Here is an 84,471-nt window from a genome sequence, read left to right as displayed (position 1 = left end):
CAAACCACTAAGGATAATGTTGAAATTGCTAATGAGAGTGCTGTTATTTCTAATACAGTTAGTGATATAGCAAGTAATATACTTGAAGATGTGAAGAAGAAGAAGTTTTAAGATTCAAGCTCCTTTGGGAGCTTGATTTTTGTTCTAGGATTTTAAATATATGAATTTATGGGATAAAAAAGCCAAAACTTACGCCAGATATAACGAAAAATTAAACACCCTACAAAAACAAAGTTTTGAATATCTGCAAAAATTAAAAATTACTTTTCAAGATAAAAGCCTTATAGATATAGGATGTGGCACGGGGGTTTGGACTCTGCATTTGGCTAAAGAAGCTAAAGAAATTTTAGCCTTAGATAGTGCAAAAACTATGCTTGAAATTTTGCAAGAAGACGCTAAAACACTCAATTTCACTCATATAAAATGTGAAAATTTAAGCTTTAAAGAATGGATACAAAAAAATCCCCATTCTAGCTTTGATATTGCTTTTTTAAGTATGTCTCCTGCCTTAGAAGATACAAAAGCTTATGAAGATTTTTTAAATTTAGCTAAAATAAAAATTTATCTTGCTTGGGCTGATTATAGGAAAAGTGATTTTTTAGACCCTATTTTTAAACATTTTAATACAGAATTCAAAGGTTTTTATAAACAAGATTTAGAAGCTTATTTGCTAGAAAAAAATATAGTTTTTCATAAAATTGTCTTTGATGAAGTGCGCCAAATTCAAAGAAGCAAGGAAGAGGCTTTAGAAAATGCCTTGTGGCATTTAAGTATGAACAAAATCACGACTTCTAGAGAAATTGTAAGCTCTTTTGTTGAAAATGATATTATTGAAACTATAGAATCTAAGATAAAACTTTTAATTGTAAATAACTTATAAAAATATTAAGCTTATATTTATTACAATTTCATCGATTATTTCAAAGGAGTTTTAATGATTAAAAATTTAATTATAAAATTTGGACGCTTAGTTTTGGATATCATTGCGGCTGTTTCTTTTATCATCGCCTTGCTTTATTCTCTTTTTATGATGTTTAGTGTAGGGTTTTTGATAGGTTTATTGACCTTGGTAACTAGCTTTATAACCTTATTTCTTAGTTTTTTTGTCATCTATCTTGTCATAGACATTAGAGACGCTCTCGTGAATAAAGCTTAAATTTTCCACCTTAAAGGTGGAAACTCAACGCTTTACTTGAAATTTTAAAACTTCTCCCGCCTTAAAGGGAACGATTTGATGATAGTCGTTTTGATAGAGCTTAGGCACTTGCCATTCTTTTTTTTCCAAAGTAATGAGCTTATCATTTTTAAAGTTTAAATCATAAATTTTACAAGCATTATCACTTAAAAATTTTTGTAAATTTTCCCCAGAACTATTTTTTTCAAAAAGTTCGGCTAAAACAGCTAAAATCACAGGCGCACTAAAAACCCCCGCCGCACAGCCACAGCACTCTTTTTCGCTTCTAGGATGAGGCGCACTATCACTTCCAAACATCACCTTCTCATAAGCACTAAAAGCAAGCTCACAAAGGGCTTCTTTGTCTTCATAACGCTTTGCTATGGGCTTACAAAAAAGATGAGGCTGCATTTTGCCCCCGATTACATCATCAAGGGTCAGCATTAAATGGTGCAAGGTAAGGGTGGCGTATAAATTCTCATAGTCTTTTAAAAGCTTACAAAGCGTCTTTGTAGTGATATGCTCCATAACTATTTTCAAACTAGGAAAGGCTCGGGCTAATTTTTCGTAAATTTTAGCAAAATTACTTTCCCTATCCATCACAAAATCATTAGTTTCGCCGTGTATTAGCAAAGGGATATTTAAAGCACTCATAGCTTCTAAAGTGGGTCTTAAATTCTCAAGCTCAAAGCTTGCCACTCCGCTACTAGAATTGGTCGTAATCCCTGCTGGATAAAGCTTAATGCCAAAAAGCTCTTCCCTGACACTCTCTAAAAACTGGGCTGTGTAGTTTTGATAAAAAAGCGTCATTAAGGGTGTGAAATTTTCATCCCCACTAGCTTTTAATACACGCTCTTTATAGGCTTTTAAGGCTTTTAAATCACAAAGCGGGGGGATTAAATTTGGCATAATTACCGCCGCACTAAAATCTCTTGCACTCAAAGGTGCGGTAAGTTCTAACATCGTTTCATCTCTTAAATGCAAGTGCATATCCAAAGGATTTTTTAGGGTCATTTTCTCTCCTTTTTTATTAAATTTTAGCAAAATGGATTAAAATTTAGGCTTTATTCAAGCTGGAGTTGATAAAAGCCATTTTTAAGCTTTTTTAAAAGCTTTTTTTGCTCTAAAAAATTTAAAGTGGCGATGATGGTGGGTTTGCTTTGGTTTAAAAGCCCTTCTAATTCTTTGATTTTAACACTCACAAAGCCGTATTCATCGGCATTCTCACAAAAATATTTTATAAGCTCAAAGCGTTTTACTCCTAAGAGTTTGGGTAGAATTTTTTCCCAATTTTTACAGAGCATAAAAAAGCCTTATTAAAACAAAGCCCCAAACAAAAAGAGCTAAAAGCACAGCTAAAAACACCGCCGCACTCGCACAATCCTTAGCCATCTTAGCCTTTGGGTGCCATTCATTTGTGATTAAATCCACGCAAGCTTCAAGGGCTGAATTTAAAGCTTCAACTATGAGTATGAGAAACAAAACACCCACTAAAAATAAATGCTCTAAAAAACTAATTTTTAAGAAAAAACTAAAAATTATAGCAGGGATAATGATGTAAAGTTCAATCCTAAAAGAGCTTTCATTTTTAAATAAAGCCACAATGCCTTCTAGGGCATATTTTGCGTTATTAAAAAGATGGTATTTAGGTTTCACGGATTTGCCTTAAGCTTGGAATTTAACAAATCATATTCTACTTCATAAACACTTGTTTTTATATCAAAATAGCCCAAAAGTGTGCTAAAAAGATTATCATGCGATAGTTTTAGCTTTTTATGTGTTCTAGCTAAATCCATCAAGCTTTCATCATTGCTCCAAAAAATAGCAGGAATGTGGGTTTGAAATTTAGGGGCTATGGCATAGGGCATACCATGAAGATAAATTCCATTTTCGCCTAAGCTTTCTCCGTGGTCTGAAAGATAAAACAAAGAGCTTTGGTAAGAGCTTTTATCTTTTAAGAGCTTAATCATTTTGCTTAAAAGATAATCCGTGTAAAGCAAGGTATTATCATAGGTATTAATCAAAGCTTCATTATCGCATTTAGAAAGTTCATTGGTATCGCAAGTAGGGGTAAAACGCTTAAATTCGGCAGGGTATCTTTGATAATAAGTAGGTCCGTGAGAGCCTTGTAAATGAAGCACTATGATGTTTTGTGTGCTTAAATGATTTAATTTTTCTTTAAAAGGCTCAAGCAAATTCGCATCTAAGTCGCTATTTAACTGCTCTTTTTGCTTTAGTCTATCGCAAACGCCTTTGCATCCGCCTGAGTTATTGTCTATCCATAGGGTATCAACCCCGCTTTTTTGGAGTATATCCATAGCATTTTCTTGAAATTCCAAACCTGAATAATCTTTACGCTTAGAAACAGAAAACATACAGGGCAAACTCACCGCTGTGGCTGTTCCACACGATGAAAAATTGTCAAAAAAAATTACCTTATCTTTTTGGGTATAAAAATTTGTATCATTTTTGGTATATCCTCCAAGAGAATAATTCGCCGCCCTAGCGGTTTCGCCTACAACTAAGATGAGAAGTTTTTTGGTGTTATTATTTTCTTTATAAGCGTCCGGGGCTATGATTTTAAACTCAGGTTTTGGCTTTACAAAACGCTCATAATAACGATACAGGGCGTAAATTTGATAAAAAGGGGTGTTATACATTCTTATTTCATTGTAGTTTCTAAAAAAAGGCACAAAGCTTCTGCTAAAGGGCATAAAAGCAATCAAAAATATAAAAAGTCCTAGCAAGACACTTAAAATTCTAGTTCGCACTGCTTTTAAAAGCCCCCCCCCCCATTAGGCTTTTCGATGCGAATTTTTAAGAGCAAAATACAAAATAGGGTGATTATAAGTGCTAGAACGGTAACACGCCAATTGAGTAAATTCAAAACTTCTTTTGTATCAGTTTGCATTACATTTAATATCATATCAGAATCAATCAAAATGCCATAAAAGCTCATAAAATAAACACTAATACAAGTTGCTATAATAAAAAAAATGGAAAAAAATTTCGTCAAATATTTCACAAAAAGTAAAGATAAAATCATATGCACCAAACCAAAATAAGCCACGATGAAAGCCAAAGTCAGCCCTAAATTTTCACCTAGCTTTTCATAGACAAAAAAATGAAGCTTAAAATTTAAAAGCGTAAGTAAGATGGAGTTTAAAAGTGTGAATTTAAACCAAGAAATTTTAAGCATATTTTACCTTTGCTTTGTATTTAAAGCATTAATTTTAGGTCATTGTTCTTAATAATGTGTAAAGATAAATAAAAATTTTTTATGCTATGATTTTGGCTTTATTATAATTTTGAAGGAAAAAAATGAAATTACTTTCTTGGAATGTGAATGGTTTAAGGGCGATTTGTGATAAGGATGCTTTAGAATGGCTAAGAATTGAAGGGGCTGATTTTGTAGGTTTTCAAGAAATCAAAGCCCACGAGGATAAATTTCCTAAAAAAATTTATGAATATCCTTTTAAGCATATGTATTTTAATTCGGCTAAAAGGGCGGGATATTCGGGTGTGATGAGCCTTTGTAATTTTGAGTGCGAAGTGAAAAAATGTGAATTTTTTGATGATGAAGAAGGCAGGGTTTTAGAGCATCGTTTTAAAAACATAGCCCTTTTTAATATCTATTTTCCCAATGGGCAAAAAGACCAAGAGCGTTTAAATTTTAAAATGCGATTTTATGTGGATTTTTTGCTGTATTTGGAAAAACTTTTAAAAGAAGGGCTTGAGATTATAATTTGCGGCGATGTCAATACCGCTCATAAAGAAATTGATTTAACTCATCCTAAAGCCAATGCCAATACTTCGGGCTTTTTGCCTATTGAAAGGGCGTGGATAGATGATTTGTTAAAGCTTGGTTTTATAGATACTTTTAGAGAAATCAATGCAGATGTAAAAGAAAAATACTCGTGGTGGTCTTATAGAATGAAGGCAAGGGAAAGGAATGTGGGCTGGAGGATTGATTATTTTTTCATTTCAAAGGGTTTAAGAGCCAAGCTTAAAAATGCTTTCATAAGAGCTGATATTTTAGGTTCTGACCACGCCCCTGTGGGTATAGAAATAGATATTTAATATCCAATGGGGAAAACTCACTAGAGTTGAAGCAAACTGCTTGAATTTAGCTTAGCACGAATTTGACTAAGTCAAATTCTTGTGATGATGGTTATGGAGTGAGATTGCTTCACTGCGTTGGCAATGAGGGCTGAGATTTGTGGCTTGTATCCTAACTTGCCTTTTAGCATTGCTCCTTTTACCCCCCCCCCCTTTTTTTTTTAAAGACCACGCCCGACAATGGTGCAAGGGAGTTTTTGCTTGTTATTTTTTAATCAAATTTTTTGCTTTTTCCCAAAGTCTAATGCCTAATTTTTTTGCTTTTTTAGAATTTAAATCTTTGTATTTTTCCCCAGCTATTTTTTCAAGTTCGAAAAGTTCTTGCTTGAAGCGATTTAATTTTCTTTGGGTTAGCTCATTAAAATCATTGATTTTAGGATTTTTTTTAATCTCATTTAAAACCAGTATCAACTGCTCTCTACTTTCACTTGCAAGGCGTTTAAATTTGGCAAAAAGATTATCAAGCTCGTATTCTAATAAATTTTCAACTATGCTCTTGCAAGGGTCTTTTTGTGTTTGAATTTCTTTTTTCAAAAGAGCGATAAAATCATCTTCTATGCCTATGAGTTCCTTGCTTTTTGCACTCACATCTTCTTCAAAATTAGCATACGCCAGTGAGGTTTTAAATTTTTCCATAGCCAAAACAATCCCATCTCTAGTTCCCTTAATCACGCCCAAACAAAGGTCTTTTGCGTAAGCCATAGCTTCGTTGGCTATTTCAAAAGCAGTGTTTAAAACAATACTTGAAATTTTTAAAATTCTTTCTTTTTCAAAATGGGCTTCACAAATTGCGTTATACACAAGATTTTTAGCGATTTCACTACTAGTAAGCTCTATATCTTCAGCCTTTTCTAAGGTAGTTAAAAAGGCACTTTCAGCCGTTTCTTTTAAAATTCCAAGCATTTCTATATCAAATAAAATAGCATCATTTAAACTCCCGCTAAATCCATCGCAAAAGGAGCATTCTTGTAAAATATTTTCAAATTCAAAAAAATTATCGCTGATTTGATTTTTAATCAAATTCTTTTGATTTTCAATCTGTTTATTTAATAACTCAGCTTCGCTCATATAATCATAAAGCGAATTTTGCGCATCTACAACACTCGCCTTAACCAAAGCTTTGATGATTTTTGTAACATTTTCATCATTAAAAAAATCAAGTTTTTTCAAAATAGTTAAAAATTCAACCAAAAGAGCATTTAAAACTTTTTTTGTTTCACGAGGATTATGTGAAATTTGCTTATAAGCAAGATTAAAACTTAAATCCTCAAGCAAATCACTTGCCTCGTCTTTACCGAGCTTTGATAAAGAATTTTCAAAAATAATTAAAGTATTTTTCATCTTTCCTTCTTTCTTAAAGCACAAATTTGGCTTTAGCTTTTAATTTATCAAACAATTCTAAGCGTTCTTCTTTGCTAGTTACGCAAACGCTTAGCAAATAACTTTGATATTTTCCACTCGTGCTTGAATTTGAATGCTTAAATTTATACTCCCTTTGACCTAAAAGTTCTTCAAAAATTTCACTTGCACTAATATGCACTTCCAAAATCACCTTATAATCCCAAAAAGTAGGATAATTGATTTTAGGTTCTTTTTTAAGTTCGCACAAATTTACCACCCCTACCCCCTTCTTTGCTTTGAAGCATTATATCGGTAATAATCATTGTTTTATCTATGGCTTTAACCATATCATATAGGGTTAAAAGTCCTATGCTCACCCCGCTTAAAGCTTCCATTTCAACCCCTGTTTTGCCCTCACATTTAACCTCTACTATGAGTTTAAACGCATAATCTTTAGAGAGTTCAATAAGCTCTGTTTCAACCTTAGAAAGCATCAAAGGATGACACATAGGAATGATTTGGCTTGTTTTTTTAGCTCCCATTATAGCCGCAATAATAGCTGTTTGAAGAACAGGACCTTTTTTTGCAGTATTGTTTTTAACCGCAGCAAAGGCTTCCTTGCTCATATAGATTATGCCACTTGCCCTAGCTATTCTTGAAGTGATATTTTTATCACTCACATCTACCATTTTGGGATGATTTTTTTCATCTAAATGAGTTAATTCCATCCATTCGCCTTTTTAAAAAATTCTAAAATTATAGCAAAAGCAAACAAATTTAAGATAAAATAAGCTTTTTAATTTTATTTAAGGAGAAAATAATGGCTTATGAAGATGAAGAAGAGTTAAACTACGATGATTATGAGAATGAAGACGAAGAATACACACAAAACCATCATAAAAGCTATAATTACGATGATGATGACTATGAGTATGACGATGATGGCAATGATGATGAATTTTATGAGATGGATTAAAAATGAACAAAACCCTTAACCAAAAGGATATAAAAGTTTTGGGGCTTTCGTCCTTAGGTGGAACTTTAGAATTTTATGATTTTATCATTTTTGTATTTTTTGCCAACTATATTTCTACCAATTTTTTCCCAAAAGATTTAAGTAATTTTTGGCAAATGTTTAACACTTATGGAATTTTTGCCGCAGGGTATTTAGTGCGTCCTTTAGGTGGAATAATACTGGCTCATTTTGGCGATAAATTTGGACGCAAAAGAATGTTTATGATTAGTATTTTATTGATGGTGATTCCTACTTTTATCCTTGCTTTTATTCCAAATTATGAAAGCATAGGTTTTCTTTGTATTGTGCTTTTGATTCTTATACGCATTTGTCAGGGTATAGCTATAGGTGGAGAGCTTCCCGGTGCTTGGGTTTTTGTGTATGAACACGCACCACAAGGGAAAAAAAGAACTTATTTAGGGGTTTTAACTGCTTCTGTTGTAGGTGGAATTTTATTGGGTAGTTTGGTGTTTTTGATTATGAATAAAATTTATACCCAAGAAGAACTTCACGAATGGGCTTGGAGAATTCCTTTCTTTTTGGGTGGAGTTTTTGGGATTATTTCTGCGTATTTGAGACAATTTTTAAGAGAAACTCCTGTTTTTGAACAAATGAAAAAAGACAAGGCTTTAGAAAAATTTCCTTTAAAAGAAGTGTTTAAAAAAGCTCAAATGGGGATTGTTCTTTCTATGATGATTACTTGGGTTTTAACAGGTTGTATTGTTGTGATGATTTTACTTATGCCTAGCTATATGGCAGAAATATTACAAATGAATGCTTCGTTGCAAACCTATCTTCAAATAGGTGGAATTTTGCTTATTTGCCTAGGATGTATTCTTAGCGGGGTTTTGGCAGATAAAATAGGTATGGTTAAATCTTGTGTGTTTTTTGGTGTATTTTTTGGCATTGCGAGTTTGCTTTATTTTAATACTTTGTATCAAAAAAATGCCGATTTGAATTTCGTGTCTTATTTATATTTGTTTGCGTGTTTTTTTGGTGGAGTGATGAATTTTTGTCCTTTGATGATGAGCGAAGTGTTTGATGCGAAAATCAAATTTTCAGGGCTTTCTTTTTCTTATAATATCGCTTATGCTATAGCTGGAGGTTTAACTCCGCAATTTGCTTTTTTCTTACACAGCTTTGCTTTGAATAATTTAAACAATATTTGGCGTTTTTCATTGGGAAGCTATGTTTTTATTTTGGCTATCGTGGCTTTGTTGTGTGCTTTTATTTTTTCCTATCTTAGTAGTATCCAACGCACATACTCTCAGTGATTTTAATACGCTTTTCAAAAGGAGTGGGGCTGAAAAAATGGCATTTTTCTATGTAAATATGCTGATGATAATTTAGCCCCAAAAAGTCATAAAATTTCTTTAAATTCACAAATTTAATCCCACAAAGTTCCTTAAGCTCTAAAATTTTATAAATCGAAGAATTGTTTTTTTCTACCAAATGAGAAGGAGCAAGTCCTGTAAAAGAGCAAAAAGCACTGGCTAGGACAAAACCACTTAGATTAGTGCATTGTTTTAAAGCAAGTTGGTGCTTTTCTAAAATGCAAGTTTTATGTAAAAATACAATCCTTGTTCCTTGATATCTGCCTATTTCTACATTTTTCCAAAATTTATAGGCGTTTTTTGAAATTCCAGCAAGAGAGTGAAATTCGCGGTTTAAAATATAATGGTCTAAAAATTCATTAGGGGGTAAAACTAAACTTTTCATCACAAGTCTTAGAGCCTTAAAAAGGCTCTTTAGTCTTCTTTATTTAAATTTTCTTTAGCCTTTTTAGGAAGTTTAGCTAAGAGATTATCTAGGTCAAAATCAATTCCTTGAGTTTTTGCTTCTTTAACTAAAGCAACTGCAGCTTTTGCATTAAAAGGAGAAGAACCATCGTGTGGGGCAAAAAGATGGTCAGTTATCGCTAAGGCGTAAGCGGATTTTTTAACTTCTTGTCTAGCAGAATGAGGAGTGCGAACAAAACAAATACTTTCAAGCAATACATCATCAAAATTCCAACGGTGCAGCAAAAATCCCAAGAAAGAAATATGATCAACACCCAAAAATTCATTCTCCGCTAAGGCGATATTTTTGTTTGCAGTTTTATTTAAAAAATCTAAAAAATCTTTATCTTTGTGATTGTTTATGAGAAAATTAGAGAAAATCACAATCCCAAGCCTTAAAAGCATAGCACAAGGCACTAAAAGATGGGAAAGTTTTTTATCTTCGTCCTTAAGCCAATTTGTAATGAAACTTGCTTCTTCATTGCAGGTTTTTAAGAAATTTTGCGTATCTAAACCATAGGGTGAAACATCGATTTTAAAATTATCTCTAATAGAATCGGCGGTAACTATGTTGATAATATTACCAATGCCTAGTAAAGTAATCACTTGGTTTATGGTGGAAATTTCTCTTGTAAAGCCATAATAAGGAGAATTAGCCAGTTGCAAAAGTTTAGCCGTCATTAGCGGGTCTGTTGAAATAATCTCAGCAATCTTTGAAGTTTCTATGTTTGAACTCGCTTCATCCACATATTTTCTTAACTTGCTTACGGTATCGGGCAAAGGTGGTAATACTTCAACGCTTTTTAACAAAAGCTCATTCATATCTCCAATCATAGTTGATTATCCTTATTAGCGTTTTTATGAGTTTGTAATTATATCTCAAATTTAATTTACTTATTGTATTTTTACTAGCTAAGATATAATAAAAATTAAATAAAACACAAAATGAAGAAATTTTTTGCCAAAATGCAAAGGATTTTTATGGGTTTAAAATTTAAGAATTTCAAGTATTTGGCTTGAAATTCTTAGTAAAGCTTAAAGTGCTTTTTTAGCAGCTTCTGCGATTTTTGCAAAAGCGGCGGAGTCATTCATAGCTAAATCCGCTAGAATTTTTCTATCCAATTCAATACCTGCTTTTTTAAGACCATTGATAAATTTAGAATAACTCAAATCATTAAGCCTACAAGCAGCATTGATACGCACTATCCAAAGACGGCGGAAATCTCTTTTTTTGCGGCGTCTATCGCGGTAAGCATAGACCAAACTTCTTTCTAATTGTTCTTTTGCTTTTCTAAAATGTTTGCGGCGTCCGCTATAAAAACCGCGTGCTAATTTTAAAATTTTCTTGTGTCTGCGGCGTCTTACTACGCCCGTTTTTACTCTTGCCATTTTTATTTCCTTTCATAAAGTGGCGTCCGTATTGGAGCTTGCCCTTGAAATTTCATTCACAAGGGGAGTTTGAATGACTTTGGGTCAAAAACTTAAATTCCTAGCATTTTTTCAACAGCTTTGACATTGGTGCTATGCACATACTTAGCTGTGCGAAGGTTACGCATTCTTTTTGCAGGTTTTTTAGTCAAAATATGGCTTCTAAAAGCTGAGCCTCTTTTGATTTTATTTTTACCTACTTTGAAGCGTTTGACTGCGCTTTTAACGCTTTTCATCTTTGGCATACGCTTTCCTTTCAACTTAAGATTATTGACTTAAGATTAAAAATTTAAAGTAAAGCTTGAATACTATCAAATTTTTTCTAATTTTTGACTGAATTTTAAATTTTAAAAACTTGGCACAGCTTTTGCTTACCAAGAACTTAGCAATATTTTGGAAAGATTTAAAATGACTATAAATTCGGCAAATCCCTATCAAAATCTAAGTTTATCTAATCCCTTGCAAAATAGCTCTGCTTTAAATTTAATTAAAAATAGCAAGGTTTTAAATCAAGAAGAAAATGAAAAAAATTTAGAAAAACTAAGCTATGTTTTTGCTAAGGTTTCTTATGCAAGTGAATTTGGATTTAGAATCGATGAGAAAGGTTTTTTTGACAAAGATTTAAACAAAATTGCTAATATACCAGAGTCTTATGATATTAACATTAAAAGCGTTAGAAGTATAGCAAAAGAACTCACAAAAGAAGATGAAAGCTTAAACTATAATAAAATAGACTTGCCTTATCTTTTAAACACTTATCATAGTTCATTAAAAGCTCTTAATTTAGAATTTTCTAATGATGATAACGCGTATTTAAGCCGTGATGCTATCTCAAAACTCTCATCAGGTTTTTCAACAGCTAATGGAGAATTTCTAGGTTCAATTTCAAGAATTTACAACAACCAAGAAGAGCTAAACTCAGCCTTAAGCCATATTGCCCATTTAAATGCTTTAATGCTAGATAATAAAATTACAAATTTTCATTTTGATAAAGCCGTAAAAAACACTTCTTCTAATGAAATTTTAAAACCCTATCTAAGCAAAAACGCAGAAGTGTCAAAATCAGGACTTTTGATGAATTTTATCTATCACGATATCAAAACTAGGAATGAAAGTGAAGCAAACTTTTTTATGAAACCTGCTAGTTTGGAGCTTAAATCCCATCAAAATTTACAAAAAATTCTTAAAGGCGAGATGGATATAGAAGATTATATTAAAAAAGATAATGAAAAAAAGATGAGTTTTGACCTTTATCTTTATGTCAATGGTGTGGATAAAAAAACAAGCACTCAGGATAAATTATCTGTATTTTTTCAACAATATATTAATTATCAAAAAGATATGGACTTGAGAGAATTTGCAAATTCAAGCTCTATATTTCAAATTTATGTGCAAGAAAACCGCAATGATTTCGATGCCCTTAAAAAAGAATATCAAAGCCAAAGCCAAGATACGCAAAGATTAGAAGAAGCAAATCATGAGCGTTTTAATTCTGTGGAAAATTTTTTAAATCGCCGTCAAAAACAAGCGAATTTAAACAAAATTCTAAATTCTTATATGTCTGTGATGGTTTAAGACGAATTTTTAAGTATTATTTGTTCTTAAAAATATTCAAAGACAAAACGAGTGTCAAACTATGAATGATAATGAAAAAATTATTTCGATGAATAATCATCTTTTAGATTACCAGCATAAAGAACTTGTTGAAATTTCAAAAAAGCTTTCTTCGATAAATCAGCATTATATTGACCCAAAAGAATTAAAAATTGTTTTAAAAGAGTTGCTGATAATGATTAATAGGCATTTTTTAGACGAAGAAGCCTTTATGAGAGAAATAGAATATCCTTACATCAATCATCACACAAGAATCCATAGGGAAATCATTCTAAAAATTGAAGAAATTATCATCAGCGAAGCTCAATTTATCAACACTATGACTGAAAAATTAAATCTTGTAGTCAAAGATTTTATTTTTGAGCATACGAGTAACGAAGATTCTAAAATAGCGAAATATTATGAAGAAAAATTCAAAAAATAATATTTTTCATTTTTACCATATAAAATTTATAAAACATTTCACTTTAGCGTTTTATTTTTGTTATAATTTTTAACCTAATTTTTATAAATTTTTGTTATTATCCGTTTTAAATTAAAGATAAAAAATATCCTAATTAAAATTAAGGGTAGATTAAGGATTTTGAAGTGAAAGTATATTTAGATAACAATGCAACAACAATGCTTGACCCTAATGCTTATGAGTTGATGTTGCCTTTTTTAAAAGATATGTATGGAAATCCCAATAGCTTACATCAATACGGAAGTGCCACACATCCTGCTCTAAGAGAAGCACTGGATAAGCTTTATGTAGGGCTTGGGGCAAGTGATTTAGACGATATAGTTATAACTTCCTGTGCGACAGAGAGCATTAACTGGGTGCTTAAGGGGGTGTATTTTGACCATATTTTGGATAAGGAACGCAATGAGGTGATTATTTCTAGCGTAGAACACCCTGCTGTTACTGCTGCTGCTTATTTTTTGAAAAGTCTTGGAGTGAAGATTATAGAACTTCCAGTCAATGAAGAAGGGGTTTCTACGATAGAGGATTTACGCAAGGTTATAAGCGATAAAACCGCACTTGTAAGCGTTATGTGGGCAAATAATGAAACGGGGATGATTTTTGACATTAAGGCTATGGCGGAACTTGCTCACGAATTTGGCGCTTTATTTCACACCGATGCCACTCAGGCTGTGGGTAAAATCAAGGTCAATTTAGGCCAAGTGGATGTGGATTTTGCTTCCTTTTCAGCTCATAAATTCCACGGGCCTAAAGGTGTGGGTGGGCTTTTTATTAAAAAAGGTGTTGGACTTACTCCGCTTTTACACGGAGGTGAGCATATGGGGGGCAGGAGAAGTGGAACTTTAAATGTGCCTTATATAGTGGCTATGGGCGAGGCTTTAAGAATTGCAAACACTATGCTTGATTTTGAAGACTCTCATATCCGTCGTTTAAGAGATAAGCTTGAAGATGAAATTCTAGCCATACCCGATACTAGCGTAGTAGGTAGCAGACAAAACCGCGTTCCTAATACGATTTTAGCAAGTATTAAGGGCGTTGAAGGTGAGGCTATGCTTTGGGATTTGAATAAAAACGGCATAGCGGCAAGCACGGGTTCAGCCTGTGCAAGCGAAGCTTTAGAAAGCAATCCTATTATGGAAGCCATAGGAGCGGAAAATGATTTAGCACACACAGCTTTAAGACTTTCTTTATCGCGTTTTAATACTGAAGAAGAAATTGATTATGCTATAAAACAAATTAGAACAGCAACAGAGCGTTTAAGGGCTATTTCTTGCACTTATGCTTATAATCCAAATAATTATAAATAAGGATAAAAAATGGGAAAAAATAGTTTAATTGGTGGTTCAATTTGGGATGAGTATTCTCAAAAAGTTCAAGATAGAATGAATAATCCTTTGCATATGGGAGAATTTAGCGAAGAAGATGCTAAGGCACGCAATGCTAAGCTCATAGTAGCGGACTTTGGTGCGGAAAGTTGTGGGGATGCGGTAAGACTTTTTTGGCTTGTAGATGAGAAAACCGATAAAATTATCGATGCTAAATTTAAAAGTTTTGGCTGTGGCACAGCCATAGCAAGTAGCGATACTATGGTAGATCTTTGTATAGGAAAGACTGTCGATGAAGCTGTAAAAATTACAAATTTAGATGTGGAATTTGCAATGAGAGATAATCCAGAAACCCCAGCTGTGCCGCCTCAAAAAATGCACTGCTCGGTTATGGCTTATGATGTGATTAAACAGGCTGCTGCACATTATAAGGGTATAAGCCCTGAAGATTTTGAAGACCAAATTATAGTTTGCGAATGTGCCAGAGTAAGTCTTGGAACTATTAAAGAAGTTATTAAGCTTAATGACTTGCATTCCGTAGAAGAAATCACACAATACACTAAAGCAGGTGCTTTTTGTAAATCCTGTATCAAACCGGGCGGACACGAAAAAAGAGAGCATTATCTAGTCGATATTTTAGCAGAAACTAGGGCTGAGATGGATAGAGAAAAGCTTAAAAATTCTATGAAAAGTGATGTAGCTTTTGACGAGATGACTATGGTAGGACAGCTTAAAGCGGTTGAAGCGGTTTTAGACACTGAAATTCGCCCTATGCTTCAAAATGATGGGGGAGATTTAGAAGTGATAGATATACAAAAGGCTGAAGGAAAGGCTATTGATATTTATATTCGCTATTTAGGAGCTTGTAGTGGTTGTTCTAGTGGAAGTGGGGCTACTCTTTATGCCATTGAAACCATTTTACAAGAAGAATTAAGCCCTAATATACGCGTTATGCCCGTGTGAGATTTAAGCCTTAGGGCTTAAATCAAGGGGCGGTAAATTTTCTATATAAATGCTACGGCTTGGGAAGGCAAAGCTCAGGCCGTTTTTCTCAATGATACGCATAAACTCAAACATCAAACTTTGTTTAGCTTCTCTGTAAGTTTTGGCATCTATAGCCTTAGTGTAGAAGTAAAGTTCTATATTGATACTGCTATCGCCAAATTCGCTCAAAGCCACATAACAAGCGTTTTTATAACCTTCTAAATCATTAACAGAGACTAAATTCTGGCGGTATTTTGTGGTAAAATCACCATATTTTAAGGCACTATCATCTTCGTGGGCTACTAAGGGACTGGTGTGTAAAAATTCTCTCAAATCTTTTACACATTGCTCCAATTTTTCGGGAGTGGCGTCATAGCCAACACCTAAATACATTTTAACGTGGCGACCTATGCGTCTTTTGCTCCAGTTTTTGATATTGGCTCCCATAATGGTAGAATTGGGTAAAAACACAAGAGAATTATCAAAGGTTCTAATGGTCGTTTTTCTAAGTCCCGTTTCAACAACGGTTCCTTCGACACCTGAAACTTCTATCCAATCTCCTTGATTAAAGCTATTATCAAAAAGCAAAAGTATGGAAGCAAAGAAATTAGCAATAATGTCCTTTGCTGCTAAAGCCACAGCCAAACCCCCTATACCCAAAGACGCTATAATAGCAGAAATATTAAAGCCAAGTCGAGCCAAAATATAAAGCAAGGTTATAAGCACCACAGCAAAGTCTAAAATTTTGATGATTAAATTTACTACTTCTTTTTTTCCGCTTTTTTGAGCAAGTTTTGCGATAAAAACTACTCCATAGCCATCTAAAATTCTAAAGACAAGCCATGCAATCAAAATCGTATAGATTATATGGAAAAGATTGCTTAAATTTATACTCAAAGGTGCAGGATAAGTTGCTATGGTAAGACAAAGGGATATAGCATAAACAAGCAATAAAAAGCCTACGGGTTTTTTAATATTTTCAATAAAAACAACTTTAACATCGCTTATATTGTTTTTATTTCTATAAAAAAGCTGAACGAGAAAAAAATACACTATATTAGCAAAGAAGCGTCTTAAGGATAAGAAAAATATCAAAACTAAGGCAGAAATTACTATTTTTCCAATATTAACAAAATTTATTCCCACTGCATTGTTGATAGTATCTATCCAAACTTGAAGTCCAAGTAATGAAAAAAGATAATTGCTTTCAAGCAAACTAGCATTAGAGCGTAAATATTTAAGGATTTCAGAATAAGAATCCACAACATTGTTGATATATCTTTCTTTTATAGTGATTTTTCCTAATTCTTCTTCATCGGTAATTTTGCTTTTAAGGCTGTTAAAATTTACGTTAGAAGATTTTTGTAAATTTTCCATTGCCTTATCAACAGCGGCAACTAAATCTTCGCTACTTGCTGCATTTTTAAAGAGTTTTTCCACGTCAAACAAGGAAGAGTAAAAGCTTTCGACAATATTAAAATAAATAAGATTAAGAGTAGTATCTGCGTAAATATAAGGCTTATTAATATTCTTTTTTTGGATGTCTAGTAATTCTTGTTTGGCCTTTAAAAACTTACTCACAGCTTCTTCATTGATTTTTTGTCCTGCTATGACATCGGGTATTTTTGCTAAAATGACCTTTTTGTCTTCTTCAAATTCGTTTAAAATACCATTAAAAGCACTTGAATTTTCATCATTATTTTTTTTAAATTCTCTAATTTGATTGTTGATATCAACATATTTTTCAACCAGAGTGTAAATTCCCTTATCTTCTTTGCTGAAATTTGTATCGATAAATCGAAATTCTTGTGCCACAAGGGACAAAATCAAAAAACATAAACCGAAGATAATCTTTTTCATTGAACTTTCCTATCTTGAATTAAAGTAAAAATTCTTGCTTTAAAATCATATTCGTAAATTTCACCCGTTTCGATGATATAATACCAAGCGTGAACCTCAAGTTTTCCTTCATCTAAGCCTTCTTTGACTCCGGGGTAAGTGAGTATATTTTGCAAGGAATTGACTAAATTTAGCTTTTCTGTAAGCCACGCCCTCATAGCTAAATCATCTCTTGCAAAAATCAGCACATCTTTTTTTATGGGTTCGATTAAACTCAGCCATTTTTTGACATTGGGGATTTTATCAAGCTCTTCATCAGGGTGGTAAAGATAGTTGCAACCCCCGCAATTGCTATGTCCGCAAACGACTATATTTTTCACACCTAAGGTATTAATGGCGTATTCTATGGCTGAGGTCGTGGCTAAATAATCACTTCCTACACGGTAAGGTGGAATGATATTGGCTATATTGCGTACGACAAAAAGCTCACCCGGACCCGTATTTGTAATTAAATTTGGAATTACTCTAGAATCAGAACAACCTATAAAAAGAGTATGGGGATTTTGCTTATTTTTAAGGCTTTCAAAAAGCTCCTCGTGCTCTTTAAAATCCTCTTGCATAAATTTAATCGCACCGCTAATAAGATTTTCCATAAAACCAACCTGAAACTAAAATCTTGAAATTATAACAAAATTTCAGCAAAGATTTCATTTAAGCATTTAAGATATTATAAATTAACTTTTTATTTAGTCTAATATGTTAGACTTCGTTCAAGATTTTAAAAAATCTAACAATTTTGCAAGGAGAATTTATGAGTCTTTACGATAGAGACTATTCAAAATCAAAAGAATTTGAAAATACACGTTCAAGTGAGTTAAGTATTTTTATCAAGCAAACTTATCAACTTTTTGCCGCTTCACTCTTAGCTGCAACGGTGGGTGCTTATGTGGGAATTTTTGCTTTAGCATCATTTTTTATACAATCACAAGTAACTTTTTGGATACTTTTTGCAGTTGAAATTGGGCTTTTATTTGCATTGCAATGGAAAAAAAGAGAAGCTCCATTAAATCTTGTTTTGCTTTTTGCCTTTACCTTTGTTTCAGGGCTAACGCTCACACCTTTGCTTATTTCGGTTTTAGCTTTACCAGCGGGGGGAATCATCATCGCTCAAGCCTTTGCTTTAACAACCGTTGCTTTTGCAGGACTTAGTGTGTTTGCTATGAACACTAAGAAAGATTTTACTATGATGGGTAAGGCTTTATTTATTGTTTTAATTGTAGTTGTGGCAGCGTCTTTGCTTAATCTCTTTTTCCAAAGCGGACTTTTAAATTTAGCTATCTCAGCTGTGGCAGCGATTTTATTTTCTTTTTATATTCTTTATGATACGCAAAACATTATCCGTGGCAATTATGAAACTCCAATTGAAGGTGCAGTAGCTCTTTATCTTGATTTTGTTAATCTTTTTGTATCTTTACTTAACATCTTAAGAAGCTTCAATAGCCGATAAATTTTTGTGGGAATTTCCCACAAAAATATTAAATTTCAAAACTTTTCAAGCTTTATTTAGCTAAAATACCCAACTCAAACAATATTATTTTTAGGAAGTTTTAATGATAAGCCTTTTAATCCTTTTACAATTTATTATCGTTGTAATTATTTGTATAGCGGTTTTGCTTCAAAAAAGTTCAAGCATAGGACTGGGAGCTTATAGCGGGAGCAATGAAAGTTTATTTGGCGCCAAAGGACCAGCTGGATTTTTGGCAAAATTTACCTTTGTTATGGGAATTTTACTCATTGCAAATACTATTTCTCTTGGCTATTTATACAACAAAACTAGCAAGGACTCTCTAGCAGAGAAAATTAAAGTAGAAAGCAACACTACTATTCCAAGTGTTCCTACCCTGCCTACTACCCCAAATGCAAATTCTATTATTCCAAACGCACCACAACTTCCAAGTGATGTTAATTCAAGTAAATAGTTAAAGGAAATGATAATGCTAAATGAAATTTTTAACAAACAAAAAACTCAAAGTGAAAAATCTTTAGAAGCCTTAAAAAAAGATTTTACCACCTTAAGAACAGGCAAGGTTAATACGCATATTTTAGACCCTATTCAAGTTGATTATTATGGTAGTGCTACCCCGCTTAATCAAGTAGCGACTATCTTGGCAAGCGATGCTTCAACTATTAGTATCACTCCTTGGGAAAAACCCTTATTAAAAAGCATAGAAAGTGCCATAGCTGCGGCAAATATCGGTGTAAATCCTAATAATGATGGCGAAAGTGTAAAATTGTTTTTCCCTCCAATGACTAGAGAGCAAAGAGAAGAAAATGTAAAACAAGCTAAAGCTATGGGCGAAAAGGCTAAGGTTTCCATAAGAAATATACGCAAAGATGCTAATGATGCGATTAAAAAACTAGAAAAAGATAAAGCCATCAGCGAAGATGATGCTAAAAAAGCTTATGATGAAGTGCAAAAACTTACTGATACTTATACGACAAAAATTGATGAAAATGTCAAAAATAAAGAAAGCGAACTTTTGAAAGTTTAAATTTGAGGATTTAAAGATGAATTTAGAGCAAATTTATAAAGATTGTGGTGCTTATTTAGAGGGACATTTTTTACTGAGTTCGGGTAAGCATTCGCAGTTTTATCTTCAAAGTGCAAAGGTGTTGGAAAATCCAAAATCAGCAGCAAAACTTTGCGATGCACTTGCAAAGATTATTGCAAGTTACAAAATAGAATTTGATAGCATTTGCTCTCCTGCTTTAGGAGGGATTTTAGCGGGTTTTGAGCTTGCGAGAGCTTGTGATAAGCGTTTTATTTTTAGCGAAAGAGTAAATGGCATAATGAGCCTAAGACGCGGTTTTGAAGTGAAAAAGGGCGAAAAATTCATCATTTGCGAAGATATTATCACCACAGGGGGCAGTGCCTTAGAAAGTGCAAAAATCATTGAAAGTTTAGGTGGCATTGTTGTATCTTTTGCAGCTCTGGCAAATCGTGGCTTTTGTGCGGTAGAAAATTTAAAATTTACCCCACAAGAAAAGGTAAAAGATAAGGCAAAATTACCCCAAAATTTGCCCCTTTTTGCCTTAGGGAATTTTGAATTTGAAATTTACGATGAAACAAATTGTCCGCTTTGCAAACAAGGAAGCAAAGCTATAAAACCGGGGAGTCGTGGGAATTAATGAAAACTAAAGCAAAAATTAGCTCTAGATGGCTAAGATTTAGAGCTTTGCTTATAGATATTTTTCTTATTTATGTTCCTATTTTATATTTATTTTATTTTCTATTGGGCTCTAAAGAAGCTTTTTTAAACAACCCTTTTATCACAGCTTTATGCACCTTTTTATTTGGTTTTATTCAGGCTTTGTTTTTAGCAAAAAAAGCACAAAGTCCCGGACTTAAGGCTTATGATTTGTATTTGATTGACACAAAAACAGGGAGAAAATTAAGTTTTCTTAGAATTTTACTAAGATATCTCATATTTATTATAAGTTTTGGCTTACTCTTTGGCTTGATGGTTAGTTTTTTAAGGAAAGATAGTTTAAATTTACACGATATTCTAACTCAAAGTTGTATAGTTATCAAAGCATAAAGAAAGGTTAAAAATGCACAGAAAAAGAATTTACAATCCAAGCTCAAATGAAAATTTAAATGATAGAAAAGTTTTTAATGGAAATCCACATGGAATTTTAAATTTTACTAAGGCAAAATATACTTGGGCTTTGAAGCTTTGGGATTTGATGGAAGCAAATACTTGGTTTCCAAAGGAAGTCGATACAACTAAAGATGCTCTTGATTATCGCTGTAATCTTACTGCAGGCGAGAAAAGAATGTATGATTTGGTTTGGTCTCAGCTTATTTCTATGGATAGTTTTCAAACCAATAATTTAGCAGATAATATTAATCCTTACATCACAGCCCCTGAAATCAATGCTGTTTTAGCCCGTCAAGCTTATGAAGAGGCAAATCATTCAAAATCCTATGCGGTAATGGTTGAAGCCATATGCGATAATACCGACTTAATCTATGAAATGGAAAAACACGATGAAACCTTGCGTGAAAAAAATGACTTCATTTCAAGCATTTATGAAGAATTAGCCGGCGATGTGGATGATAATAAACTTCTTTTAGCTATGGTGGCCAATCAAATTTTAGAAGGGGTGTATTTTTACAGCGGATTTACAGCTATTTACGCCCTTGCAAGAGCGGGCAAAATGCTAGGCTCTGCCCAAATGATTCGCTTCATTCAAAGAGATGAAATCACACATCTTTTACTCTTTCAAAATATGATTAATTCAGTACGTAAAGAAAGACCTGATTTATTTAGCGATGAAAATATAGCTAAAATTTATGATATGTTTAAAAGAGCAGGTGAGCTTGAGATTAAGTGGGGTAAATACATCACTCAAAATCAAATCATGGGCTTTACAGATGATATCATAGAAGAATACATCCACTATCTTGTAGATCAAAGACTAAGTGCAATCAATTTAGATAAATTATATAACGCAAAACACCCTATTAAATGGGTAGATGATTTTTCAAAATTTAATGACCAAAAAAGTAATTTCTTTGAAAGTAAGGTAACAAACTATTCTAAGGGCAGCATCAGTTTTGATGATTTTTAAAGCGAGCTTTGAGCGATGAAAAAAGAAAATTTAGCCTTGCTTTGTGATTTTTATGAATTTACAATGTCTCAGGGCTATTTTAAGCAAGGCTTAAGAGATAGAATTTGCTATTTTGATGTGTTTTTTCGTAAGGTGCCTGATGGGGGAGCTTTTGCGATTTTTGCAGGGCTTGAAGATATTTTAGACTTTGTAAGTCATTTAAGCTTTAGCGAAGATGATATAGAATTTTTAAGAAAACAAGAACTTTTTGATGAGGATTTTTTAGCTTTTTTAAGCGAGTTTAAATTTGAAGGCGAAATTTATGCTATGTGTGAAGGCGAGCTGGTTTTTGCCAATGAGCCTTTGATGATTATCAAGGCAAGGGCTATTGAAGCACAGCTTTTAGAAACTTTTTTGCTTTGCACTATTAACCATCAAAGTTTAATCGCTACTAAGGCAAACCGCATAGTGCGAGCAGCGGGAAATAAGCCTGTGCTGGAATTTGGAGCCAGAAGAGCGCACGGAAGTCAAGCTGCACTTAAAGGCTCAAAGGCAGCGATTTTGGGCGGCTGCCTTAGCACTTCTAATACCCTAGCCTGTAAGCTTTACGGGCTAAGACCTAGCGGAACTATGGCACATTCTTGGGTGCAAATGTTTGAGAGCGAATACGAAGCTTTTAAGGCTTATGTAAGACTTTATCCTAAAAATCCCATTTTGCTTATTGACACTTATGAGTGCTTTATGGGACTTGAAAATGCTATTAAAGTTTTTAAAGAAGAAGGTGTCAAAGAAGGAGGAGTGAGACTTGATAGTGGGGATTTGGCTACTTTGAGTGTGGCTTTGCGTCAAAGGCTTGATAAGGCGGGTTTAAGCCATTTTAAAATAGTCGTTTCTAATGGGCTTGATGAATATGGCATAGAGGCTTTAAAAGACGCACCTATTGATGCCTTTGGGGTGGGCGAAAGGCTTATTACCGCAACGCCAAATGCGATTTTTGGCGGGGTTTATAAGCTAGTAGCTAGCGAAGAAAAGGGCATTATCGTGCCAAAAATTAAAATCAGCGAAGATAGACAAAAATCCACCACGCCTCATTTAAAAAGAGTTTTTAGAATTTATGATGAAAAGGGGAAGGCACTTTATGATGAGCTTTTTATTTATGATGAAATTTTGCCACCCCCTCCTTTAAATTGTCAAAGAGTGGAGCTTTTGCGTTGTGTTTTTAAAGAAGGTAAGCCCTGTGTTAGAGTGCCTAGCTTAGAGCAAAGTGCTGATTTTTGCAGACAACAGAGCTTGAAATTTGATGAAGACTTGCTCAAATTAAAACCTAAGAAAAACTATAAACTTGTTCTATCTAAGCGTCTTAAGGATTTAAAGAAGAAGCTAAAAACTCGTTTTTAAATTCCACATAATTTAAAGCTGATTGTTTTAAAAAGTCTATTTCATCTTGACTTAATTCACGCACGAATTTAGCAGGATTTCCTAGTATTAAAGAGCGTGGTGGAAATTTTTTACCCTTAGTTACCACACTTCCTGCACCCACTATACTATCTTCTTCTATCAAAGCATCATCCATAATCACAGCATTCATACCGACTAAAACACGATTTTTTATCACGCAAGCGTGAATGACGCAGTTATGCCCTATGGTTACATCATCGCCTATTATGGTGGGATAGCCTACACTTTTTAGCGAACCATCAGAGCTAAATTCTCTATGCCAAACATGCACCGTGCTTAAATCTTGGATATTGGTTCTTTTTCCAATTTTTATAAAATTAACATCGCCTCTTAAAACGCAATTAAACCAAACGCTGCTATCCTCGCCTATTTCTACTTCTCCTATGATTTTAGCGCCCTTAGCAACAAAAACATTTTGGCTTAGCTTTGGAGTGTGATTTTTAAACCGTATAAGCATTTTTATTCCTTTTTATTCAAGTATAGCCAAGTTTAACTCTATTTTAACTTTTTTAGCTACAATTTTTCTTTAAATTTAGGAGAAGAAATGAACGCATTCGAGCAAAAACGCTGTCAAAGTATGGCTGAAGAAATAGCCCAAAAAATTTTTATCAATGAAGAGCTTTTTTCTGCCTTTTGTCAAATTCCGCGTGAAATTTTCTCTCCTTTAAAAGCCCACGCTTACCGCCTTGATGCCCTGCCTTTAGCTAATTCTCAGTGGATTAGTTCTCCTTTGACTGTGGCTAAAATGACTATGGCTTTAAATTATAAAGATGCTGATAGTGTATTAGAAATTGGCTGTGGGAGTGGCTATCAAGCAGCGATTTTAAGTAAGGTCATAAGACGGGTTTTTACCATAGAACGCATAGAAAATTTAGCCAAAAAAGCAGCCGCTAGCTTTAGGGAATTAGGGCTTTTTAATATCAATGTCAAATTTGATGATGGGCAAAATGGCTGGAAAAATTATGCACCCTACGATAGAATACTCTTTTCTGCTTATGCAACGCATATCCCTGAAATTTTGCTTGACCAACTCAGCGATGGTGGGATTTTAGTCGCTCCTATTTTGCACAATGGCAAGCAATTCATCACACGCATTAGCAAAAATGGCACAAATTTACAAAAAGAACTTTTAGAAGAATGCTTATTTGTCCCTGTTTTAGATGGCAAAGAATGACTTAAAAGCCCTTTAAAACCTTTCTTAATTTTTCATTCATTTCATCAATATGTTCTTTTTGTATAATCAAAGGCGGTAAAAATCTCAAATCATTCTCCCCACAACTCAAAAGCAAAAGTCCATTTTCTTGGCATTTTCTAAGCACATTGGCTACTTTTACGCTCTTATGAAGGCTTAGTCCTTGCATAAAGCCTAGCCCCTTGCATTCTTTACAAAAGCCAAATTCTCTTATCAAAGCCTCTAAGCTCTGCTGCAAATAAGGACTAAGTTCATTTACCCTTTCTAAAATTTTTTCTTCTTTAAAAATTTCAAAAACCGCATTCACTCCCGCACAAACCAAAGGATTACCCCCATAAGTGCTACCATGTTCTCCTACTTCTAGGGAATTTTGTGTTAGTTTTTTATTCAGCACAAAGGCTCCCACACTCAGCCCACAGCCTAAAGCCTTAGCTGAAGTTACAATATCAGGCAAAACTCCACTATGTTCATAGGCAAAATACTTGCCCGTGCGAGCCATACCGCATTGAATTTCATCTGCGATTAACAATATATCTTTTTCATCACAAAGCCTTCTTAAAGCCCTGTAAAATTCAGGCTTTGCGGGATTTATCCCACCTTCTCCTTGCACGCTTTCTAGCACTATGGCACAAGTTTTTTCATTCACTCGTTTTTCAACGCTTGAAATATCGTTGTATGAAGCAAATTTAACCCCTGAAATTAAGGGTTTAAAACCCTTTTGATATTTAGCTGTTAAGGATAAAGCTCCTAAAGTGCGTCCGTGAAAGGAGTTTTTAAAGGCTATAAAATGACCGCCCTTAATGCCTTTTTTAAAGGCGTATTTCCTAGCTGCCTTCATCGCTCCTTCTATGCTTTCTGTGCCTGAATTGGTAAAAAATACGCTTTGCAAGCCAGTGGCTTTGGCTAAATTTTTAGCCGCACTAGCTATGTTTTGATTATAATATAAATTGCTAGTGTGTAAAAGTTTATCCACTTGAGCCTTGATTTTAGCATTAAATTTGCTATGATTATAGCCCAAGGCACAAACACCTATACCGCTTGAAAAATCAAGATATTTTTTGTTTTTATCGTCAAAAAGATAAACCCCTTGCCCTTTTTCTAAAACTATATCAAAACGCTTATAAGTAGGGATAATATGATTTTGTTCTTTATAATCCATTTTTCATCCTTTAACCCACCAAAGTGCCTATACCTTCATCGGTAAAAAATTCAAGCAACAAAGAATGCTTTACGCGACCATCTAGGATATGCACTTTCTTAACTCCATTTTCACAAGCTTCAATGCAAGATTTTAATTTTACATGCATACCGCCTTGGATTTGGGGTGCTAAAATTTTAGCTTGTTCAAGGCTGATTTTTGAAATCAAAGAATTTTTATCATTAAAATCTTCATAAAGCCCCGCAGTATCGGTTAAAAAAGCAAGTTTTTCGGCTCTTAAAGCCTTAGCAATGGCACAAGCGGCATCATCAGCGTTGATATTATAGGTATTAAAACTCTCATCCATTCCAATGGGAGCAATGATAGGTAAAAAATCCTTTTCTAAAAGCTCTTCTAAAACGCTAGAATTTACCCTTTTTATCTCCCCCACAAAGCCTAAATTTTCATCTTTTTTCACGCATTCTAAGAGCGCGCCGTCTTTGCCACAAAGTCCTAAGGCTTTGACCCCTAAATTTTGCAAACTATGGACTAAATTTTTATTAATATGATTTAAGACCATACTGGCTACTTCAGTCGTGGCTTTATCACTCACTCTAAGTCCATTTTTAAACCCACTCTTTACGCCCAATCTTTCACACATAGCAGAAATATCTTTTCCCCCACCATGCACGATTACAGGCTTTAAACCCACTAGTTTTAAAAGAGCTATATCTTGCATCACACAATGCTTTAGCTCTTCATTTTCCATAGCAGAGCCGCCGTATTTAATGACTATGATTTTAGAGCTAAATTTGCGTATATAAGGCAGGGCTTCGATTAAAATTCCAGCTTTTTCTAAATAGCTTTGCATACTCTATCCTTAAGCATTAAAGCTAGTTTGATTATGCGAATTTAAAGAAAGGTCGTAATAATTCGCATCTTCTCTTAAAGTAAAACCATAATGTTTCCAAAATTCATTGCCTAAATCATTGTTTTTAAAGGCGATTAGGGCGATTTTATTGATTTTTTCCTGTTTTAAAGCCTCAAGGCAAAATTTTGTCATTTCGTGTGCTATGCCCCTTTTTCTAAAGTCTTTATGCACACACACATGATAAAAGCCCCCCGTGCGTCCATCGTGTCCGCAAAGTATGCTTCCTACAATTTTTTCATCCACCACAGCTACAACACTTGAGTTTGGGTTTCTATCCAAAAATCTTTCTATATTTTCCTTACTATCATCGATAGAACGCATTCCAAAGCCTTTTATCTCGCTCCAAAGCTTATAAACGGCTTCATAATCGCTTTTTTGCATTGCTCTTATTAGCATTTTTATCCTTTACAAATTTGCAAAGAATTTAAGTCCTTCATCCTCATCAAAATCAAACATTAAATTCATATTTTGAACAGCCTGTCCTGCTGCACCTTTGATTAAATTATCCACAGCACCTAGCACGGTAACACGCTTCGTGCGTGGGTCTATGCTAAAATTTATATCCGCGAAATTGCTTGATTTAACCCACCGAGTCTGCGGAAGCGACTGCGGTGGTAAAAGCCTTATGAATTTAGTGTTTTGATAGTATTTTGTATAAATATCGCGTAATTCTTGTTCTTGCAAATCCTCTTTTAAATTCGCATAAGCACTGATTAAAATCCCCCTTTGCATAGGCACAAGATGGGGAGTAAATTGTAAAATGATTTTCTCTTTGGCTGCGTAGCTTAAATGCTCTTCAATTTCAGGGATATGGCGGTGTGAATTTAAGCCGTAAGCTTTGATATTTTCATTGACTTCGCAAAAAAGATTTTCTGTCTTTGCACTTCTTCCAGCCCCACTAACTCCGCTTTTTGCATCGATAATGACGGATTTAAAATCGATGATTTTTTCTTTAAAAAGTGGATAAAGACTAAGTATGGAACAAGTAGTATAACAGCCCGGATTTGCCACTAAACTTGCCTTTTTTATCTCTTCTTTATAAAGCTCACAAAGCCCATAAACAGCTTCTTTTAAAAGCTCGGTATTGCTATGGGTAAAATGATAATAAAGCTCGTAATCCTTAGGGTTTTTAAGGCGAAAATCCGCACTTAAATCAATGATTTTCATCTTTTTTAACAAGTCTTTAGTCAAAAGCTTAGCACTGAATTCGTGCGGGGTGGCTAAAAAAAGAAGGTCAAGCTCAAGTTCGTTTAAGTCTTTGTTTTCAAAGCATAAATTTAAAGGAGTATTAGGATAAAGTTCTTGGTAATTTTGCCCCACATTAGAGCTTGAGCCTATGTAAGCAATTTTAAGCTTAGGATGATTAAGTAAAATACGCACCAATTCATTGCCTACATAACCACTTGCCCCTAAAATCCCTACTTTTATGCTCACCTTGCCTATCCTTATGAATTTAAAAGCTCTTATTATAAACAAAAAAAGCTTAATTTTTAACTAAAATATAAAGCTGCTCTCGCACATGGATATTGCGATTTTTAAGATTTCTTGAAGCTCTAAAGGTATTGTATTTTTGCTCTAAAATTTGAGTTTTGCCTAAGCTTTGCAGACGCTTTAAAAATTTTTCTTTCTTCACAAAACCTTCGCAATTATAAGAGAGTAAAATCACCCTTGCTTTTAAGTTGAAAATCAATTCAAATAAAGCATCTTCAGCTAATTTTTCCTTGTTAAAAGCACTGCGGTTCCAATCCTTTGGTATGCCACTTACCTTAGAAATATCAAGGGGTTTTTGATAATTTGCGATTAAATTTAGCATAAAATAATTCGAACTATAAGGGTGCTGATTATAAGGAGGGTCAAGATAAGCCACATCGATATTTTCAAGCTCTTTTGCAAGGATATTAGCGTCTTTTTGCACCACTTCAAATTCGCAAGAAAAATTAGAAAAAATAGGCATTTTAAGGCTGATTTGCCCTTTGATGCGTTTAAGAGCATTGCCTGCTTCACCGCCAAATTTACCTATGCCATTTTTACCCTTATAAAAGCCCTTAAAAACGCCACTTGTATTGGCATGAACACTAGCTTCGTAGATTAAAGGAGCGATGAAAAAATGCCTAAATTCCTTAGGAAGTTTTTCAATTTCTAATCTTAGAGTATCAAGATATAAAGCGTTTTTAAAAGTGTAAAAAACCCGTTCATTTTCCTTGATATTATCATTATCTTTTGGGGCGTAAAGCTCAGTGATGAAGCCTTGTTTGAACTTTATATTTTGGGTTAAATTTTTATGGTGCTTTTTTAGAATTTGAAGAAGCTTTGCGTCTTTATTGCTAAGATAGCACGCATTAATGAGCCTTGAATAATCTTCTAAATCATTTGCCATAATAAAGCTTGAATGTGCCTTAGCAAAGCGGCTTACTATGCCTGAACCACTAAAGACATCTAAAAAGCTTATTTTGTCCTTTTTAAGCTCTTTTTTAGCATAATCAAACCCCCTTTGTAAAAAGCCCAGCAAGGCTCTTTTATTGCCTAAATAAGTGATGATTTGCTCTTTTAAAAAAGCGGGATTTTCTTGCATTAATGTATCCTAATGATATTTTGACATTTTTGTGAATTTTATTTGAAATATTACAATATCTCCTATTAAAATATGCTATCTAAAAAATATTTTCTCTTTTCCATAGCAGGAGTTTAGAATCTAAAAGTTCTTGGTTGATTTTCTCGGCTAGGATTTTTCGCACTTCAAAGAAATGATAAAAAAGCTCTAAATCCTTGCTTGGAATGACAAATTTTATATTTTTTTGCCCAAAGCCTAGTGTGCCTTTAGTAGTGTTTGTTCGTATAGTTTGATTATTTCTCTTTGATGTAGGTGCATTCTTATCTTTTCCCATTATGGCATTAGTAATATCATAAAAGCTATCGTTATAATCTTTGTTTTGATAATAATCACTTGCGTGGTAGTATTTGAAAATTTCTAGTGCGGCGTTAAAAAGGCTTAAAGCTTCTTTGCTAAAGTGAAATTGTTGTAAAAATTCCCTAAAGTCAAAGGGCGGGAGTTCTGGTGTTTTAGAATCTTCAAAAAGGCTTTGTTTATAGCCTATGATTTCGGCATTATCAGGATAGAGAACATTAAGCATATTATGCGTGCAGGGGCTTCCTAAGTCCTCGGCACTAAAGGGCATAAGGTAGTTTTTAAGCTCTACAAATGTATTACCCCCCCCCGTATAATAGCCGATTCTCTTACGGGTTTATTTGAGAAACAATTTTGTTTAAAAAATAAAGAAAAAGTAATGCAATCTCCCAATAATTTTTGAGAGATTTCGCTGATTTTACCCTTTAAAACATAGGGGCTTCTTTCAAAATATTTTGCATGGTCATTAAAATTTAAACCCTTAGAAAGCAAGGCATATTTTAAATTTTCTGTGGTAATTTTGTTATTTTTTTCAAATCCGCCATTGCTCACTACTAACACATTGCTTAGATAACTATACTGCCCTAGCACCATTCCCCTTTGATTCTCTTTTATCGCTTTATCCATCTCTTTGATTAAACTAGGTCGCTTTAAATCATAGGTATAGCTTTTAATGGGATTAAAGCCGATTTTATCCTTTTCATAACGGGTAGCAGTGAAAGCCTTGCTACTTATTTTCTTGCCTAAATTTTTACTAAAAATGATTTGAGAAATGCTCCAATCGCTTAAGTTAAAATTTTTTGCCGTAGTAAAAATATGGCTATAAATTTTAAGTCCGCTTTTTTGATAAGGCTCTAAGGCTTCGCTAAAAAATTGCTCAGTTTTATAGTAAAACACTAGCACTTCGGGCTCTAGCTTTAGGACTTTATTAAAAAAGCTTATTGCCTTGTTTTCTTTGCCTTTTTGTCGCTGGTAAGGTGGATTCATAATGATCATGAGCTTTTTCTTTTCTCTTTTTACAATTTCGCTTATGCTTAATTTTGCTCCGCCGTGTGTGAATTTAGGCTCTTTATCATTGGCTAGATAATCAAATTGCACCACATTTTCAAAGTCTTTAATCTTGCAAATATCCACATCTTTAGAATCTAGAGTGCTTAAGTAGCATTGGGCTTTTAGCTCTTTTGGAAATTGATTTTGCAGATTTCCTACGCCACAGCAAGGGTCATAAATGATATAGTCTTTTAAGGAAGTTTTAGAATCCTCGCAATATTTTTCTAAAATTTTGTTTTGTTCGCTTACAAAGAAAAAGGGTGTGTATTCCCCGCCTGTGTCTTTGCGGTATTTATCATCGTAGAGCAGGTGGGATTCTTCTAGTATCTTTAGAAACTCTTCTTTTTCTGGTGGGCGTTTGTATTTTTTCCAAAAGACTTTATGGGCTTGTGGGTTTAAAAGGGTGTAAATTTCATCATTGTTCTCATTTACAAATCTTACTTTATCGTCTTTTTTCTCTACTTCAAAAGCATTTAAGTTTGTGCCTTCTCTAATGAGTGGTTTGAGTGAGCCTACTTCTATGCCTGCAATTTTTAAACTATCTTGGTATTTTGTGTTGTCTAGCATATCTATTAAAAAAAGATTGATTAGGGTTTGCTCATTTTTTACTTCATTTTTAAAGCGTATGGTGTCTTTCCACGCGTAAAAAATGGTAATCATATTTTTCAGCGTGATAGCAATCTTTAAATCTCCACGCTCAAGTAGCTTGGCATAGAATTCTTTAATCTCTTGGTTTTGGTATTTGATAATCTTAGCACTTTGTTTTAGCCTATCATTTATCCTATCAATGGCATCACGAGTGGGTTTGCTTGGAGTTTCGCTATCCCAATGAAAATCGTTGTTAAACATCACTGAATCATCTTGCAATTCTATAAATTCTAAAATGTCGTTGTCATTTTCTCTATAAATAAGAGCAAGGTGGTTTAAGATATGCTTTTGCTTTTTGTTGGTTAGCACGACTTGGGCTAGGGCTTTTGCCCTCTCTTGTGCGTTTAGCGTAAGCTTTGCTTCAATGTATAAAAGGGGGATGCCCTTTTTATCGTAGAGGGTAATATCTCGTCTTGCGTTGCCGTATTTACAAAGCTTGGGGTTGAAATAATCTTGTGTGAATTTGACTTTAAAATTTTCTTCTTCTTGAGTTTGTTTGGTGCTTGTCATTTTATACCTTTTTTAAAATTTTTGTAAAACTAAATTTTGTTTTTATTTTAACTAAATTTTTACGGATTAAATCCACAGCTTTGTTTAGAATTTAAAAGCTTATATCTTAATAAGATTTTATTGTTAAGCCAAGTGATGATTTGCTCTTTTAAAAAAGCGGGATTTTCTTTGATTAGCATTTAGCTTTGTGTGCAACCTATTGGCTTTTTTCCTTCTTTTTTGATAAAAGCCTTTAAGATGATATTTTCAGCTCTTTTGCTAGGTGGGTAGCTATCTTTAAAATGTTTGCCAAAAATTTCATAACTTGGTTTGGGTGGAAAAAAGGCATAAACTATAATTTCTTTATTAATTTTTAAAAGACTTTGTAAAACAAAATAATTTGTAGTGGAATTAGTGCCATTGATTCTATATTCTATCTTGCCACAATTATAGCTTTGAATTCGCTTTTTTAAATTAGTTATGCTTTGTCCTATTTTAAATATTTTATTTTCAATTACAAAAACATACACAAAGCCTTCATCTTTACATTTGGTTTCATTTAAATACCTTATTTCAAGTCTTTCCAAAGCTAAATTCGGTTCTAAAATTGCAATAGCCTCAAAGTATTCTTTAAATTCAAAATCTTCCCATTGGCATTCGTTTTCAAGTTCGTCTATGTGTTTGAGCGGAACAATATTTTTGTTTTTATTTTTTGCCATAATACGCCTTATTAAATTCCTTTACAAAATCTTCTTCTTTTTTATCTAAGTGAAAACTATTCCAAAGTGGAAAATGCTGTAAAACTCGCACATTGTTAAAATTTCCATAACGACAAATATTATTTAAAAATTTATAAACAGGCTGTTCTAATTCTTGTTTTATCTTCCTAGCTTCATCTAAATTTTTGCATTTTATAAAAGCCACGCTTTGAGTCATTCCGCATTCATCGATGAAAATTTTATACTGATTACTAAGACTCAAAAAAACTTTATAACCCTTTTGGTATAGATGAGGGATTTTGCTATAAACTACTTGACTTGGAGTATGGATAAGTTTGTATTTGTATTCTTTGTCTTTTGTGCTGCTAATTAGTTTTCTTTTTGTGTAACGATGTAAATTTGAGCTTGTTTGAATGGGGTATTTTGGTAAAGTGAGATTATTTAGGGTTTTATTAATAATATCCTGAACGATTTGAGAGCAATATAAGGGGATAAAATTGGAATTTGGCATAAATTTAACAAATTGTGTATCTTTGAGTATGTAAGAATTTCTTACTTCAAAACTTTGCGAATTGGGTATTTTTTGAAGCAAAAACCAAGTAAAAGATGAACCAACCTTTGGAAAATATTTTTTTGCCCCACCAATATCAAGGATTTTAAATTGAAAATTTGTAAGTTCTTTTGGTAAAGTATTTCTATCTGCAAAACTCATCCAATTGTTCGGCACAATAAATAAAATATAACCCCCCTTTTTAGTAAGTGTTAAAGCTTTTTTTATGAAAGCTCTTGAAAGATTATGGTTTTTTGATACTCTTTTTTCTCCATTAAATTTAGCATAAGGAGGGTTTGAGACTATCAAATCATATTTTTCATCTTCTTCCAAAAACTCATCAAAGCTTAAAAAATCTTTTATGCTTAAATTTAAATTCTCGCCAAAATACGCCTTTAAATTTTCTATTCTTTTGGGGTTGATTTCATTGAAATATAAGTTCTTTAAAGGAGTTTTTAAGACTGCATAAGCGTGAAAATTTCCATTACCACAACAAGAATCTAAAATTTTCAAATTCTCTTTTTTCCAAAAATTTTCAGGCAAACTATCAAGCATTTCTTTAACACACTCCATAGGAGTGCAAATATCATTGGAATTAATAAAATGACTTTTGTCGATGTTTAGCTTATCAAAATTTTCTTTAATTTGAGAAAAGTTATCAAACATTTAACCTCTCTTTGGAGTTACAAGCATATTAACATAACGCCCTTCAAAATGTGGTTCTTTGTCGCGATTTGCCTTATCTTCAATGCTTTGCCAAATTTTTTCAAGCAAGGCTACACCCGCTTCAGGACTTGCCATTTCACGCCCTTTTAAAAACACTCTAAATCTCACATGTTTGCCTTGTTCTAAGAATTCCAAAGCGTGTTTTACCTTATAATTAATATCATTTTGAGCGATTTTTATAGAAAGTTTAATTTCTTTTATATCGATGACTTTTTGCTTTTTTTTCGCTTCTTTTTGCTTTTTTTCTTGTTGATAACGGAATTTTCCATAGTCCATAATCTTACAAACTGGAGGCTTAGCATCCGCAGCTATCATTACCAAATCAAGTCCTAAACGATTAGCAAGTTCTAAGGCTTCATCGCTACTGATAATGCCATACGCTTTACCATCATCACCTATGCATCTGATTGCATCCGCTCTTATTTCTTCATTGAGCAATACTTCTTTTTCTTTACTCAAAAATGCACCTCATTCATTTTCTCCTTAACTAAATTAATAAATTCATTCAAGCTAAGATTTTTTTGTTCCTTAGCTCTTCTATCCCTTAAAGCAACGCTGCGTTTGGCTAACTCATCATCGCCTAAAACCAAAATCATAGGTAATTTCTGTTTTTCGGCGGTGCGAATTTTTTTGCTTAAACTCTCATTTTTCTCATACACTTCGCTATCGATATTAAGCTCTAGTAATGCTTTTTGAATTTCCTTTGCATAGCCAATATGAGTATCACTAATAGGCACTATACCCACCGCAATAGGTGCGATGAAAAAAGGAAATTCTCCCGCACAATGCTCGGTTAAAATACCTATAAATCTCTCAAAAGAACCCAAAATAGCCCTATGAAGCATCACAGGTTGCTTTTTTTCATTATCGCTAGCTGTGTATTCGAGCTTGAAACGGCTTGGTAGATTAAAATCCACCTGTATAGTCCCGCACTGCCATTTTCTCTTTAGGGCATCTGTAATTTTAATATCAATCTTTGGACCATAAAAAGCCCCGCCCCCCTCATCGATGCCGTATTTCAAACCTTGCTCATCTAAAGCTTCTTTTAAAGCACAAGTTGCTACTTCCCAAATGCTATCATCGCCTATGGCTTTTTGGGGTTTGGTTGAAATTTCCATCTCATAGCTAAAATCAAATAATTTCATCAGCTTATCCACAAAGGCTAGAATTTCTAAAACCTGCTCTTTAATCTGGCTTGGCATACAAAAAATATGCGCATCATCTTGGGTAAATTCTCTCACCCTAAAAAGTCCGTGCAAAACTCCGCTTTTTTCGTGTCTATGCACCACGCCGTATTCAAAAAATTTCAAAGGCAAATCACGATAACTTCTTACATCGCTTTGATAAATTTTAATATGCCCTACGCAGTTCATAGGCTTAATGCCGTATTCTTGCTCATCAATTTGCGTAAAATACATATTTTCTTTATAGTTTGCATAATGCCCACTTAGCTTCCACGCATCGGCTTTTAAAAGCTCAGGTCCCCTAACAGGCTCATAGCCACGCAAACGGTGAATCTTAAAAAGCATTTGCTCTAATTTAGCCCTAAGTCTTGCACCATTACTTAGCCAAATAGGCAACCCACCGCCTATTTCATCATCAAAGGTAAAAAGCTTAAGTTCGCTTCCTAGTTTTCTGTGGTCTCTTTTTTTTGCTTCTTCCATAATGTGCAAATGCTCTTTTAAACTCTCTTTATCGGCAAAAGCAGTGCCATAAATGCGAGTTAGCATTTCTCTTTTTTCATCGCCACCCAAATAAGCTCCTGCAACGCGAGTAAGCTTAAAAAAGCGTAAAAATTTGGTATTTGGCACATGAGGACCACGACATAAATCTTCAAAATCGCCTTGAGTATAGATACCCACATTGCCATCAGGGATACGCAGTAAAACTTCTTGTTTTAAATCATCGTTTTTAAATTTTTCCAAAGCTTCATCTTTTGTGATTTCGTATTTTGAAATTTCAAGTTTTGCTTCGGCAAATTCTTTCATCTTTTTTTCAATTTTTGCCAAATCTTCTTCACCAATCTTACTTTCTACACGAAAATCATAATAAAATCCATCTTCTATAACAGGACCTACGAAAAATTTTGCTTCAGGATAAAGAGCCTTAATCGCCTGTGCCATCAAATGCGCACAAGAATGGCGGATAAGGCTTAAACTTTCTTTAGAATTATCAAAATAAATGCTTTTTAATTTTGTATCTTTGACACTTTGAGTGTCAATTAAACTCTCATTATCCAAATATCCTATGATTTCTTGTTTCATTTTTTTACCTTTTTGGCTCACTGACTCTGTGAGTGTTTATAAAGTTTTGTTTCTAGCTTTTTAAGGCTTAATGATACTTAATTATTTTTGAAATTCAGCTTATTTTCAAAAAATTTTAGAATAAATTTAAGTTTATAGCTTAAACTCACTTCCTGCATTTAAAATCCCGCTGTAATACAAATAGAAAAACAAAATTCCCAAAACAATGCGGTAAATACCAAAAGGAATAAAATCAAATTTAGAAATAAATTTTAAAAAAAATTTAATCACAAAAACTGCCACCACAAAAGCAGTAATAAAACCTATGCTTAAAGGGATTAAGGAATTAGCATTGCTAAGAAGCTCAGGCTCTTTATAAATACTATAAGCTGTGGCAATAATCATCGTTGGAATGGCAAGTAAAAAGCTAAACTGGGCTGCTGTTTTTCTATTTAATCCCAGCAAAAGTCCGCCTATTATACTAGCTCCACTCCTTGAAGTTCCCGGAATCATCGCTAAAGACTGAAAAAGTCCTATGCAAAAAGCTTGTTTAAAAGTGATTTCTTCTAGGGAGTTGATGGAGTATTGTTTGTTTTTGTGTGCAAGTTCTATAAGAATAAACACCACACCGCCAAAAATAAGCATAAAAACAACCACCCAGCCATTAAATAAAGCATTTAAATGTTTTGCTACAAAAAGCCCTATAATTCCAGTAGGAAAAAACCCCACCGCAAGTTTTATCCAAATATCAATGCCTTTAAAAAGCCTTTGCCAAAACACAAAAAGCACCGCCAAAATAGAGCCTAGCTGAATAATAATTAAAAAGCTTTTCCAAAATTCATCTATATTAATGCCTAAGATAGTTGTGCCTAAAATCATGTGTCCTGTGGAAGAAACAGGCAAAAACTCAGTTAAACCTTCGATAAGTCCAAGTATAAAAGCATATAAATTTTCCATTTTTACCCTTGCTAAATCATTACAAAGAAAAATTATAACCCAATGGATTAAATGGGGGGGGGGGTTACTCCAAGATTAAGAATCTTTTTTTACAAGACGCTTGATAAAATATAAAATAACCCCTACAAAAAAGACAAGTGCAAAAAGCTCACTATCGTGAAAATTTGCCAAATTTAAAGCCAAAGGGCTTTCATCGCCACCCATACTAACCGAAAACACGGTAATACCAGCAATAATCACCCCAAAAATACTCTCACCCACTATAAGTCCCGAAGCAAAAAGTGTGCCTCTTTGTTCGCAAATCGCAAGTTTTTCTTCTTTATGAGAATTTTTTGCGTATTTTTTAGCCAAATATCGCATTACAAGATATTTTAAAACCCCGCCTATAACCAAAGGTATATTAACAGCAGGCGGGAGATAAATGCCTATTCCTACAGCTAAAGGGGGCAAAGACATTTTCTGTGTTCTTCTTAGAATTTTATCTATAACAATAATTACAATTCCCACAGCAACACCAAAGGCTATATAGTTCCACTCGATATTATGATGAAAAATTCCTTGAGCGATAGTGCTCATTAAATTGGCTTGTGGTGCTGCTAAAGCTGATGAAGTATCCATACCTTCCCTTGGCATAGCTCCAACAAAACCATAGGCTTGATAGAGTAAATTTAAAACAGGAACTATGGCTAAAGCCCCAAAAACACAGCCTATAAGCAGGGCAACTTGTTGTTTCCAAGGGGTAGCACCTACTAAATGTCCGGTTTTTAAATCCTGTAAATTGTCGTTTGAAATAGCAGCTGTGGCTAAAATAACGCTGGTGGTGAAGATTGCTAAAGCAATGGCAAATTTAGACAAGGTAGGGTCTTTGAAAAGTTCCGCTCCTAAAATCAAAAACACTAAAGATGAAACAATCACACCAATAAGTCCTATCCCTGAAATCGGACTTGAAGAAGAGCCAACAAGACCTGCCATATATCCGCAAGCTGCTGCTACAAAAAACCCTATCAACACAGAGACTAAAGTTCCAACTAGAGCAAAAAGGAGTTGATAAGAAGCTCCTAAATTCGCATCCCCTACAAAGCTATAAAATGTGATAAATAAGCCAACAACCATTAAGATAAAAAGAATAAAAATGCTTTTTAGTGAAATGTCGGTATTGACTCTGTCTGTATTGTTTGAATTTGAAATTTTTACATTTTTGACGATTTCTCTTATCCCATCGATAACAGGTTTTAAAAGTTCTATCAAAGTCCAAAGTGCCGCTATGGCAATCGCTCCAGTTCCTATAAGTCTTACTTTAGCACTCCAAATGTTTGCAGCAAGTTCGGTGGCACTTTTTGTCCCATCAAATTCAAAGCCTGAAAGATAAGGAGTGAAAACACCCCACGCTAAAAACATTCCTGCAAAAAGAGCTAAAGCCCCTGCTAAACCTACAAGATAACCCGCACCCAAAAGTGCTAAAGAATATCCCATAGAAAAACCAAAAGCCATTTTATTCCAAATAAAAGCAAAATTACTCTCACTTGCGGCAAGTTTGAAACCATTACTCAACAAACTAAAAACGGCAGCTATAAAGGAGCCTAATGCGATTTCCTTGATACCTTGTTTTCCTTTTTTATTGCTTTGGTCTTTATTGGCTACTTTTAAAATTTCAGCAGCAGCTCTGCCTTCGGGATAGGCAAGATTGCTTTCAACCACCATAGCTCTTCTTAAAGGTATAGTAAAAAGCACTCCAAGTCCCCCACCGCAAAGGCAAATCATAAAGGTTTGCCAAAGTGGAAATTCACTCCAATACCCACACATAAAAAGACCCGGAATAACAAAAATGACCGCTGATAAAGTCCCTGCTGCTGAAGCTTGAGTTTGGACCATATTATTTTCTAAAATATTTGAAGTCTTAAAAAGACTCAAAACCGCCATGGAAATAACCACAGCTGGAATTGATGATGAAAAAGTAAGCCCCACTTTTAACCCCAAATATACATTCGAAGCTGTAAAAATAATAGTTAAAATACTTCCTAAAATCAAACCCCTTAAGGTAAGTTCTGGTAAATTTTGTTTTTGATACATCATTTCTCCGTTTTAAAATTTACTTTCAACTTAAAAAATATTCTTATAAGTTTAAATTTATAATTTTTCTCAAAGTAAAATAAAATAATACAAAAAAACGCTTATATTTTTATAAAATTTTTAACTTCACATTCGCTTCACTTAAAAATTTTATAATGTCATCACTTTACATTTAAGGAGAAATAATTATGAAAAAAAGTATTTTACTTGCATCAGTACTTTTAACCGGCTCAATGCTTTTTGCAGATAGTCTAAAACTTGAAGGCACTATTGCACAAATTTATGATAACAATAAAACCTTGCTTATTGACTCAATTTATGGCGGACAAATGGCTATTAAGGTTTTGCCAAATACTGAAATAGAAATGGATGATTGTGGTATTTTTGGAACAGATAAAGATGGGACTTTTAAAGATTTGCAAGTTGGAAATTTTTTAGAAAGTAAAATTTCTTATGGAACGTCTGCTACACCAAATACTCAAGCTATTCCAGTAGCTAGAAAAATTGAAATTCAATGTTATAAAAAAGCTTATTGATATAAATCCCTTAAATAAGGGATTTATACAAGCTTATTCTTTGCTAAACTACTTCACTATTCTTAAATAGAAATTTAAACTCTTTTTTAACAAGCAGTTTATAAAATAACATTTATATTTTCATCCAAGGCGAATAATGAAAAAATGGATTTTTATTGTTTTTTGTTTTATATTAGGTTTTATTATTCATATATTTTATATAGGATACACTAACGAACTTTTATTTAATAAATTTAGCAAAAATAACAATACTGATTATATAATTACAGATATTTACTTCCAGAAAGGTTTTTTAACTTCTAAAGGAAGTTTTACTTTAAACAATTCTCATACACAACTTTCAACCAAAATCAACCTTAAGTTTAATAATTATTTTTTCTTAAATAAAATTATAAAAGGAGATTTTACAAATCCTTTTAATTTTTTAGATGAAGTGTTAAAAAATAATAAATTAGGGACTTTTACTCTCAAATTAGACAAGGACAAGGCTAAAATATTTCTAAATATTAAAGATATAAATTCGAGTAATGAAGGTGGAGATACTATCATAAACGGCGGATATATCGAAGCTTTAATGAATAAAAATTTAGAAATTAAAAACATTAAAATACATTTTGATACGATTGATTTTTCTCAGTTTTACACTAAATTTGTATTACAAAATTTAAATTACGAACAATTTTTTAACAATCCATCGCAATTTTATGATTTAAATTTATTTAGCGATAGCGAACAAGAAATCAACTTTGATTATCTTATGCTAGATAACAATAAAATCAATTCTTTTTACAGCAAAAACCAAGTAAATATTAATGAAGAAAATTCAACGCTAAGCTTAAACATACAAGGAAGAACCAATGAAATTGATATTGAGCTTAAATCTTTATTGGGACAGAATTTGAATTTTGACAAAACAAAATTTAATATAACTATAAATAAATTTTTTGATTCAAAATTCAACATCGCTCATCTTATTCAAAAAAATCTTGTTCTAAAAATACAAAATTTAATTCTTGAAAAAAATAAACAAAATATCAGTTTTCAAGGCAGTTTAAATATTAACAATGCTTATCAAGCAAAATTACAGATTATCAGTTCAGATGAGCCTGATAAAATTTTTATTTGGGCTAAAAATTATGGAGGTTTAAATCAATATTTTTTAAAAGAAAATAACAACTTTTTTCTAAATTTATCTTATGATAGCCTAGCTAATCCTCAACTCAAAATTAATGGTAGCGAATTTTCAAATATGGATTTAAATTAATGAGCTTAGCTTTAACTTTTCGCCCCCAAAAACTAGATGATATTTTAGGACAAGATGAGCTTATAGAAGTTTTTAAAAAATTTATTGCCCTACAAAAGCTTCCCCATAGTATATTTTTTGGGGTTGCAGGTTCTGGAAAAACTAGCTTTGCTCGGGTGGTGGCAAAGGAATTTGGCTTAGATTTTTATGAATTTGATGGGGGAAATTTTAAGCTTGAAGAGCTTAGAAAAATTTTAGATAATTATAAAAATAGTCTTTATAAACCCTTAATTTTCATTGATGAAATTCACCGCCTTAGCAAAATTCAGCAAGAAATGCTTTTGATTCCTATGGAAAATTATCGTTTGATTTTAATAGGAGCTAGCACGGAAAATCCTTATTTTGTTTTAAGTTCTGGTATAAGAAGTCGTTCTATGCTTTTTGAATTTAAATTTTTAGGAGCAAAGGAGCTTGAAGTTTTACTTTGGCGCGTCCAAGAAAAAATGAAATTTAGCATTGATGAAGAAGCTAGAGCCTTTTTGCTTAAGAGTGCGGATGCTAGAGCTATGTTAAACCTACTTGAATTTGCTTTAGTTTTGGACGAAAAGCGTGTTAGCCTTGCAAATCTTAAAAAACTTCGCAATGGCGTAAATAGCGAAGGTGTCAGCTCAAAAGATACACATTATATCTTAGCCAGTGCGATGATAAAAAGTTTGCGTGGAAGCGATGTGGATGCGGGGCTTTATTATCTTGCAAGATTGATTGATGGGGGTGAAAGTGCTGATTTTATCGCTAGGCGTTTAGTGATTTTTGCAAGTGAAGATATAGGCAATGCAGACTGCAATGCTTTAAATTTAGCCGTTTCTACCCTAGAAGCTGTTAAAAATATAGGCTATCCTGAAGCAAGAATTATCCTAGCGCAGTGCGTGGTTTATTTAGCCAGTGCCATTAAGTCCAATGCAAGCTATAAAGCCATTAACGAAGCCTTAGCCTATGTAAAAAACAATGAAGCCTTAGAAATACCCGCTTATCTTAATAACAATCACCCAGAAAAACAAAACTATCTTTATCCACACGATTTTGGTGGCTGGGTGGAGCAAAAATATCTTAGCAAGGATTTGAAATTTTATCATAGCAAGGGCTTGGGCGAAGAAGCGGTTTTATTGGCTAATTTACAAAAATTAAAAAAGCCTAAAGCTTAATTTTCTTATGTAAAATTTACAAAATAAATGCTAAAATCAGCTTTTATTTGCAAGGAAAAAGATGATTAAAATAGGAATTTATGGCGCTAAAGGACGCATGGGAAAACAGATACAAGAGTGTTTAAAGGGCGAAACACAAGCACAAAGTTCAATGCTTTATGATAAGGGTGGAAAGCTAGAAGAGCTTTTTGAAAAAAGCGATGTGATAATCGATTTTTCTTCCCCAAGTGGGACCCGTGAGCTTTTAAATTATGCAAGAACTATGCCTAAGCCTTTGGTAATAGGCACAACAAGCTTAGATGAAAAAACCATACATTTAATGCAAAATGCAAGTGAAGTTATGCCGATTTTTTACGCAAGTAATATGTCTTTGGGTGTGGCGGTTTTAAATTATCTTGCTTCAAAAGCTAGTGCGATGTTAAGAAATTTTGATATAGAAATTTTAGAAATGCACCATCGCCATAAAAAAGACTCTCCTAGTGGCACGGCTATGACTTTAGCCCAAAGCGTGGCAAAGGCTAGAAATTTAGAGCTTGAAAAGGTAAGAATAAGTGCAAGAGATGGCATTATAGGCGAAAGAAGCAAAGATGAGATTGCTGTGATGAGTTTAAGGGGTGGCGATATAGTAGGACGCCATACCATAGGCTTTTATGAAGATGGAGAATTTTTAGAGCTTAACCATACCGCTACTTCAAGGGCGACCTTTGCTAAGGGTGCGATTAAAATCGCCCTTTGGCTTCATAAAAAAGAGCCAAAAATGTATGCTATTAATGATTTTTTAGGAATTTAAATGTGTGCGGTTGTAGGAGTGATTAATTCAAAAAATGCTAGCACTTATGCGTTTTATGCTTTATTTGCTATGCAGCACCGCGGGCAAGAAGCAAGCGGTATTAGTGTGAGTAATGGTAAAAACATTAAAACCATCAAGGCTAAGGGCGAAGTAAATCAAATTTTCAACCCCAAGAATTTAAAAAGCCTAGAAGGCGCCCTAGCCATAGGGCATAACCGCTATTCTACCGCAGGAAATTCAAGCTTAAAGGACGCTCAACCCATAGCGGCTACTTCAGTTTTTGGCGATATTGCCTTAGCTCACAATGGTAATTTGGTCAATAAAGAAGAAGTAAGAGCTAAACTCATTGAAGATGGGGCTATTTTTCAAACCAATATGGATACAGAAAATTTAGTCCATCTCATCGCAAGAAGCAAAAAGCAAAGCTTAAAAGACAGATTTATCCAAAGTTTGCAAGATTGTGTGGGGGCTTATTGTTTTGTTTTGGCAAGTAAAGATAAGCTTTATGTAGCAAGGGATGCTTATGGGGTGCGTCCTTTGTCCTTAGGACGCTTAAAAGATGGGGGCTATATAGTAGCGAGTGAAACTTGTGCTTTTGATTTGATAGAAGCTGAATTTATCCGCGATGTCAAACCCGGAGAAATGCTAATTTTCACTCAAGGAAATGATAAATTTGAGAGCCTAGAACTCTTTACTCAAACGCCTAGAATTTGTGCTTTTGAATATATTTATTTTGCCAGACCTGATAGCATAGTAGAAGGCAAAAGCGTTTATGAAGTGCGTAAAAAAATGGGCGAGGCTTTGGCGAAGAAATTTACCTATAAAGCCGATTTTGTTGTGCCTGTGCCAGATAGTGGTGTCAGTGCTGCCATAGGTTTTGCGCAATACTTGCAAATCCCCCTTGAAATGGCGATAGTAAGAAACCATTATGTAGGAAGAACCTTTATAGAACCCACCCAAGAGCTTAGAAATTTAAAAGTAAAACTAAAGCTTAATCCTATGCACAAGGTTTTAGAAGGCAAAGAAATCGTTGTGATTGATGATAGCTTAGTGCGTGGAACCACTTCTAAAAAAATTATATCCTTGCTTCGTGCTGCAGGAGCGTGTAAAATTCATCTTGCCATAGCTTGTCCTGAGATTAAATTCCCAGATACTTATGGTATTGACACGCCAACCTTTGAAGAGCTTATCAGTGCGAATAAAAACGCCGAGGAAGTGCGTGAATATGTAGAAGCTGATACGCTAAGCTTTTTAAGCGTAGAAGAGCTAACGCAGAGCATAGGCGATGAAAGGCAGTATTCTCTCATAAGCTTTGATGGGAATTATTTCATAAAATAAATTTAAATTTTTATTAAGATTTTATTTTTAAAAGCGTTAAGGGCTAAATGATAAAAATTTATCAAGGAAAAATATGAATTTTTTAGAGTGCAAACAAAAATTTGATAAAGAAAACAAAGGCAATACAAGTTATAGGTCTTTTTTAAGAGAACATTTAAGCTTAGGCAAAAGCGTTAATTTACAAAATAAAGCCAATACAAACGAAATAGAGCAGTTTTATAAGTGGCAGTTTCTTTATAGTTTGATACATTCAGGGCTTTATACAAAAGAATTCATAGGAACAGAAATCCATTTACCCAAAGGCAATAAATCAGGCACAAATTTAAAAATAGACGCTTGTATTTTTGATGATAAATCGTGGTTTGAAAAATATCAAAATTACCATAAAAATAATGACATAAACGACTTAGAGTGGATTAAGCAGCATATTATAGCTGTGATTGAATTTAAGAAAAATGATGGAAAAAATGTGCAAGAAATTTATGAAAAGCAAGTTAAGGCTTATTTAAAAGAGAGTGAAAGAAATTTTTGTCTTGGGATTTATTATGATAGTGAAAAATTATTTTTATTTAAAAAAGAAAATGGCAAATTTTTGCGTTATGCGGAAGAATTTAATTCACTTGGGAGTAATTCAAAAACAAAAGATTTGAATTTACACCTTACCGACCCTTATAGCTATATCCCTAATTTTGATGATTTGTTAAATCAAACCCAGCCTAAGCAAGTTCAAAGAAACAAAAGAAACTTAAAAGATTTAGATACCATATCAGGCATCCACTCCACCCAGATAAATAATGCTATGTATAAGATTTTAGAAACTATGGATAAAGTAGGCTTAACCAATCAAAAAGGCTATTCCATTCTAATACAAATTCTAGCGATTAAAATCTTTGATGAAAAAAGAGTTCAAAAAAACCCTAACGCTTATTTACAATGCTACATTACCCAAGAAGAAGAAAATTATAAAAGAATTTCAGATAAAAGTTTTATGGATTTTGTCGGGCGTATTGAAAAAATTATTAATGATGCAAGTGGGAATTACCGCCGTATTTTGAAAGCAAAAGAGCTAGATTTCAAAGATGAAAACCATATAAAAGTCTTAATCAGCGTCATAAAAGAACTGCAAGATTGTTCCTTTGTGGAATCTTATAAAAGCGATTTATATCAGCTTATTTTTAGTAATTTTGCCTCGCATTTTGCAAAAGGACAAAATGGACAATTTTTAACCCCTATCCCTATCATTGATTTTTTAGTGCAAATACTTAATCCAAGAAGTGATGAAAGCATTATAGACCCCACTTCGGGTATTGCTGATTTTTTATCCGTTTCTTATGTAAATTCTCAAAGTAAATTAGATGATAATAATATCTTTGGAATGGATATTGACCCCCAAATGGTAAGCCTTGCTACTCTTAATATGCTTTTAAATGGAGATGGAAATGCAAAGATAGAGCAAAGAGGGGATTTAGGTTCTATTCTTTATAAATTTGACAAAGAAAATGATATTATAGAGCTTGACCCCAATACAAACTACAATGGAGAATGGGACAATAGGGCTGACAATAAAGAGCTTAAAAAATTTGATGTGGTTTTAACCAATCCTCCTTTTGGAAAGGGCAGGGCTTTTTATCCACGCAATGAGAGAGAAAGAGAGCTTATAGAGTGTTATGAAACTTGGAATTTATATACCAAAGCAAACACGCTAGGGGGGGGGATTAAAAAATCCAAAACAAGCAATGAATTAATTTAGGCGTTTTATTTTTAGAAAATGCTTATAGAATTTTAAAGGAAAATGGAAGAGTAGGCATAGTCTTATCTAGTTCCATAGCGGGTATTGATACGCATATCAAAGCAAGAGAGTGGCTGATGCAAAAAATGCGAATTGTTGCTTTATTTGATTTGCCTTCCAATACCTTTGCAGAAACAGGTGTGAATGTAACCATACTAGTCGCTTATAAGCCCAAAAAAGAAGAGCTTATAAGGCTTAGGCAAAATAATTATCAAATTTTTGTAAAAAGTATAGAAAATTTAGGCTATAAAGTAGTTACAAAAGACAGAAATAAATCCTTTCAACCCGTTTATAAGATAAATCCCCAAACCTTTGAGGCACAAATAGATGAAAATGGCAAGGCTAGGATTGATGAGGATTTTACTCAAACTATTGCTGACTTTAAAGAGTGGTGTAAATTTCAAGAGCAAGATTTACAAGATATTTTTATCAGACAAAAGTAAGCAAAATGAAACACTACATAGACATACCACAAACTATAACTTATGGGGATATATTGGATAAAGATTATAGCTTTTCTAGCAATGCTTACAAGCAGTTGATTATAAAAAACAAAAACACAAAAACTCTTAGAGAATGTTTAGATAGAGATTTAACAAGGCTTGATTTGGGCTATGAAGTAGGTTCATTAGCCTATGTAAAATTTTCTAAATATCTTTTTATAAAAAGTAAAGCCTTGCAAGAACATTCATTTTTGCCCAATTTTGAAAAAAGTGCGGTTGAGTGTATTACATCGCAATCTTTTGTGAATATGAATTTGGTAGAAAATGACATCATTATTTCAAAAGATAGCAATATAGGTGAAGTCATTGTGCTTGATAAAAATTACCCAAATGCAATGCTCTCAAGTGCATTGTATAAACTACCTATCACAAAACATAAATATTATATTCTAGCAATGATAAAGCACGATATTTTTAGACAACAATTAGATTTTATGGTTCCAAAGGGAGCTACAATAAGGCACACTAAAACATTATTTTTAAATTGCAAAATTCCCTTTCCAAATCACAATGTAGAATTGAGTATAAAATTTATACAAACCCTTACAAAATCCATCATTAAAAAAGAAGCTTTAATCAAAACAAGACACGAAGAAATTTTAAACCTTATAGAAAGTGAGCTTTTAACTCATCAATTACCCCATAGCTTTAGCTACACTTACCCCACTTTTAAAGAGTTACAAAGTTCAGGACGATTTGATGCGGGTATTTATTCTAAGGAATTTAAAAAAATGGAACTTTATTGTAAAAAATTATAGATATGGAAGTAAAAATTTAATTGATAGGGGCTTTACTTATGCTCGTGGAACTTCATTAGAAAAAAACTTTATAGGCACTCGAGTGGATAGTGATACTTTTAGACAAGGGTATTATGAACTTTTAATTCCTGCAAATATTACAGAATTTGGCACTATCTCAAAAATCACTTTCATTGGCACTAAAACGAAGTTAAAAACAATCCAAAAAGGAGATATAATTTTTGGCGGTGAAGCGACTTTTAAAAGCTGTGTGGTTATAGATGATACACATAATATAGCAACTAATTATCACGGGATTAGAGTTGTAAATACAAATAATGATTTTATTGAAAGTATTTTTGTGCGTTGTTTTTTGGAATTTTGGAGAGTTAAAAAAATGTTAAAATTTATTAGCGTTGGTGGGCAAGGTGGGCATTGTGCACCGAGCTATTCCCACAAAATATCCAAGAAAAAATCGCAACACTTTATCATAATCCTAATTCACATATAAATTATGAGAGTTTAAATTTAGACAATTTTACTCAAAGCGATGATGATTTTTGTAAAAATGCGGGTATTTATGATTTGGATAAAAGCATCAAGCACTTAAAAAAGATACTCAATTCGAGTATAGATAAAATCATTAATGATGAAAAAGTCAATATCACATTTAAAGCGTAAAAGCTTTTATTTTCAAGTTTTTAAAATAGCTTAAAAGTCTCTTTTTAATCTTTTTTAAAGTAAAATTTGTTGCGAATATAAAATTAAGGGTAAGCGATAATAATGCAAGATGAAAATTTAAAATTTGATGAATGGAATAAGCTTAAAAAAGAAACAGAAAAAACTAAAAAGAAAAAATATATAGAAACTAAAAAAATCTATTGGATAAAAATTGGCAAAAATATAGGAAGTGAAGTTTTTGGCAAAGGCAAAGACTTTGCAAGACCTGTTTTAGTGATTAATGTATTTTACAATGGTTCGTTCTTAGGGGTTCCTTTAAGTTCAAAAAGCAAAAATAAAAGCGGAAAAATGTATCATAAGTTTAAAGATGATAAAGGAAATTTACAAGTTGCACTTTTAGGACAAATTAGAGTATTTGATAGCAAAAGAAAATTAGAATTAATTAGCAGTATAAAAGAAATTGATTTTACAACAATTAAGGATAAAATAAAAAGCATTATAGAATAAATACCCCCGCTCTAAGTCGGGGAGGTTATTCACTAAAGAATAATCCATTCTTCGGCTAAACTTTCGTTTAGGAAGTCAAACGGAACTATTATATAACAAATACCCATAAAAGTCAATTTTTATGTAAAATTCATTGCAAATTAGGATTAGGCAAGGTTGCGTTCATACTTGTTGTGTTTTGAGGCAAGTTGTTTGCTGTGTCGATTTGGCGTAAAAGTTCTAGGGTTTGATTAAATTCAAAGCTTTCTTCGGGATTTTGCCCTAGGAAGTTTTGCATAAATTCTTTTTTGGCTATGGCTTCATCAAGTTCTTTATCGCTTCCTTTTTGATAAGCACCTATGCGAAGTAAAACTTCATTTTCTTTTAAAAGTGAGTTTAAGCGTTTAAATTTCCTAGCCCAAAGTTTATGCTCATTACTTATAATATCACTCATTACCCTTGAAGCTGAATTTTGTATATTGATAGGGGGATAAATTCCAAAGTCTGTAAGCTCCCTGCTTAAAACTATGTGTCCATCGAGTATAGAGCGACTTTGGTCGGCTATGGGGTCGCTCATATCATCTCCATCGACTAGCACGGTGAAAAAGGCTGTGATAGTGCCTTTGCCTTCTTCTTTGCCCGTTCTTTCCATAAGTTGAGGCAAAAGGCTTAAAACGCTAGGTGGATAACCCTTAGTTGTAGGAGGTTCGCCAAGAGCCAAGCCTATTTCTCTTTGTGCCATAGCAAAACGCGTTACACTATCCATAATAAAAAGCACATCTTTGCCTTGTTCTTTGAAGTATTCTGCTACGCTCATCGCACAAAAAGCCCCGTATTTACGCATCAGAGCACTATCATCGCTGGTTGCTACGATAAGCACGGTATCATCAAGCTTTCCACCTAAATTTTTTTGTATGAATTCAGGGATTTCACGCCCTCTTTCTCCTATGAGTGCAACGACTTTGATGGGAGCTTTGGAATTTTTAACTATCATACCCATAAGTGTGGATTTTCCTACCCCACTACCTGCGAAAATGCCTAGTTTTTGACCCACGCCGCAAGTTAAAAGCGCATCGATGGTTTTGACCCCTACGGGAAAAACTTCTTCTATAAGTCCCCTTTTCATTGCATCAATAGGCGGACGCATAATAGGCATATACCTAGTCGCTTCTATAAGCCCTTTGCCATCTTTAGGTCTCATAAAGGGATCCACCACCCGTCCTAAAAGCGCATCGCTAACGCCTATTTGCATACCTGCATCGCTTATAAATGCTTTATCGCCTATTTTAAAACCTTCTATGAAAGAAAAAGGACTTAAATAGCTAAAGCATTCCTTAATTTCTACAACCATAGCTAAAGTGCTTAAATTTTCATTTTCATTAGAAACGAGTTTAACTATATCGCCCACCCCTGTTTTAAGTCCGCGAATTTCTATGCTTGTAGCTGAAATTTTTGTAATCTCTCCAAAAATAGCACTCAAATTTTCTTTGCCAAGTTTGGAGCGAAGTTTTTCAAGATTCATTAAAAACGCACCTGTTTAGGCGAGTTAATAAGAGAAAAAAATTCTTCCCTAGTTTTTTGATTTTTAAGAAAAATTCCCCGCAAAGCTGAGGTGGAGGTTGTGGAATTAGCCTTTTGCACCCCACGCATTTCAACACACATATGCCTTGCTTCTATCACTACTCCTACGCCCTTTGCTCCCACATTTTCCATTAAAGCCTCTGCAATTTGCTCGGTAAGTTGCTCTTGGATTTGTAATCTTCTAGCAAACACTTCTACAAGGCGTGGAATTTTGCTTAAGCCTACTACTTTTTTATCAGGGATATAAGCGACATGCACGCGTCCAAAAAAGGGCAAAAGATGATGCTCGCAAAGACTATAAAATTCTATATCTCTTACTAAAACCATTTCGTTATTTGAGCTTTCAAAAAGGGCATTATTTAAAATCTCTTTGACATCTTGGTAGTAGCCACTACTTAGAAATTCATAGGCTTTAAAAACACGCTTTGGAGTTTTTAAAAGCCCTTCCCGTTGTGGATTTTCTCCTATAATTTTAAGCATAGTTGTGATGCAATTTTCAAATTCTTCTTGCAAGTTTTTCTTCAAATTTATTCCTAATTTTTAAGTTAATATTGCAATTTTAACATAAATTGCTTTAAAATTTTATGCAAGTAATAAGGAAAAATTTGATATGATTAAAACTAATTTTATTTTACAAGGAAAATATATGGAAGTAAAAGCAAAGCAATTAGACTCTGTTAATGCGACTGCTAGTGTAAAAATTCCTTCAGGAATGATTAAAAATGAAGTAGAAAATTTAGCAAAAAAAGCTTCTAAAAGTGTAAAAATGGATGGTTTTAGACCCGGAAAAGTCCCTGTTGCTGCCGTGCTTAAAAGATATGAAAAAGAATTAAGCCAAGATGCAGAACAAAATCTTTTTAAATCTGCTGTAAATAGTGCTTTACAAGAGCTTAAAAAAGAAAAAAATGAGCTTGTGGGTGAGCCTTATTTTGAAAAATTTGAGCGTAAGGATGGAGAGCTTATCGCTGAGTTGGCACTTTCTTTTAAACCTGAGATTAAGCTTGAGGGCTATGAAAAGCTTATCCCTGAGTATCAAACTCCAAAAATAAGTAAAAAAGAAATCGATGAGAAAAAACAAGAGCTTTTAAAGCGTTTTGCTACTCCTGAAGCCATTAAAACAAAAAGAGCTTTAAAAGAAGGCGATTTTGCGAAATTTGATTTTGAAGGTTTTGTGGATGATAAAGCTTTTGAAGGGGGTAAGGCTGAGAATTACAGCTTAGAAATTGGCTCTAAACAATTTATTCCGGGCTTTGAAGAAGGTATGGTAGGAATGAAAATAGGCGAAGAAAAAGACATTAAAGTAAGCTTTCCTAAAGAATACGCAGCCACGCATTTAGCGGGTAAAGATGCGGTATTTAAGGTAAAATTGCACGAAATTAGCGAGCTTAAAATTCCAGAACTTGATGATGAAATGCTTAAAAAACTTTTACCGGGCGAAGAAAAAGCGAGTGTGGAGCTTTTAGATGAAAAATTAAAAGAGCAAATCAAAAATGAAAAACTTTTCAAACTTATAAATGATGAGTTAAAAGCTAAATTTGCGGATGCTTTGATTGAGAAATATAATTTTGACTTGCCTAAAGGCATAGTAGAGCAAGAAACGGATATGCAAATGCGTGCTGCTTTTAATACTTTTAGCGAAAAAGAAATTCAAGAGCTTAAAGCAAGTAAAGAAAAATACCAAGAAAAACGCGAGAGTTTTAAAGAAGAGGCAAGAAAGAGTGTGAAGCTTACTTTTATCATCGATGAACTTGCTAAAATGCGTAAAATCGAAGTAAATGACCAAGAACTTATCCAAGCTGTGTATTTTGAAGCGTATCGTTATGGTATGAATCCAAAGGAACATTTGCAAAATTATAAAAACCAAGGAGCCTTACCTGCTGTAAAAATGGCTTTGATTGAAGAAAAGCTTTTTAGTGATATTTTTATGCCAAAAACAGAAAAAACGAGCAAAAAAGAGAAAGAAGATAAATAATGTTTATTCCTTATGTTATTGAAAAGTCTAGTCGGGGTGAGCGAAGTTATGATATTTATTCGCGTCTTTTAAAAGATAGGATTGTTATGTTAAGTGGCGAAATTCACGATGAACTTGCCGCTTCTATTGTAGCGCAGCTTTTATTTTTGGAGGCTGAAGAGCCTACAAAGGATATTTATCTTTATATCAACTCACCCGGCGGTGTGATTACTAGTGGTTTTAGCATTTATGATACGATGAATTATATCAAGCCTGATGTTTGCACGATTTGTATAGGACAAGCTGCTTCTATGGGGGCGTTTTTACTCAGTTGTGGGACGCCAACAAAGCGTTTTGCCCTGCCTAATTCACGCATTATGATTCATCAGCCTTTAGGGGGTGCTAGGGGACAGGCAACAGATATTGAAATTCAAGCTAAAGAAATTTTAAGACTTAAAACCATACTTAATGATATTTTGGCAAAAAATACTAAGCAAAAAGTTGCAAAAATAGCCAAAGATACAGAAAGGGATTTTTTTATGTCAGCCCAAGAAGCTAAAGAATATGGGCTGATTGATAAGGTTTTGGATAAAAGTTTTAAATGATTTGAGCTTGTTTGAAGGTTTTTAATGCTTAGAAAAATTATCACTTATCCCAATCCTAGACTTTTTTTAACTTCCCAGCCTGTGAAAGAATTTGATGAAGAGCTTTTTAAGCTCCTTGATGATATGTATGAGACTATGATAGCAAGTAATGGGGTGGGTTTAGCTGCTATTCAAATCGATATTGCTTTGCGTGTTTTTCTTGTGAATATTTTAGATGAAAATAATGAGCAAAAAAAAGAAGATTTGCTAGAAGTGATTAATCCCCAAATCATTCCTTTAGATGAAGAAATGATAACTTGCACCGAGGGGTGTTTGAGTGTGCCGGATTTTTTTGAAGAAGTAAAACGGCATAACCGTATTTTGCTTAAGTATCAAGACCGCTTTGGGGAATTTAAAGAACTAGAAGCACAGGGCTTTTTAGCTGTGGCTATTCAGCACGAAAATGACCATCTTAATGGGCGTTTATTTATAGAAAAACTTTCTTTTACCAAGCGTCAAAAATTCGACAAAGAATTTAAGAAAAAAAAGAAAAATCACAAAAAAGAGCCATGAAAAAGCTAAAGTGCATAAGCTTTTATGAGAGTTTGGACCTTATAGAGGTGGAATCGACTTTCACAAGGGGTTTGCCAAATTTAAGCATAGTAGGGCTTGCAAGTGTGGCGATTAAAGAGAGTGTTGAGCGAATTAAGGCTACGCTTTTAAGTTGCGATTTTGCCTTTCCTGCTAAAAGAATTACTATCAATCTAAGCCCTTCAGGTATCCCAAAAAAAGGCTCACATTTTGATTTAGCCATAGCCTTACTCATACTTTTGCAAAATGAAGAATTAGATGATTTTTTTGTAGTGGGTGAGTTAGGGCTTGATGGGAGCATTAAAAGCACAAACGAGCTTTTTTCTTTGCTTTTATTCCTTTCTGCTAAGATTAAGAAAGCTAAAATCGTTGTTCCAAAAAGCATAGCACAAAAAGCTTCTATGATACCCAATCTTGAAGTTTATGGGCTTGAGAATTTAAACGAAGCTTTGGAATTTTTTAAGGAAAAAAATTATATTAAATTCCAATTTTCACACAATCATCCCTTATTTGCCAATCCTTTAAAAATAGAAGATGAAATTTTTTTGCAAAATACAGAATTTAAGCTTGATTTTAAAGATGTCAAAGGACAGGAAAAAGCCAAAAGAGCCTGTATGATAGCCGCACTAGGAATGCACAATATCTTGCTTGAAGGCAGTCCCGGAAGTGGCAAAAGTATGTGTGCTAAACGCCTTGTTTATGTAATGCCGCCTCAAAGTTTGAATGAAGTTTTAATGCAAAATGCTTATATGTCTTTAAATTCAAAAGATTGTGAATTTACTAAAATTCGTGCTTTTCGCCATCCCCATCATACTTCTACAAGGGCAAGTATTTTTGGTGGGGGTGCGAAAAATGCTAGGATTGGAGAAGTTGCACTTGCTAATGGAGGGGTGCTGTTTTTTGATGAGTTTCCGCATTTTAATAAACAAATTATAGAGAGTTTAAGAGAGCCTTTGGAAGATTATCAAATTCATATTTCAAGGGTGAATTCTAAAATCACTTATGAAACAAAATTTATTTTTATAGCCGCACAAAACCCTTGCCCTTGCGGGAAGTTATTTTCCAAAAATCTTTCTTGTGTTTGTGGTGAAAATGAAATTAAAAAATACAAAAGCCGTATTTCAGCTCCTATTTTAGAACGCATAGATTTATATGTGCCTATGGATGAGCTGAGTAAGGATGATAAGCCAAGCATTAGTTCTCAAAACATGAGTGAGAGAATTTTACAAGCCTTTATTTTTGCTAGAAAAAGGGGACAAAAAGAATTTAATGGAAAATTAAAAGATGAGGATTTAAGCCGTTTTTGTGTTTTAGAAAAAGAAGCTAAAGATACGCTGGATTTAGCCATTTCTCGTTATAATCTTTCCTTGCGTTCTCTTAATAAAATTTTAAAAGTTTCAAGAAGTATAGCGGATTTAGAACAAAGTTTAAACATTAATAAAACACATATTTTAGAAGCTTTAAGCTTTAGAGCAAGGATTTAAGTATGGAAAATAAAAGCATAGCTATTTTTATAGATGCAGAAAATATCCCAGCAAAATACGCTAAAAGTATTTTTGATATTGCTTTGGATTATGGAGAAATCATTATTAAACGCATTTATGGGGATTGGACTCAAAAGAATATTCAAGGCTGGAAAGAGCAAATTGCTGAGTATTCTTTAATCGCTATGCAGCAATTTAATTTTGCGGCGAATAAAAACTCTAGCGATATGTATCTAATCACAGAGATTATGAGTGTATTTTATGAAAAAAATATTGATATTTTTGTCATTGTCTCAAGCGATAGTGATTATACTTCACTCATACAAAAATTAAGAGAAAATAAAAAGCAAGTGATAGGAATGGGACTTGAAAAGTCGATAAAATCTTATGTTAATGCCTTTAGTGAATTTTTTTATTTGGACCAAGATGAGAATAAAAAAGAAGATATTCTAAGCAAGGATTATTTAAGGGCATTAATTAATATCACAGAGCAGCTCATCGATGAAAAAGGGCGTGCTGAATATGCTCAAATTCGCATGAATATGACACGCAAATATGCAGATTTTCATCCGCAAAATTATGGTTTTAAAAATTTTCGTGCCTTGATTCAAAAATTTTTACCTAAAATGAAAAAATTTGAAGAAGAAAGAGAAAAAAATATTTATTTTTTGGTGAAAAAAGACTATGAAAGCTATTACTAGTGATATAAAAATTTTAGAACAAAATGCTATTGATAAGGGTCTTGATGAGCTTATTTTGATGGAAAATGCTGGACTTCATTTGGCTAAACTCATCCAAAAAGAAGCAAAAAAAATCCGCAAGAAATTTAAAATAAAAAAAGTAAAAATACTTTTCTTACTCGGCGGTGGCAACAACGGCGCAGATGCTCTTGTGGCTTTAAGGAATTTAAAAGGTGCAAAGGCTTATAAAATAGGCTTTAAGGAAAATGAGCTTTTTAAAAAGCAAGAGCAAATTTTGCAAAATTATGCTTTTAAATTTTGCAAAAAAGAGCCCAAATTTGAAGCTTTTCACATTATCGTAGATGCTATTTTAGGAACAGGGATAAACCGCGTTTTAGATGAAAAAACAAGTTTAATGATACAAAAAATTAATCAAAGCAAGGCTTTAAAAATTGCCTGTGATATGCCTACGAATTTGGGCTTTGAGCCTTGTTTTAAGGCGGATATTACGCTTTGTATGGGAGCTTTAAAGGAAATTTTGCTTGAGGATTTTGCTAAAGATTTTGTGGGAAAGATTAAGATAGCTCCTTTGGGTATTTGCTTTAAAAAATTCCATTTTAATCCCCAAGCTTTTTTGCTTGAAGAAAAAGATTTAAGGCTTATAAAGAGAAAAATAAGTGCTAATAAGGGTGATTTTGGGCATGTTTATATAGTATCTAATGCAAGTGCGGGAACTTTAGCAGGACTTGGAGCTTTAAATTTTGGAGCAGGGCTTGTGTCTTTGGTGGCAAAAAAAAGTTTCTCGCCCCTTTTAATGCTAAAAGAAAAAATTGAAAATAATGCAAGTGCCATTGCTTTGGGTATGGGACTTGAAAATTTAGCTTTTTTAAAAGATGAAATTTTACAAAATATTCCTTTGGTTTTGGATGCAAATTGCTTTTTAAGTCCAGCCTTGCTTTGGTTTTTAAATAGAAAAGATGTGGTAATAACGCCTCATCCTAAGGAATTTGCCAGACTTTATAAAATGTGTTTTGATGAGGATTTAAGTGTGGAGCAAGTGCAGAAAAATCGTTTTTTTTATGCTAAAAAATTCTCACAAAATTATGATTGTGTTCTTGTTTTAAAAGGGGCTAATCCCATTATCATACAAAAAGAAAAATTATTTGCCCTAAATTTGGGAAATCAAGCCTTAGCCAAAGGGGGAAGCGGGGATGTTTTAAGCGGTATGATAGTAGCACTTTTAGGCTCAGGTTTTAGCGCCTTAGAAGCAGCAAAAAACGCTACTTTAGCTCACGCTCTCGTTGCAAAAAAATATAAATTAAATAAAAATAGCTTTGATGCTTTAAAACTTATAAAAGGATTAAAATGCTTGTAAAACTCGCCGTGCTTTTTAGTGGAAATGGAAGTAATTTGGAAAATATCTTAGAAAAACTTCATCAAAAAAGTATAGGGGCAAATAGCTATGAAGTGGTGCTTTGCCTTTGCAATAAAAAAGATGCTTTGGGTATAAAAAGAGCTAAAAAATACGGACTTAAGAGCGTGATTGTGGAGCATAAAAACTTTGCTACTAGGGAGGACTTTGATAGGGTTTTGGTAGAAGAAATTCAAAAAAGTGGGGCGGATTTGACTATTTTGGCAGGTTTTATGAGAATTTTAAGTCCTGTTTTTACAAAAAATATTAAGGCTATCAATCTTCATCCTTCTTTGCTTCCTTTATTTAAAGGAGCTAAGGCTATAAAAGAAAGCTATGAAAGCGATATGCAAGTAGCTGGGGTGAGTGTGCATTGGGTGAGTGAAGAATTAGATGGGGGTAAAATCATTGCCCAAAAAGCTTTTGAGAAAAAAAAGTTAAGTTTTGAAGAATTTGAAGAAAAAATTCATAGCTTAGAGCATGAAATTTTGCCCCTAAGTGTGATTGAAATTTTTTCTTAAAGCTTTAAGGTATTTGCTTTAAAACTATAAAATATCGCTTTGAAAAAGTTAAAATTTTCAAGGAGAGTTATGTTTGAATGGATATTTAGCCCTGATGCGTGGATAACCCTGCTGACCCTAAGTGCGCTTGAAATTGTGCTTGGAATTGATAATATCATTTTAATAGCCATTTTAGTTAGCAAACTCCCGCCCCAACACAGAGATAAGGGCAGAATTCTAGGGCTAGGCTTTGCAATGCTTACAAGAATTTTGCTTCTTTTATCTCTTTTTTGGGTAATGAAACTTACAGAACCTTTATTTAGTGTTTTTGGCAATGAAATTTCAGGCAGGGATTTGGTGCTTTTATTGGGTGGGCTTTTCTTGATTGTAAAGTCTATTAAGGAAATTAAAGAGCAAATTTCACAGGAGCAAGAAAGCGAGAGTCATTTTAAAGCGAGTAATAAACTTTGGATAGTTGTGGCTGAAATCGCTGTGATTGATATTGTTTTCTCGCTAGATAGCGTTATTACAGCAGTAGGCATTGCCCAAGATGTGAGTATAATGATAATTGCTGTAATGATTGCTGTGGGTGTAATGCTTTTTGCTTCCAAGCCCATAGCGGATTTTGTAGAAAAATATCCTAGCATTAAAATCTTAGCCTTAGCCTTTTTGGTTTTAATAGGCGTGGTTTTGGTGGCTGAAAGTTTTGATATTCATATCGATAAAGCCTATATTTATACGGCTATGGCTTTTGCTTTAGGGGTGCAAATTTTAAATATTTTAAATGAAAGAAAGGAAAAAAATGACTAAAGACGCCAATGGAGTAGAACTTAAAGCAGGCGATAGCGTAAGTGTGGTTAAGGATTTAAAAGTCAAGGGTTCAAACACGACTTTAAAACGAGGAACCCCTATAAAAAACATTAAACTCACTTCCAAAGAAGGCGAAATTGAAGCTAAGGTAGATAAGCTGGGTGTTATTGTTTTAAAGAGTGAATTTTTAAAGAAAATTTAGGCAAAGAATGTGCGAATCTTACTGATTTTAAGAGGGAATTATCACGCAGGGCAAGAAGAATTTATAAAAGAACATAAACTTCAAAACTACACTCTTGATTTAAATGCTTTGCGTCTTTTATCAGGAAGTGTTAGAGGTATAGTTAGTGAATATAAAATTTTAAATCTTAAAAATGATGAAGATTTGAGTAAAATCTTACTTAAGCTTTTGCAAATGCGTATGCAAAAGGGCGAATTTTGTGTTATCAATGCTTATAATGAAACGCTTAAAATTTATAAAGACTTAGCCAAACAATACCGCTATAAAATGTATGTTATCCCTTTTAATAGCTCTTTAAAAGAGTGTCAAGAAAAAAATCTTTTAGAAGCTAAGAAAAAGGGTTATATCATCCCCTATGTCCTTTTGGAAAAAACACAGAATTTGCTTCAAAAAAATCCAAAAAAATACTCTATTTTGGAACCAAAAGACTGGAAACAATGTCTTTATCAAATTCCAAATTTAAGTCAATATAAAAAAATCCATCATATAGGGGACTTACAAGGTTGTTATAGTGTGCTAAGAGCCTATATTAAAACTATTAAAGAAGATGAATTTTATATATTTTTAGGCGATTATATCGATAGGGGTATAGAAAATGGCAAAGTGATTAAATTTCTTTTAAAAATTTGCGAAAAAGAAAATGTATGCCTACTGGAAGGAAACCACGAAAGACATTTTATAAAATGGGCAAATGGAGAGTTGGCTAGTTCTAAAGAATTCAATGAAAATACCTTAAAGGATTTTAGAAAAGAAAAGCTTACTCCAAGAGATGCTAGAAAGCTTTATCCCTATTTTAAAGAATGTTTATACTATAAATTTCAAAATAAATTCGTATTTTGTTCTCATGGCGGGGTGAATTTCATACCCTCTAAGAGCGAGAAAATTAGCTTCATTCCAAGTTATGATTTTATCTATGGGGTAGGCGGTTATGAAGATAGTCAAAAAGTTGCGAATCAATTTTGTGATTCTACTCCAAATAATCTTTATCAAATTTTTGGACATAGAAATAAAGAAAAACTTCCTATGCAAATAGCAAAAAGAGTGTTTTTGTGTGAGGGTAAGGTCGATGCGGGTGGGCATTTACGCATCGTTACACTAGATAAAAAGGGCTTTGAATGTATAGAGCTTAAAAATCAAATTTATAAAAAGAAATAAGTTTATTATTCTTCATCCTTGTTGGTTTTTTTAACGACCTTCACTCTTTCTATGGAATTTCCATCCATTTTTTTAACTTCATAATAACAAAGCTCATCTTCAATCCTATCTCCTACCACAGGCAAACGCCCTAAAAGATTAAATACATAGCCCCCTATGGTAACTTGCTCTAAATTCTCATCATAGCTTATTAACAAAAGCTCCTCAACCTTCTCAATATCACAACGCCCTTGAAATTCATAGATATTATCAGCTAGTTTTTTGTAACTATCTTCTTCATGCTCGCCCTTAATCTCGCCTATAATTTCTTCCATAATATCTTCCATGGTTAAAATTCCAGCCGTTCCTCCGTATTCATCCACGACTAAGGCTGTGTGCGAACGCTCTTTATTCATCCTAACAAGCACTTTTGAAATGCTGATATTTTCAGGAACTAAGATTAAAGGCTTGACAAAGGCATCTAAATTTTGACTTTTGCCATTTAATTCATTTTGCACTATATCGCGTATGTGAATCATCCCCAAAATCGTATCTTTAGAACCATCGATATAAGGAAAACGCGTATGTTTATGCTCACAAATCATTTGCATATTTTCTTTATAGCTTTTTTGTTTGTTAAGACAAATCATATCCTTTCTAGGTGTCATCACTTCTTTAGCGACCGTATCGCTAAAATCAACAGCATTGCGAATAATTTCGGTTTCAAATTCATCTAAAACCCCACCCTTTTGGCTCTCACTAGCGATGATTTTAATCTCTTCTTCACTATGGGTTAGCTCACTTTCTTTAGCAGGTTTTATACCAAAAAGCTTTAAGGTAAGGGCAGCCAGAAAATCAAAAATTTTAATACAAGGTAAAAAGAGTATCCAAAACCAGTGCAAGGGTCTAGCCACCCAAAGCACTGCCTTGTCTGCAAGTGCAATAGCTATGCTTTTTGGCACAAGCTCTCCTAAAACCACATGCAAAAGAGTGATAAGACTAAAAGCAATGACAAAGGCTAGGGTATGGATAAGCACGGGATTAAAGCCTAAATTTAAAAGAGGAGTAGTAAGCATTTTCGCAATGGCTGGCTCACCTATCCAACCTAAAGCCAAAGAACTTAGAGTAATGCCAAGCTGACAAGCACTAAGATAAGTATCCAGCCTTGAAGTAACTTCCAAAGCCTTCTTAGCACCCGCTTTTTTTTCTTTTACCAGCTCTTCAAGCTTAGAGCGGCGAACCTTAACAATGCTAAATTCAGATAAAACAAAAAAGCCATTTAAAAACACTAAAGCTAGTGCAACAAAAACCATAAGTAGAGAATAACCTGCATCAAAAGATACTGCGGAAGTTTGGTTTAAATCCAAAACCTGACTGGGGTCCAATGAAACTCCTTAAAAATAAAATATTAGCCTTATTATACACAATTAAAAGTAAAATTCTAGCTTAAAAATTTCTAGGCTAAGACTTATAAGCTATATTTTTTTCAAATTCTTTTAAACGCTTATATATGCTTCTAAGTTGAGTGATGGTTGTCCAATTTGTGATAAAAACGCTAAAAGAACTTCTTACTTGGTCAAAAGCGTTATTAATTTGCATAACAATACCTAATCCTATGGCTCCTGCAAAAAGTCCCGGAGCCATAATCAAAAAAGGAACGATGACTATCATTTGTTCAAATAAAATGAGCCAAATATTAAAATAGCCATAGTGCAAAAATAGGCGTTTGTAATTAAATTTAAGCCCCGTAAAAAGTTCTAACATAGTTTCGTTTTTAGCATAATTTTTGCGGTTATCTTCAGCATAGACTAGTTCTTTTCTAAAAGCAGCTTCGGCTTTTTGGTTATTGTATTCAAGTCCGGGGAGTTTAATGCCTACAAACCACGATATTATCAAGCCCCCTAAAGAAATTAAAAGCGCTACATAAACAAGCAAACCATCGATATTTTTTAAAAAATAAAAAGAAGAATTTTCAGTTAAATTCGCAAATAAAGCCTTGCTTACAAGCTCACTTAAGGTCCATAAAATCGGTATGAATGCCACTAGAGTCATCAAAGCTTTTATAAAACTAAGTCCTAAACTTTCTACAATTTTGGAAAAATTATAAGCATCTTCTTGAATTCTTTGCGAACTTCCTTCTATATTATCATCTTTATTTTTCCAAAATTTCAAGTAAGCAAAGGTCATAGCTTCACGCCATTTAAAGGCGTAAATACTGGCAAAATAGATATTTATAGTGGCAATGATAACATAGGGGATGGCAAGGGCTAAAAAAACTAAAATGAGAGAGTAAAAATCACTTGAGTTATAGCTCGGCTTTTCAATCATAGCTCTAGAATGAAAAAAATACTCTAATAAATTTTGATAATAATATAAAGCGCCCTTATTGAGAAAATTAGCCTTATCAAAATTCTGCTTGGCTTTTTGATTGGCTTCTTGGATTAAACTTGTATTGTTTTTTAAGCTTATTTCTGGTTTTTGTGTGGAATTTTCAAGTTGTGGTTTTTGTAAAACATTGTAAAAATCACTATACCATGAATTTATAGCCACATTAAGACTGGTTTGCACATATAAAAAAAATAAAAGCAAAAAAAGCCCCAAATACGCCCATAAAGCCCATTTTTTACTTGCAAAAAATGAAGAAAACATAAATAACCTACCTTTTCTAAAAGGCAAATTCTATTAAAATTTATTTAATCAAGGGTTTATTAAAAGCATAGACTAATTTAATATCAATAAGATTGCCTATTTTATCATCTTAAGAGTGTATAAAAATAAATCATTACATCGTATTTACTTTTTAATATTAATATCTCTTATCAAAAATATTTGAAAAAGGATTTTTATGAAAAAAATAGTTTTATTCTTGCTATGTGTTGGATTTGCTTTTGCTTGCCCTGAACACTCTCATACAAATTTTAAAGATTTTAATAAAACAGAACATAGTTCTCATTAAAAAGATAAAATAAATTTTCTTATTTTGCCAAATGCTAGGTCAAGAGTCTATTTAAAAGACGCTATGATGTTGATTTTGCATTAATTAAGTAAGGAAGAACTTTGAAGCTTTTTGTGGAACTCAATTTAAAATATAAAAATGTGAAATTTTTGCCCTTAAATTAAATTGTAGTTTATAAAGAAAAAATAAATTTTGATATTATCAATTTTTAGCTAAAATTGCGAAAAAATTTTTTAAGGACAAATTTCATGAAAAATCTTTTAATCATAGGTGCAGGCGGGGTTTCTCAGGTGGCTACTATCAAGGCTGCGATGAATAGTGATACTTTTAGCAAAATCACTTTAGCCAGTAGAACCAAAAGCAAATGCGATAAAATCGCTACTCTCATTAAAGAACGCTTGGGCGTGGAAATTCACACAGCACAAATTGATGCTGATGATAGCGAGGCTGTTGTGAAACTCATCAAAGAAAGCGGGGCTGAAATTTTGCTTAATCTTGCCTTGCCTTATCAGGATTTAAGCTTGATGGATGCTTGTATTAAGGCTAAAATTCACTATATCGATACGGCAAATTATGAGCATCCTGATTTGGCTAAATTTGAGTATAAGGAGCAGTGGGCAAGAGATGAGAATTTTAAAAAGGCAGGGATTTTAGGGCTTTTAGGTAGCGGCTTTGACCCGGGGGTTACTAATGTTTTTTGTGCTTATGCACAGCAAAATTTATTTGATGAAATCCACTATATTGATATATTAGATTGCAATGCAGGAGACCACGGATACGCTTTTGCGACCAATTTTAACCCTGAGATAAATTTACGCGAGGTTTCAGCTAAGGGGCGTTACTTCGAAAAGGGCAAATGGATACAGACGCAGCCTATGGAGATAAAAATGGAGTGGGATTATCCTGAAGTGGGGGTGAAGGATAGCTATTTGCTTTATCACGAAGAACTTGAAAGTTTGGTAAAAAATATCCCTAGCTTGAAGCGAATTCGCTTTTTTATGACCTTTTCTCAAAGCTATCTTACCCATATGAAATGCCTTGAAAATGTAGGAATGCTAGGTATTAAACCCGTGCTGCATAAGGGTGTATCCATAGTGCCTATGGAATTTCTTAAGACCTTGTTGCCAGACCCTGCGAGTTTAGGCGAACGCACTAAGGGTTATACTAATATAGGTTGTGTGATTCGTGGGCTTAAAGATGGCAAAGATAAACAAGTTTATATTTATAATGTTTGCAATCACGAAGAATGCTATAAAGAAACCCTTTCACAAGCTGTAAGCTATACTACAGGAGTGCCTGCTATGATAGGGGCTAAATTAATTGCTAAAGGAATTTGGCAAGGAAAGGGTGTGTTTAATATGGAAGAATTTGACGCTAAACCTTTTATGGAAGAGTTAAATTCTCAAGGACTTCCTTGGAAGATTATGGAAATGACACCAAATTTAGGGGAGTAAGTGCCTAAGCACTTACTTTTGTCCTATGTAGATAAAATGCTCCACGCTGCCTTCAAAATTATACAGATTCATCAGCTCATAATCTCCCCAAAATAAAGGCTTAAAAGGTTTGAAATCTTCTTTTAATTCTTCTATATTCTTAGTAAAGCGTATGTATGAAGAACCACTTAGCCTACCGCTTGGACATCCTCTTACCTCACGCAGTCCATTTTCCATAAGCTTACCCCTTTCATACGCACTATAACCCTTATCGCTCATCATAGTCGCAAAGATAATAGCACCCTCATTGCAAAGCTCGTAAAATTCTTGTATGGCTTCTTTAAAGGCTTGTTTTGTAAGATAATACAAGCTTTGATTTGCAAGGATAAAATCCATTTTTGTATTAAAAAGTTCTTTAAAGCTAGAATTAGGAGTGATGATGTGAAAATTTTTAGAATTAAGCAGTGTGTCTTTTTGCCAAATTTGCCTTAGGCTAGGAACTATATCAATACCAAAAGGCTCAATGCCCCCCCCCCCCGTAAGTGCCATTTTCAGTAGAACCGCTACTCGTTATAGCTTTAAAATACCTAGAATGCACCCCATTGCCACAACCAAAATCAAGTAAATTTCCACTTGTTTTCTTAAGCTTAAATTTTAAGATTCGCTCATAAAATCTTATGATATGTCCGTCAGGATAGTGCAGTCCGTAGCCTTCTTTTTCGTATTTTTGAGTGTAAGCAGATAAAGAATTATCCATTTTTGCTCCTTTGTGTAAATTTAGGCTCTTGCCTACGCCATTCTAACACAAAAGAGCTTATAAAGTTATTTTACAGGATGAAGCTCATTGGCATAGAAGCTAACTGAGTTTATACCTTCTTTTAAAGCCCACTCATAAGCTTTTGCGACAAAGTCCCAGTTAATGTGAGCATAAAATTTCTCTAAATAAGCAGGGCGGGCATTACGGTGATCTACATAATAAGCGTGCTCCCACACATCCACAACTAGCAAGGGAATCTTATCTTCGGTAATTGGCGTAGCCGCACCTGTGGTGCCTACGAATTCTAGTTTTTGATTTTGAGTATTATACACAAGCCAAAACCAGCCCGAGCCAAAAACCCCTGTGGCACCTTTGATAAATTCAGCCTTAAAATTATCCAAACTTCCAAAAGCACTCTCTAAAGCACTTTTAAGCTCACCTCCTAACTCACAGCCTTTAGGACTAAGGCAATCAAAATAAAAATCGTGATTATAAACTTGAGCGGCGTTATTAAACATTCCCCCGCTTGAAGCTTTGATAATGCTTACAAGGTCTTTGTTGGCAAATTCAGTATCTTTGATAAGATTGTTTAAATTTGTAACATAGGTGTTGTGGTGTTTTCCGTGATGATATTCAAAGGTCTCAGCACTTAAAAAATCGCCAAAAGCTTGGGTATCGTAAGGTAATTTTCTTAACTCAAACATTGTTTTCTCCTTTTGAAATTTAATATCTCAAATCTTAGCATAAATAAGATTAAAAAGAGTAAAAATATCTCAAAAGCTTCTATTCAAAACCATCTTCTTGCTTGATTGAACTCGTAAAGTTGCTTTAAAATATATTTAAGATTAATTTAAGTTTTTCATAAAAAAATCATATTTTTCGAAATATTTTTACAAAAAATATCTATTTGTTGATTTTTAATAATTACAATTGATTTGCAACCGAAATTATTCATAAGGAGGAAAATATGAAAAAAGTTGTATTAATCTCAGCATTACTAGGTGCTTTCGTGGCTAATGTTTTCGCTGCTAATATGTCAAGCGATGCAAACCAAACACATCCAAAAGCTCACCACTCAAAAACTAAAGCTGATAAAAAACATGAGAGCAAAACTCATAAAAAAGCAAAAGAGCAAACATCAGCTCAATAATGCCTAGCCTTGATATAAGTCTTTTGATAGACTTATATCAAAAGCCATCTGTATTCTACAAAATAAATTATTAATATTTATTAAATTTTTTATATAAAAATTATCACTTGTAATGTAATTGCAAAATTAAAACACGGTGAAAAATAGATATTTCATATGAGTTTTATAGAATCCTTTAATACTAAAAAGACTTTCAAAAAGCAGATATTAAACTCTATTTTTTCCTTCTTCATTCCATTCCAAAATGGAACAGATTTTGCTTATTAATTTATTGTCAGGGATAATGTTTGTTTTCGTCATTGCGAGACTTGACCTTCCGTCATTGTGAGTGAAACGAAGCAATCTAAGATTAAAGGAAAAAATATGAGTATCTTTAGTATCAATGATAATTCAAACTATACTTCCATACTTTCACAAAGTAAAGCTAATAAAGAAAGTAAAGAAAATTCTAAAATAAGTTTTGCTAATGCTTTTTTAAAACAAAATGCTAGTAAATTAAATGAAATTCAAAATGCAAATTCACAAACTCTAGCAAGAAGTGAAGTATTAAATTCTACTAATATATCAAATACTAGTAATACTAATCTTAGTATTAATAATACTACTAAAACAACTTCCCCTAATTATAATATATCCAGTGAATTTAAAAACTCTATTTATACTTTAAAATACAAACAAGCTGATATAAGTAATACTTCTACTAATACAGCCTATGGTTATAGTGTAGATAAAGATGGCTATATGGGAAGTGATTTTAACAAAGCTGCAGGATTGCCTGAAGATTTTAAGATACATAAATCTACTTTAGATGAGATAGAGAGAAAGGCTGAAAATAACTCTTATACTTCAGATATAAAAAAATATTTAGGTGTAGATAAATATTATACAAACATAGATATGGCTGAAACCATAAAACAATACTATAATCAATTCAATCAAATCATCAATCATACTTTTAATGATACTAATAAAACAAGTTTCACTGAAGCGGATATAAATTCTATGCCTAAGGGAATAAGTGAGTTATCATCCGATAAAACTATAGGTATTATGCCAAAAAATTATGATAAGTTAGCAATAACAAACTATTATAATACACAAGAGCAGTATAATGAAGCAGAACAATTAGGAATGTTTGGGCATATTAATATAGGCTTACAACCATTAAATTTCACTCCGCAAAGTATGCAAACTCAAAATTTAGATAAAGACACTGCAATAGATACTTTTAATCCTGATATGTCAGTTTATCCACAAAATGAAGATGGAAGCTACTCTAAAGAAGCTTTGTTTATGAGTTTTTTAAAATCAACGGGTGTATCGCCAAGAGAAGGTAGTGCAACATTAAATCCTACAGCTAAGTCTTATGCTGAAGCTATGACCAAAGAAAGTTTTGATGGCTCTTTAGCTTCTTTAGATGACATTATGACAGGCAAAGTTGATTTTGCAAGTTTGTTAAAAGGCTATGCACAAGAGGGTTGGCTTGATGCAGATATATATGCAATGGAAAAAGGAGTTAAATGGCAAAATACAAGTATAGGTTATGGTGGAGCTTGGTTTGATAGAGAATTTAACAATGCTAAAGCTAATGGCTGGAAAGCAAGTAGTGAAAGTATAAATTCTTATGCTGATTCTATAATGGATAGACTTAATAATCTTATAGGACAAACTAGGGTTTAAGTTAGAAATTGTTTTAGCTTGGTTAATAATAGTTCTAATTTTACTTGCTAAGCTGGGAGCAATTTATGCCAATTTGTTTTAGAAGAGTGGTGACCCATACGAGACTCGAACTCGTGTTACCGCCGTGAAAGGGCGATGTCCTAACCGCTAGACGAATGGGCCACTTCTAAGGAGTAAAAAATAAAAATGAAATTGAATTATATATCTTTCTTTCTTAAAACTTAATTAAATATATCAAAATTATGTGATTTTTATATTTACTTGGCTATAATTTCATCTTCGATTTTTTTGTAAAATTTAGGAGTTTATTTATGGATTTTTATAGTCTTATTTTTTTATCCTGTGCTTTGGGAATGGACGCTTTTGCTGTGTCTTTATGTAAAGGTTTTAGCGTTAAAAAACTACATTTAAAACATTATTTTATTGTTGGAATTTATTTTGGTGGATTTCAAGCTTTGATGCCAACTATTGGTTATTTTATAGGTATAGCTTTTGCATCTTTTATAGCAAGTATCGATCATTGGATAGCCTTTGCTTTGCTTTCTTTAATAGGATTAAAAATGATTAAAGAATCCTTTGGAGATGAAAATTGCGACACTAACGCCAATCAATTTGGCTTTAAAACTATGTCAGCCCTAGCCCTAGCCACTAGCATAGACGCCCTAGCTGTGGGGATAAGCTTTGCTTTTTTAAAGGTCAATTTATTCTTAGCGGTATTTTTAATAGGTCTTATCACTTTTATCTTATGTATGCTTGCCCTAAAAATAGGCAATCAATTTGGAATTCATCTTAAAAATAAAGCCGAGCTTTTAGGGGGAGTGGTTTTAATCATCTTAGGGGTAAAAATTCTCATAGAGCATTTGTTTTTTGGCTAAATTTCGTTTTTAAAATTTCTACTGCTTTATCAAATTCCAATGCTTTGCTTTGAAATTTTTTATTGAAAGTTCTTTGTCTTTTGGCAAGTTGCGTAGTATGTATTGTGATTAAATTTTCAAGCTCATCAAAAGAAATTTTACCTTCTAAATATTCTTTACATTCTTTTAAACCTATGGAATTTAAGGCTTTCAGTTTATTATCAAAGCGTGAAAAAAGCTCTTTAGCTTCTTCTAAAAGTCCCTTATCAAGCATTTCTTTTGTTCTAGCTTGAATGCGTTTTTTTAAAAGTTCTTTATCCCATACAAGCTCATAAATTTCCACATTCTTAAGCACCCCGCTTTTTTGGGTTCTTTTTAAAAATTCGCTAGGAATTTCTCCTGTTTGCTCATAAATACTCAACCATTTTTTTAGCCTATAAGTATCATTTTTTTCGATTTTTTGATGAGGGTCAAGCTCCTTTAAAAGCTTATAAATTGCATCATTACTCAAAGAACTTTTTGTTTGCAAGACCTTAGAGCTTAAACCCTCTATCATAGTTTTTAAGTAAAACCCACTTCCACCCACTATAATTAAAGGCAAATTTTTATTTTTTGCAAATTCTTTTGCTTTTTGATATTCTTTTATAAACAACCCGACATTAAAATGCTCTTTTACGCTTAATAAATTCACACCAAAATAATCTAAACTCCCAAGCTCTTCTTTGGAAGGCTTGGCACTGGCTATATTAATTTCTTTATAAACACAAAGACTATCAAGGCTTAAAATAACAGCTTCAAATTCTCTTGCTAAAATACCTGCTATGTGTGTTTTTCCACTCGCTGTTGTTCCTATAAGTGCTATTTCAAAAAACATTTTGGCTATTTATCCTAAAATTTATGAAAATTTTAGTAAAATCATAGCAAAAAATATTTTAAAGTAGAAAAATGAACACAGTTTGGGTAAAATTTAAAGAACTTTTAGAACTTGTAGTATTTAAGCATTCTATTTTTGCTTTACCTTTTTTATTTTCCTCTATGATAGTTGCTTCAAAGCTTGTTAATGATAGTGCTTGGTTTGGTTTTAAGGCTTTAATTTTAGGACTTATTTGTGCTGTGAGTGCTAGAAATTTCGCTATGGCTACAAATCGCTTGATGGATGAAGATATAGATAAGGATAATCCTCGCTGTGCAAATCGCCCCAATGTCAGTGGGAAAATAGGACGCAAAAGCGTTTGGATTTTTATTATCATCAATGCTCTTATTTTTGTAGTAAGTTCTTATTTTATCAATGCCTTAGCCTTTTATTTGTCTTTTCCTGTGCTTTTTGTTTTGGCTATTTACTCTGCTTTTAAACGCTTTAGCTCTTTAGCGCATTTGGTTTTAGGATTTTGTTTAGGACTTGCACCTATTGCAGGGAGTGTTATTATTATGGGTGAAATTCATCTTTATAGTGTGCTTTTATGCTTAGGCGTAACTTTTTGGACAGCGGGATTTGATTTGCTTTATTCTTTACAAGATATGGATTATGATAAAAAAGTAGGGCTTCATTCCATTCCTGCTAAATTTGGCTCTAAGGCTACTTTATTTATCTCGGCTTTTTGTCATATTTTAGCGGTATTATTTTGGCTCATTTTTGTATGGGAAGTTTGGGGCGTGGCACTGGGAAAAATAGCACTCATAGGTGTCATTATAAGCGGTATTATTTTAGCCTTTGAGCATAAAATCGTTCGCAAAGATTTTACTCATATTGATAGGGCATTTTTTACTTTAAATGGTTATTTAAGTGTTTTATTTTTTATCTTTATTTGGATTGATTTGCTATGGAATTAACACTTTTTAAAGCAGGATTTGAAGCACATTTAGAGTGCTGTGAAATAGAAAATAATCCTTTTCTTGGGGAGTATCTAAGACTTGGAGCTATTTCTCAAATTTTAAAATGGAAAAAACTTGCCTTACACATAGACTTTGATGAAGGTGAAAAGATTATTTTCGATTTGCTTTTAAGCTTGAAAGAAGATATTTTAAGACTTGAGAATTCTTTGGATAAAAACAAAGAACTTTTACCCCTTAAACAAAAAACAGTGGTAGAGTCTTTAAATTTTGAACACTTAAAATTCTTGGATAAAATTTTAGAAAAAGATAAGGAATATTATTTGAGATTTGATTTAAACAATCAAAAAATAGCTATTTTCATTAAAGCCAAAAGTGAAACTTTAGCTGAGATTGTTAAAATTAAGCCCGAAGATAAAATGGCTTTTGATGCTTTTGTTGTCGAAATTCAAAGAGCTATGATAAGAAATAAGAAAGGTTAAAGATGAGTGATGATGTGCTTTATTTGGTTTTTATAATCGTTCTTTTGCTTGCAATGTTAGCTTATATGAATATCAAAGAAAGAGAAAACAACGCAAAACTAGCAAAACTTCAAGGAGTGATAGAGGATATTACTAAAGAGCTTCATTATTTTCGCAAAGAATTAGGCGTTAAAGATGAAAATGTTGAAGATGAAGACTATAAAATCACTCTTTTAAAAGAAGAGCTTAAAATAGAGCTTGATAAACAAATCAGCTTAAAAATTACTCCTGTGCTAAGGACGCTTAAAACTATGGAGCATATCATAGAAGATTTTCAAAATGAACAGCAAAATCGTCTTTTGAATTTAGAGCAAAAAGCCCAAAGTATGACCAAGCTTATGCCAAATTACGATACAGAAGAGCAAAAAATAGAAAATCTTTTCAAAGAAGGCAAAAGCATAGAACAAATAGCCAAAGATTTACGCATAGGCACAGGGAATGTGGAGCTGGTTTTGAAATTTAAAAAGCTAATCAAATAGGACGAAAAATGCTTATAGACCAATTTGGTAGAAAGATAAATTATCTTAGAATTTCGGTTACGCAAAGGTGTAATTTCCGCTGCCTTTATTGTATGCCAAAAATTCCTTTTGATTATCAGCCTAAGGAAAATTTATTAAGCTTTGAAGAGCTTTTTTTATTTGTCAAAGCAGCCATAGACGAAGGAATTGAAAAAATCCGCATTACGGGCGGAGAGCCCTTATTGCGAAGAGATTTAAGTGTCTTTATAAAAATGATAAGTAGCTATAAAAGCGATATAGACCTTGCCATAACTACCAATGGCTTTTTGCTTAAGGACTTTGCTAAGGAGCTTAAAAACGCAGGACTTAAAAGACTTAATGTTTCACTGGATACTTTAGATAGTAAAAAAGCAAAAATTCTAGCACAAAAAGATGTATTAGCTAGTGTTTTAGCAGGAATTGATGAAGCTTTGAAAGTGGGTTTAAGGGTTAAGCTTAATTGCGTTGCACTCAAAAATTTAAACGAAAATGAGCTTATAACTCTTTTAGAATTTGCAAAATCAAAAAATACTCAAATTCGCTTTATAGAATTTATGGAAAATACTCACGCTTATGGTAAATTGCAGGGCTTGAAAAGAGATGAGCTTATACAGATTTTAAGTCAAAAATACAAAATTGAGCTTATTAAAAAAGATGAAAAAGCCCCTGTGAGCATTTATAGGGCAGATGATTATGAATTTGGCATTATAGACCCACATAGCCATGAATTTTGCGATTCTTGCAACCGTATACGATTAAGTGCTGAAGGTTTGCTTATACCTTGTCTTTATTTTGATGAAGCTTTAAGCATAAAAGAAGCAGTGAAAAAAGGCGATATTAAAGCTGCTGTGGAAATTTTACAAGAAGTTTTAAGAAATAAGCCTGAAAAAAACAAATGGAGCGTTGTGGATAATGAAACTTCAGTGCGTGCTTTTTACCAAACTGGAGGCTGAATTTGGAGCTTGTTGAGAGTTTTTTAAGCCTACAAGGAGAAGGAAAATACAGCGGAAAATTAGCCGTTTTTATGCGTTTTGCCGGTTGTAATTTTAATTGCTGGGGCTTTGGGGTGCGAAGCCTAAAGGGGGATAAAATTCTTACAGGTTGCGATACCCTAAGGGCAGTTTTTACAAAGGATTTTAAGGAAAGTTATGAGAGCTTAGACGCTGAGGGTCTTTTTCAAAGAGTGGTAAAATTAAAACAAAATTTTAATCCCATAGTAGTTATCACAGGTGGAGAACCCTTAATCCATCAAAATAACCCTGAATTTATAGGCTTTATTCAAAGTTTGCTTAAGAATAATTTTGAAATACATTTTGAAAGCAATGGGAGTATAGAAGTGGATTTTGAAAAATATCCTTTTTACAAAGAATGTATTTTTGCTTTAAGTGTCAAGCTTGAAAATAGTGGTGTAAGCAGGGAAAAACGCCTTAATTTCAAGGCTTTAAAAGCATTTAAAAAATATGCAAAAGATAGTTTTTATAAATTTGTTTTAGATTTTAAAACGCTAGATAGTTCATTTTTGGAGATTAAAGAAATCTTAAAAGAAGCTCCCAATGAAATTTTTTGTATGCCTATGGGTGAAAATGAGCAAAATCTTAAAAAAAATGCACGAAAAATTGCTGAATTTTGTATTAAGAATGGTTATAATTATGCAGATAGAATTCACATTCGTCTTTGGAATGATAAAGAGGGTGTATGATTATAAGAAAATTATTTGAATTTGAAAACGCACATATTGTTAGATTTTGTTCGTCTAAGCGTTGTAAAAGTAGTATTCACGGGCATTCTTATAAGGTTGAGGTTTTGCTAGAAAGTGCGTATTTGGATAATGCGGGTATGGTTTATGATTTTGGTCTTTTAAAAACTCATGTGCGTCAAATCATTGATAGTTTTGACCATGCTATCACTCTTTTTGATAAAGATGATAAGGCTTATTTAAGCCAGATGAAACAATATTCCCAGCGTTGGGTTTGCCTACCTGTTAATGTGAGTGCGGAAAATTTTTGTCGTGTATTTTTTGTTCTTATTGATACTTTATTAAAACAAACGAAAATGGTAAATGGCGAACAAGGGGTTCATTTACAAAGTATTATTGTTCATGAAACAAGAACGGGTTATGCACAAGGATTTAAAGAAGATGCTTATAGTCCTAATATGCCAAAAATTGCCCTTGAAGATATAGAATTTTCAGACGCAATTAGGGCTGAATGGAATGATGTGAATTTTTATGAGAAACTTAAATGTGGAGAAATGTTTATGAATCCTAAGGAGCTTTAATGCTAAAAATTAAAATTTTATTTATTTTAAGTGTTTTTTTATCTGTTTTTGTAGCTTGTTCTAATGATGAAAAAAATGTTTCTAAAGCTCAAAATACAGAACAAGAAATGGTTCAAATAGAACAAAATGATGAAAAAACAGAATTGAGCGATTCTAATTTACCCTTGCCCGTTGATGATGAAGCACAAAATTTAAACGAGGAACACGATACCAACCCCAGTGTTATTAGCTCTTTATATAAACAAAAATGCGCCACTTGCCACGGAGAAAAAGGGGAATTAAAACCTAAAAACACCCTAGCCATAAAAAGCCTTGATAAACCAATTTTTATCCAAAAAATCAAAGCACTAAAAGATAAAAATCATAGCTTTTTAAGCGAAGAGCAAATTCAAAATTTAGCTGATTTTATCAATAAAGGAAAATAATGGAGCAAAGTTTTGAATTCTTTTTAGCCTTACATCTTTATAGCCTTTATGCGAGCGGTTTTTTAATGCTTTTTTATCTTATACTTACGCAAGGAAATTTTAAAACTGAATTTATTTTTATCCGTAGAATTCGGCTTTTTTTGCCTATTTATTATTTATTTTTAACTTTGATTATCTTCACGGGTAGTTTATTATTAGCCCTAAAACAATTTCAAATGAATTTAAGCATTTGGATAATGATTTTTTCTTGGATTTTAATTTTTGCTTTAGCTATTTTTCATTTTATTTGTTTTAAAAAAGCAAGAAGATTTAGAAGATATGCAACTTTTAGGTGGCTTAGTTTTGTGATTTTGCCTTTTGAAATTTTTTTATTATTTTTACCTTTTTTAATGGAAAAATTTTTATAAAATGCAATTTTTATACCATCAACAAGCCGCAGATGAGCTTATAGAGCTTGATGGCGAGAGTTTTAATCACCTAAAAGCCAGAAGGGTGAAAGAAAATACAAAAATCAATCTTAGAAATTTAAAAGATGATTTTCTTTATAGTTATCTCATTACAAAATTAGAAAGAAAATCTTGTGTTTTAAAATTACAAGATAAAAAACCACACAAACTAAGGCAAAGCGAACTCAATCTAGCCTTAGCTATCATAGATATTAAAATCCTAGAAAAAACCCTGCCTTTCTTAAACGAGCTTGGGGTCAAAAAACTGCACTTGGTTTTTGCGGATTTTTCGCAAGGAAATTTAAAAATCGATGTTCAAAGATTGGAAAAAATCCTTATTTCTTCCTGTGAGCAATGTGGCAGAAATACCAAAATGGAATTAATCCTTCATCAAAGCACTAAGGAATTTCATCAAAAATTTCCCAATGCAATTTTGGTTGATTTTCAAGGGGAGCAAAAAGATGATTTTAGTGAAGAAAATTTGTATTTTATAGGTGCTGAAGGGGGATTTAGTGAAAATGAAAGATTATTATTTAAGCAAAAAATCTCTTTAAAAAATTCTAACATTCTAAAAAGTCAAACAGCTATCATAGCCATAGCGTCAAAAATTTTGCTTTAATTTTTCTTAAATTAATCTCTTTTTTATGTTAAATAATTTATAATCACGGCTTATTGTTTTAAATTTTTAAGGAAAACTAATGAAAAAAGAAATTCATCCAGAATATGTAGAATGCAAAGTAAGCTGTGCTTGTGGAAATACTTTTACAACAAAGTCAAACAAAGCAGAATTAAGAGTTGATATTTGCTCAAATTGCCATCCTTTTTTTACAGGTAGTGAAAAAATCGTAGATGCCGCAGGTCGTGTAGAGAAATTTAAGAAAAAATACGCAATGCAATAATTATGCTTTATTTTATTCCTACTCCCATAGGAAATTTAAGCGATATTTCTTTTAGAGCCTTAGAACTTTTAAAGACTTGTGAGCTTGTATTTTGCGAAGATACAAGGGTAAGCAAGTCTTTAATCTCCTTATTGAATGCAAAATTTCACGCTGATATACACATTGTTAAATTCATAGCCTTACATTCTCGTAATGAAAAAGAAGTTTTAGCAAGCATTGATTTAGCTATATTCGAAAAAAATGTGGCTTATTTAAGCGATGCGGGAATGCCCGGTATTAGCGACCCCGGAAGGGCTTTAGTAGAATTTGCCCAAAAGCATAAGCTCGCTTATGAAATTCTGCCCGGAGCCAACGCAGCCTTAGTTGCTCTTGTAAGCTCTGCTTTTTGCAAAAAGGAATTTATTTTTATGGGTTTTTTAGCCAATAAAGGCAAGGATAGGCAAAAAGACCTAGAAAAACTTCTTAATCATCCTTACCCCAGTATAGTTTATGAATCCCCAAAGCGTATTTTGTCTTTGATAGAACAAATCGCTATATATGAGCCAGAGCGTCAAATTTTTGCTATGAAAGAAATCAGTAAAAAATTTGAAAATAAATTTAAAGCCAAAGCACAAGAGCTTTTACAAATTCTAAAAACAAGTAATTTAAATGGAGAATGGGTTGTAATTATCGAGGCTAAAGAAAAAGATTTTAGCCACAACACACTTTGTGAGCAAGATATTTTAGAGCTTGATTTAGCCTTGAAAAGCAAGGCAAAATTATTAGCTAAAATGAGTGGAAAAAATCCAAAAGAACTTTATCAAAAACTGCTTTTAAGTCAAAATTAGGTAAAATTTTAAGATGATAGTTTATGGAAAGCAAATATTTTTTTACATTTTAGAACATCATAAAGCTTGTATTAATGAACTTTATTTAGCTAAAGAATGCGATAAGGCTACTTTTTCAAGGATTGCAAAATCGGGTTTTAAGATTAAAAAGCTTGATTTTAAAACCGCCCAAGCTTATGCAAAAGGTGGAAATCATCAGGGTTTTTTACTGGATATTAAAGAATATGAATTTAAGCCCTTACATACTCTTAAGGAAGGCAATTTTGTCGTTGTGCTTTGTGGGCTAAGTGATGTGGGAAATATAGGTGCTATTGCAAGGACAGCTTATGCCTTAGGCGTGAGTGGGCTTATTTTTATAGGAGAAAAACTTGCCATGCAAGGCATTATACGCAGTAGCAGCGGGGCTGTGCTTGATTTAGACTTAGCTCTTTGTTCTGATGCCTTTAGTGTTTTAAACGAACTAAGGCAGGTGGGTTTTAGGCTTTTTGCGAGTGCAAGCGAGGGTAAGGAAATTCATAAACTTAAAATACAGCAGGGCAAGAAGGCTTTGGTTTTGGGTAGTGAGGGTTTTGGTTTGACACCCAAACTCATTAAAAAATGCGATGAGTGCGTTGGCATTGCGATGAAAAATAATTTTGATAGTCTTAATGTCAGTGCCGCTTTTGCAATACTTTGTGATAGGATGATAAATGCTTAATTGGAAAAAAATAGAAGAATTAAATTTAAAAGAAGTTGCGGCAAAAACGCAAATTGAACTTAGTTTTCTTGAAGCTTTAGTAGAAAAAAATTTTGCTGTTTTGAGCCGCTTTAATGTTAAAGGTTTTGTTAAAATTTTAAGCAGAGAATATGAGCTTGATTTTAGCGATTTTAATGAAGAATATGAAGCTTATCTTAATGAAAATAATCCCACTCCACAAGCCAAATCAAAAATGATAACCCCAAAACTAGATGCCTATACTCAAAAATCATCTAATGCTTGGCTTTTTTTGATTGTTCTTATTGTTTTAGTGATTATAGGAAGTGGAATTTATTACTTTGATACGCTTAAAACTTTTTTCAAAGATGAGCAAAATGCTACTAGCGTAACGGTTATAGATATAATAGGACAAGCACAAGAAAATTTAAAATCTTTAGATGGAAATAATGTTGTTGTTATAGACAATAACAAAGCACAAGAAACAAATCAAACAGATAGTGTTTTACCAAATCAAAATATCTCATCACAAGAAAATGATCAAAATATAAGTATAGAAAATGATACAAGTGAAAATAACACAACTCTACTCAATGAAGAAAAAAGTATCCAAGCTCAAGAAGATATAAATACACCAAAAACTGACTCTTTGAAAGAAGCACATTTTAAAACTTCTACTAAAATTTGGATAGGTTTAATAGATTTAAAAAATTTTAAAAAAACAGGGCTTGTTAAAGAAAAAGATTTCAATATTTCCTTGGAAAAAGACCAGTTAATTTTAACAGGAGCGGCAGCTTTAACGCTTTTTGACCAAGAAAATAAAGAGCAAAATTTTCCAGCAGGAAATTCAAAACGCTTTTTGATTAAAGACGGAAAAATCACAAGTATTTCAGCGGCTGAATTTATCAAGCTCAACAAAGGTAAAGAATGGTAAAAAAAATTATTCTTCTTACTCTTTGGGCTAAGCTATCTTTTGCAAGCTCAAGTCTTGAATTAGCTAAAAATTTAGTCAATAATCCTAGTAAAAATTCTCAACTTGAGTTATTGTTTTCAAATAATTCTTACACGGACAGCAATGGAAATTGTGATATTGCAAAAATATCTCAAGTATTAAAAACCAATTCTTTAATTTCCCTAACCTTGCCTAATCCTCAAAGTCTAAGATTAAATTTTAAAGCTAAAGCCGATGAAGTGATGTTCTTTAAAATTTTATCTGATGTTTTAACGGATGCGGGTTATATATATTTTATCCCTACGGATTTGATTTTAAGAGAGGGAAATATTGATTATACTATACAGGTGGAGTCTCAATATATCTTAGACCCCGGAACTCTTTATAGGCTTTTAAAAGAAAATTCTGTTTATATAACTAATATTAAACGCATCGGAGCTTATGATTATGAATACGATTTAAATTTTGCTAATGCTGTATTAAAAACTAATATAAATTTAAGTTTAAATACGACTAAATCCTTAGAAAAGCCTCTTAAAGACTATGTGCTTAATTTAAAAAATGCTACCCATTTAATCATTGATGCGAATGATTTAGACAATTGGTTTCCTAAAATCTTTTTTTTAGATAAAAACCTTAATCTCATTAAGGCTGTAAAAAGTGAAAATAAAAATAATCATTTTTCAGAACTTATTCCAAATGGTGCTATATACGCTATTATAAGTGATATGTATAGTTTAGATAATATACGCAGGGGTTTAAAAATCACTCTAAAAAAATAAAAAGGATAAAAATGTTTGATGAAATCCGCTTTAATACCATAGAAAGACTTCCAAACTATGTTTTCGCAGAAGTAAATGCGATTAAAATGGCAGCAAGGCGTGCTGGAGAGGATATCATCGATTTTTCAATGGGAAATCCTGATGGTAAAACCCCGCAGCATATCATCGATAAGCTTTGTGAAAGTGCTAATAAAGATAAAACTTCAGGATATTCTACTTCTATGGGAATTTATAAGCTTCGTTTAGCGATTTGTAATTGGTATAAAAGAAAATACAATGTCAATTTAGACCCTGAAAGTGAAGTTGTAGCTACTATGGGTTCAAAAGAAGGTTTTGTCAATCTTGCAAGAGCGATTATCAATCCAGCAGATGTTGCCATAGTGCCAACCCCAGCTTATCCTATCCATACTCAAGCTTTTATTATAGCAGGGGGTAATGTAGCAAAAATGCCTTTGGTTTATAATGAAAAATTCGAACTTGATGAGAATCAATTTTTCGAAGATTTGCATAAAACTTTAAACGAAAGCATTCCACGCCCAAAATATGTTGTAGTGAATTTTCCGCATAATCCCACAACGGTAACTTGCGAGAAAAGTTTTTATGAAAGATTGATTAGTGTAGCGAAAAAAGAAAGATTTTATATTATTTCAGATATTGCTTATGCAGATTTGACTTATGATGCTTACAAAACCCCTTCTATTTTGGAGCTTGAAGGTGCAAAAGATGTAGCAGTGGAGACTTACACCCTTTCAAAATCCTACAATATGGCAGGTTGGCGTGTGGGTTTTGTCGTTGGCAATAAACGCTTAGTGAGTGCGCTTAAAAAAATAAAATCTTGGTTTGATTATGGTATGTATACGCCCATACAAGTAGCCGCTACCATAGCCTTAGATGCAGAACAAAGCTGTGTGGATGAAATTCGTGCCACTTATGAAAAAAGAAGAGATATTTTATGCGAAGCTTTTGAAAACGCAGGCTGGGTATTGGCAAAACCTAGAGCGAGTATGTTTGTTTGGGCAAAGCTTCCCCAGAGCAAAAGACAGCTTAAAAGTTTAGAATTTTCAAAGCAGCTTTTACAGCGTGCCGGGGTTGCGGTAAGTCCGGGAGTGGGATTTGGCGAAGCGGGTGATGAATATGTAAGGATTGCTTTGATTGAAAATGAAAACCGCATACGCCAAGCCGCGCGCAATATCAAAAAATATTTAAAAGAATAAATGATGAAAATAGCAATTCTTGGTTATGGTGTGGTTGGAAGTGCGGTTGCTAAATTTCTTTTAGAAAATGATAAGCTTATTCGTGCAAGGTGTGGTCAAAGTATCACACCTATAATAGCTCTTGCTAGAAGTCCTAAAAAAAATGCTTTAATTCCTATTACTCATAGTGTGGATGAAATTTTAAACGCTGATGTGGATGTTTTTGTAGAATTAATGGGTGGAGTAGATGAAGCTTTTAAAATAGTGAGTGAAATTTTAAAAAAGAAAAAGGCTGTCGTTACTGCAAATAAAGCTATGCTTGCTTATCATCGCTATGAGCTTGAAAATTTAGCCAAAAATTTAGCCTTTGGTTATGAAGCAAGCGTGGGTGGAGGCATTCCTATTATCAAGGTTTTGAAAGAAGGTTTGAGTGCTAATAATATTTTAGCTATAAAGGGCATTTTAAACGGCACGAGCAATTATATTTTAAGCTCTATGAGTGAAAAAAATATGAGTTTTAAACAGGCTTTACAAAGAGCTCAAAATTTAGGTTATGCCGAAGCTGACCCTAGCTTTGATATTGGGGGACAAGATGCGGCGCATAAGCTTCTTATTTTATCAAGCCTAGCTTATAATCTCAAAGCAAAGCCTGAGGATATTTTAATAGAAGGCATTAGTAACCTTGAGCCTGAAGATATGTATTTTGCCGATGAATTTGAGCTTACTATCAAGCTTTTGGGTATCGCTAAGGTGCGTGAAAATAAGGTGGAGTTAAGAGTGCATCCTACTATGATAGATAAAGAACAAATGCTTGCAAAAGTAAGCGGGGTGATGAATGCTATCAGTATTAAAGGGGATTTATTAGGAGAAAGTTTGTATTATGGTGCTGGAGCAGGGGGCGAGGCGACAGCGAGTGCTGTGATTTCAAATCTCATGGATATAGCTAAAAATCAATCCCATTCGCCTATGCTAGGCTTTGTCGATACTTTAGAATATAAACTTTTAGCTAGGGAAGAAATTTATACAAAATATTATTTAAGAATGAAGGTTGAAGATAAGATAGGGGTTTTATCTAAAATCACACAATTGATGAGTGAAAATAATATTTCCATCGATAGTTTTTTACAAAAACCTAAAAGGCAAGATGAAAATTACAGCACCTTATTTTTTACCACGCATTTAACTTATGAAAAGAGCATACAAACTTTGCTTGAAATTCTAAATAAGCAAGATTTTATAAAAACCAAACCCTTTATGATGCGTATAGAATAATGGGTTTAAAATCTTATCTTGATGGAATTTTAGGCGAAAATAAGGCTTGTGTTTTTTTAAAAAAGCAGGGTTTTGAAATTGTAAAAAGAAATTTCCATTCTAAATTTGGAGAGCTTGATATAATAGCTAAAAAAGATGGAATTTTACATTTTATAGAAGTGAAATTTACTCAAAATGATTACGAAGTTTCCGAGCGTCTAGATAGAAAAAAACTTGAAAAAATTTTAAAAACCATAGAATTTTATCATCTTAAAAATGGAATGTCTTGTGATTTTCAAATCGATGTGATTTGTATTCAAAATGATATGATACAATTTTTCGAAAATATCAGTTTTTAAGCTGATATTTAAAAAAATAAAATACAATTACAGACACACTAAAAAATAAGGAAAAATATGGGAAAATATATCGATTTAACAAGCGATAATTTTGCACAAGCAAAAGAAGGTGTTGCTTTGGTTGATTTTTGGGCTCCGTGGTGCGGACCTTGTAGAATGCTTGCTCCAGTGATTGATGAGTTGGCTAATGATTTTGATGGCAAAGCAAAAATTTGTAAGGTCAATACAGATGAGCAAGGCGATTTAGCAGCTCAGTTTGGCGTTCGCTCCATTCCTACAATTGTTTTTTTCAAAAATGGTCAAGTGGTGGATCAACTCGTTGGTGCTCAATCTAAACAAGCAATTAGTGATAAGCTAAACTCTTTGCTTTAAATTTTAAGGCTAGAGTTATCTAGCCTTCTCCTTAAAAATTTCAAATTTATACTAAATAATAATTTTTATTAACTACTATTAAGAATATTTTTTATATTATTAATAATAAAATTCAAAATAAAGGAAAACAATGTTAGATGTAGCAATCATAGGTGGAGGTCCTGCAGGGCTTAGTGCTGGACTTTACGCAACTAGAGGTGGCCTTAAGAATGTGGTAATGTTTGAAAAGGGAATGCCCGGTGGTCAAATCACTTCAAGTTCTGAAATAGAAAATTATCCGGGCGTGGCACAGGTTATGGATGGAATTTCTTTTATGGAACCTTGGTCTGAGCAATGTATGCGTTTTGGTTTAAAACACGAAATGGTAGGAGTGGAGCAAATTTCAAAAAACAACGATGGAAGTTTTAGCATTAAATTAGAAGGTGGCAAGACAGAATCAGCTAAAGCCGTGATAGTTTGCACGGGTTCAGCTCCAAAAAGAGCAGGTTTTAAGGGCGAGAATGAATTTTTTGGCAAAGGGGTTAGCACTTGTGCAACTTGCGATGGATTTTTTTACAAAAATAAAGAAGTAGCTGTTTTAGGCGGGGGCGATACAGCCCTAGAAGAAGCCTTATACCTAGCTAATATTTGTTCTAAGGTTTATCTTATCCACCGCAGAGATGAATTTAGAGCGGCTCCATCGACAACAGAAAAAGTAAAGAAAAATGAAAAAATAGAACTTATCACAAGTGCTAGTGTTGATGAAGTATATGGCGATAATATGGGTGTTACAGGGGTAAAGGTTAAACTAAAAGATGGAAGCATTAGGGATTTGGCTGTGCCAGCAATTTTTACCTTCGTTGGATTGAATGTAAGAAATGAAATTCTAAAACAAGACGATGGCAAGTTTTTGTGCGATATGGAAGAAGGGGGACAAGTCAGCGTTAATCTCAAAATGCAAACAAGCCTTGCAGGGCTTTTTGCCGCAGGAGACCTTAGAAAAGACGCTCCAAAACAAGTCATTTGTGCTGCAGGAGATGGAGCTGTGGCTGCACTGAGTGCTATGGCTTATATAGAAAGTTTGCATTAGGCTTTTTTGTTAAAAGCCCAAATTTGTCAAAGGGCTTTTAAAGGGCATTCCCTAAAAACTATTTTTGATAAAGATTTAAGATAAGCCAATTTGCTTATCTTAAAAAAATCAAAGAGCATTTTAGCTTCCTATCACGCCACCATCAAGCTTTCTTATCATCATCACGCTTGACCTAGGCGTTTTTCCGTTTGGGAAAGTGCTGCCTTTTAGTCCTTCTCCGGGATGTTGTATGCCTACAAACATAGCAGTGTAGTCTTCGTTAAAGGCAATGCCTGTTAATTCACAAGCAATAGGTCCTGTTAAAAAGCGTTTAATCTCGCCTGTTTTCGGATTAGCTGCTAGCATACAATTATTTCCCATACCTTCGTATTCGTCTTTATTAGAATAAGAGCCATCCGTTTGTATCCAAAGCCTTCCATCTTTATCAAAAGCCAAGCCATCAGGGGAATTAAATTTATTTTCACTAGTGATATTGTTTGAGCCTTTATTCAAGCCTTGCTGATTATCGGGATTTCCTGCAAGAAGAAAAATTTCCCAAGTAAAATCATCTTCTTTATGGGAATTTTTTGGCATCCATTTTAGAATTTGTCCATAGACATTCTTAGTTCTTGGATTTGCGGCATTGGCTTCTTTGCGGTTTTTATTGTTTGTTAGCGTAGCAAAAATTTCCCTAGAACCACTTTGTTTATGGCTTGCTATCCACTCACATCTATCCATAGGGGTTGCGCCCACTATACTTGCAGCAAGGCGGACATTGATTAAAACATCGGCTTGAGAGTTAAAACCATTTTTTTCATTTAAGCCGTTTTTGCCATATTCTAAGGCTAGCCACTTACCCTGACCCTTAAAATCCCCGACTTTGCCATTAAACTGCCCCACATATAAAGTGCCTTCATCTAAAATTTTACTTGTGTCCGAGCCTTTTTTATACTTGTGTTTGCTGACAAATTTATAGATAAATTCATCTATCTCATCATCGCCCATATAAACAATCACAGAACCATCATTCTCAACGATAATCTCCGCATTTTCGTGCTTAAAACGCCCCAAAGCCGTTCTTTTAATAGGGGTGCTTTTAGCATCAAAAGGATTAATCTCCACTATCCAGCCAAAACGATTTGCCTCGTCAATATTTTTAGCCAAATCAAATCTTTCATCAAATTTTTCCCAACCATAAGCACTGCTTTTACTAAAACCATAGCGTTTAAGCTTGTCGTTAAATTCTAAATTCGCATCCGAACTTCCAAAAAAATCATCAAAATTTTCTTCACAGGTAATATAAGTCCCCCAAGGCGTTTGTCCATTAGCGCAATTTGCAAAGGTCCCATAGACGAATTTTCCATTTTTCAAAACTTCTTTTTTAGCTGCCCCGCTTACTTCCATTTTGGTATTGGCATCGATTCTGCGGTTGTATTTAGAATCCAAAACCACAGCCCAATCATTGCCCTTTTTTTCGATTTCAAACACACTCACACCCACGCTAGCTTGCTCGTATAAAATGTCTTCTTTGCTTAAATTTTTACCCTGATGATTAAACATAATTTCAGGATTAACATACTCATTATTCACAGCTAAAATTCCCCTATCCTTTGAAAGTGGGAAAAAACTCATACCATCATCATTATCCCCAAAAACCAAATGTGCGTTTTTCACTGCATTTGCATCGATAATTTTATTTTCATCATAAGCCCTTGCTTGACTAAAAAGGGGATCGCCCCAAGAGATTAATACCTTAGCCTCATAACCCTCAGGCACTATAACCTTATCTTCAGTGCTAGCACTTACAGCCTTAAAGCCGAGTAAATTTTTGTTTTCAAGCACGGCAGCACTTAAATTTAAACCCCCAAAAAAGGCTACCATAGAACCAAGAGCTGAACCCTTTAAAAACAATCTTCTTTCCATTTGTTTTACTCCCTATTAAAATTTAATAGAAGTATAAAAATATTTGGAAACTTTTTAGAAACTTTGCAAAAAATTTAAAAGAGGAATTTAAAACGGAAGTTAAAATGGCAATTTGAAAATAGTAAGAAAATTTATATCTAGCCTTAGCTAGATATAAAGCAGTTAAAATCTTTTCTTTTTAATGTCTTCCAATATATTACTTGCTATATCACTAACTGTATTAGAAATAACAGCACTCTCATTAGCAATTTCAACATTATCCTTAGTGGTTTGGTCTATTTGAGCTACACTTTCATTGATTTG

The 84,471-nt window shown here is 33.2% G+C and carries 99 protein-coding genes, 1 tRNA gene and 2 pseudogenes; 63 read left to right on the top strand and 39 right to left on the bottom strand.

All coding sequences use genetic code 11. The annotated features are described in order from the left end of the window. From ACLL8X_RS08010 to ACLL8X_RS08000, 3 genes and pseudogenes are all read left to right on the top strand, one after another. Window positions 1-111 (top strand): annotated as a pseudogene (locus tag ACLL8X_RS08010) (methyl-accepting chemotaxis protein); the annotation flags it as partial. Window positions 112-160: 49 nt separating this feature from the next. Continuing rightward, window positions 161-880, top strand: a complete 720-nt coding sequence (locus tag ACLL8X_RS08005) for a class I SAM-dependent methyltransferase (RefSeq protein WP_411990400.1) — start codon at window positions 161-163, stop codon at window positions 878-880. Window positions 881-934: 54 nt separating this feature from the next. Further along, window positions 935-1,156: a hypothetical protein gene (locus tag ACLL8X_RS08000; RefSeq protein ID WP_411990399.1), complete on the top strand. Its 222-nt coding sequence runs from the start codon at window positions 935-937 to the stop codon at window positions 1,154-1,156. Between the two features lie 24 nt (window positions 1,157-1,180). Here ACLL8X_RS08000 and pyrC read toward each other — a convergent pair whose 3' ends face one another. Genes pyrC through ACLL8X_RS07975 form a run of 5 tightly spaced genes read right to left on the bottom strand, consistent with a single transcriptional unit; the run spans window position 1,181 to window position 4,373 of the window. Beyond that, window positions 1,181-2,188 carry a dihydroorotase gene (gene pyrC, locus ACLL8X_RS07995; protein ID WP_411990398.1) on the bottom strand — a complete coding sequence of 336 codons (1,008 nt, stop codon included), beginning with the start codon at window positions 2,186-2,188 and terminating at the stop codon, window positions 1,181-1,183. Window positions 2,189-2,238: 50 nt separating this feature from the next. Beyond that, entirely contained in the window at window positions 2,239-2,478 is a 240-nt protein-coding gene (locus ACLL8X_RS07990; RefSeq protein WP_411990397.1) for an ArsR family transcriptional regulator, read from the bottom strand. Continuing rightward, window positions 2,468-2,830, bottom strand: a complete 363-nt coding sequence (locus ACLL8X_RS07985) for a diacylglycerol kinase (RefSeq protein WP_411990396.1) — start codon at window positions 2,828-2,830, stop codon at window positions 2,468-2,470. The genes ACLL8X_RS07990 and ACLL8X_RS07985 overlap by 11 nt, the downstream gene beginning before the upstream one ends. After that, window positions 2,827-3,933, bottom strand: a complete 1,107-nt coding sequence (locus tag ACLL8X_RS07980) for a phosphoethanolamine transferase (RefSeq protein WP_411990404.1) — start codon at window positions 3,931-3,933, stop codon at window positions 2,827-2,829. Before ACLL8X_RS07980 ends, ACLL8X_RS07985 begins: the two co-directional genes overlap by 4 nt. A 17-nt stretch (window positions 3,934-3,950) precedes the next feature. Then, a complete protein-coding gene (locus ACLL8X_RS07975; protein ID WP_411990395.1) occupies window positions 3,951-4,373 on the bottom strand; it encodes a phosphoethanolamine transferase domain-containing protein in 423 nt (140 codons plus the stop codon). Window positions 4,374-4,495: 122 nt separating this feature from the next. Here ACLL8X_RS07975 and ACLL8X_RS07970 point away from each other — a divergent pair, with 122 nt between their 5' ends. Next, window positions 4,496-5,254 carry an exodeoxyribonuclease III gene (locus ACLL8X_RS07970; RefSeq protein ID WP_411990394.1) on the top strand — a complete coding sequence of 253 codons (759 nt, stop codon included), beginning with the start codon at window positions 4,496-4,498 and terminating at the stop codon, window positions 5,252-5,254. 243 nt (window positions 5,255-5,497) lie between these two features. Here ACLL8X_RS07970 and ACLL8X_RS07965 read toward each other — a convergent pair whose 3' ends face one another. From ACLL8X_RS07965 to moaC, 3 genes are read right to left on the bottom strand one after another with little or no spacing between them, the layout of a single operon-like run. Continuing rightward, window positions 5,498-6,658, bottom strand: coding sequence for a hypothetical protein (locus ACLL8X_RS07965; RefSeq protein ID WP_411990393.1), 1,161 nt, complete (start codon window positions 6,656-6,658; stop codon window positions 5,498-5,500). Beyond that, window positions 6,648-6,911, bottom strand: a complete 264-nt coding sequence (locus ACLL8X_RS07960) for an HP0495 family protein (RefSeq protein ID WP_411990392.1) — start codon at window positions 6,909-6,911, stop codon at window positions 6,648-6,650. The genes ACLL8X_RS07965 and ACLL8X_RS07960 overlap by 11 nt, the downstream gene beginning before the upstream one ends. Then, complete coding sequence (gene moaC / locus ACLL8X_RS07955; RefSeq protein ID WP_411990391.1) at window positions 6,889-7,362, bottom strand: cyclic pyranopterin monophosphate synthase MoaC; 474 nt, start codon at window positions 7,360-7,362, stop codon at window positions 6,889-6,891. Before moaC ends, ACLL8X_RS07960 begins: the two co-directional genes overlap by 23 nt. 92 nt (window positions 7,363-7,454) lie before the next feature. On the opposite strand from moaC, the gene ACLL8X_RS07950 reads away from it, so the two are divergent. After that, a complete protein-coding gene (locus ACLL8X_RS07950) occupies window positions 7,455-7,610 on the top strand; it encodes a highly acidic protein (RefSeq protein WP_411990390.1) in 156 nt (51 codons plus the stop codon). 2 nt (window positions 7,611-7,612) lie between these two features. Continuing rightward, entirely contained in the window at window positions 7,613-8,923 is a 1,311-nt protein-coding gene (locus ACLL8X_RS07945) for an MFS transporter (protein ID WP_411990389.1), read from the top strand. On the opposite strand, the gene cheQ is transcribed toward ACLL8X_RS07945, so the two are convergent. From cheQ to rpmI, 4 genes are all read right to left on the bottom strand, one after another. Further along, window positions 8,892-9,371, bottom strand: a complete 480-nt coding sequence (gene cheQ / locus ACLL8X_RS07940; RefSeq protein WP_411990388.1) for a cheVAW transcriptional regulator CheQ — start codon at window positions 9,369-9,371, stop codon at window positions 8,892-8,894. The two genes, ACLL8X_RS07945 and cheQ, sit on opposite strands and share 32 nt — an antisense overlap. Window positions 9,372-9,397: 26 nt before the next feature. Beyond that, on the bottom strand, window positions 9,398-10,261 hold the full coding sequence (cheP, locus tag ACLL8X_RS07935) for a cheVAW transcriptional regulator CheP (protein ID WP_411990387.1): 864 nt from the start codon (window positions 10,259-10,261) through the stop codon (window positions 9,398-9,400). A gap of 201 nt (window positions 10,262-10,462) precedes the next feature. Continuing rightward, a complete protein-coding gene (gene rplT, locus ACLL8X_RS07930) occupies window positions 10,463-10,816 on the bottom strand; it encodes a 50S ribosomal protein L20 (RefSeq protein WP_411990386.1) in 354 nt (117 codons plus the stop codon). 92 nt (window positions 10,817-10,908) lie between these two features. Then, entirely contained in the window at window positions 10,909-11,100 is a 192-nt protein-coding gene (gene rpmI, locus ACLL8X_RS07925) for a 50S ribosomal protein L35 (RefSeq protein WP_011989603.1), read from the bottom strand. 163 nt (window positions 11,101-11,263) lie between these two features. Here rpmI and ACLL8X_RS07920 point away from each other — a divergent pair, with 163 nt between their 5' ends. From ACLL8X_RS07920 to ACLL8X_RS07905, 4 genes are all read left to right on the top strand, one after another. Continuing rightward, window positions 11,264-12,430 carry a hypothetical protein gene (locus tag ACLL8X_RS07920; protein WP_411990385.1) on the top strand — a complete coding sequence of 389 codons (1,167 nt, stop codon included), beginning with the start codon at window positions 11,264-11,266 and terminating at the stop codon, window positions 12,428-12,430. A 61-nt stretch (window positions 12,431-12,491) separates the two neighbouring features. Then, window positions 12,492-12,893, top strand: a complete 402-nt coding sequence (locus tag ACLL8X_RS07915; protein ID WP_411990384.1) for a hemerythrin domain-containing protein — start codon at window positions 12,492-12,494, stop codon at window positions 12,891-12,893. 164 nt (window positions 12,894-13,057) lie between these two features. Continuing rightward, window positions 13,058-14,239, top strand: a complete 1,182-nt coding sequence (locus tag ACLL8X_RS07910; protein WP_411990383.1) for a NifS family cysteine desulfurase — start codon at window positions 13,058-13,060, stop codon at window positions 14,237-14,239. Window positions 14,240-14,248: 9 nt separating this feature from the next. Then, entirely contained in the window at window positions 14,249-15,220 is a 972-nt protein-coding gene (locus tag ACLL8X_RS07905) for an iron-sulfur cluster assembly scaffold protein (protein ID WP_411990382.1), read from the top strand. Between the two features lie 3 nt (window positions 15,221-15,223). Here ACLL8X_RS07905 and ACLL8X_RS07900 read toward each other — a convergent pair whose 3' ends face one another. Both ACLL8X_RS07900 and ACLL8X_RS07895 read right to left on the bottom strand, forming a co-directional pair. Beyond that, a complete protein-coding gene (locus tag ACLL8X_RS07900) occupies window positions 15,224-17,101 on the bottom strand; it encodes a mechanosensitive ion channel family protein (RefSeq protein ID WP_411990381.1) in 1,878 nt (625 codons plus the stop codon). Then, a complete protein-coding gene (locus tag ACLL8X_RS07895) occupies window positions 17,098-17,733 on the bottom strand; it encodes a carbonic anhydrase (protein ID WP_411990380.1) in 636 nt (211 codons plus the stop codon). The genes ACLL8X_RS07900 and ACLL8X_RS07895 overlap by 4 nt, the downstream gene beginning before the upstream one ends. A gap of 158 nt (window positions 17,734-17,891) precedes the next feature. On the opposite strand from ACLL8X_RS07895, the gene ACLL8X_RS07890 reads away from it, so the two are divergent. From ACLL8X_RS07890 to ACLL8X_RS07860, 7 genes are all read left to right on the top strand, one after another. Continuing rightward, window positions 17,892-18,587 carry a Bax inhibitor-1/YccA family protein gene (locus ACLL8X_RS07890; protein WP_411990379.1) on the top strand — a complete coding sequence of 232 codons (696 nt, stop codon included), beginning with the start codon at window positions 17,892-17,894 and terminating at the stop codon, window positions 18,585-18,587. A 103-nt stretch (window positions 18,588-18,690) separates the two neighbouring features. Then, window positions 18,691-19,059, top strand: a complete 369-nt coding sequence (gene secG, locus ACLL8X_RS07885; protein WP_411990378.1) for a preprotein translocase subunit SecG — start codon at window positions 18,691-18,693, stop codon at window positions 19,057-19,059. Window positions 19,060-19,068: 9 nt separating this feature from the next. Then, the gene (gene frr / locus ACLL8X_RS07880) at window positions 19,069-19,632 is read left to right on the top strand and encodes a ribosome recycling factor (protein WP_411990377.1); all 564 of its coding nucleotides are present in this window, start codon (window positions 19,069-19,071) and stop codon (window positions 19,630-19,632) included. Window positions 19,633-19,648: 16 nt separating this feature from the next. After that, entirely contained in the window at window positions 19,649-20,269 is a 621-nt protein-coding gene (gene pyrE / locus ACLL8X_RS07875; RefSeq protein ID WP_411990376.1) for an orotate phosphoribosyltransferase, read from the top strand. Further along, window positions 20,269-20,679, top strand: a complete 411-nt coding sequence (locus ACLL8X_RS07870) for an RDD family protein (protein ID WP_411990375.1) — start codon at window positions 20,269-20,271, stop codon at window positions 20,677-20,679. Before pyrE ends, ACLL8X_RS07870 begins: the two co-directional genes overlap by 1 nt. 13 nt (window positions 20,680-20,692) lie before the next feature. After that, complete coding sequence (locus ACLL8X_RS07865; protein WP_411990374.1) at window positions 20,693-21,715, top strand: ribonucleotide-diphosphate reductase subunit beta; 1,023 nt, start codon at window positions 20,693-20,695, stop codon at window positions 21,713-21,715. A gap of 15 nt (window positions 21,716-21,730) precedes the next feature. Next, the gene (locus ACLL8X_RS07860; protein ID WP_411990373.1) at window positions 21,731-23,092 is read left to right on the top strand and encodes a nicotinate phosphoribosyltransferase; all 1,362 of its coding nucleotides are present in this window, start codon (window positions 21,731-21,733) and stop codon (window positions 23,090-23,092) included. On the opposite strand, the gene ACLL8X_RS07855 is transcribed toward ACLL8X_RS07860, so the two are convergent. Continuing rightward, the gene (locus tag ACLL8X_RS07855; RefSeq protein WP_411990372.1) at window positions 23,055-23,609 is read right to left on the bottom strand and encodes a gamma carbonic anhydrase family protein; all 555 of its coding nucleotides are present in this window, start codon (window positions 23,607-23,609) and stop codon (window positions 23,055-23,057) included. The genes ACLL8X_RS07860 and ACLL8X_RS07855 overlap by 38 nt on opposite strands. A gap of 87 nt (window positions 23,610-23,696) precedes the next feature. Here ACLL8X_RS07855 and ACLL8X_RS07850 point away from each other — a divergent pair, with 87 nt between their 5' ends. Further along, complete coding sequence (locus ACLL8X_RS07850; RefSeq protein WP_411990371.1) at window positions 23,697-24,326, top strand: protein-L-isoaspartate(D-aspartate) O-methyltransferase; 630 nt, start codon at window positions 23,697-23,699, stop codon at window positions 24,324-24,326. A 1-nt stretch (window position 24,327) separates the two neighbouring features. Here ACLL8X_RS07850 and ACLL8X_RS07845 read toward each other — a convergent pair whose 3' ends face one another. The 13 genes from ACLL8X_RS07845 to ACLL8X_RS07785 form a co-directional block, all read right to left on the bottom strand. Then, window positions 24,328-25,503, bottom strand: a complete 1,176-nt coding sequence (locus tag ACLL8X_RS07845) for an aspartate aminotransferase family protein (protein WP_411990370.1) — start codon at window positions 25,501-25,503, stop codon at window positions 24,328-24,330. 10 nt (window positions 25,504-25,513) lie between these two features. Beyond that, window positions 25,514-26,353 carry an acetylglutamate kinase gene (gene argB, locus ACLL8X_RS07840; protein WP_411990369.1) on the bottom strand — a complete coding sequence of 280 codons (840 nt, stop codon included), beginning with the start codon at window positions 26,351-26,353 and terminating at the stop codon, window positions 25,514-25,516. 9 nt (window positions 26,354-26,362) lie between these two features. Further along, window positions 26,363-26,809, bottom strand: a complete 447-nt coding sequence (locus ACLL8X_RS07835) for a GNAT family N-acetyltransferase (RefSeq protein ID WP_411990368.1) — start codon at window positions 26,807-26,809, stop codon at window positions 26,363-26,365. A gap of 9 nt (window positions 26,810-26,818) precedes the next feature. Beyond that, window positions 26,819-27,847: an N-acetyl-gamma-glutamyl-phosphate reductase gene (argC, locus tag ACLL8X_RS07830; protein ID WP_411990367.1), complete on the bottom strand. Its 1,029-nt coding sequence runs from the start codon at window positions 27,845-27,847 to the stop codon at window positions 26,819-26,821. Window positions 27,848-27,896: 49 nt separating this feature from the next. Further along, window positions 27,897-28,985, bottom strand: coding sequence for a DNA adenine methylase (locus ACLL8X_RS07825; protein WP_411990366.1), 1,089 nt, complete (start codon window positions 28,983-28,985; stop codon window positions 27,897-27,899). A 79-nt stretch (window positions 28,986-29,064) separates the two neighbouring features. After that, window positions 29,065-29,589, bottom strand: a complete 525-nt coding sequence (locus ACLL8X_RS07820; RefSeq protein ID WP_411990365.1) for a hypothetical protein — start codon at window positions 29,587-29,589, stop codon at window positions 29,065-29,067. A 17-nt stretch (window positions 29,590-29,606) separates the two neighbouring features. Then, a complete protein-coding gene (locus ACLL8X_RS07815; protein ID WP_411990364.1) occupies window positions 29,607-31,526 on the bottom strand; it encodes a hypothetical protein in 1,920 nt (639 codons plus the stop codon). Window positions 31,527-31,705: 179 nt separating this feature from the next. Continuing rightward, complete coding sequence (locus tag ACLL8X_RS07810; RefSeq protein ID WP_411990363.1) at window positions 31,706-32,224, bottom strand: GIY-YIG nuclease family protein; 519 nt, start codon at window positions 32,222-32,224, stop codon at window positions 31,706-31,708. After that, window positions 32,211-33,440, bottom strand: a complete 1,230-nt coding sequence (locus ACLL8X_RS07805; protein ID WP_411990362.1) for an Eco57I restriction-modification methylase domain-containing protein — start codon at window positions 33,438-33,440, stop codon at window positions 32,211-32,213. The genes ACLL8X_RS07810 and ACLL8X_RS07805 overlap by 14 nt, the downstream gene beginning before the upstream one ends. After that, window positions 33,441-33,959 (bottom strand): translation initiation factor IF-3, encoded by a 519-nt coding sequence (gene infC / locus ACLL8X_RS07800; RefSeq protein ID WP_411990361.1) that lies wholly within the window; start codon window positions 33,957-33,959, stop codon window positions 33,441-33,443. Beyond that, window positions 33,956-35,764, bottom strand: coding sequence for a threonine--tRNA ligase (gene thrS / locus ACLL8X_RS07795; RefSeq protein ID WP_411990360.1), 1,809 nt, complete (start codon window positions 35,762-35,764; stop codon window positions 33,956-33,958). Before thrS ends, infC begins: the two co-directional genes overlap by 4 nt. A gap of 132 nt (window positions 35,765-35,896) precedes the next feature. Next, complete coding sequence (locus ACLL8X_RS07790) at window positions 35,897-36,700, bottom strand: undecaprenyl-diphosphate phosphatase (protein WP_411990359.1); 804 nt, start codon at window positions 36,698-36,700, stop codon at window positions 35,897-35,899. A gap of 75 nt (window positions 36,701-36,775) precedes the next feature. Further along, window positions 36,776-38,773, bottom strand: coding sequence for an OPT family oligopeptide transporter (locus ACLL8X_RS07785; RefSeq protein WP_411990358.1), 1,998 nt, complete (start codon window positions 38,771-38,773; stop codon window positions 36,776-36,778). Window positions 38,774-38,958: 185 nt separating this feature from the next. On the opposite strand from ACLL8X_RS07785, the gene ACLL8X_RS07780 reads away from it, so the two are divergent. From ACLL8X_RS07780 to ACLL8X_RS07730, 11 genes are all read left to right on the top strand, one after another. Next, on the top strand, window positions 38,959-39,306 hold the full coding sequence (locus ACLL8X_RS07780) for a hypothetical protein (protein WP_411990357.1): 348 nt from the start codon (window positions 38,959-38,961) through the stop codon (window positions 39,304-39,306). A 136-nt stretch (window positions 39,307-39,442) separates the two neighbouring features. Next, on the top strand, window positions 39,443-40,570 hold the full coding sequence (locus tag ACLL8X_RS07775; protein WP_411990356.1) for a hypothetical protein: 1,128 nt from the start codon (window positions 39,443-39,445) through the stop codon (window positions 40,568-40,570). Then, window positions 40,570-41,751 carry a replication-associated recombination protein A gene (locus ACLL8X_RS07770; protein WP_411990355.1) on the top strand — a complete coding sequence of 394 codons (1,182 nt, stop codon included), beginning with the start codon at window positions 40,570-40,572 and terminating at the stop codon, window positions 41,749-41,751. Before ACLL8X_RS07775 ends, ACLL8X_RS07770 begins: the two co-directional genes overlap by 1 nt. 61 nt (window positions 41,752-41,812) lie before the next feature. Next, on the top strand, window positions 41,813-42,541 hold the full coding sequence (gene dapB / locus ACLL8X_RS07765; protein ID WP_411990354.1) for a 4-hydroxy-tetrahydrodipicolinate reductase: 729 nt from the start codon (window positions 41,813-41,815) through the stop codon (window positions 42,539-42,541). Further along, entirely contained in the window at window positions 42,542-43,879 is a 1,338-nt protein-coding gene (purF, locus tag ACLL8X_RS07760; RefSeq protein ID WP_411990353.1) for an amidophosphoribosyltransferase, read from the top strand. A gap of 73 nt (window positions 43,880-43,952) precedes the next feature. Beyond that, window positions 43,953-45,629, top strand: a complete 1,677-nt coding sequence (locus ACLL8X_RS07755) for an HsdM family class I SAM-dependent methyltransferase (protein WP_411990352.1) — start codon at window positions 43,953-43,955, stop codon at window positions 45,627-45,629. Beyond that, entirely contained in the window at window positions 45,620-46,111 is a 492-nt protein-coding gene (locus ACLL8X_RS07750) for an N-6 DNA methylase (RefSeq protein WP_411990403.1), read from the top strand. Before ACLL8X_RS07755 ends, ACLL8X_RS07750 begins: the two co-directional genes overlap by 10 nt. Window positions 46,112-46,116: 5 nt before the next feature. Then, window positions 46,117-46,929 carry a restriction endonuclease subunit S domain-containing protein gene (locus ACLL8X_RS07745; protein ID WP_411990351.1) on the top strand — a complete coding sequence of 271 codons (813 nt, stop codon included), beginning with the start codon at window positions 46,117-46,119 and terminating at the stop codon, window positions 46,927-46,929. Continuing rightward, on the top strand, window positions 46,871-47,419 hold the full coding sequence (locus tag ACLL8X_RS07740) for a restriction endonuclease subunit S domain-containing protein (protein WP_411990350.1): 549 nt from the start codon (window positions 46,871-46,873) through the stop codon (window positions 47,417-47,419). The genes ACLL8X_RS07745 and ACLL8X_RS07740 overlap by 59 nt, the downstream gene beginning before the upstream one ends. Next, the gene (locus ACLL8X_RS07735) at window positions 47,344-47,589 is read left to right on the top strand and encodes a hypothetical protein (RefSeq protein ID WP_411990349.1); all 246 of its coding nucleotides are present in this window, start codon (window positions 47,344-47,346) and stop codon (window positions 47,587-47,589) included. The genes ACLL8X_RS07740 and ACLL8X_RS07735 overlap by 76 nt, the downstream gene beginning before the upstream one ends. A gap of 102 nt (window positions 47,590-47,691) precedes the next feature. Then, a complete protein-coding gene (locus ACLL8X_RS07730; protein ID WP_411990348.1) occupies window positions 47,692-48,096 on the top strand; it encodes a type II toxin-antitoxin system PemK/MazF family toxin in 405 nt (134 codons plus the stop codon). Between the two features lie 130 nt (window positions 48,097-48,226). Here the strand turns inward: ACLL8X_RS07730 and fliI are convergent, their stop codons facing one another. Next, window positions 48,227-49,597 (bottom strand): flagellar protein export ATPase FliI, encoded by a 1,371-nt coding sequence (fliI, locus tag ACLL8X_RS07725; protein WP_411990347.1) that lies wholly within the window; start codon window positions 49,595-49,597, stop codon window positions 48,227-48,229. Further along, a complete protein-coding gene (gene folE, locus ACLL8X_RS07720; protein WP_411990402.1) occupies window positions 49,597-50,169 on the bottom strand; it encodes a GTP cyclohydrolase I FolE in 573 nt (190 codons plus the stop codon). Before folE ends, fliI begins: the two co-directional genes overlap by 1 nt. A gap of 133 nt (window positions 50,170-50,302) precedes the next feature. On the opposite strand from folE, the gene tig reads away from it, so the two are divergent. From tig to ACLL8X_RS07670, 10 genes are all read left to right on the top strand, one after another. Further along, entirely contained in the window at window positions 50,303-51,628 is a 1,326-nt protein-coding gene (gene tig, locus ACLL8X_RS07715) for a trigger factor (RefSeq protein WP_411990346.1), read from the top strand. After that, entirely contained in the window at window positions 51,628-52,212 is a 585-nt protein-coding gene (gene clpP / locus ACLL8X_RS07710) for an ATP-dependent Clp endopeptidase proteolytic subunit ClpP (protein WP_411990345.1), read from the top strand. Before tig ends, clpP begins: the two co-directional genes overlap by 1 nt. 24 nt (window positions 52,213-52,236) lie before the next feature. Next, a complete protein-coding gene (gene def / locus ACLL8X_RS07705) occupies window positions 52,237-52,764 on the top strand; it encodes a peptide deformylase (protein WP_411990344.1) in 528 nt (175 codons plus the stop codon). Continuing rightward, on the top strand, window positions 52,761-54,266 hold the full coding sequence (locus ACLL8X_RS07700) for a YifB family Mg chelatase-like AAA ATPase (RefSeq protein ID WP_411990343.1): 1,506 nt from the start codon (window positions 52,761-52,763) through the stop codon (window positions 54,264-54,266). The genes def and ACLL8X_RS07700 overlap by 4 nt, the downstream gene beginning before the upstream one ends. Before the next feature lie 2 nt (window positions 54,267-54,268). Continuing rightward, complete coding sequence (locus tag ACLL8X_RS07695) at window positions 54,269-54,967, top strand: NYN domain-containing protein (RefSeq protein WP_411990342.1); 699 nt, start codon at window positions 54,269-54,271, stop codon at window positions 54,965-54,967. Continuing rightward, window positions 54,951-56,321, top strand: coding sequence for an NAD(P)H-hydrate dehydratase (locus ACLL8X_RS07690; protein WP_411990341.1), 1,371 nt, complete (start codon window positions 54,951-54,953; stop codon window positions 56,319-56,321). The genes ACLL8X_RS07695 and ACLL8X_RS07690 overlap by 17 nt, the downstream gene beginning before the upstream one ends. Further along, window positions 56,312-56,878: a phosphoribosylglycinamide formyltransferase gene (gene purN, locus ACLL8X_RS07685; protein WP_411990340.1), complete on the top strand. Its 567-nt coding sequence runs from the start codon at window positions 56,312-56,314 to the stop codon at window positions 56,876-56,878. Before ACLL8X_RS07690 ends, purN begins: the two co-directional genes overlap by 10 nt. Window positions 56,879-56,947: 69 nt before the next feature. Then, window positions 56,948-57,667 (top strand): TerC family protein, encoded by a 720-nt coding sequence (locus ACLL8X_RS07680; protein ID WP_411990339.1) that lies wholly within the window; start codon window positions 56,948-56,950, stop codon window positions 57,665-57,667. Further along, window positions 57,660-57,869 (top strand): alkylphosphonate utilization protein, encoded by a 210-nt coding sequence (locus ACLL8X_RS07675; protein WP_411990338.1) that lies wholly within the window; start codon window positions 57,660-57,662, stop codon window positions 57,867-57,869. Before ACLL8X_RS07680 ends, ACLL8X_RS07675 begins: the two co-directional genes overlap by 8 nt. Before the next feature lie 9 nt (window positions 57,870-57,878). Next, entirely contained in the window at window positions 57,879-59,063 is a 1,185-nt protein-coding gene (locus ACLL8X_RS07670) for a metallophosphoesterase (protein ID WP_411990337.1), read from the top strand. 5 nt (window positions 59,064-59,068) lie between these two features. On the opposite strand, the gene ACLL8X_RS07665 is transcribed toward ACLL8X_RS07670, so the two are convergent. Both ACLL8X_RS07665 and ACLL8X_RS07660 read right to left on the bottom strand, forming a co-directional pair. Continuing rightward, entirely contained in the window at window positions 59,069-60,427 is a 1,359-nt protein-coding gene (locus tag ACLL8X_RS07665; RefSeq protein WP_411990336.1) for a hemolysin family protein, read from the bottom strand. Between the two features lie 76 nt (window positions 60,428-60,503). Next, window positions 60,504-61,691: a putative transporter gene (locus ACLL8X_RS07660; RefSeq protein ID WP_411990335.1), complete on the bottom strand. Its 1,188-nt coding sequence runs from the start codon at window positions 61,689-61,691 to the stop codon at window positions 60,504-60,506. A gap of 190 nt (window positions 61,692-61,881) precedes the next feature. Here ACLL8X_RS07660 and ACLL8X_RS07655 point away from each other — a divergent pair, with 190 nt between their 5' ends. Next, a complete protein-coding gene (locus ACLL8X_RS07655; protein WP_411990401.1) occupies window positions 61,882-61,998 on the top strand; it encodes a hypothetical protein in 117 nt (38 codons plus the stop codon). 248 nt (window positions 61,999-62,246) lie between these two features. Continuing rightward, on the top strand, window positions 62,247-63,452 hold the full coding sequence (locus ACLL8X_RS07650) for a saccharopine dehydrogenase family protein (protein ID WP_411990334.1): 1,206 nt from the start codon (window positions 62,247-62,249) through the stop codon (window positions 63,450-63,452). A 12-nt stretch (window positions 63,453-63,464) separates the two neighbouring features. On the opposite strand, the gene ACLL8X_RS07645 is transcribed toward ACLL8X_RS07650, so the two are convergent. The 3 genes from ACLL8X_RS07645 to sodB form a co-directional block, all read right to left on the bottom strand. Then, a complete protein-coding gene (locus ACLL8X_RS07645; RefSeq protein ID WP_411990333.1) occupies window positions 63,465-63,980 on the bottom strand; it encodes a methyltransferase in 516 nt (171 codons plus the stop codon). Next, a complete protein-coding gene (locus tag ACLL8X_RS07640; RefSeq protein ID WP_411990332.1) occupies window positions 63,952-64,188 on the bottom strand; it encodes a class I SAM-dependent methyltransferase in 237 nt (78 codons plus the stop codon). The genes ACLL8X_RS07645 and ACLL8X_RS07640 overlap by 29 nt, the downstream gene beginning before the upstream one ends. 65 nt (window positions 64,189-64,253) lie before the next feature. Further along, complete coding sequence (gene sodB / locus ACLL8X_RS07635; protein ID WP_411990331.1) at window positions 64,254-64,892, bottom strand: superoxide dismutase [Fe]; 639 nt, start codon at window positions 64,890-64,892, stop codon at window positions 64,254-64,256. A gap of 263 nt (window positions 64,893-65,155) precedes the next feature. On the opposite strand from sodB, the gene ACLL8X_RS07630 reads away from it, so the two are divergent. Both ACLL8X_RS07630 and ACLL8X_RS07625 read left to right on the top strand, forming a co-directional pair. Beyond that, window positions 65,156-65,338, top strand: coding sequence for a hypothetical protein (locus tag ACLL8X_RS07630; RefSeq protein ID WP_411990330.1), 183 nt, complete (start codon window positions 65,156-65,158; stop codon window positions 65,336-65,338). Window positions 65,339-65,701: 363 nt separating this feature from the next. Continuing rightward, entirely contained in the window at window positions 65,702-67,018 is a 1,317-nt protein-coding gene (locus ACLL8X_RS07625; RefSeq protein ID WP_411990329.1) for a Cj0814 family flagellar-dependent secreted protein, read from the top strand. Window positions 67,019-67,105: 87 nt separating this feature from the next. On the opposite strand, the gene ACLL8X_RS07620 is transcribed toward ACLL8X_RS07625, so the two are convergent. Next, window positions 67,106-67,180: transfer RNA gene (locus ACLL8X_RS07620), tRNA-Glu, on the bottom strand. Between the two features lie 149 nt (window positions 67,181-67,329). Here ACLL8X_RS07620 and ACLL8X_RS07615 point away from each other — a divergent pair. Further along, on the top strand, window positions 67,330-67,893 hold the full coding sequence (locus ACLL8X_RS07615; RefSeq protein WP_411990328.1) for a manganese efflux pump MntP: 564 nt from the start codon (window positions 67,330-67,332) through the stop codon (window positions 67,891-67,893). Here the strand turns inward: ACLL8X_RS07615 and miaA are convergent. Continuing rightward, window positions 67,868-68,746, bottom strand: coding sequence for a tRNA (adenosine(37)-N6)-dimethylallyltransferase MiaA (miaA, locus tag ACLL8X_RS07610; protein ID WP_411990327.1), 879 nt, complete (start codon window positions 68,744-68,746; stop codon window positions 67,868-67,870). The genes ACLL8X_RS07615 and miaA overlap by 26 nt on opposite strands. A gap of 71 nt (window positions 68,747-68,817) precedes the next feature. Between miaA and mqnP the strand changes: the two genes are divergently transcribed. The 19 genes from mqnP (at window position 68,818) to trxB (ending at window position 82,266) form a co-directional block, all read left to right on the top strand. Then, window positions 68,818-69,702 carry a menaquinone biosynthesis prenyltransferase MqnP gene (gene mqnP, locus ACLL8X_RS07605; RefSeq protein WP_411990326.1) on the top strand — a complete coding sequence of 295 codons (885 nt, stop codon included), beginning with the start codon at window positions 68,818-68,820 and terminating at the stop codon, window positions 69,700-69,702. Beyond that, complete coding sequence (locus ACLL8X_RS07600; protein WP_411990325.1) at window positions 69,693-70,184, top strand: hypothetical protein; 492 nt, start codon at window positions 69,693-69,695, stop codon at window positions 70,182-70,184. Before mqnP ends, ACLL8X_RS07600 begins: the two co-directional genes overlap by 10 nt. 2 nt (window positions 70,185-70,186) lie before the next feature. After that, window positions 70,187-70,702 carry a DUF6115 domain-containing protein gene (locus tag ACLL8X_RS07595; protein WP_411990324.1) on the top strand — a complete coding sequence of 172 codons (516 nt, stop codon included), beginning with the start codon at window positions 70,187-70,189 and terminating at the stop codon, window positions 70,700-70,702. A gap of 8 nt (window positions 70,703-70,710) precedes the next feature. Beyond that, window positions 70,711-71,673: a GTP 3',8-cyclase MoaA gene (gene moaA, locus ACLL8X_RS07590; RefSeq protein WP_411990323.1), complete on the top strand. Its 963-nt coding sequence runs from the start codon at window positions 70,711-70,713 to the stop codon at window positions 71,671-71,673. A 2-nt stretch (window positions 71,674-71,675) separates the two neighbouring features. Continuing rightward, the gene (locus ACLL8X_RS07585) at window positions 71,676-72,419 is read left to right on the top strand and encodes a 7-carboxy-7-deazaguanine synthase QueE (protein WP_411990322.1); all 744 of its coding nucleotides are present in this window, start codon (window positions 71,676-71,678) and stop codon (window positions 72,417-72,419) included. After that, a complete protein-coding gene (locus tag ACLL8X_RS07580; protein ID WP_411990321.1) occupies window positions 72,416-72,997 on the top strand; it encodes a 6-pyruvoyl trahydropterin synthase family protein in 582 nt (193 codons plus the stop codon). The genes ACLL8X_RS07585 and ACLL8X_RS07580 overlap by 4 nt, the downstream gene beginning before the upstream one ends. Continuing rightward, the gene (locus tag ACLL8X_RS07575) at window positions 72,997-73,422 is read left to right on the top strand and encodes a c-type cytochrome (RefSeq protein ID WP_411990320.1); all 426 of its coding nucleotides are present in this window, start codon (window positions 72,997-72,999) and stop codon (window positions 73,420-73,422) included. The genes ACLL8X_RS07580 and ACLL8X_RS07575 overlap by 1 nt, the downstream gene beginning before the upstream one ends. After that, window positions 73,422-73,829, top strand: coding sequence for a hypothetical protein (locus tag ACLL8X_RS07570; protein ID WP_411990319.1), 408 nt, complete (start codon window positions 73,422-73,424; stop codon window positions 73,827-73,829). Before ACLL8X_RS07575 ends, ACLL8X_RS07570 begins: the two co-directional genes overlap by 1 nt. Before the next feature lies 1 nt (window position 73,830). Next, window positions 73,831-74,487: a 16S rRNA (uracil(1498)-N(3))-methyltransferase gene (locus tag ACLL8X_RS07565; RefSeq protein WP_411990318.1), complete on the top strand. Its 657-nt coding sequence runs from the start codon at window positions 73,831-73,833 to the stop codon at window positions 74,485-74,487. Window positions 74,488-74,566: 79 nt separating this feature from the next. After that, window positions 74,567-74,767: a 50S ribosomal protein L31 gene (gene rpmE / locus ACLL8X_RS07560; protein ID WP_002851603.1), complete on the top strand. Its 201-nt coding sequence runs from the start codon at window positions 74,567-74,569 to the stop codon at window positions 74,765-74,767. Between the two features lie 2 nt (window positions 74,768-74,769). Next, window positions 74,770-75,594: a 16S rRNA (cytidine(1402)-2'-O)-methyltransferase gene (gene rsmI, locus ACLL8X_RS07555; protein ID WP_411990317.1), complete on the top strand. Its 825-nt coding sequence runs from the start codon at window positions 74,770-74,772 to the stop codon at window positions 75,592-75,594. Window positions 75,595-75,607: 13 nt separating this feature from the next. Beyond that, on the top strand, window positions 75,608-76,291 hold the full coding sequence (locus ACLL8X_RS07550) for a TrmH family RNA methyltransferase (RefSeq protein ID WP_411990316.1): 684 nt from the start codon (window positions 75,608-75,610) through the stop codon (window positions 76,289-76,291). Further along, window positions 76,284-77,222: a helix-turn-helix domain-containing protein gene (locus ACLL8X_RS07545; RefSeq protein ID WP_411990315.1), complete on the top strand. Its 939-nt coding sequence runs from the start codon at window positions 76,284-76,286 to the stop codon at window positions 77,220-77,222. Before ACLL8X_RS07550 ends, ACLL8X_RS07545 begins: the two co-directional genes overlap by 8 nt. Then, window positions 77,216-78,022 carry a hypothetical protein gene (locus ACLL8X_RS07540; RefSeq protein ID WP_411990314.1) on the top strand — a complete coding sequence of 269 codons (807 nt, stop codon included), beginning with the start codon at window positions 77,216-77,218 and terminating at the stop codon, window positions 78,020-78,022. Before ACLL8X_RS07545 ends, ACLL8X_RS07540 begins: the two co-directional genes overlap by 7 nt. Window positions 78,023-78,033: 11 nt before the next feature. After that, on the top strand, window positions 78,034-79,236 hold the full coding sequence (locus ACLL8X_RS07535; RefSeq protein WP_411990313.1) for an LL-diaminopimelate aminotransferase: 1,203 nt from the start codon (window positions 78,034-78,036) through the stop codon (window positions 79,234-79,236). 3 nt (window positions 79,237-79,239) lie between these two features. Continuing rightward, the gene (locus ACLL8X_RS07530) at window positions 79,240-80,487 is read left to right on the top strand and encodes a homoserine dehydrogenase (protein WP_411990312.1); all 1,248 of its coding nucleotides are present in this window, start codon (window positions 79,240-79,242) and stop codon (window positions 80,485-80,487) included. Then, a complete protein-coding gene (locus ACLL8X_RS07525) occupies window positions 80,487-80,825 on the top strand; it encodes a YraN family protein (RefSeq protein ID WP_411990311.1) in 339 nt (112 codons plus the stop codon). The genes ACLL8X_RS07530 and ACLL8X_RS07525 overlap by 1 nt, the downstream gene beginning before the upstream one ends. Window positions 80,826-80,882: 57 nt before the next feature. Then, window positions 80,883-81,197 carry a thioredoxin gene (gene trxA / locus ACLL8X_RS07520; RefSeq protein ID WP_411990310.1) on the top strand — a complete coding sequence of 105 codons (315 nt, stop codon included), beginning with the start codon at window positions 80,883-80,885 and terminating at the stop codon, window positions 81,195-81,197. A gap of 130 nt (window positions 81,198-81,327) precedes the next feature. Continuing rightward, entirely contained in the window at window positions 81,328-82,266 is a 939-nt protein-coding gene (gene trxB, locus ACLL8X_RS07515; protein WP_411990309.1) for a thioredoxin-disulfide reductase, read from the top strand. A 120-nt stretch (window positions 82,267-82,386) separates the two neighbouring features. Here the strand turns inward: trxB and ACLL8X_RS07510 are convergent, their stop codons facing one another. Then, window positions 82,387-84,168: a PhoX family protein gene (locus ACLL8X_RS07510; protein ID WP_411990308.1), complete on the bottom strand. Its 1,782-nt coding sequence runs from the start codon at window positions 84,166-84,168 to the stop codon at window positions 82,387-82,389. 162 nt (window positions 84,169-84,330) lie between these two features. Then, a pseudogene (locus tag ACLL8X_RS07505) lies at window positions 84,331-84,471 on the bottom strand (methyl-accepting chemotaxis protein); the annotation flags it as partial.

Origin of the sequence: Campylobacter parajejuni, assembly GCF_046764905.1 — a bacterium.
Classification (GTDB): Bacteria; Campylobacterota; Campylobacteria; order Campylobacterales; family Campylobacteraceae; genus Campylobacter_D.
The sequence above is the reverse complement of the archived record's forward strand: the minus strand, read 5'-3'. Positions and strand labels throughout refer to the sequence as shown.

Excerpts from the sequence above, each read along its gene's own strand:
- ACLL8X_RS07660 (WP_411990335.1), bottom strand. The coding sequence starts at position 61,691 with ATGTTTTCTTCATTTTTTGCAAGTAAAAAATGGGCTTTATGGGCGTAT.
- ACLL8X_RS07915 (WP_411990384.1), top strand. The coding sequence starts at position 12,492 with ATGAATGATAATGAAAAAATTATTTCGATGAATAATCATCTTTTAGAT.
- ACLL8X_RS07890 (WP_411990379.1), top strand. The coding sequence starts at position 17,892 with ATGAGTCTTTACGATAGAGACTATTCAAAATCAAAAGAATTTGAAAAT.
- ACLL8X_RS07755 (WP_411990352.1), top strand. The coding sequence starts at position 43,953 with ATGAATTTTTTAGAGTGCAAACAAAAATTTGATAAAGAAAACAAAGGC.
- miaA (WP_411990327.1), bottom strand. The coding sequence starts at position 68,746 with ATGTTTTTTGAAATAGCACTTATAGGAACAACAGCGAGTGGAAAAACA.
- ACLL8X_RS07565 (WP_411990318.1), top strand. The coding sequence starts at position 73,831 with ATGCAATTTTTATACCATCAACAAGCCGCAGATGAGCTTATAGAGCTT.
- ACLL8X_RS07640 (WP_411990332.1), bottom strand. The coding sequence starts at position 64,188 with ATGGATAATTCTTTATCTGCTTACACTCAAAAATACGAAAAAGAAGGC.
- ACLL8X_RS07770 (WP_411990355.1), top strand. The coding sequence starts at position 40,570 with ATGAGCTTAGCTTTAACTTTTCGCCCCCAAAAACTAGATGATATTTTA.
- ACLL8X_RS08000 (WP_411990399.1), top strand. The coding sequence starts at position 935 with ATGATTAAAAATTTAATTATAAAATTTGGACGCTTAGTTTTGGATATC.
- tig (WP_411990346.1), top strand. The coding sequence starts at position 50,303 with ATGGAAGTAAAAGCAAAGCAATTAGACTCTGTTAATGCGACTGCTAGT.
- ACLL8X_RS07905 (WP_411990382.1), top strand. The coding sequence starts at position 14,249 with ATGGGAAAAAATAGTTTAATTGGTGGTTCAATTTGGGATGAGTATTCT.
- ACLL8X_RS07540 (WP_411990314.1), top strand. The coding sequence starts at position 77,216 with ATGGTAAAAAAAATTATTCTTCTTACTCTTTGGGCTAAGCTATCTTTT.
- ACLL8X_RS07805 (WP_411990362.1), bottom strand. The coding sequence starts at position 33,440 with ATGTTTGATAACTTTTCTCAAATTAAAGAAAATTTTGATAAGCTAAAC.
- ACLL8X_RS07990 (WP_411990397.1), bottom strand. The coding sequence starts at position 2,478 with ATGCTCTGTAAAAATTGGGAAAAAATTCTACCCAAACTCTTAGGAGTA.
- rsmI (WP_411990317.1), top strand. The coding sequence starts at position 74,770 with ATGCTTTATTTTATTCCTACTCCCATAGGAAATTTAAGCGATATTTCT.
- ACLL8X_RS07950 (WP_411990390.1), top strand. The coding sequence starts at position 7,455 with ATGGCTTATGAAGATGAAGAAGAGTTAAACTACGATGATTATGAGAAT.
- ACLL8X_RS07860 (WP_411990373.1), top strand. The coding sequence starts at position 21,731 with ATGAAAAAAGAAAATTTAGCCTTGCTTTGTGATTTTTATGAATTTACA.
- ACLL8X_RS07530 (WP_411990312.1), top strand. The coding sequence starts at position 79,240 with ATGAAAATAGCAATTCTTGGTTATGGTGTGGTTGGAAGTGCGGTTGCT.
- clpP (WP_411990345.1), top strand. The coding sequence starts at position 51,628 with ATGTTTATTCCTTATGTTATTGAAAAGTCTAGTCGGGGTGAGCGAAGT.
- dapB (WP_411990354.1), top strand. The coding sequence starts at position 41,813 with ATGATTAAAATAGGAATTTATGGCGCTAAAGGACGCATGGGAAAACAG.
- ACLL8X_RS07865 (WP_411990374.1), top strand. The coding sequence starts at position 20,693 with ATGCACAGAAAAAGAATTTACAATCCAAGCTCAAATGAAAATTTAAAT.
- argB (WP_411990369.1), bottom strand. The coding sequence starts at position 26,353 with ATGCAAAGCTATTTAGAAAAAGCTGGAATTTTAATCGAAGCCCTGCCT.
- ACLL8X_RS07850 (WP_411990371.1), top strand. The coding sequence starts at position 23,697 with ATGAACGCATTCGAGCAAAAACGCTGTCAAAGTATGGCTGAAGAAATA.
- ACLL8X_RS07895 (WP_411990380.1), bottom strand. The coding sequence starts at position 17,733 with ATGGAAAATCTTATTAGCGGTGCGATTAAATTTATGCAAGAGGATTTT.
- ACLL8X_RS07785 (WP_411990358.1), bottom strand. The coding sequence starts at position 38,773 with ATGATGTATCAAAAACAAAATTTACCAGAACTTACCTTAAGGGGTTTG.
- rplT (WP_411990386.1), bottom strand. The coding sequence starts at position 10,816 with ATGGCAAGAGTAAAAACGGGCGTAGTAAGACGCCGCAGACACAAGAAA.
- ACLL8X_RS07575 (WP_411990320.1), top strand. The coding sequence starts at position 72,997 with ATGCTAAAAATTAAAATTTTATTTATTTTAAGTGTTTTTTTATCTGTT.
- ACLL8X_RS07815 (WP_411990364.1), bottom strand. The coding sequence starts at position 31,526 with ATGACAAGCACCAAACAAACTCAAGAAGAAGAAAATTTTAAAGTCAAA.
- ACLL8X_RS07625 (WP_411990329.1), top strand. The coding sequence starts at position 65,702 with ATGAGTATCTTTAGTATCAATGATAATTCAAACTATACTTCCATACTT.
- ACLL8X_RS07570 (WP_411990319.1), top strand. The coding sequence starts at position 73,422 with ATGGAGCAAAGTTTTGAATTCTTTTTAGCCTTACATCTTTATAGCCTT.
- ACLL8X_RS07535 (WP_411990313.1), top strand. The coding sequence starts at position 78,034 with ATGTTTGATGAAATCCGCTTTAATACCATAGAAAGACTTCCAAACTAT.
- sodB (WP_411990331.1), bottom strand. The coding sequence starts at position 64,892 with ATGTTTGAGTTAAGAAAATTACCTTACGATACCCAAGCTTTTGGCGAT.
- ACLL8X_RS07820 (WP_411990365.1), bottom strand. The coding sequence starts at position 29,589 with ATGCCCTTTAGTGCCGAGGACTTAGGAAGCCCCTGCACGCATAATATG.
- ACLL8X_RS07650 (WP_411990334.1), top strand. The coding sequence starts at position 62,247 with ATGAAAAATCTTTTAATCATAGGTGCAGGCGGGGTTTCTCAGGTGGCT.
- ACLL8X_RS07835 (WP_411990368.1), bottom strand. The coding sequence starts at position 26,809 with ATGCTAATAAGAGCAATGCAAAAAAGCGATTATGAAGCCGTTTATAAG.
- ACLL8X_RS07675 (WP_411990338.1), top strand. The coding sequence starts at position 57,660 with ATGACTAAAGACGCCAATGGAGTAGAACTTAAAGCAGGCGATAGCGTA.
- frr (WP_411990377.1), top strand. The coding sequence starts at position 19,069 with ATGATAATGCTAAATGAAATTTTTAACAAACAAAAAACTCAAAGTGAA.
- ACLL8X_RS07695 (WP_411990342.1), top strand. The coding sequence starts at position 54,269 with ATGGAAAATAAAAGCATAGCTATTTTTATAGATGCAGAAAATATCCCA.
- ACLL8X_RS07630 (WP_411990330.1), top strand. The coding sequence starts at position 65,156 with ATGAAAAAAGTTGTATTAATCTCAGCATTACTAGGTGCTTTCGTGGCT.
- ACLL8X_RS07730 (WP_411990348.1), top strand. The coding sequence starts at position 47,692 with ATGCAAGATGAAAATTTAAAATTTGATGAATGGAATAAGCTTAAAAAA.
- ACLL8X_RS07900 (WP_411990381.1), bottom strand. The coding sequence starts at position 17,101 with ATGAAAAAGATTATCTTCGGTTTATGTTTTTTGATTTTGTCCCTTGTG.
- purN (WP_411990340.1), top strand. The coding sequence starts at position 56,312 with ATGCTTGTAAAACTCGCCGTGCTTTTTAGTGGAAATGGAAGTAATTTG.
- pyrC (WP_411990398.1), bottom strand. The coding sequence starts at position 2,188 with ATGACCCTAAAAAATCCTTTGGATATGCACTTGCATTTAAGAGATGAA.
- cheP (WP_411990387.1), bottom strand. The coding sequence starts at position 10,261 with ATGATTGGAGATATGAATGAGCTTTTGTTAAAAAGCGTTGAAGTATTA.
- ACLL8X_RS07615 (WP_411990328.1), top strand. The coding sequence starts at position 67,330 with ATGGATTTTTATAGTCTTATTTTTTTATCCTGTGCTTTGGGAATGGAC.
- ACLL8X_RS07975 (WP_411990395.1), bottom strand. The coding sequence starts at position 4,373 with ATGCTTAAAATTTCTTGGTTTAAATTCACACTTTTAAACTCCATCTTA.
- ACLL8X_RS07600 (WP_411990325.1), top strand. The coding sequence starts at position 69,693 with ATGGAATTAACACTTTTTAAAGCAGGATTTGAAGCACATTTAGAGTGC.
- ACLL8X_RS07510 (WP_411990308.1), bottom strand. The coding sequence starts at position 84,168 with ATGGAAAGAAGATTGTTTTTAAAGGGTTCAGCTCTTGGTTCTATGGTA.
- def (WP_411990344.1), top strand. The coding sequence starts at position 52,237 with ATGCTTAGAAAAATTATCACTTATCCCAATCCTAGACTTTTTTTAACT.
- ACLL8X_RS07970 (WP_411990394.1), top strand. The coding sequence starts at position 4,496 with ATGAAATTACTTTCTTGGAATGTGAATGGTTTAAGGGCGATTTGTGAT.
- ACLL8X_RS07790 (WP_411990359.1), bottom strand. The coding sequence starts at position 36,700 with ATGGAAAATTTATATGCTTTTATACTTGGACTTATCGAAGGTTTAACT.
- secG (WP_411990378.1), top strand. The coding sequence starts at position 18,691 with ATGATAAGCCTTTTAATCCTTTTACAATTTATTATCGTTGTAATTATT.
- ACLL8X_RS07550 (WP_411990316.1), top strand. The coding sequence starts at position 75,608 with ATGATAGTTTATGGAAAGCAAATATTTTTTTACATTTTAGAACATCAT.
- ACLL8X_RS07690 (WP_411990341.1), top strand. The coding sequence starts at position 54,951 with ATGAAAGCTATTACTAGTGATATAAAAATTTTAGAACAAAATGCTATT.
- ACLL8X_RS07580 (WP_411990321.1), top strand. The coding sequence starts at position 72,416 with ATGATTATAAGAAAATTATTTGAATTTGAAAACGCACATATTGTTAGA.
- ACLL8X_RS07745 (WP_411990351.1), top strand. The coding sequence starts at position 46,117 with ATGAAACACTACATAGACATACCACAAACTATAACTTATGGGGATATA.
- moaC (WP_411990391.1), bottom strand. The coding sequence starts at position 7,362 with ATGGAATTAACTCATTTAGATGAAAAAAATCATCCCAAAATGGTAGAT.
- ACLL8X_RS07680 (WP_411990339.1), top strand. The coding sequence starts at position 56,948 with ATGTTTGAATGGATATTTAGCCCTGATGCGTGGATAACCCTGCTGACC.
- moaA (WP_411990323.1), top strand. The coding sequence starts at position 70,711 with ATGCTTATAGACCAATTTGGTAGAAAGATAAATTATCTTAGAATTTCG.
- rpmE (WP_002851603.1), top strand. The coding sequence starts at position 74,567 with ATGAAAAAAGAAATTCATCCAGAATATGTAGAATGCAAAGTAAGCTGT.
- ACLL8X_RS07945 (WP_411990389.1), top strand. The coding sequence starts at position 7,613 with ATGAACAAAACCCTTAACCAAAAGGATATAAAAGTTTTGGGGCTTTCG.
- ACLL8X_RS07780 (WP_411990357.1), top strand. The coding sequence starts at position 38,959 with ATGAAAAAAAGTATTTTACTTGCATCAGTACTTTTAACCGGCTCAATG.
- ACLL8X_RS07870 (WP_411990375.1), top strand. The coding sequence starts at position 20,269 with ATGAAAACTAAAGCAAAAATTAGCTCTAGATGGCTAAGATTTAGAGCT.
- ACLL8X_RS07525 (WP_411990311.1), top strand. The coding sequence starts at position 80,487 with ATGGGTTTAAAATCTTATCTTGATGGAATTTTAGGCGAAAATAAGGCT.
- pyrE (WP_411990376.1), top strand. The coding sequence starts at position 19,649 with ATGAATTTAGAGCAAATTTATAAAGATTGTGGTGCTTATTTAGAGGGA.
- ACLL8X_RS07845 (WP_411990370.1), bottom strand. The coding sequence starts at position 25,503 with ATGGATTATAAAGAACAAAATCATATTATCCCTACTTATAAGCGTTTT.
- ACLL8X_RS07740 (WP_411990350.1), top strand. The coding sequence starts at position 46,871 with ATGCGGGTATTTATTCTAAGGAATTTAAAAAAATGGAACTTTATTGTA.
- trxA (WP_411990310.1), top strand. The coding sequence starts at position 80,883 with ATGGGAAAATATATCGATTTAACAAGCGATAATTTTGCACAAGCAAAA.
- ACLL8X_RS07545 (WP_411990315.1), top strand. The coding sequence starts at position 76,284 with ATGCTTAATTGGAAAAAAATAGAAGAATTAAATTTAAAAGAAGTTGCG.
- rpmI (WP_011989603.1), bottom strand. The coding sequence starts at position 11,100 with ATGCCAAAGATGAAAAGCGTTAAAAGCGCAGTCAAACGCTTCAAAGTA.
- ACLL8X_RS07595 (WP_411990324.1), top strand. The coding sequence starts at position 70,187 with ATGAGTGATGATGTGCTTTATTTGGTTTTTATAATCGTTCTTTTGCTT.
- fliI (WP_411990347.1), bottom strand. The coding sequence starts at position 49,597 with ATGAATCTTGAAAAACTTCGCTCCAAACTTGGCAAAGAAAATTTGAGT.
- ACLL8X_RS07825 (WP_411990366.1), bottom strand. The coding sequence starts at position 28,985 with ATGCAAGAAAATCCCGCTTTTTTAAAAGAGCAAATCATCACTTATTTA.
- ACLL8X_RS08005 (WP_411990400.1), top strand. The coding sequence starts at position 161 with ATGAATTTATGGGATAAAAAAGCCAAAACTTACGCCAGATATAACGAA.
- purF (WP_411990353.1), top strand. The coding sequence starts at position 42,542 with ATGTGTGCGGTTGTAGGAGTGATTAATTCAAAAAATGCTAGCACTTAT.
- ACLL8X_RS07855 (WP_411990372.1), bottom strand. The coding sequence starts at position 23,609 with ATGCTTATACGGTTTAAAAATCACACTCCAAAGCTAAGCCAAAATGTT.
- mqnP (WP_411990326.1), top strand. The coding sequence starts at position 68,818 with ATGAACACAGTTTGGGTAAAATTTAAAGAACTTTTAGAACTTGTAGTA.
- ACLL8X_RS07810 (WP_411990363.1), bottom strand. The coding sequence starts at position 32,224 with ATGGCAAAAAATAAAAACAAAAATATTGTTCCGCTCAAACACATAGAC.
- ACLL8X_RS07645 (WP_411990333.1), bottom strand. The coding sequence starts at position 63,980 with ATGGCACTTACGGGGGGGGGGGGCATTGAGCCTTTTGGTATTGATATA.
- ACLL8X_RS07920 (WP_411990385.1), top strand. The coding sequence starts at position 11,264 with ATGACTATAAATTCGGCAAATCCCTATCAAAATCTAAGTTTATCTAAT.
- ACLL8X_RS07700 (WP_411990343.1), top strand. The coding sequence starts at position 52,761 with ATGAAAAAGCTAAAGTGCATAAGCTTTTATGAGAGTTTGGACCTTATA.
- thrS (WP_411990360.1), bottom strand. The coding sequence starts at position 35,764 with ATGAAACAAGAAATCATAGGATATTTGGATAATGAGAGTTTAATTGAC.
- ACLL8X_RS07775 (WP_411990356.1), top strand. The coding sequence starts at position 39,443 with ATGAAAAAATGGATTTTTATTGTTTTTTGTTTTATATTAGGTTTTATT.
- trxB (WP_411990309.1), top strand. The coding sequence starts at position 81,328 with ATGTTAGATGTAGCAATCATAGGTGGAGGTCCTGCAGGGCTTAGTGCT.